The organism is Enterococcus ureasiticus, from assembly GCF_001730285.1.
Taxonomy (GTDB): Bacteria; Bacillota; Bacilli; order Lactobacillales; family Enterococcaceae; genus Enterococcus_L; species Enterococcus_L ureasiticus.
Window position 1 is genome coordinate 1 of the sequence record NZ_MIJZ01000001.1, and the last position, 115,343, is coordinate 115,343.

Genomic DNA, 115,343 nt, shown 5'->3' on the forward strand with positions numbered 1-115,343 from the left:
CAGTAGACTTTATTTCATTCTCTTATTATTCATCACGCGTTCAATCGACTGATCCTGCGATCAATGAACAAACAGCAGGAAATATCTTTGCCTCAGTGAAAAATCCATATTTAGAAGCAAGTGAATGGGGCTGGCAGATTGATCCATTAGGATTACGTGTGACAATGAATGACTTGTACGACCGTTACCAAAAACCATTGTTTATCGTAGAAAACGGCTTAGGAGCAGTAGATACGCCAGACGAAAACGGCAACGTGATCGATGATTATCGTATCGACTATTTAGCTGCGCACATCCAAGCGATGAAAGATGCGGTAGAGCTTGATGGTGTAGATTTACTAGGTTATACCACATGGGGCTGTATCGATCTTGTTTCAGCAGGAACAGGAGAAATGAAAAAACGCTATGGTTTTATCTATGTAGACCGTGATAATGATGGGAATGGTACCTTGAAACGCTCGAAGAAAAAATCATTTGACTGGTATAAAAAAGTGATTGCGACAAATGGGGAAGATTTGACGAATTAGACCTATTTTCGAATAAAATACTAAAAGGTAAGAACGAGTTTTTGTATACTCGTTCTTACCTTTTTTGCTGTATACCGATCAGTGTAACCTGTTACGCAAAATGGAACAAAATACAAGCTGCTTTTCTCTTCATCAAGTATTTCGAAACCGCTTTAAAAATAATGAGCTTAGAGGTATGCTTATCTCGTCAAAAGGAAAACTCGAGGAATCCGACAATACAAATCAAAAATAGATTGGTGGAAAAGACGATGAAAAAAAGAGATTTTGTCGATACAAATGATTTTACAAAAACAGAAATCGATTTTATGATCCAACTGGCTTTGAAATTAAAAGAAGCAATCAAAAATGGCTATTATCCGCCCCTTTTAAAAGATAAAACGTTGGGAATGATCTTTGAGCAATCATCAACTCGCACTAGAGTATCTTTTGAAACAGCAATGACTCAACTTGGTGGTCATGCACAATATTTAGCTCCAGGTCAAATTCAATTAGGCGGACATGAATCTTTAGGCGATACTGCTCGAGTGTTATCTCGTTTAGTAGATATTTTAATGGCACGAGTGGAACGTCATCAAACAATTGTGGATCTAGCTAAAGATGCAACAATTCCAGTTATCAATGGTATGAGTGACTACAATCATCCAACACAGGAATTAGGAGATATTATTACAATGACTGAGCACTTGCCAGTAGGGAAAAAACTAAGTGATTGTAAAATCGTTTTTGTTGGAGATGCTACTCAGGTGTGTGTATCTACAATGTTTATGGCAACTAAAATGGGAATGGAGTTTGTTCAATTCGGTCCAAAAGGCTTTCAAATAAAAGAAGAAACGGCAGCAATCGGTCGAAAAAATGCAGAAGTTTCTGGCGGTAGTGTGTTAATCACAGAAAATGCAGAAGAAGCAATGAAGGATGCTGATTTTATTTATACGGACGTTTGGTATGGCCTATATGAAGCTGAACTATCAGAAGAAGAACGGATGGCGACATTCTATCCAAAATATCAAGTGAACCAAGCTTTGATCGATATGGCTGCACCACATGTTAAATTTTTACACTGTTTACCTGCATCGAGAGGTGAAGAAGTGACCGATGAAGTTTTAGATGCACCTTATTCAATTGTTTTGGATGAAGCTGAAAATCGATTAACGGCAATGCGTTCTTTATTGGTCTATTTCATGAATCCCTACTTAGATTATGCAAGTGAAGCAGTTGGTGAGCTCTATGATGCAGAATTTGAATTGATGCTGAGAAACGCTGTAGTTGCTGAGTGATTTTGGATAAAGAGCGAGGTAGAAGTAGTGTATAGCAATAACAAAAGGTCTCTGCTTCTATTTTTGTTCTTTAATGAAAGGTGCGTACAAAACATGAAAGAAAAAAAGAAATTTCGGTTGTTTGACGCAGTTCTAATGGCAGTAGTTGTCATACTTGTTGTTGAATCTGCAGCTCCAGCTGCTGCTATTGGTTCATCACAATTTTTTTGGTGGGGAATTTTATTAATTTTATTCTTTTTGCCATATGGATTGATCTCAGCTGAATTAGGTACGACATATACTGGAGACGGAGGTATTTATGATTGGGTGAAAATGGCCTTTGGACGACGATGGGGTGCTCGTGTAGCCTGGTTTTATTGGATTAATTTTCCAATTTGGATGGCAAGTTTGGCTGTTCTTTTTACAGAGGTTATGACACAAATTTTCGGATTAGAAGTTGGAGCACCAGTTTTGATCTTATTTCAGTTAGTCTTTATCTGGAGTGTTACGTTGATCAGTTGTTACCCAGTGAGTGATAGCAAATGGATTTTGAATCTGGCTGCTTTTGCTAAAGTAGCTATTATGGTTTGCTTAGGTGTATTAGGTATTTATCATGCAATAACGAAAGGTATGGCGAATGATTTTTCAGGTAAAGCATTGCTGCCGACCTTCGATTTGAATAGTTTAAGTTTTATTTCAGTGATTTTGTTTAACTTTTTGGGATTTGAAGTGGTAACAACCTTAGCTAGTGATATGGAAAATCCCAAAAAACAAATTCCACAAGCAATCATTTATGGCGGTATTTTAATTGCGTTCTTCTATTTGTTTGCTGCATTTGGAATGGGGGCCGCGGTGCCAGCAGATCAATTGTCGACTTCGGGTGGTTTGATCGATAGCTTTATCTTACTAGTCGGTGGGATCAATCCGTTTGTGATCATTATTGGGTTGTTGTTTATGTATACTTTAGCTGCAAACCTGATTTCTTGGGCTTTAGGGGTTAACTATGTTGCGTTTTATGCGGCTAAAAATCATGATATGCCAAAAGTATTCGCGAAAGAGAATCCTAAAAATGAAATGCCGATCGGAGCTTCCGTTATGAATGGTATTGTGGCTTCTGTGTTGGTGGTTGCAGCACCCTTTATTCCAAATGAAAATATTTTCTGGGCATTTTTCGCTTTAAATGTGGTGGCATTATTAGTTTCGTATATTATGATGTTCCCTGCATTTCTAAAACTACGCAAAATTGATCCAGATAAAGAACGCCCATTTAAAGTTCCTGGAGGTTCTGTTTTACTAAAAATCATCGCTTATGTTCCTTTAACGTTGTTAGTCATTACTTTATTTTTCTCGATCGTTCCTTTGTCAAGCAAAGAATATGCTGAGAAAATACCAATTTTGATTGGAACAATTGCAGCAACGATTATTGGTGAAATCTGTATTCGTTTGGGCGATAAGGAGTATGCAAAAGAAACGGATAAAAAAATTCAAGATAAAGGGAGTTTAGAACATGAAAACAATTGATAGTTCACCTAAAAAAGACGGCTTCCGTATGCCGGGAGAATTTGAAGCGCATCAAGGTGTGTATATTTTATGGCCGGAGCGACCAGATAATTGGCGTAATGGAGGGAAGCCAGCTCAAAAAACATTTGTCGATGTAGCTGTTGCTATCAATGAATTTGAACCAGTAACCGTTGGCGTATCTGCTGAGCAATATGATAATGCTCGCCATATGCTGCCAGAAGAAGTACGTGTCGTAGAAATCGCAAATGATGATGCTTGGGTTCGAGATTGTGGTCCGACTTTTGTTAAAAATGATAAAGGAGAAATTCGCGGCGTGGATTGGACGTTTAATTCATGGGGCGGTTTAGTAGATGGTTTATATTTTCCTTGGGATAAAGATGACCAAGTAGCACAAAAAATTTGTGAAGTAGAGTGGCTTGATCGGTATCGTTTAAATGATTTTGTTTTAGAAGGTGGTTCGATTCATGTTGATGGTGAAGGAACTTTGATCACCACAGAAGAATGTTTATTATCGGAAGGCCGAAATGCGCAACTCTCTAAAGAACAAATTGAACAAGTATTAAAAGAATATCTGTCATTAGACAAAATCATTTGGCTGAAACGTGGAATTTATTTAGATGAAACCAATGGTCATGTAGACAATATTGTTAATTTTGTGAAACCAGGAGAGGTTGTCTTGGCATGGACGGATGACAAAAATGATCCGCAATATGAAATTTCAAAAGAATGTTTGGCTATTTTAGAAAAAGAGACAGATGCTAAAGGCCGTAAGCTTGTAGTGCATAAATTATATGTGCCAAAACCTATCTTGATCACAGAAGAAGAAAGTTTTGGGGTAGATGCAGTAGCAGGAACTTTGCCAAGAGAAAAAGGAGATCGTTTAGCTGCTAGCTATGCAAACTATTATACGGCAAACGGCGGTATCATTTTACCACTATTTGATGATCCAAATGATGAAAAGGCAATCGATTTATTAAAAGAACTATATCCTGATAGAAAAATTGTTGGAGTGCCTGCAAGAGAAATTCTTTTAGGTGGCGGAAACATTCACTGCATTACCCAACAAGTACCAAAATGAGGTGGAATACATGAAAAAACGTATTGTAGTTGCACTGGGAGGAAACGCTATTTTAACAACTGATCCCAGCGCTAGAGGACAACAAAAAGCTTTAGCACACACTTCGTATTATTTAGCTGATTTCATTGAAGCTGGTCATGAGCTGATCATCACGCATGGTAATGGACCTCAAGTTGGAAACTTATTATTGCAGCAGCAATTGAGTGCTACCGATAAAAATCCCGCAATGCCAGTGGATACGGCAGTTGCAATGACTCAAGGTAGCATTGGCTATTGGCTTGAAAATGCATTAGTGGACGAGCTGAAAAAAAGAAATATTTCTAAAAATGTAGCAACGCTCTTAACGCAAGTCGTTGTCAGCGAAACCGATCCAGCTTTTCAGGTACCAAGTAAACCAATTGGCCCCTTTTTAAGTAAAGAAGAAATGGAAGCAGAGAAAAAGCAGACAGCTGCAACTTATGTAGAAGATGCCGGTCGAGGATTTCGGAAAGTAGTTCCATCACCAAACCCAATCGATATTGTCGAATATCCTGTGATCGAACAATTAGTAGAAAATGGCGTCGTTACGATTGCAGGTGGAGGAGGAGGTATTCCGGTAGTCATAAAAAATGGAACCTATTATGGTGTGGAAGCCGTGATAGACAAAGACTTTGCATCTGAAAAAATTGCTGAATTGGTTCAGGCAGATATGCTAGTAATTTTGACAGGCGTTGATCATGTCAGCATCAATTATAATCAACCAAATCAATCTGAGTTAACAAACGTAACCGTAGCAGACATGGAAAAATATATTGTAGAAAATCAGTTTGCACCAGGCAGTATGTTACCTAAAGTACTGGCAGCAATAACGTTTATTAAAGAAAATAACAACGGCAAAGCAGTAATTACCTCCTTGGAAAATATCAAGAATTTATTAGAAGAAGAAACAGGGACCATTATTACTGCATAACTTTATAGAAAGAGTGGAGACAAAAACTAGTTTCTACTCTTTCTTTCTGATATATTAAAAATGTATCGCTTACATACAAAGAAAAAAGGAGTCCCCGCATATGAAATTAAAAACGAGCAATCCTAAAGAGGACGGTTTTTTTGCACCAGGAGAGTTCAATTTACACGAAGAAACTTACATGATCTGGCCAGAACGAGCTGATAATTGGCGTAATGGTGGAAAACCGGCGCAAACAGCCTATGTAGAAGTAGCCAAAGCTATCGCAATGTTTGAGCCTGTCACAATGTTGGTTTCAAAAAAACAATATCAGAATGCTCGCCACCTATTGCCGGAGTCTATTCGGGTGATGGAAATGAGTAACAATGATGCTTGGATCAAGGATTATGGACCTATCTATGTAATGAATCAAAAGGGTGAAATTCGTGGAGTAGACTGTCGGTTTAATGCATGGGGCGGTTTGTTGGATGGCCTGTATTTTCCTTGGGATCAAGATGATTTGATTGCTGAAAAATTGTGTGAATTTAATCATATCGATTATTACTCTTTAAAAGAGTTTATTTTGGAAGGATGCTCTATTCATTTAGATGGTGACGGAACATTATATACAACAGAAGAAGTTTTACTTTCAGAAGGTAGAAATGGTAAACTTTCTAAAGAGGAAATAGAAGAAGTTCTGAAAGCATATTGCAATGTAGAAAAAATCATCTGGTTAAAACAAGGATTCTTTTTAGATGAAACCAATGGAGATATCGATAATATGTTGAATGTAGTACGCCCTGGTGAAATCGTCCTGACCTGGACAGAAGACCTGGACGATCCTCAATATGAAATTTCTAAAGCAGCCTATGAACAATTGAAAAATGAAACAGATGCAAAAGGCAGGAGATTAACCATTCATAAAATGCTGATGCCTGAACCGATGTATATCACAACCGAAGAAAGTCAGGGAGTAGATCCCGTTAATGGAATGCTGCCCCGTTTTCCTGGCGATCGACTGACTGCGACTTATGTTAGTTATTATACGGCTAACGGTGGTATTGTTTATCCATTATTCAATGATAAAAATGATCAAGCAGCAGGAATATTACTGGAAAAACTATATCCGGATCGTAAGATAATCGGTGTTCCTGCACGTGAAATTTTATTAGGTGGCGGAAATATTCATTGCATTGCACAAAGTGTTCCTAAAAATAAGTAGGAGGGAAAAAAATGGATTTTTTTGAAGTGGTAAACCCTCACGTTTCAGAGTTAACGAAAAATGAACATCTACTATTTGATTATGTTGTAAAAAACTTAAATGAAATTAAAAATAAAAGTATTCGTGAAGTAGCAGATGATTGCTTTGTTTCAACAACAACCTTTCTCCGATTTGTTAGAAAAATTGGTTTTTCCGGCTATAGTGAATTTACGACGGTCGTCAAATATACTCTTTTGAATCAGAAAAAAGAAGAAAAAATCAGTCCCTTTGTTGTGTCCCAAAAAGATTATCGGGAAGAGTATCTAAAAAATATCAATGAATCTGTTCGTGTGATCGATAAAAATAGTTTGATAAAAGTAGGGGAGTATTTAAAGAAAAAACCGATTATATACTTATTTGCTAAAGGAATGAATAAGCAGTTGATGCAGTATGTGAGGTATCTATTTGTAGCTGCTGGATTTTTGGTAGTGTTTCCAGAAGACCAGTCAATGCGGGTGGTTGTCCAAAAGCAGATCAAATCAGAGGATATGGTGTTTATTTTAACCTATCAAGGAAAAGATGAAGAATGGATTCAGTTGATGCAGCATCTAAAAAATGCTATACATCCGCTATTGGTCTCAATCACAGGTGCAGATAATAACGTGGTTCAAAATATGAGCGATGTTAATTTTTACGTGTTTACGGATGAACTCTTTTTAAATAAAATGGAAATCACTTCTCATATTTCAATGTTGGCGATTCTTGAATTGATTTTATATCAATATTTAGATAGCGCAGAAGAAGGAGAGTATCATTTGGTTTTTAAATAACTAATTTATCAAAATTATAATAAAAAAAGTTGTCTTGAACAAAATCGTTCAGGACAACTTTTTTATTATAGTTTGCCATAGTCATGTTGATGTTTCGGTGTATGTTTTAAAAATGAATAGGCTGCAAGTGTAATTGCTGATAGTGTTGCTCCTGTAACGAAGATTTTTTTCATAGAACATCCTTCCTTTCATCTATAGTGACGAATTTATATTCAAGTGCAAAAGCTGCACATACGTGGACGGTAGGATTCGAACCTACACCTCATCAGGTCGAGAATAAACATCCGTTAGTCCTCAAAGAGTTTTAACACCACGTTCATCCACAAATGTATTGGTTGTTTACTATGATTAAACTATAACCTTAATAGATTAAATCAAACATAAAAAAGCTTGAAAAAAGTGTGAATTCGTTTGAATTTGTTATGAAGAGTATGAATATCTTGCCGAATAAAAAAACAAAGTCTTGCCAAGAAAGTAATTCACAATCTCTCTTTTTTACAATAGAAGGTCTTTATTTTAAAAAAATCTATGAATTTTACAAGTTAAACTTAGTCATGTAAACAAAAACTATGTTGGAGGGAAATAAGAAGGTTCACAAAATATTAGGAATGATAGAAGTAAAAGATTCTTGATCAAAAAATGTAAGCGCGAACAAATTCGATGGTTACCAGTTAGAAGAAAATAGAGGAGGAAAAGTAAATGAATAATGAACTTTTAGAAAAACAATTACTAGATGCGTCAAAAAATCTATCTAGTACAGATTCACAAGAGTTAGTCAAAGTATTTTCAGGTGTCATTCAAGAATTAAAAGAGGACGATCCTGTAGTGGTGTCAAATATTTCAACATTTCCAGGAGATGAATTAAGTCGGTTTAGCCCTCGGCTAAAAAAATTAAAAGACCACTATTTAACAATTCGTCCTTCCGTAACGGCACATCGCGCTAAAGCAGTAACTGAAATTGCCAAAAAACATTGGGGTATGCCTAAAATTATTTTACGAGCTAAAGCGTTTAAACATGCATGTGAAACAGCACCGTTACTAATTCAAGAGAATGAACTGATCGTAGGGCACCCGTGTGGACGTCCTCGTGCTGGGGCAGTTGCTCCAGATATTGCTTGGCGTTGGGTATTGGATGAACTTGATACAATTGATTCACGTCCGCAAGATCCATTTGAAATTACGGAAGAAACAAAGAGAACTTTGCGTGAAGATATCTTCCCGTTTTGGGAAACACGTTCACTAGATGAAGTTTGTCAGTCTCAATATGAAGAAGCTGGACTTTGGGAATTTTCTGGTGAAGCATTTGTTAGTGATTTATCTTACCATCAAATCAATGGTGGAGGTGACACTTGTCCAGGATATGATATTTTATTGATCAAAAAAGGAATCAATAAAATCAAAGAAGAAGCTGAAACAAAACTTTCTGAATTATTGATGAGCAATCCAGACGACATCGAAAAAATTTATTTCTATAAAGCTGAAATCGAAACATGTGACGGTATTTTGAACTATTCTAAACGCCTATCTGACTATGCTAAAGAGTTGGCAATGGCAGAGAGTGACCCAGTTCGAAAAGCAGAACTTTTAGAAACAGCAGAAATATTATTAACCGTCCCAGCAAATCCTCCAAAAACATTTAAGGAAGCACTGCAATCAATTTGGACAATGGAGTCATTATTTGTTATTGAAGAAAATCAAACTGGGATTTCATTAGGACGTTTAGATCAGTATATTTATCCGATGTATAAAGCGGATCTTGAAGCAGGACGAATGACTGAAAAAGAAGCAATCGAATTATTAGGCTGTTTCTTTATCAAATGTTCTGAATACATGTGGCTATCCAGTGAAGGTGGCGCAAAATTCTTTGCCGGGTATCAACCGTTTATCAACTGTACTGTTGGTGGGGTAAAGCGCACAGGTGGCGATGCAACCAATGAATTGACATATGCAATCATGGAGGCTATTCGTATGACCAAAGTCTATCAGCCTTCCTTAGCTTGCCGTATCCACAACCAATCACCGCAAAAATACTTGAAAAAAATTGTTGAAGTTGTCAAAGCGGGCATGGGCTTCCCAGCTTGTCATTTCGATGATTCTCACATTAAGATGATGTTGGCTAAGGGATTCGGGATTGAAGATGCACGTGATTATTGTTTAATGGGCTGTGTAGAACCGCAAAAATCCGGCAGAATCTATCAATGGACGTCAACAGGTTATACACAATGGCCAATTGCAATCGAGTTTGTTTTAAATCGGGGAATTATGAAGTGGCATGATTCTAAACAAGGAATCGATACAGGCGATTTAGATCAATTTAAAACGTTCGAACAATTTGATGAGGCTGTGAAAGAACAATTGAGAAGGATCGTCCATTTATCAGCGATCGGCACTGTAATCAGTCAACGTGTTCATTCAGAAGTTGCACCGAAACCGCTGATGTCATTGATGGTTGAAGGCTGTATGGAAACTGGTAAAGATGTGACACACGGCGGAGCAGTCGTTAATAATGGTCCAGGATTAGTCTGGTCAGGTTTAGGGACTTACGTAGACTCAATGGTGGTCATCAAAAAATTAGTGTTTGAAGACAAAAATTATACATTAAAGCAAATCAAAGAAGCACTAGATGTTGATTTTGTTGGATATGACCAAATCAAACGTGACTGCTTAAGTGCACCAAAATATGGCAACGATGATGACTACGCTGACTCGATTGCAGCAGAAATCATTAACTGGACAGAAAGAGAACATCAACAATATGACATGCTTTATTCGAAGATGAGTCATGGAACATTGTCAATTTCTAACAATACACCGTTTGGCGAAATGACAGCCGCAACACCTAATGGGCGCAATGCTTGGGTCCCACTTTCTGACGGAATTTCGCCAAGCCAAGGAGCCGATAAATTTGGGCCAACAGCAATCATCAAGTCAGTCAGCAAATTAGGTGTTGAAAGTATGACGATCGGTATGGTGCATAATTTCAAATTACTCAAGGGAATTTTAGAAACACCAGAAGGAGAAAATGGTTTGATCAACCTTTTACGTACAGCGTCAATATTAGGGAATGGACAGATGCAGTTTAGCTACATCGATAACGATTTATTGCTGAAAGCCCAAGAACAACCTGAAAAACATCGTGATTTGATCATTCGTGTAGCAGGTTACAGTGCGTACTTCGTTGAATTATGTAAAGAGGTTCAAGATGAGATCATCAGTCGGACAATGATCGAGCATTTCTAATTTTGGTGAGTATGAACTTTCTAGATAGTTTAAAAATTCAAGAATGGTGAGAAAAAAGTTGTTTAGTCCATTCCAAAAAGCGGGATGATTAAGCAACTTTTCTCTTAAATTCTTTTTATAGATGGAGGAAAAAGAATGAATAATATAAACGAACTGAGTGCCTCGACTCTTGAACAAGCAAAAGCGAAACAGGCAAGCAGTTTTGAGCGTAAAGGGTTGTTAAATGGTTTATCTTCAGGATTGCTTTTTGGATTGAATAGCGCATTACTTGCTTTAGCAATTTCATTGTTTCTTTTTTCAGATGAACCTAATGCCTATGCCTTGCCTTTAGTTTTTGCGGGATTCAATGATTTTTTAGCGGCGATTTGGTTGATTATTTATAATGCCTATCAAGGAAGACTTAAAGAGATTTTTAGAAGCCTGAAATTATTTCCAGGGAAAATGACGTGTTTGGCTGCTTTAATGGGAGGACCAGTTGCGCAAGGTGCGTATCTTTTAGGTATTGCTTTTGCTGGACCAACATATGCTGTACCGATTTCTGCCTTATGCCCAGTAGTTGGAGCGTTACTTTCTGCTGTATTCTTAAAAGAAAAAATTACACAACGTGTTTGGGCGGGAATGGCGATTTGTGTTGTCGGCGCAGTTGTTATTTCGTATACACCGCCAGCAGGTAATGTAGAGAATTTTTATTTAGGCATTATTTGTGCAGCCGTTGCAGCTTTAGGTTGGGGGCTTGAAGGTGTTCTTTCGGCCTTTGGCGGTTCTGTTTTAGATCCTAAAGTAACGATTACGATTCGTGATATTACCTCTGGATTGACATTTTTCTTGATCGTTATGCCGCTAGTCAATGGGTTTGGTGTTTTTCAACAAGTGTTCCAATCACCAAAAACCTTGGTTGTTTTAGCGTTAGCTGCATTAGTTGCAGCAGTCTCTTTTCTACAATGGTATAACGCTAATAGTATGTGTGGTGTTGCTAAAGGAATGGCTCTAAATAGTACGTATGTTATGTGGGGCATCATTTTTTCAGCAGTTGTTTCACAAGATTTTTCAGCGATTACGCCAACCGTTATAGCAGGCGCATTATTGATTACCTTTGGCGCAATTATGGTTTCAGTCAATCCACTTTCGTTTTTTAAAAAGGAGGCAATATAATGGCTGAAACGCTATTACCGTTACGTTTTCGCGTACTAAAAGAATTAGAAGAGAAAAAAATGCATTTTCAAGAATTGATGACTTGTTTGCATCCGGAATATGGTACAGAAAAACAATTTAATGAAGCAGCATTTTTAGATCATGTCCTTGCATTAAAAGAAAATGGCTTATTAGATGAAGCCGATGCGTATATCAATGAGCAAAATCAATTGCTGACGACCTATCAAATAAATGATGCGGGAAAAGAGATGCTGAGAAAATATTTACCGAAAAAATAAGGGAAAGTAGTGAGTAAGATGTTGCCTGTAAAAAAAACGGCCCGGATCTTTAATATTCAAAAATATTCTATTTATGATGGAGATGGGATTCGTACGCTGGTCTTTTTTAAAGGCTGTCCGCTACGGTGTAAATGGTGCTCAAATCCAGAAAGTGTGGAATCTGGATTTCAAGTGATGAAACAGCAATCATTATGTGATGATTGTGGGATTTGTGTTGCGGCTTGTCCAAAAAATATCCACAAAATGCGTCCCATGATCGATGGGGAAAAAGAACACTTTATTGACCGAGAAATTTCATGTAGCGGTTGTCGTATTTGCGAAGAGAGTTGTCCAAAAAATTCTTTGACAGTGATGGGACAAGATATGACGGTTCCAGAAGTGATGGATATTATTTTACAAGATATGTTGTTTTATATGAGTTCAAATGGTGGTGTTACTCTGGGTGGCGGTGAGGTAACATACCAGGGCGATTTCGCTGTGGAACTGTTAGCTGAATGTAAACAAAACGGTATTCATACAGCAATCGAAACCTGTGGCTATACAAAGTGGGAAACAATGAAGAAATTTGTTGAGGTGACGGATTTATTTTTATTTGATGTGAAACATTTTGATCCTGAACGACATCGCGAATTAGTGGGTGCACGAAACGAACGAATTATGACAAATTTAGAAAAGTTATTTCAAGCAGGAGCAAATATTTCAGTACGAATGCCTTTGATAAAAGGGTTAAATGACTCTATGGAAACGCTAAAAACGACCGTTTTATACATCAAAAAAATCCAAACCAATGGTCACCTTAAAAGTATTGATATCTTACCTTATCACAAATTAGGAGTCGCAAAATATGAACAATTAGGCCAAACCTATCCATTACAAGATGTCGATATGTCATATACAGACGATGAACTTGAAGAAATCAGAAGATACATGGCCCAGTTTAATTTACCGATTAGAGTCGTTAAACATTAAGAAAAAGCAGATGCAGCATACAAATCACTGATCCCCTTGTTGGTTTCTTCCCCATTTAATAGATCTTACAATCATTTAACCAAGGCAACTCTAAAAGCTAGAATTGCAACAAATGTTATTTATGTTATACTATATGTAAAATGAAATTGTGCTGAAAAGGAGCAATTTGTGTGGAAAATGTTTATCTCACTATCTACACCAGCTCAGAGCTTTCTCAACAAACAATTGAGCAATCGCAAGAGCTATTAAAAAGGTTTCCGATTAAGGTCCGCCCACATTTTCAGCTTTTAACTAAAGTGAGTTCAACAAACAATGAAGCCAACCAAAGCTTCTGTAAACGTGCGATGGATTGTTCTTCCTGTCCATCAAGCAGCGGTATTTTTAGAAAGAAAAGGATTTCTTCCTATTGTCACCGCTGTAGTTATGGATTAAGTAAATTTATCTATCCGTTTCAATACTGCGGAAACGAACGAGGTTTGTTGATTTTTGGCCCTTTTTTCAAAGATGAAACAGATATCAACTTACTGATTGTATCTGACATCAATAAAGCTGGTGCAAATGAAAAAATGAATATCTTACACCTTTTTGAAGGGGATGACTTAGAGAAAGTTGAAAATTTTGCTTCAGTATTTGCGGCTTTTCTATCTCAGACCCTAACGATGGAAAAATTAGAAAAAGAAAAACAGAAGACTGAAAATAACCTGAAAATTCTATCTCAAAAAATTGAACACATGGAAAATCAGGATAATATCAAAGGGTTGACGCCTTATTTTGTATTTAATTCACTGACTACATTAGCAAGATTAGCTCATTTTAATGAGAATCCAGATTTAGAGGAAGCCATTTTTAAGCTTTCCAGTGTTATCCGTTATAATTATCAATCGCAAAATCATTGCGTTTCTTTAGAAGAAGCATTTAACTATTTAAATAACTACTTAGAAATTAGTACAACTAGATCTGTGAAGCGATTATCCTATCAAGTGGATCTTCCTAAAGAATTGATTGAGTATCGAATACCTGTAATGACTTTGATTCCAATTGTAGAAAGCTTGCTAGAAATTAGGTTGCCTAAGTATAGAGATGATTTTTCCTTATTATTTACAGTGTCTGAAACAAAAGGAAATATTGTCATTACCATTCAAGAACAAATTCACTTAGATCGAAAAAGGGAATTGGTGGTAGAAAAAGAATTTTTACAGGCAATTGCCAAAAGCAATACGAGATTGATTGAGTTATTAGGAGATCAGGCACATGTTGGAATGGTAGAAACGTTAAACAAGTTAGTTGTAGAGGTTATCTTTCCAGCATCAAAAGGATTAATAGTAAGACCAGAGGATGAAGTGCATGAAAAATATAATGATTGTGGAAGAAGATGAATTAGAACGTCAATTTATTAAAGATATTATCAAGGAAAATTATCAAAGAGAAAATTTAAATGTAGTCGAAGTTCAAAATGGGATTGATGCATTAAGCAAAGCAAGAGTGTTTCAACCTGAATTAGTTGTGATGGATATTGAAGTCGCTGGTGTGAATGGATTAGAATTACAAAAAGAAATGCTTCAGATCAAACCAACAATTTACACGATTTGGACATCTATCTATTCTAATTTTGATTTACTGAGTCAGGGATTGACCTATAATATTAGGGGTTACTTACTAAAACCTTATTCGAAAACGCAGATGATGCAACATCTAGATAAGTTTATGGTGCGCAAAAAGAAATATACACTTTCTGAACGTTACAATAAGCAATTTAGTGAAGGAATCAATAAAGCAATTCAATTTATCAAGAAAAATTTTAAGCAAAAGACAACAATTGATGACATTGCGAATCACGTCTATTTAAATCCGCAGTATTTCGGCCGATTGTTTCGCAAGGAGCTTGGAATCAGCGTAAATGACTATATCAATATTTTGAAAGTCGAAGAATCCTGTCGTCTTTTGCATGAAACGGATTTGCCATTATATCGAATTGCGACAGAAGTTGGTTTTGCAGATTCTTCTTATTTTACTAGAGTATTTACGAAATATTTAAAAATGACGCCACATGAATATCGCAAACAAGAAGTAGTCAAATAAGAAAATAGTAGTGTAGATAATGGAATAACGATACAATAAAAAATTTACTAATCTAAGTCTATGATATAATAAAAAAATAATTAAACTATTTCTTATTATAACTATAGAAAAGAGCGTGAATTGAAAATGTGGAAAACAAAAGAAGAAAAGAATACTACATACCAACTTTTAGTTCAGCAACAAGCTGCAATTATCGAAATCGAACATGATAAAATCGCGAATCTTGCTAATTCTTCTGCACTATTGGCAGATGCATTACCTAATACAATTTTTGCAGGGTATTACTTATTTGATGGAGAAGAGCTGGTCTTAGGTCCATTTCAAGGGAAAGTTTCGTGTACTCGAATTAAAATGGGCAAAGGCGTATGTGGAGAATCTGCTGAAAAGCGTGAAACATTGATTGTTGATGATGTGAAAAATCATAAAAATTATATCTCTTGCGATTCAGCTGCACAATCTGAAATCGTCGTACCAATGGTTAAGGATGGAAAACTGCTTGGCGTTTTAGATCTAGATAGTTCAGTAACACATGGCTATGATGAAATAGATCAGGAGTACTTAGAACAATTTGTTGCAGCGCTTTTAAAAGATACTGATTTTTAGTTAAATATGAGCGTCCCTTTCGCTTAATCTATTTTGGCATGAGATAATCATTAAAAATAGAGTGAGAGGATGACAATCATGTTAGAAGTATACTTAAATTTTAAGAATGAAGCGGCCGATGCAATTGCTTTTTATGAAGCGGTATTTGATGTGAAATGTGAAGATGCTATGACGTTTGCAGATGCACCTGAAGATCCAGAAAATCCAACGCCAGAAGCTTGGAAAAATTTGATCATCAATGCATCAATGACCATTGAAGGTGTACCCGTTATGTTTTCTGATGTGCCGGATGGAATGGGTTTGACGTTTATTGAAGGAAATAATGTTTCTTTAGTAGTAAGCACAGAAGATGAAGCAAAAATCGATCGAATTTTCAGTCGTTTGGCTGAAGATGGAAAAGTGACGATGCCTTTAGGGGAAACATTCTGGTCTAAAAAATATGGTATGGTCGTCGATAAATTTGGCATCAATTGGATGCTGAATTATTACATGGAGCCTTAAGATTGAAAAGAAGCATATAACAATGAATAAGAGATCATCAATGGATTTTGAACGATTAAATCTATTGATGATTTTTTTATAGAGAAAAATCTGCGTTCAATTTAGTTGATTTTTTGATATAATGATTTAGTTATCTAAGGAGGAGGGGGACAAGGTTGATAGGGTATTTATATCTTTTTATCGCCATAATAAGTGAAGTCATTGCAACAAATCTACTAAAAGCAACGGATGGATTTAGTAAGTTAGTGCCATCTGTAGAATGTTTGGTTGCTTATGTTGTCTGTTTTTATAGCTTATCTAAAGCGATAAAATATATGCCATTAAATGTTGCCTATGCATTATGGGGAGCAATAGGCATTATTTTGATCACGATTTTTTCAGTTGTTTATTGGAAAGAACAAATCAACACACCAACAATTATTGGTATTGGTTTTATCGTGATTGGGACGATTTTAGTCAATGCTTTTGGAACAGGGCATTAATTTTTAGGCTAAGTTTATTTTAAGTAGTGTTATTTGGCTGTAATAGAAAGGTGAATAATCGGCACTTGATCCTTTAAAAGTCAAGATAAATATGTTATACTAATAAAAGCGTATATTATGCTATTTAATCTTAACGGGGACGTTACGGATTCGACAGGCATAGTTGAGCTTGAATCGCGTTTCGTAGGTTACGTCTACGTAAAAACGTTACAGTTAAATATAACTGCTAAAAACGAAAACAATACTTTTGCTCTAGCTGCGTAAAAACAGCGGGTGAAGATCCTCCCGGCATCGCCCATGTGCTCGGGTAAGGGTCTCAAATTAAGTGGGATACGCTAAATTTTTCCGTCTGTAAAATTTAGAAGAGATCATCAGACTAGCGAGAGTTTGGGCCTGTTATGCGGCATGAACTTCAGCGAAGCCTTAAAATAGTATGACTATGAGCGTAGAAGTTTAAGTGGCAATGTGTTTGGACGCGGGTTCGACTCCCGCCGTCTCCATTTTTAGTAAATGTGAGAAGAAAAGTTGAAACGGAAAAACAGTTAAGAATACCTTTGTATAGGTGTTTGAAGCTGTTTTTTATTTTTAGAGAAAAAGGAAGAAAAGGGAAGTAATGCAAAATATTTTGCATTGTTTTTGCATTCAAAATAAAAAATACGCTGTTAAGTACCAGCGTAAATTGAATGCATTGTATCGTTAACTACTGTAGATTCTCTTTGACTAAGCTTGTCAAGAATATGTTGATAGACGTGTTGAGTGGTTGCTATGTCAATATGGCCAAGTCTATGAGATACATACTTAACATTGATTCCTTGATAAAGAAGGATAGAAGCACGGATATGCCTTAATCCGTGACATGTAATTTCTGTTGATCCAATTTTCTTACAGAAATTCTTAAGAGTTTTATTAACCGCGGTGTTTGATACGAGTTCAAAGTATTCATTTAAAAATACTAAATCATTGCTTCAAATTATCGGTGTAGGACCTCAAGCGATGCAATGGTCAAAAAAAGAGTATGAAGATGCAGGATGCGGATCATCTGCCGTTGTAGTTGATGGTACAAACAAATATTTTGCAGCAGAGGAAAATGAGGTAACCGATCATGAGAAGTTAGATTTTTTAAGATTAAACGCTGGTAGGACATTCGAATTACGATCTATCGTTACGTTGGATCAAATAGCAAGCCTGTTGCCCCTAAGCTAAGCCCAAACCTGTTCCGACAAAAAAACGGTATGGTTACAGAGTGGATGATGTACAATTTATCAACGGCATGTGGCCAATTCGTTGTAACTCATTGGCTCCAGTTTGTTTTGATTGGACCGATAACGGCATAAATGCTACAGATGTGGATATGATTGATTCAGGCAAGGGTGCAATGTTAGCAGATCATGAAATGGTTAGACCAAGTATGTATTTTGCCTTTAATGAGGCTAGAGTTTCTGATATTGCGTTGTGATTAATGATCATGGACATAACTATCGTAAATTTAACTTTACTCAGCCTACAGGCGAGGTTTGGTTGGTAAGAGGTAGTAAGCAGCAACTTATGTATAGTATATTATTTGCGAAAATTTATAAGACATAGTAGGTTTAAATTACCCAACTAACAACCAACACTTTTTCGTTCTACCCCTTTCCCATCTCTTTTGAGGTGGGATTTTTTTGTGTTTAAATAGCCCTCCTTAATTGGAAGGTTACATAAAATATTGACCTTTATTCCTGTTTACAAAAAGAGTTTGACGATTCATTATGTGAAAGATATAATTAACATTTAGAGGAAAGAGTGAATGGGGAATAAGATAAAACGAAAAAGGTGTTGGTAGGAGTAATCATGGTCATGTTTTTTTTTGTTTTTATGAAACCGGAAAAAGCAGATGCATATGCACTTTGGAATTATTTGTTGGGTGGCTCTAATAAGATTCTAAGGTACAATCAACCAGGGACGAAACATAGCTTGCAAGTAGAGCACGCAGATATTCATTGGAACAAACAATCGCCAGGTACTATTCAACGGATGGATAATGCTGCTAATGTGCGATTGTATGATGTCAATAAAGGTGCAAATAAAGTGGGTGGAGTCACATCTTCAGGTAATAGAACAATAGAGTTTAATGATTACTATATGATTCGGAGTAACCATCCATATAAAGAAGAATTTAGTTTTATGATTGCAACACATGAATTCGGACACGCTCTAGGATTGTGGCATTCTCCCGGATCAAAAAATGTAATGTACTCTAAATTTGGTCCAGGAATTGTAAATAATTTGCCAACTGCAGATGATAAAGCTGGTTTACTTGCGTCTAAAAAAAGATGGTAATTAGAAGGATAAGAATGAAAAAAAATAGAATTGGATTAATTTTAATATTATGTTTTATGCCAGTTTTTCTTAATGCTTGTGTTACTGACAAAAAAGAAGATGCGAAAAGAGACGTGGAAGCAACAACTACTACTTCAAAGGAAAAAGATCTTTTAGCTTCTTTGGGGTTAGAAAATCAAAATAATGTTGATACATGGGAAACACCTCTCTCTATCAATTTATTAGAAAGTTCTTATATGTGGGCTGATACATTAGAAGGTAAGATTTTGGAAGCTGATAATATTTTTGTAGCAGTAGTAGAAGATATGACTACTGAGCACACCGATCCACTCTATGATGAAAAAGGAATGTTGATTAGTAGCTCAACTTCAACAAATTTTAAATTAAAAATAATGGATAATCTTAGAGGAGACCTTCCAATAAACGACACTATACAAGCATCTAGAGCTTTTTTTGGATTCGGGGATGGGAAAAATAAAGGGAATTTTATGACGCTTATTGAAAATGATATTATCCCTGAGAAAGGAAAAACATATGTCTTTCTAACACGTGTAGTAGACGGAGAACTTGTTATCCTTCCTGGTGGTGATTTTCCAAGTAACTTTCCGCTTGAAAATGCGCCAATGGACTTGAACAAACAACCTGAAGAAGTAGTTCAAGAGGTCATTGAAACGTCTTCAAAAGTTGAGGAAATTGATACGCAGGTAGACAATGAAGAGGAGTTATTTGATGAAATTGGCGATACTCTTTTGAATGGTCCCGAAATTCAAGCACGTATTGAAGGGCATGGGAATAAGCTTGATATGAATAAAGTCATAATAAAATAGCTGTTATTGGCTAAAAGCCTATCTCTTAGTTTGAGGTAGGCTTATTTTTGTACACTTTTTTCGCACAGTTTCGCAATTTTTAAACTCAATATCCGCGCTCAACACCAGCAACCTATACAACTCTGCAGCATCCTCTAAATCCTCAAACTCCCATCGAGCCGCACTGCTATCGCTAACCAATCCTACAAGGCCTATGATTCAGCAAAAAATTATTTCATGGTCGCTTATACACCTTTATGTCAATCTGCTATAATGACAGGTGAAGCGTTGGAAAGTGCGCATAAAAAGTTTCTTAGTGAATATCAAGGAACAGTAAGTGGGATTGATACAGATGAAGATTTAATCCTAGAAGAGATTAATCAATTTGAGCAGTTAAAGCAGCGTTTAGATCACCAAATGAGTACGGCTAAAACACCACGACCAGACTTAGAACGGAGATATATCAATGCCTGTGAAAGTATTGATAAACGTCGAGAGAAATTAGAAAAGTTTCATGCCTACGATGGTCAATCAGCAAGTTTCTTTTCAGATTATGAAGCGAGTCAGCAAGAATTCAATACAGGTTTGGCACAGGTCGCCAACTCTAAAGCATGGAATCCAGCAACAGGTACTTTTGATTTGAAACGTTTAGACATGACGTGGGCTAAACCTATTCATACACGTTGGAAGCAACGTGAAAAAATGAAACAACAAGTGAAAGATGCACGAGTAAAACAAGCAATTAGTAAGTTGAAGGGGTACGAAATCGTTAAAATTGAATTGGGTCATTGGTATCTAATGAAAGACGGCAAAATTGTTTCCCCAGATAAATATCCGGAACTCTATGAACAATTAGAAAAGTGTAAAGATTACTTAAATAAAGATCAGTACAAAGTTGAAAAACTGAAAGTGATGAGAAATGAAATGCCTCTTGCTCCTGGATTTGGCGGTGTATTAGGAAATCTAGGAAAAGCTGGAAAAAAAGCAGATGTTATTAAAAAAGGGACTGGAGCAGTAAAAGTCGGACAATCTATTGTGGATAAAATAAATAATGCACCTACTATCAATGCAGTAGATGAGACTGCGAAATTAGATAAAAGTCGTGAAGAAGGTGTTCCAGCAAAGAGACATAAAGAAGTGAAACATGAAGACGCATCAAAACTAAAAGGTGATGGAGAACCGAATTCTTCTGCTGATTTATTAAATCCAGATAGTTTTGCAAAACAAAGAAGATATTATGGTCCTGACGGACGTGCTGTAGAAGATATAGACTTCAATCACACGGATGATGGTACGCATAAATTCCACATAGACATCAATGGGACTGGAATAAAAGACCACCTAGACAGAAAGAATAAATGAGAGAAGAGGAATAAGTATGAACTCACTACACGATTATGAAATTTTAAACTACAATATTAACTTTAAAAATAGCTTACTTACGATGGATGTAACTAACGAAGATTCAAACAAAAGAATTGAATTTGTAGGCGCGATTGCTCATCAATTCAGTGATGAAATACCATATAGCATTATTTTAGATTTAGATGAGCTGGATATGAAACACTTTTTTTCAAGTAATAAAGATTTACTAGAAGAAAAAAAGAATAGTGGTTGGCCTCTTATTTGTAGTTCGGTTGAAGAATTAGAGAAAATGTTACAAGAAAGTGATATTCGATACTATGTTCTATACTCTTCGTATGGTATGACTGGTTGGGTTTTAGCTGAGCGAGTAGAAATTATTGATGTTAAGTAACCTTTATTAACAGGTCTGCCAATAAAAATAGTACAGAATTTAAATAGAAAAACACAGAAATCTTGTGTAGTACCAGCAACTGCCGAACAAATAACAGAGTTTAAACGTGTGGAACACTTTGCCAGTAAAGGTCGTAAGTTGGATGAGTTTCGGGTAGGGGATAAAAAAAGATAACCTGAAAGGCTATCTAAAATGGGTTTCCATTTGCATCGGTTGAATATACATCACCTTGAGGCGATACACGGAAAAATCCTAAGGTACCTGATCCGCCTTGGCTGGAAATACTTTTACTGTATGCTTTGAACAAAAAGTCAGTATCAATCATTCCCCAAAAGATTAAGCTAGTATCTTCGTTATTTGTTTCAGGATAGGTCTCTAATATTCTTTGCAGAGCTTGCTCCTGTGACATTTCAGCAATAGGAACACTATTTTGTGGCTCCTCAGATAATGCAACAGGTTGTTCCTCGGATGGAATCGAGCTTGAAGACACCTGAGTTTCTGAAGTTGATGTAGAAAATTTAGATACGGATGTTTTTGTTGTAGATGATGTGGTTGTACTGGAGATAGAGCTACTGTTCGAAACAGGTTCATCATTTTTTGAATTACAAGCAGTAACCAATAGTAATGTAGATAGTAATAAAGTAAAAGTTATTTTTTTCATAATAGTTCCCTCCATGAATAATTATATCATCAGGAGTGAAAGATTGGAATAATATTTTACAGAAAGGAGTGGAGGTTTGTCGGCCGACACTAAAAAGCTTTTTACTCCTTTGTGATTATTATTATGGAAAATTGGACAATTGAGAAACATAGACAAGAATCACTAAATAGAATCAACTATCAATACAGACAAATAGATGGAGCACTAAAGTTTCCTAATTCCGAGGAAGGCGACTTCATCAAAATGGTACATTATTATTTGGAAAAAGAAAAAGCTATCAAAAAAACATAAAATAATCGTTTCGGCGAAGTGCTAAAAGATGTGCAGATTTTGAGAAATGAAATGAAACGTATAGCTAATAATAATCAGATGATTCCTGAACACCACTTTTTACTTGATATATCAGCTATAAAATTAGAAGTTTGGCTAGAAGATCAAATTGAAGCAGGTGACCGCTAATGTACGCAATATACAAAGGTGATGACCTAAAAGCCACAGGAACAAAACAAGAATGCGCTGAGTAAACAATCAACGATTGAGTTTTGGGCAACACCTAGCAATGTAAAGCGTGACAAAGGCAAGAGGACGGTTGCTGTTAGATTGGATGGTGATAGCTGATTGCTAAAAAAATACTGGATGCCAGTTGCGGTAGTCGGATGTTTTGGTATAACAAACAAAATAAAGATGTCCTCTACATAGATAACAGAGAACTCGACGATACCCTCTGCGATGGTCGATCGTTAAAGGTTGAGCCAGATATGGTAGCAGACTTTAGGCAGATGCAATTTGATGATAATGGCTTTTATCATGTGGTGTTTGATCCACCTCATTTGTTAAAAGCGGGCGATAATAGTTGGTTGCCAAGAAATATGGGAAGCTAAACCCAAACACTTGGAAAGCCGATATCAGCCAAGGTTTTGACGAATGCATGAGAGTTCTTAAACCTAACGGAACACTTGTTTTTAAGTGGAATGAGGACCAGATAAAACTATCGGAAGTTTTAAAGGTGATTGATTACGAACCGCTTTAAGGTAACAAACGAGCTGAAACGCATTGGGTCGTGTTTATGAAAGCAGGTGATAGCTGATGTGTGGCATAAAAAAGGCGATATTATCGCCTAAAAATAAATGCTATTGCACTGACTAAATCAATTCCACCAATAACGAAAATAGTTATAGCGATAATTAGTAGAGTTCCTATAGCTCTTTTGACCAGAATATTATCAAATTTATTCATTTTTTTCCATATAATCGAAATATAAAATAAGGCAATACCGGTTACCAGGAATCCTCCAGTGCGAGGGCTATAGTTTCCGTAAGATTTATGACCGTTATTATTGTAAACAGTCTGGAAATAAAGCATTCCTTCATAGCCTATTGAATTCAGATAGGCACTTAAAATAGTAGCTGATATCACTAAAGCTAAAAATATCAACAATACTTTTTTATTTATAAATTTTTTCAAAAAAACAACTCCTTTACGAAGTAATTATGAAGTAATTATATCATAAGGAGGTATAACGGATGGGGAAAACGAAGTCGAAAATTAAAAAGAAAAAGCGTCGGTTAGAGCAAAAGGCAATCAATAACGGAACTGAAAAAAACCGCAAATAAAAAAAGCCGATATTCCTCTCAGCCCGACAGCTTATTATATCATAACAGGAGGAATCAAGGAAAATGGTGCTTTTTAATGTTAGTAGATATGAAATGCCAGATTAAAAGGACGTGGACATGGATCGAACAAGGCATAATATGGGGGTATTTCTTTCGGCTTATCTTTCAGCGCGTTGTAGGGTGGGACAACCAAGAGAACCAAAAGTTACAGCTAGTTTCTCTTTGATTCCTACGTCAACTGTTGACAGCGGTCATGAAGCTGAACAAATTTTGATCCAACAAGAAGAAGCAAGAGAGGAATTCGATTATTTACACAAATTGTTCATAAGGGGATACGCGACAATTCAACATCCTTTTAAACCAGACATAACGGAAAGAAGAAAGAAAATATTTTATGATCGTTTTATCAGTGGGTATTCTGTTTATGTAGCAGCTCAAAGAAGTAATATTAGTGAGGATCTAGTTTCACAAGAGTTATCAAAAGCAATGATTCAATTCACTTCAGCATTGGAACTTGTTATTTTCCGTTAATTATCGGGTTTTTGTCGGTGCTTTATACTGTAAACATACTGACAATATGCTGATTATCCATTGTATTATGATAGTGTCGAAAGATAAGGAAAGAGATCAGCAAACACAATTACACGATTAGTCAGTGACCTCCTTTCTTTATCTTTTGAAATTATTCACTTGCAGGCGAACAACAAATAAAAAATAAGGATGGTGACACTCTCCCTCATAGAGTTTATTTCATTCTTGCCTGTGGGTGTTTTACATAGTTCAAAGGAGTTGATAGTATGCTTGCATATTGGCACTGGTTAAACTTTTATTTAAAATATCCAAGTTCCAACACATTATACATGTGCTGATTAAAATGCTAAGTGGCGGAATAGGTAGACGCAAATACAAATCTATAGGGATAGCAACAGACGGTTGACAGTCATGCGAGTGTTGAGACTACGCACCGAAAAAGTGGCACCAGTTGGAGAACATCATACTCAAACTATAGAGAATAAAGACTGTATGTGTAGTGCAAATCTACACCTTAGTATTAGAGATTGGACAGTTAAGCACGAGGCAATCAGACCACTGGTTTACCCCAGGGCTACTGTCGGGTAACAATCTCATAGCAACCGAGGAAGCGAAGGGATAGGGATGTGATAGCGCATCGTGTAGGTTGCTTAATTGGAATGAAGAGCTGCAGTGCGGCTGGCATGGCAGAGGAAATGTTCTCGGATTGTTCGAACTCTGGCATGTTTTAAATTAATATCCGGGTGCTTTGCGCCTATATAGTCATCGCTTATGCGGTGGCTTTTTATATTGGGAGGATACTGACAGAATTGTGATAGTTTGAAAGAATAAATATTCTTTATACTAACGTTGTAAGATCTTACAAAAAACAAATGTTAGGAGGGAATAACGTATGGCAAAAACAATTGGAGAAGTAAGGAATTTTCTAGACAGTCTTGTCGGTACAGTAACTGTTGACAAATCTGACAGTGGATTGAATGGACAGTGTGTGAGTTTGATCAAGAACTTACTTGAATTTGTTGGGGCGCCTAATCCATATGCTGCTCGAGGAAATGCAAAAGATATTCCAAATACGTATGTTTCTCAAGGGATTGCAAAAGTTGGTAGTGGTACACTCAACATAGCAGTCAATAGAAATGGTGGCGGTGGCTATGGACACGTATGGGTAAAGATTGGTTCTGATAGTTGGCAAGCGAACTGGAATGGATTCGCTGTCAAGAAGAATGTCGGTGAAGTGGCTATTACAGACATTTTAAATTTAGACCAATGGATTTTAAGTGGCAACACACCAAGTCCCGGAGGGAAAGCGACTACTTTAGGTGCTAAAGGTGAAACATTAATTAAAAAATTTGAAGGATGTAGACTTACAGCATATGACCTTGGCGATGGAATGATTACTATTGGTTGGGGACATGCAGAACCAAAAGGACAAACAAGTTTAATTCCTGGAGTAACAACATGGTCTCAAGCTCAAGCAGACGGGCAATTTAAGAAAGATATAGCAGGCTATGTAAATGCAGTAAATAGCTACTTTACTCGTTCTTTTAATCAAAATCAGTTTGATGCGATGGTAAGTTTTACCTATAATTGTGGTACAGGAGTCTTTGCAAGAGACAATTGGGATAAAAATGCTTCAAATAGTTATATCACGGAGTCAATCGCTAATTACATTAATAAAGGATCACAATTTGAGGAAGGCTTAAGACGCCGTCGGCAAGAGGAAATTAACTTATTTAATACACCGGTAAACGGTAGTGGAGAAACGACAATTAAGGGGGAAGAAGATATGATGTTTGTTTATACTAAAGTTTTAAAAACTGGCGGAGCAGAGGTTTGGTTTGTAAATGGAGGTACACGTATTTATTTACCAACGAATACACATGTTAGAGAAGCGAATGACTTAGTAAGACGTTATGGTGGGTCTGAAAATCAAACAACTTACAATTATGATAATTTTGGTTTAAGAATGATCGAATTGAGTACAACAGTTGTCAAGTTTTGATCCACAAGTTTTATAGTGTTATGTAACTTTGCTTGAAAAGGAGACAGCTCAACGGCTATCTCCTTTTCTTGAGCTTCGGTTTATACTGCTTATCCCTGTGACGATGATAGATATCATGCAGTATTTTAACCATGGATAAAGTTTTACACAGTAAATTTAATATGGCAGTACCTCCTTGTGAGGTTGCCGAGTCAATGGAATATTATTATAACGTAAAGTTAATGTAGAAAAAATATATTTTACATATTAAATTATATTTATAGTATAGTTATATTAGAAAAGAGGTGAAAATTATGAAGAGATTTAGTCGGAACGATTTTGTAGATGGGTTATCAAATATGATTGAAGATAATGTTTCTCTTACCGTACTAATTCGTGGATATTTTCATGAAGAAAAGTTATCGGGTGTTTTAGCTGCAATCGAATCAATTGATAAATTAAAGGACGGTTTGTTTGTCGTATCATCAATAAGTGAAGTGCCAAAGTTATTTGAAAAATCATTTAAACGGAAATTTCCTAAAGTGAAACAAAATCAAACGTATAATTTTGCAAACTCTAATAATAGGTTTATAAGAAGGACTAACTCATCTGACAAATTTGGTTATGATGAAGATTTTATAGTGTTTTATCCTGTTGAATCATTGCTTTTTAAAGAGAAGGACACTGAATCATTTATTTCTCAGTTAAAAAATTCACCTGTTCCAATTAAAATTATTATTACTACAAATGATTACTCGGAACGGGCTGAAAAATTATATCCTTTTATTGATGAAGTTGTAATTTTAGATGTTAATGATTTGCATGCTGAAACGTACAGTACTTTAGAAAATAATCTTAAGCGCAAAGGCCGAGCCTTACCTTATTAATAAAAGATAGAAAATCAAGGCTCTCTTTAATGAGCCTTTTTTTAATAGAATGAAGTGTTAAAATTTATGAATACATGGGAAGAAACATAGAACATAGCAGCTTTAATTTAGAGTATGAAATCGAAAAGGCTTTGGAGAAAGCTGAATCTGTTGGAGAATATCAAAAAAATATTAGAGTTGCGTTTGGTCAGTGGTTGCAGAATTTAAAAGAGGGTTAGATAAAACTTAATTCAGTTAGCGATTTGAAAGTGTTAATAGAAGCTGACTTGATGTTGAAAGATATTGAGAAATAACCGATAATTAAATAAAATTAAATTATTGGAGGAATAGATATGTTGTTTTCAATTTTTGTAGATCATAAAGGTGATTTCCAATGGGCATCCATAGCTGCTATAGTGAGTTTTATAGGCTTTATAACAACATTGGCTTCAACAGTTTGGATTAATAAAAAAACCATCCGTGCTAGTGTGCAATCAAAAACTAATATTGAGTGGATTAATCAAATAAGGAGGTTATCAGCAGAGCTTATTTATAACTATGAATTGGTTAGATCATCTGCGACATTTTCTTTTGGAACTAAAATAAAAATAGTATTTATTGAATCTGAAATAGAAAAAGAAGATAACAAAATGTGGACATCAGGAATTGTAAATATTTATCCACAAGAACAAAAAAAAGCACTTATCAAATCAAAAAGAAGTTACGATGAAAAATACAATGAGAACATAGGTGCTGCAAGTTTGGCCACTAATCAACTTTTATTGTATTTTATTGATGATGATAAGCATTCAAATCTTATAGATCTAATAGCAAAATTGAGAGCATCAGTTGTTAAGATAGCAGATTTTTCAAGAGAACGAATTGAAACGGGGCAACCTACAACTTACTATGAAGATATGCTTGAGAAGCAGTCAAAGTATGCAAAAGAACTTGATGATTTAATTAACGAGTTTAGAAATGAAGTTGCGTTATACTTGAAAATTGAATGGGAGAATGTAAAATCAGGTAAATAATAAAACGAAACTCAACAAAACAATGATCGCGAGGTGGTGTGATATGGATGGCTAGACAGAGAGAGCCTAGAAGGGATCAAGCAAAAGAGATCTGGCTTAAATCTGATGGAGAAAAGCTCTTGAAAGATATGGCCAAAGAAATAGGTGTGTCAGATTCTCAAATAAGGAAATGGAAATCAATTGATAAATGTAGCGTTGAGCGGTGTTTTCTATCCAGATAGACAGCTAGCGGTAAGCGCGGATACTAATCCAGATGATGTAGCAAGACCAGCTTTAGATTATTACAACGCAGGTAGCTCGATCCCGTACGATAGCTATATTATGACTAATGGTTATGTGTGGATCAGTTACATTGCTGGAAGTGGTAAACGTCGCTATGTTGCTGTTGGTCCAGATGACGGGCAGATTGATACAACATGGGGTAGAGGGTTTTTAATTAGAAATATTTTTTTCAAACAGGGTCTGTAAATATAATTTCGATACAATTATTTATCCAATAATACATTGATAAAAGAATTTGTTTAAGTTATTATAACATATGAATATAGTTGTTACTTCATGTCAATTTACTATATTCATATGTGTATATTAGGTAAACAGGAGGAGAATAAATGAAAAAATTTATGTTTGGTGTTTTTGTTTTTGCGGGTTTATTATGTGGGGGAACTACGTTTGCAGAAAGTGAATTAGATACTGTTGATAATAATAATGAAGTTACAGATTATTACAACATGGAAATGTATTCTTTAAACGATTTTGAATCGTCTGGCTATGAAGGAACTGGGGTAACTACTGAAAATGCTGTAATTCCAGATCTTCCAGATGATGTAGAATATATTAGTGATCTGGAAGAAGGTTCGCCATCTGCGGAGCCTGAAAAAATTATAGGTTCTGACAATAGGAAAATAGTTGCAGACACTACTGTTAACCCTTATAGAAAAGTAATATTTTTAAGTATGAAGTTTCCAAACGGAAAACGTTATATAGGCAGTGGTAATATGATTTCTTCTGATACTGTGTTAACAGCTGGACATTGCATTTATAGCAAGAATGATGGAGGGTGGGCGACAAGTGTCGAAGTTTACCCAGGGTATAATGGAAGTTACGCCCCTTATGGCGTTGCTTACTCGAAAAAACTCATGAGCGTTAAAGGGTGGATTGACAATTCTAGTTCTGCATACGATATTGGAGCAATTAAGTTAGATCGTAGTATTGGAAATTCTGTAGGTTGGTTTGGTTTAACCACAGGGATGACAAGTCCAATTACTCTTTCTGGCTACCATGGAGATCTAAACAAAAGAATGGGGACCGAAACTGGGAATATTTTAAAACATACAGATAATAATGTTTATTATACCTTAGATTCAACAGGCGGGTCTAGTGGAAGTGGTGTTTATAATAATAAGGATCAGATTTTAGCAGTACATGCTTATGCAGGAGCGGACAATAATTTCGGGACAAAGATTAATAATGCTAATTTTAGATTAATTCAGCAATGGATAAATCCTTCAATAAACTATAATCAATATCATTCTAACTCTGGTAAATATGCAGCAAAACTGAATACATGGGTATATAATAATAAGGATAATTTTACATCTAACACTCAAAAAAAAGCAATACCTAAATATACAATTGTTGATGTTAAAGCTATTGATTTCAGCGCTAGTGGCTATCCTAGATTAGTAACGAATGAAGGATATCTTTCGGCTAATAAAGATTTTTTTGTTAAAGTAGTTGATAATGTGGACCAATATATTACTACTCCACAAAAATTGGTAACGAAGGAAAATATATGGGTTTACAGTAATAAAGATGCATTCTCTAAAGAAACCCAAATAAAATCTATACCAAAAGATACAATGTTAGATGTTCGAGATATTGCATACAGTAAAGATGGTTGGCCAAGATTAGTTACAAGTCTTGGGTATATTTCGGCAAATAAGGGATATGTAAAACCGGTAATTAGCAATATTGATCAGTATATTACTACTGCTGGTAAAGTAGAAGTTAAAGAAAATATTTGGAGCTATAATGATAAAGATTCTTTTTCTACTAGTACTCAAAAGCAAAAAATAAATAAAGGTACTATTTTGTCAGTCCAAAGCATCATTTTTAGTAAGGATGGATGGCCAAGACTAGTTACGGATAAAGGTTATGTGTCAGCGAACAAGCAATATGTAAGCTTAATTAAATAAAATAAACCAATCGTTTGAAAATTGGCTGAACTGTACGAAGTTTAAAAAAAGAAAGTTGCTTAATATCAGTAATTTCCCATCTCTTTTGAGGTGGGATTTTTTTGCGTTAAAATAGCCCTCCTTGATTGGAGGGTTACATAAAATACTATTTACAAAAAGAGGTTGAAGATTAATTAAAAGATAGATATAATTGATATTTAAAAAAGGAGTTAACGGGGAATAAGATAAAACGAAAAAAGGTGTTGGTAGGAGTAATTATGGTCATGTTTTTTATGTTTTTATGAAACTGGAAAAAGCAGATGCATATGTACTTTGGAATTATTGGTTGGGTGGTTCTAATAAGATTTTGAGGTACAATCAACTAGGGACGAAACATAGAGCACACGCAAATATTCATTGGAACAAACAATCGCCAGGTACTATTCAACGGATGGATAGTGCTGCTAATGTGCGATTGTATGATAGGAATGACGGTCGTACCGGAGCTGGTGGAGACACATCGGCTACCACAAAAAACAATAAAATTTAATGACTATTGAATGTTAAGAAGTAACCATCCTTATGCAGAAGAATTTAGTTTCATGATTGCAACACATGAATTTGGACATGCTTTAGGATTATCGCATGCCCCAGGTTTTAAGAATGTAATGTATGCTAGTTTTGGTCCAGGAATTGTAAACAACCTTCCTACAGCAGATGATAGAGTTAGGCTGCTAGCATCAAAAAGAAGATGGTAGAAGGAGATAAAAAATGAAAATAACTAGATTTGGATTAGTAATGCTTTTAAGTGTAACTCTTGTTTCACTTATGGCATGTAAAAATGAGAAAAGTGAACAAAAGGAAAGTACAAGTACATCAATTTCACAAACGAAAGATATTCTAGCATCATTAGGTTTAGAAAATCAAAATGATGTAGACACGTGGGAAACTCCCCTTAATGTTACTATCCTGGCTTCTTCATACATGTGGGCACCGACTTTGGAAGGAAAAATATTAGAAGCAGATAATGTTTTTATAGCTACCATAGAGGATATGACAACGAATTATTCTGATTCTATGTATGATGAAAAAGGTGAGTTGTTAAGTAGCACCCCGATAACTGATTTCAAATTGAAGGTTCTTGATAATTTAAGAGGAGAGCTACCAACTGATGGGTTTGTCAAAGCTACAAGAGTGGACTTTGGTTATGGTGATGGACTTGAGAAAGGCAATTTTATAACACTTATTGAAAATGATATTATCCCAGAAAAAGGGAAGTCTTATGTTTTTCTTGCTCGAGCAGTGGACGGGGAATTAATTATCTTAAATGGGGGAGAAGCACCTAGTAATTTTCCGTTGGAAAATGCGCCTATGAATTTAGATAAACAATCTAGAAGTGTTGTAGAGAATATCGTGGATTCTTCGAACAAAGTAGAGGAAATTGAAAAACAAGTAGAAAATGAGAAAGAGACATTTAATGAAATTGGAAATACCCTTTTGAACGCACATGAAATACAAGCCTGTATTGAAGGTAACGGAAATAAGCTTGATATGAATAAAGTCATAATAAAATAGTTGTTATTGGCCGAAAGCCTATCTCTTAGTTTGAGGTCGGCTTATTTTTTATAAAATTTTATCGTACAACTTTGTGATCCTATCCTCAACCTCCACACTCAACACTAGCAACCGATACAACTCTACAGCATCGTCTAAACTTTTAAACTCACATCTAGCAGCGCCGCTATCACTAACCAATCCCACAACTTTACCGTCCAATATAATTATTTGATCCATATAGAAAAACTATTATGGTAAAACAGGCGAGTGTTTTTGGATGTTTTATATGACATATTTATAAAATATTCATTATATTATATTATTAAATCTCATATTATGATAATAAGGAGAAGGAAAATGTCTATAAATAGTAATTCAAGTATTGCCAGTGGTATTTCGGCTTCATTTAGTCAGTCTGCCAGTTCATTAAATAGTATAAGTGTTTCTGTATCAGCATTTAGAACCAATGTTTCAGGCAACGCCCCAGCTGTACAATCACTCAATAACTACCAACAGGGATTAGGCGCATTATCTACCAGTGTTGTTTCATCTGGTGATAACATTCATTCCGTTGCGAAAGAGTTTGAACGAATCGATCAGAATATTGCTCAATTGACGAAATTTAACCTTCCAGGAGGTTTTTCATGAGTGAGATCCAGAAACAACAAGAAGTTGATCAAAAAAATTATCAGTTCAGGATTCGTTTGGAACAACTCCAAGAGGATCAGTTAGCCATTAGAAAAGAGCAACGCTACATAGAAGAGCAACAAGAAGAATTTTTTCAGTTGCAGCAACAAGAACAAGCTGCTTATGATTTTGTCTTAGGAACTGTGAAGCAGAGGAGCGAGCCTTTTTTGAAGAAAGAGGAGATGAGAGTCTTCATCTTTCTTCAAAAAAGTCCAACGAGAATTTGATGAACAACTCCTTCAGCTAAAAAAAGATGAACGGACGTTGTTTGATCAAGAAGAAAATCTAAAGGCGGAGCAACAAGCTTTTTGGAAGAAACCAGAGGAAAAAGAAAATGGGGCTTAAATTTTATGTGACTGAAGCACAGACACGATCATCGCAAGCTTCTCAATTGACCAATCAAGCTATTACATCATTACAAGCGAGCATTCAACTCTTTTTATCTGCACCACTATCTAGCAAGGCCTATGATTCAGCAAAAAATTATTTCATGGTCGCTTATACACCTTTATGTCAATCTGCTATAATGACAGGTGAAGCGCTGGAAAGTGCGCATAAAAAGTTTCATGCCTACGATGGTCAATCAGCAAGTTTCTTTTCAGATTATGAAGCGAGTCAGCAAGAATTCAATACAGGTTTGGCACAGGTTATCCTGATATACCTAAAGAAGTAAGGAGGAAATTTAATGAACGCAAATGATAGAGCCATTAATTTTGTGAGTAGGGGTTTGAAAGAAGGAGACTATGGATATGTGCTAAGAAAATATGTCTATAGCGACGAATGGGATGAATACTTGCTAAAAAATATGGAAGGAATCGTATTTGAGCCATCAGGTGGTTTTGATTATACTAGGTGCTTCTCTTATTATTTTATGGAAGACATTGAATTAAAAAATTCATTTTTTTCAGATAAATCGACTAAAGAAATAATGCAACGTGGTTATATAGAGTTTATTAGTTTGAAAATCTCAGCGATAAGTCCATTTTTTATCATTGAAAAAGCACAATATCAAAGCCCAAAAGAAGGGCAAAAGCTTGATATAGTGTATCTAAAAGAATTTAAAAACCAAACTCTTGAAAAAAAATATACAGAGCTAATAGAAGTATTAGGAGAACAAAAACAGATTTTGGTTAATAGAGAAGAATTAAAAAAATTCCTTTGAATATTCCACTAGAAAATTATGAACCCGAAAATGTTAATTGTTTAAGTTTTTTATTTGAATAATAGATAAAAAATGCAATTATGAAGTAAGAATCTATAGTTCTCTTTTTAAGAACAAGATTTCAAATAGGAATATATCCTAAAACAGGAAATTATTTAGGTGAAATTACCACATAAAGATTTAAATTATTTTAAGAAATAGAAGGCAACTATAATTTATAGGAGTAAAGTCATATAAAAATTAATTATGGAAAATGATGTATATATTTTGAAAATAACCCAAAATTATGTGGTATTAAATGATAACTATGAGGGCTTGATAGTTTTAGATAAAAATCTTAATTTTAATAAGAAAATACATATTGATGATGATTTTTTTATTTATCAGGCATATTCATCTGAATTAAACGATTACATTATAGTTCAAGATATGGAAAGTGATATCCTTTATTCGATCAATATTGAAACAAATAGTGTTAGAAAAATAAATTTGGAAACTATTTTTTCGACATACTATTATGTTGAAAATGATATGTTTTCACTCTTTTCAAAAGGAAAAAAGTATGAATTTACTTATGATGAATTAAAAGAAATGAAATCTTATAATGAAAATCTAATAGATAGGAATATACTTTCAAATTGGCAAGAGAATATTTTGTATAATACAAAATCAAATGAACTGATCTATAACAATAAAGTTATTCATAATCCTCCTGTGAAAGTAGAAGAGTATAAAATAAATTCCAATTTAATATTAAGTTATTCTGAAAAGTATTTATGTTCATATTGTCAAGGGGAGTGGATCTTATTATACGAAGTAGGAGACAAATATTCTATTAGAGAATGTACTGGAAGTTCGAAGTATATATATGTTCTTGTTAATGATAAAAGTGATGTTAATGAAAGTTTAGTTAAAGTAATACCTCAAAATGCTACTAACAGTGGAAGAATTAAAAGCGATGAAAAATGAAATTCCTTTTGCTCATGTCCGTCAAGACAATAAGCATGTATAGGAGAGAAATATAAGATGAATACAATTCATGACTGTGAAATAAAAAGCTATTTTGTAAATTTTGAAAATAAGGATATAGTTATTAATATTTCTAATGACGATAAAGAAAAACAAATTATATTCCATAACTTTTTATGTTATAAATTTTATGATGAAATGCCTTACAGTATTATTTTAGATTTAGAAGAAAGAGCTTTAGATAAATTTTTTACTGAAAATAAAGAGCTATTGATTCAAGGGAAAAAAAATGTATGGCCAATGCAACATAATTCACTGGAAGAGTTGGAAGAAGAAATAAGAAAAGAACACTTGACCTATCAAGTTTTATATTCTTTGTATGGAATGAATGGATGGGTTTTAGCTGAGCGAGTAGAAATTATTGATGTTAAGTAATTTTTATAGCAGCTCCGGCAATACGATATAACAGAATTTAAATAGCAAAAAAAACCAGAAATAATGTTAGGAATATTTCTGGTTTTTATATTGATGATTAAGGTTGATTGCAGTTGATTCAATCATTATCAAGTTTCAAAATTTTGCTGTTTTAGTTTTGCCTGAATCAATCAGCAGCAAAGCGTCTTCTAGTAATCCCTTATGACGAGGGTTTGAGCTATCCGTTTAGTCATAAAGCCATTTCGAGCTGTTGATCAACTCTCTGATCGGCAAGTTCTCAGCATCCAAAAGGGATTGAATTAGATAATAATAGGCTTTCGATCAACAGATTCTTCTTTCCTTTGATATTCCGTTTGTAGGTCATAGCCGTTCCGAATCCATTAGTCTTTACCTTCGTCCGGTAAAGAGTGGTAGATGGATAGAACTTCTTTAGATATAGATGAGGAATATTTAGATTTAGTAAGTAATTGGTTCCATTGTCCAGAACCGAAAGGATACGCCATCTATTAAGGATATAAACAAGGCTTTGTTTTGTGCCAACACAACGAAAGGAATGAATAGGGATGATTATCCCTACATCAACTTGTAGTCACCGAAAAACACATGCATGTAGTGATTACCAATCAATATAGCTATCCAGAAACCGCTAATTGTTGCTATAGCAAAAACTAAAGCCTTATATCGCAACTGGTATCTTTTATTTATAAAAAAAGTGATGCCGGTTGTGATAGAGACTGACAATAAGATAGCGACAGGATAGATAACAATAGTAAAAATTAATATCATAATACCCAAAATACAACACCTCGTAAAATAGTAATAAATAAATTATAACATAACAACTAAATGAAAGGAGTGGAGGTTTGTCGGCCGATAGTAAAAAGTTTTTACTCCTTTGTGATTAAAGATGATTAAGAATAAAGATGTAGAAGAATTTGAGCGATTAGCACAAGGACTCGATGACCTAGTAAAAAGAATCAAAAATATAATGCGGAAGTCAATTTGTTTGAGGATGGTTGCAAAGGCTTATATCTCATGGATAGACCTACACACAACGACTGCGGTGAAGCAGTTCAAGAAAATGCAGTAGCTATGGAAACAATTCAATCGATGGGCGGTGTTGACTGGTGATGTACGCAATATACAAAGGTGATGACCTAATCACCACATCACAAAACAGGAATGCGCTGAGGCGTTGAACGTTAAACAATCAACGATTGAGTTTTGGACAAAACCTAGTAATGTTAAGCGTGATAAAGGCAAGAGGTCGGTAGCTGATAGATTAGATGGTGATAGCTGATGTCTAAATATTGAGCTGGGATTAATAGTTTTATTTACAACGAGCCTTTTCAATTTTATTTTTGTTCGGATTCAAACTGAGCTTTTTTCGCCTCTAGAGTGTTGTTTATTTTGTTTAGTTTATCGACTAACTCTTTTGGTTTATTAGTCAATTTCGAGAAAAAATATTTAATTTGATCAAAAGAAGCAATTAATCGATCAATCTTCACTTGATGTTAAGTCATTAATTTGACTGTCTATTTCGTTTTCGAACGAATTTAATTCATCAGATAATGAGAATATTTCTGAATCTGATGAAAACTTGCCTGATGAGATTTCTGATGAACTCGTAGATAGATGAGATGATTCTTTGGACAAGTCAATTGTAGATGAGTCTTTCGAATTAATATTTCTTCCAATGAATATTAAAACTAATACAACACTCACTACTAAAGCGATACGTAAAAGCTGTTTCATTTTTAAGCTCCTTTCCAAGCTAGTTTTATAAAGCTAATACTACTAAAAGAGCGAAAGATGTCAATAGATTGAGCAAATTATATACAAAAGTAAAAATTGCGTCGGCAGTAGGTGTTTGGGAAACTATTTAGAAAATAAAGATAATGTATCTTTTATGGGTCATTATTATCATTATTGATTTAATTTGTACATTGATAGTCTATTTATTTTATAAGATAACAAATAAGAAGGAGTGATTTGTAAGTGGGGATAACGAAATTAAACACCTTCAGGCTAAAAACAAATAAAAAAAACTAAAAGGATGGTGACACTCCCCTCATAGAGTTTATTTCATTCTTGTCTGTGGGTGATTAAATTATTGGTATAATCCCTCAAATAGGAATACAATTAATTCATGATATATGAAAGGGGAAAATTTATTATGCCAAGTGAACGTCATGGAGAAAAAGAAAACAGAGAATCATTTAATGAACAAAAAAACAAAGAGAAGTTTGAAGCTGAAATTGACAACAATAGAGAACATGTGAAGTCAGAAAAAGATGAGAAACATCTTAAACGATTTGTCAGAGAAGAAGAAAAACGAGAAAAAGAAAAAAATGAATAAATTTTATCTAGTCATCGCTTATGCGGTGGCTTTTTATTCGTACCAAAAAGAGAAATAGTGTAAAATTAGTTTAAGAAATATAAGGGAGTGGTGACAATGCATAATTTTTTTAAACATAAAAAGACAGGGAAAATAATCACAAGAGATGAGTACATGAATCAGGTAAAGGATAACGTAGAAACAAATGCATTAGATATGGCAGAAACAGGAATGGATTTGAATTCAGATGTATTCGGTGTGAAAGGTGATTATGAACCTTACGAGCCAGAAGAAAATGAAACGATAGAAGACTAGATCACTCATTGAGTGGTCTTTTTGTTTAGAGGAGATAGGCTGGGAATTAATGCTGGTACATTAAAATCTGAGGATATAATGAGCAACTTATTTAGCAAGCGAGGCGAATGTATACAAGTCTTGGAAAAATTAAAGAGATACACGGTATTCGAAATACAAGAGGAACAACGAGATTCGACAGGGAAAATATAATCGTTGGTCGTAAGTTTAAAGATTAGTGAGTTTATATTTCAACTAATCGTCATTCGTGTTGTTTCAATTAATATTATCAAAAGTGTGCTGATTTATAGTGGATGAACCTTTATGAAAGTTTACTTTCAAATCCCGTTACTTTCATAACTTTTATGGGGACAGACAGTAGAAATGTTGATACACAGCGTTTCTACTGTCTGTTATTTTACATTGAATGCCCAAGCTACAACTCTATGTAGATTAACAAACAAAATAATAAAACATTTTTAGATACTTGATAAAAATTCATGATAGATATAGTAAAAAGCCATATAACATGATAGAGCTAGTCATTTGTTTAAATTACAATGTAGCTCTTGTTGGTACATCCGTTCGAAGTTAAGCATTAAGGGTATAAATATTACTATATAGGTCAAATTCATTCAGAACAAATATCCTAACATCATTATCTGAAACAGTTTAGAAACTTAACTAGACAACTTAGAACAAAGACATCTAAGTTAATTTAATTAGGGATAGTTAAAGTTGTGCATTTTTTTGTAATGTTAATATCCATATCTAATATTTGATATGGAAGTTAACTCTTTTAGTTTTTTTGATTGATTGTCTGATAAAATAATCCCCTCATTTCTGATTGCTTTAGAAATGTCTATATTCATACGACTTAAAATCATAGGAACAGAAGCGCCTTTTTGTTCTAACTCTTCACGATAATTTTCTAACACATTTTGTATAGACTCATTACCTAAGCCTGTTTTAAAATCATCTAATAGATCAGTGATAATGCGTATCGCTTGGTTTCCTCGTTCGTTTCCTCCGGAATACCATTTTAATTTGTTCATAAAATATTGCTCCTTACTTGGTTATTTGGATGTTATTCTGTTACTTATTAAGATGAATACATAAATAGTTGTATTAGCATCATTTATCTTTGACGAGAAAATTGACTATTATTTATTTTTTCTTCTGCTTTTTATTATATTGTAAAAGATTAATAATCCAGCTAATAAAACTGAAAAAATAGCTGAAACTTTCTGAATAACAGTTTTTTTATAAGTGACACTAATTTCATGTAAACCTTGTTCTAATTTAACCGTGACTAATCCGTTCTTATTGTAATTACGAATCACTTGTTGATCTAGTTTAACCTCATACCCTTCATAATAAAATTTAGGCAGCTGAACTTCTTGAGTTCCGTTAATCCTAACATTAAAAGTACTATAATTATAGTTATTCTCAACTTTACGGGATGAATCAGTATAAGGAATACCATCAATAATCAAACCAGGAGAAGCAAAGTGTTTTTTAAAATCTGTATCTTTTACTAAATACTCTTTGCCATGGCCGATTTCCGATTCATAAAAATCGGTAAAGTTTTCATTCGTTACAGTTACGTTATTTTTGCTGTTACTTTGTGATAAGTTATTGATATTAAAACCGAGTGTTAAAAAGCCGGACAATGCAATAAAAACAAGTATATCTTTTCTTGAAAGCAAGCGAAATTCTTCAATTAAGCAAACCGCCAGTAAACTAGAAAAAAAGGAAGCGAATAATAATAATCTCCATGGGAATTGAATCGTTGCTAAAATAGATACTTTAAAAAGACCCCAAGGGAAAATGTTTGTGGCTAGTAGAATAACGGCTAAAGTAGCTAATGATAATCGTTTATTGCTGGGGCTTAATTTTCGGTAATTGAAACCAGCAATTAAAACTGCAACTAACAGTAATAGACCAATATTTGGTTTTAATTCAGTGAATGGTGCACTCAAATTAGCAAGACTATTTATAAATAAATCTCCTAAACTGAACTTTAATCCATTAGCCCATAATGTCGTGTTATTAAAATTAAACGTTAAATGATGTATCTGTTCCAAATAAGGAAATAAAAACCAAGCTGATAAGCCAAGTGATAAAAGACCTGCCATGATCAGACTTTTTATCTGAGCTAGTTTACATTTTTTCCAATTAATCAATATAAAAATAAGGAGCAGGATGAATGAGTAGAAAGCTGTAATCAAGTGACTGGCAATCAATAAACTCATTCCGATTCCAAGCAGCTGCCAGCGATGTTTGTCACTATAAAAAATCGAGTAGACACCAAGAATAAATAAAGGTAAAAAAGCAAATGCCAATGTTTCACCAAGCGCTGCGCGAACAGATTGGTCGATTAAACGATAGGTGGAAAGTGTATAAAAACAAGAAAATAATAGCGCCAGTTTTTGTGATTTTTTTATTGAATATAGAAAATAATACGCACTGGCAGCAGTAACCAAACTGATCAAAAGCTGATATAAGTAGTAAGAAGGAACAAAAGCTATCCCTACAATCCTAAAGAAAGCAAAAGGTAATAATAATATAGAGGGATAAAATAAATCTGCGCCATAACCAAAATTTAATCCCATATTAGGAAAAACTCTCGGGAAAAAATCCAAATGTTTCACAGCTTGAGAGTAACTTTCCAATCTTGTTCGGTGAAATAAAAGATCATCTTGGTTGAAAATATAGTTATTAAAAAAATAAGGAAAGATGGAAATGATGCTGATACCTAATAAAGCTAATAAAAGAATGATTTCTGTTTTGTTATATTTTGAATTCAAATTATTACGCCTTCTTTATGTTGTTTTATATTTATTTTAACAGAAAATGAATGATTATATAAAATATTTGTAGGGAAGCAGAACGTTAAATGAAAAATCAAGTTTATTCGTAGAAAAATGATATTGCAGAATATGAGTGTTTTAGAACACAAGAAATAAACTCATCAGAAAAATCACTAGGTGAGTTTATTTTAGGAAAAGTCTTAGTTATAAAAGGAGTTACGTTCAAACGAACAAATAAAAAATATTTATCGACTAAAGGGTTGAAATCTATAACATGGTGTAGTATTATAAATGTACCCTAACAGTATTTTCATTTTACTCAATCCGAGTAATACTCCTTATCCCACCTTGAAAGAGGTGGGATATTCTGATTTTAATTCTTGGAACTAGGATTCTTTCAGTAATCCAACTGCATAGCTATTAAGCATTTTTTCACTATCCCTCTCGTGAATTAACATCTTTACTTCTTTTTTTACCTGTTCTGCTTGTAAAGTGTCACCAGTATTCTCTAACAAATGTATAAAATCATAAACACGTTCCATGTAAAAAGGTTCGCCTTCAATAATGTAGTCTAAGAGATTAGTTAAATATTGGAGATTTAATTTGAAACTGTAATTTTCGTTTTGTTTATCTTGTTTTTTAGCAAGCTTTATATATTTCTCTGCACTTTCATAATCCTTTGCATATAATCGCATTGAAATTAAATTGATAAGAATATTATGAGCAAATTTTTTAGTGGTAAAATCACGTTGTTCTTCATATTTTATAGGGAACATTCTTGCAAGTAATAAATCAGCTTGTTTAGCGTTAAAAAAGCGACTTAAATTGGCAGTAATAATATAGTCGTACTGAAGGTAGAATGATTTATTCAATAAATCCTCAAAAATATCAGTTATTTCGTCAAAAGTCACGGGGTCAACCTCTTCCCAGTGAGCATTGAAAAAATTTTTAATACCAATGTAATTTGATAATTCTCTCAAGGTCTTTTTTTCTTTATCTTTTAACGAATAATAATAATTAAGCAGTTTTTGTTTAGTACTTTTATTTTCTAAATGAGCTCCACAATAATAAAAAGTTTCTCTGAAATCTTGTTGTCGTTTATCAAAAGTTGTGAAACTAAAAAATTCTTCAACACTAATCGAAGTTTGATTTAATATTTCTTCTAATTCATTTACCTTAAGAGAGCGTTTACCACTTTCAATTTTTGAATAGGTAGAGGGATCAGTATATTCAGACATCATTTCTCTTTGAGTTAACTTTAATTTAAGTCTAAAAAAACGTAAGGTTTCTATGATATTCAAGAGTTTCTCTCCCTTCTTATGCGATTATAGCATGAAATGGTCAGAAAATTCATATTTTTAATAAAAAAGTAAATATTTCATTTGATTTTTATGCCAATTTCGCACTTTTTGAATTTACTACTTTATTTTTTTTTGCTTGTTTGTTATTCTTTACCTAAGGAAAATTATTTGTTTGCAAACGTTGATTTCTAAAAAATGGGAGTGGAGGTGTGTTCATGATCTCATTAATAGCTGTTGTAGCAAGCGTTATTTCTGTATATGTTGTTACAGGCGGAGTCTAAAACGTATTTAAATATCTCGTAATTATCTTATAAAACTAATTTTGTAAACAAACGATTTAACTAAAAAAACTAAAATGTATAAGTAAAAAGTGCGTACCAAAAAAAAGTGCAAAATAATAGCTTCTGATTTACTTTTCCTGTTGAATGAAGTAAATCAGAGGCTGTTATTTTTTATTTTTCCTCCACCGAGTCGTCAATATTTAAAGAGGGAACTGTATAAAGTTCTATATTATATTTAGCTGCCAACGCCTTGGAAAAGCTCTTTTCTTGAACCTCCTTCATATAGTTGAAAAATTCAATTTCACTTTCTGTTGGTTGTTCTCTAAATAGGATTTCTTTCTCGTAAGTTAATGCAATCGCTTCTGAATAGTAGTAAGAATCATTTTTAGCAATAGAAAGTCGCAACGTATCTCCAAATATAATCTTATTTTCTTCAGAAAACGAATCTTTTTTCAGATCGATCAACCATGTATTATGAAATGTTGTGGTTACTTTGATTAAATTTTGTTTCATCTTATTCTCCAATCCTAAAATAGTAGCTTTCCTATCCAATTATATCAAATAGTACGCAATTATGGACAAAAAGATTAGCGAAAAGATATTTTTATTCCTTTTTATGATTGAGGTATCAAAAAAGACGATTATAAAAGGATATTCCGGACTATTTTTAGAAACTTTCCATTGATTGTTTCTCTAACAATATTTTGATATGATAAAATGAATGGAGCAGTCAAAGGAGTAGACAACATGAAGAAAATTACAGCTAAGATGCTTATCACCTTATTGGAAAATAAAGAAGACCGCTTTGCGGTTATTATCAATCACTGGTTTTATTACATAGAAAAAGGACGTATCTATCGATTTCAGCAACATTCTAACACGAAAATGCTAACCATGTTAGGTTCGTTTTATGAAAATGAAATCGATAGTGAAACAATGATTGTAGAGTTAAAAAAAAGTATTATCAATCAAATTCAATATGATTGGTTTACCGATGTCTGGATGGAGACTATTGTTGAACGAGTTACTCGTTCAGCAAGTGATTTGGAAGTCTTCTTTTTTTAGAGAACAAAAATAAGATTTCTGATGCATAACATTTGTAAAAGTAAAAATAGGATAGTAATATAAATCTATCCTAACAATATAACTTTTTCATTTACTCTCATGAGTAAAACTCCTTTCCCATCTTCTGTTGAAGGTGGGTTGTTTTTTGTAGATTAGAAAAAAGCTACTGGTAAAGCAGTTGTAATTTTAGTTTTTTTTTGCTAAGATAGGTGTATATTAATAAAAATGGTTGGGCGCAAGCTTCAAGGATCAAGTTCTTCAAGGGGTGAGAAGAACGGTTTTTTGAACTTACGCCCTTTTTTTATTTTCAATTAAAATTTAAGGGAATAAGTTGTGTTTTTAGTGAGCAGAAGCACAGGTTATTCTCTTTTTGATTGTAAAAAAAGAAGGCGAAGTTCAATAATATGGATGAAGACTGGTCAGTAAATGATAGGGGTGAAAAAATGGTTTTAGAAGCATTGGATAGAATCCGTGAGGCAGAAGATAAAATTGAAGAAATGAGACACTTAGTCAAAGAAGAAATCAGGTCTTATGAGCAAACAAAATCAGATGATTTCAAGAAAAAACAGGAAGAAAGTCAAGCGAAAGTTACAGCTTTACTTCACGAAATAGAGGGACAAAAAAAAGAAGAGCTTCAAAAAGAAAAAGATAGTTTATTGAGTGAAGCGAACGAACAAAATCAAAATTTTAAAGAAAAATATGAAAAAAACAAAGAATCTATCATTGATCACGTAATAGAAAGGGTGAAAAAAATCTATGGCAGTCAATAAAATGGAAAAAATGACGATCATAGCGGCAGCCGATAGAGAAGAAGCGATTCTTCAAGCAATTCAAGGGATGCAAGCAATCGAAATTAAAGATTTTTTTCATTCAAATGTAGATAGTTCTTATATAGAAAAGCATTTTGCGTCAACTTTAGTGGAAGAAGATGAAAGCAAAAAGAAACGCTTCCAGAGTATGTTGACAGAAATTCAGGACTCATTGACATTTATTGAACGTTTTTCAGAAAGTTCATCGAAAAAGAAACCAATAAAAAGACAAGTGCGTACATTACATTCTTTGGAAGAAAGTTTCGATGAGCATAAGATAAGCGAATACTTAAAGGAAATAGCTTTACTAAAAAGTAAACTGGCAGTGATTGAGACAACTAGAAAAGATTTGCTGTCAAAAGAAAAATGGTTAGCTCGCTGGCAGTATTTAGATATTATTCCAAAAAATAATTCACTAGAGAGGACAGATATTTTGCTAGGCTCGATCAGTTCTGCCAATCAGTCAGATTTTCTAGCAGATTTAGAAAAGGTCCCATCTATTTATGTGGAAGAAATTTATCACAGTCAAAATCATGTCTATTACAGCTTGATTTACTTAAAAAGTCAATCGGCGGATTTGAATGAAGTTACTGCTGGATATAGTTTTAACCAATTTGATTATCCTTATGATATTTTGCCGAAAGAGGCGTATCAAAAAAATAAAGAAGAATTAGCTAGTCTCGTTAAGGATGAAAAACAATTGAAAATCAGTTTATCTTCCTATCGTGATCATTTAGAAGAGTTGTACTTAGCAGAAGAAATGACTTATGCGTATATCTATCGGGAAGAAGCAAAGAAGCATTTGCTGAATACGTCCTATTTTTTCATTGTGCAAGGTTGGATTCCTGTTGATGAGAAGCAGGGATTAACTAGCGCATTACAGGATAGATTGCCTCAAGACGAAGTGTATATCACTTTTGATCAACCGACGAATGATGAGATTCAGGCTGATATTCCTGTGAAACTGAAAAATAATTCTCTGGTAGCGCCATTTGAGATGTTGACTGAAATGTATAGCTTGCCAAAATATGACGAGATCGATCCAACACCGATCATGACGCCTTTTTATATGGTGTTTTTCGGCATGATGGTAGCAGATATTGGCTACGGTTTATTGATGTTACTAGGTGCATTACTTGCGTTGAAGTTGCTCGTTTTACCACGAGGAATGAAGCGTTTTGCAGATTTTTTCCTAATATTATCGTTTCCAACGATTATTTGGGGCTTTATTTATGGGTCATTTTTCGGTGCTGCTTTACCAGAAGTGATCTTTGGGATTCATTTGCCGTTTCCGATATTATCAACAACTGAAGATGTGAATACGATTTTGATTTTATCAGTTATTTTCGGTTTTATACAAATGCTGACAGGATTGATGGTCAACGGAATCGAACTTACGAAACGCAAGCGTTACTTGGATAGTATTAGTGAGAGCTTTGCTTGGCAAGGATTGCTGATAGGGATTTTGATCGTAGTTTTAGGTATGTTAGTTTTTAGCAATGACGGTCTGGTTACAACTGGAATCGTTGTGGCGGTCATTTCTGCTTTATCGATTGTGATCGTGCCGATTATCCAAACAAAATCAAAAGTCAAAGGTTTAGCAAAAGGTCTTTACGGATTATATGGTTTGACAGGTTATATTGGGGATTTAGTTAGTTATACGCGATTGATGGCTTTAGGAATTTCTGGCGGAAGTATCGCTGCAGCATTTAATATGCTCGTCGAGTTTATGCCGCCAATCGCTCGATTTACTGTGGGGATCGTACTAATCATCGCATTACACGCATTGAATCTCTTTTTAAGTTTGTTAGGTGCTTATGTTCACGGAGCTCGTTTGCAATATGTCGAGTTTTTCGGGAAATTTTATACAGGCGGTGGACGTGCATTTAAGCCATTAAAGACAGAAGAGAAATATATGAACATTGAAAAAAATCAAAAGAAAAAGAATAGTGGAGGAATATAAACATGATAGATTACTTAATTAATAACAATGGTGGAATTCTTTTTGCAGTTTTAGGAATGGCAATGGCAACGATTTTAGCAGGGATTGGTTCTGCTAAAGGGGTTGGTTTTACAGGGGAAGCCGCTGCGGCGTTGACAACAGAACAGCCTGAAAAATTCGGACAGGCCTTAATTTTACAATTATTGCCAGGAACGCAAGGGTTATACGGTTTCGTTATTGCCTTTTTGATTTTTATCAATTTAAACAATGATATGACGATGGTTCAAGGCCTGGATTATTTTGTGGCATCATTGCCGATCGCTTTTGCAGGTTTATTTTCTGGGATTGCGCAAGGTCGTGTTGCAGCTGCTGGGATTCAAATTTTAGCTAAAAAACCTGAACACGCAACAAAAGGGATCATATATGCCGCCATGGTTGAAACGTATGCGATTCTTGGGTTTGTTATCTCATTCTTGCTTGTACTAAATGTGAAGTAACAGGAGGAAAAAAATGGATGCAATTGAAAAAATCGTCGAACAAATTCTAGAAAAAGAGCAAGTAGAAGTTTCAGAACTGAAAAAAGTTGAGACGGCTCGTATTGACCGAGAATATCAAGAACAAGAAGAAGCGCTTTTTTTACAAGAAAGTAAACTGATTGAAAAAAATCAAGAACAAACAGATAAAGCGTTTAAACAAAAGTCAAATCGACAACAATTGGAAGTCAAACAAGCAACGTTGAATCAAAAGCAAGGCTACCTAGAGCAACTTTTTGCAGAATCAGTTGAGCGAATGAATCATTGGACAGAAGCGGAATTTCAACTCTTTGTCGAGCAAATCATTATTCAGTTGCCGGTTGAAGGTAAGGCGGCTTTAAAGTTAGGAGAGTTTTCAAAAGGAAGGTTATCTGAGCAATGGCTTGCAGAACATTCTAGTGAAAAACTAACGTTGAAGTTAGAAAAAGAAGTTATTCCAAATGATGGTGGATTTATTGTGTCTAAAGATGGGATCGAATACAACTTCTTATTTACAAGTCTAGTTCAAGAAATCAAAAAAATGGAAAGTTTTAAAATAGCAGAATTGCTGTTTCGATAAAATGAATGTTTAAAGAGTCTGTTTTGCTATGTGTTATCAAGCTACGCTTTTGCTTTGAAACACAGTGAGTAAAATGAACGGATGTTGAAAAATTTAAGGTGACTGAAAGGAACGTTGTTACTTATTCGATTAGGAGGGTCATAATGAGAGAGACTGCATATAATCAAATTAATCCTTTGATTCGTCTTAAAGAAACAGAACTTTTAAGTAATGCTCAATATGAACAATTATTGAATGCAAAAAACACGGATGAACTAAAAGATAGTTTAAAAAATACGGTATATGGAGCGTATATGACAGACGATTTTGCTGAAACTTTTGAATATATCTATTCAAAAGAGAAGGGAAAACTTTATGAATGGCTCTATGAAATGGCACCAGAACCAGAAGTGATCACAATCTATACTTCTAGAGCAACATTTCATAATTTGAAAGTCCTGACAAAAGCTGAGCTTACGGGACAAGATCTGGACTATCTGTTTATTGATGATGGTCGCTATTCATTAGAGACTCTGAAGAGTGCAATTCGTACGCGTGTCTCAACTGAATTACCAGTGCAGCTTATGAATGCCGTTCTTGAAGTGTTGGATTATTTTCAAGAATCTTCTACGCTTCAAGCAATCGATATTATTTATGATCGGAATTTCTTAACCTTTCAACGCCAATTAGCTGAAAAATTAGGTAATAAAGATATCGTGGCAGAAGTTACAGCATTTATTGATTTGACAAATATTTCTACAATGGCTAGGGGAATCCTTCAAGGACAACATGAAAATTTTTTATCGACTGTGTTATCTAGTTCAGGTAGTATCCCAAAAGCAACATTTTTAGAATATGCGGAACAGTCATTAGTTGTCTTTACTGATTTTGTTTTGAGCACGACTTATGGCGCACTCTTAGCACCAATCGTCTCTGCTGAAACAAAAACCTTAGATCTAGTTGCTTTTGAAAAAGCCAAAGATGATTATCTGACTAGTCTGTATGATAAGGCTAAAATTATGGCTTTTGGACCATTACCGTTGCTTGCATTTTTAAATGCTAAAGAAGTAGAGTGGAAAAATTTACGTTTGATTCTAGTTAGTAAACGGAGTAACTTTCCAGTAGAAGTCGTTAAAGAAAGGATGCGCATGGCAGATGGCTTATAAAATTGGTGTAATCGGTGATAGAGATTCTGTTATGCCGTTCAAACTTTTTGGCTTTGAGGTTGTTTATGCAATTTCGTCAAAACAAGTGAGAGAGACGATTGAATCAATGGCGAAAAATAATTTTGGCGTTATTTTCATCACAGAAGATGCTTCTGAATTAGCTGTTGAAACGATCAAGCGTTATAAAAGTGAAGTTACACCAGCGATTATCTTGATCCCAAGTCACAATGGTACCAAAGGGATTGGGTTAAAAGAAATTCAAGATAATGTTGAAAGAGCGGTTGGACAGAATATATTGTAGACGGTTGAGAACATGTTTAGCTTTACTTGATCTAGCTTTGCAGGCCAGTTCCTCGGAAAAAAATAAAATAAGAAAGAGGCAAAAAGCGCCTCAGTCCTATTTTTCTATTTTTCGATCGGTGCTAAACGAGCTTGCTCAGCTTTTCGTTTGATCTAGCTTTGCGGGCTAGCTCCTCGGAAAAAAGATAAAATAAGAAAGAGGCAAAGAGCGCCTCAGTCCTATTTTTCTATTTTTCGGTCGGAGCTGAACGAGCCTGCTCAGCTTTTCTGAATAGGAGGAACAATTTTGCAAACTGGTAGAATTATTAAAGTATCTGGTCCTTTAGTTATGGCTGAGAATATGTCTGATGCAAGTATTCAGGATATTTGTCATGTAGGGGAATTAGGTGTTATAGGAGAAATTATTGAGATGCGTGGAGATGTCGCGTCTATTCAAGTATATGAAGAAACAACAGGAATTGGACCTGGAGAACCAGTTGTAACGACCGGGGAAGCGTTGTCAGTTGAGCTGGCGCCAGGCTTGATCTCAGAGATGTTTGATGGAATCCAACGTCCTTTAGATACATTTGCTGAAGTAACAGAAAGTAACTTTTTAAGCAGAGGGGTTCAGATCCCAGCATTAGATAGAACGAAAAAATGGCTATTTGAGCCCACTGTTTCTATTGGAGATGAGGTTTCTGCAGGAGACATCGTTGGATTAGTTCAAGAGACGAAAGTGATTCCTCATAAAATCATGGTTCCATTTGGTATTAGCGGCGTTGTGAAGGAAATCAAAATGGGCGAGTTCACGATCGAAGAAACAGTTTACATTATCGAAACAGCTACAGGTGAAAAAGAATTTACGATGATGCAAAAATGGCCAGTTCGTCGTAGTCGTCCGATTCTAGAAAAATTAAATCCGGATGTACCGCTTCTCACAGGTCAACGTGTTATTGATACGTTCTTTCCTGTTACAAAAGGTGGAGCAGCAGCTGTTCCAGGTCCATTTGGTGCAGGAAAAACCGTGGTGCAACACCAAATCGCTAAATGGGCAGATGTTGATTTAGTTGTTTATGTAGGGTGTGGTGAACGCGGCAACGAAATGACAGATGTATTGAATGAATTTCCTGAGCTGATCGATCCAAGTACGGGGGAGTCGGTGATGGAACGAACTGTCTTGATCGCGAACACCTCTAATATGCCTGTAGCAGCTCGTGAAGCATCAATCTATACAGGAATCACAATTGCGGAATACTTCCGTGATATGGGCTATTCTGTAGCAATAATGGCGGACTCAACTTCTCGTTGGGCAGAAGCATTACGTGAAATGAGCGGACGTTTGGAAGAAATGCCAGGGGATGAAGGGTATCCTGCATACTTAGGTAGCCGTTTAGCGGAATATTATGAACGAGCTGGACAAGTTGTAGCTTTAGGGAAAGATCATCGTGAGGGAAGTATCACAGCAATTAGTGCTGTTTCACCTTCTGGCGGAGATATCTCTGAACCTGTCACTCAAAATACGTTACGTGTCGTGAAAGTTTTCTGGGGATTGGATGCGACATTAGCGCAAAAACGTCATTTTCCATCTATCAATTGGCTCCAAAGTTACTCTTTATATGATTCAGAAGTTGGTAAATATTTAGATCAGCAACTTCAAGTTGAGTGGTCTGAGATGGTTATGGAAGGGATGCGCATTTTACAAGAAGAATCGCAATTAGAAGAAATCGTTCGACTAGTCGGAATTGATTCGTTGTCTGATAAAGACCGTTTGACATTAGAAGTTGCGAAATCGATTCGTGAAGATTACTTACAACAAAATGCCTTTGATGATGTTGATACATTTACCTCAAGAGAAAAACAATATAAAATGCTACACTTGATTTTAACTTTCTACAAAGAAGGACAAGCAGCATTGGATTTAGGCGCTTATTTATCTGAAATCATGGCTGGTACAGTTGGGATTAGAGATAAAATCGCCAGAAGCAAATACGTACCAGAAGAACAAATCGACCGATTAGACAGCTTAGTCGATGAAATGAAACTAACGTTAAAACAAATTATCGCAGATGGAGGGATGACGAATGATTAAAGAGTACCGTACAATCAATGAAGTAGTTGGTCCCTTGATGATCGTTGAAAAAGTTGAAGGGGTCAAATATGAAGAATTGATCGAAGTTCGTATGCAAAATGGTGAAATTCGTCGTGGACAAGTGCTTGAGATCAATGGCGATAAAGCCATGGTTCAGATTTTTGAAGGAACCAGCGGCATCAATCTTCGTGATTCAAAGGTTCGTTTTTTAGGTCATCCTTTGGAATTGGGCGTGTCAGAAGATATGGTAGGTCGGATTTTTGATGGTTTAGGTCGTCCCAAGGACAATGGCCCTGAGATTTTACCGGAAAAAATGGTTGATATCAATGGTGAAGTCATAAATCCGGTGGCCAGAGATTACCCAGATGAATTTATTCAAACGGGAATTTCTGCAATCGATCATTTGAATACCTTAGTTCGTGGACAAAAATTGCCAGTATTTTCAGGTTCTGGTTTGCCCCACAAAGAGTTAGCTGCTCAAATCGCTCGTCAAGCAAATGTTTTAAACAGTGATGAGGACTTTGCCGTTGTTTTTGCGGCGATTGGGATCACATTTGAAGAAGCTGAATTTTTCATGGAAGATTTTCGTCAAACAGGAGCAATTGATCGGTCCGTAATGTTTATGAATTTAGCCAATGATCCGGCAATCGAGCGAATTGCTACCCCTAGAATGGCGCTTACAGCAGCTGAATATTTAGCGTATGAAAAAGGTATGCACGTTCTTGTGATCATGACAGATATGACCAATTATTGTGAAGCATTACGCGAAATTTCTGCTGCTCGTCGTGAGGTGCCAGGACGTCGTGGTTATCCAGGGTATCTTTATACTAATTTAGCCACATTGTACGAACGAGCTGGCCGTATTCGTGGATTGAAAGGGTCTGTTACCCAAATTCCAATCTTAACGATGCCAGAAGATGATAAAACCCATCCGATTCCGGATTTAACAGGTTATATTACGGAAGGGCAAATCATTTTATCTAGAGATTTATATAAGAGCGGAATCCAGCCGCCAATTGATGTATTGCCTTCATTGTCTCGTTTAAAGGATAAAGGAACGGGTGAAGGAAAAACTCGAATCGATCATGCCCCAACAATGAACCAGTTATTTGCAGCATATGCTCAAGGAAAACAAGCGAAAGAATTAGCAGTCGTTCTTGGGGAATCGGCATTGTCAGATGTGGATAAAATCTATGCAAAATTTGCGGATCGTTTTGAAAAAGAATACGTCAATCAAGGGTTTTACACGAATCGTTCCATTGATGAAACACTTGATTTAGGCTGGGAACTATTATCTATGCTTCCAAGAACTGAATTGAAGCGTATCAAAGATGAGATGTTGGACAAATACTTGACTGAAGGAGAGTGACCGATTATGGCACGGTTAAATGTGAATCCTACTCGAATGGAACTCTCTCGTTTAAAGAAGCAACTTGGAACGGCAAGTCGTGGCCATAAATTATTAAAAGATAAGCAAGATGAACTGATGCGTCGCTTTATATTGCTCGTCAAAAAGAATAATCAGCTGCGAATCGATGTAGAACAAGAATTGACAGCCGCATTATCTAACTTTGTATTAGCCAATGCAACACTGAACGAAGCTTTTATCGAAGAATTGGTAGCTGTTCCTGCAGATGATGTCACACTAGATGTCATTGAAAAAAATATTATGAGTGTGACGGTTCCAATCATGAATTTTCACTACGATGAAACGGTAACAGATGCACCGCTAAATTACGGTTATCTAAATTCAAATGCAGAATTGGATAGTGTTTTTGACAAAATTTCGAGTATTTTACCAAAACTACTGGAATTGGCAGAAGTTGAAAAGACCTGCCAATTAATGGCAGAAGAAATAGAGAAGACACGTCGACGTGTGAATGCTTTAGAATATATGACGATTCCTCAATTAGAAGAAACAATTTATTATATTCAAATGAAATTGGAAGAAAATGAACGAAGTGAAATCACGCGTTTGATCAAAATCAAAAATATGGGTGGTAATACGTAATAAATCCAAAAATAGAGCGTGGGACAAAACTAAAAATCAGTTTTGTCCCACGCTCTAAAACCGAATAAACGGCTAGAAAAAAGCAGCTCCTTCGGAAATAAGCTGAAATTCACAAAAATTTGAAGAGCAATTTTCGTGAATTCCCTCTTATTTCTCGGAGCTAAACACTTTTGTCTCGGCCTCATTTTTTTGGATAGTCATTGCTTTGTATCGTCCATAATCGATCTGTAATGGTTGAGATAAATGAAATACCCGCGTCCGTCTGTCCATTCGTAAACACAGTTAGAATAAAAGGATGCTCCGTTTCTAAGATACCAATGTCATGTAAGAATCCAGCATAGGAACCTATCTTATGTGCAACTTTCCCTGATGTTGTCGGGGTATCCATACGTTCATGGAAAACAGTATTTTTCATATAATCATAAATCGTTTGATATTCTTGATTCGATGATTTTTCTTCATATAAAATTTTAAGGATTTTTGCAGCATCCTCAGAAGTGAACTTTGCATCGTCCCAATCTGTTTCTTTTTGCAAAAAATGAGCATAAAGGGCTTTTTTTGCTTCGACATCTCCGCCAAATGTATCATAGAGCATATTTTTAGCGATATTATCTGAATACGTGATGTTGTATTCCTGTAGTGTTCTTAACGAGTAGGTTGGCTGAATATCGTTAATAATAATGCCAGTACCATCTTCATAATCTTCTTTTTCGTTAAATGTAAGCTGGTCATCCCATTTTAAACCGCCAGCCTGAACTTTGTCTGCAATCATCATAGCTAAGGGCACCTTGATTGTGCTGGCGCTATAGAATTCTTTCGTACCATCAACTGAAATCTGCTTTCCAGTTGTCAAATCCACGTATGTTATCCCAACCTCACCGTTAAAGCTTTTCGCAGTTTCTGTCATTGTTTGTTCGATTTTATGATAAAAAGCTGTCAGTTCTGGACTGTCTTTTTCTTTTGGTTCAGGATTTTTAACTGCAGAAGCAGATGTTGTTTTTAATGGAACGGTAATTTTTTCACTCGTTTCAGTTTCGTTTGCGTAATCTACTGTATGAGTAGAAAAAAAGAACGAAACAATCAAAAAGAAACAAATAGAGAAAATCATCCCATATAGAGTCATTTTCTTTTTTTCCAAATATCTTTCGTTCCTTTCAAAAATTAGAATTGTAAGGATCATATCTGTGAATAATTATAGGACATTTAATGCCTATAAAAGGTTTCGCTAAAAAATACGACCACAACCATTTAATCACTTTTTCTATAGATTTGCAAGGCGCGTTATAGAGAGCAGCGAGAATAAAACGATGAAATTATGCTTTAAGGTTTGTTTAAGGTAAGAGGAATAAAGTAATAGCTGTTCACGAGTAGAGTTATGTAAGAAACCTTACGTAACATTGCTATCAATATTTGAGGAGGAATTACATTTTATGAATTTTATCAAACGTGCATTATTAAGTATGAAGTCAAAAAAAGGTCGAACATTTTTATTATGTGCTGTCTTTTCAGCTATTTTGATTTTTGTTTTAGCTGGTTTAACGATTCAAAGTGCCGCACTAACTGCGACTGAAAACGCCAAAAAAAGCGTGGGCGCAACGGTTACCTTGTCAGCGAATCGAGAAGCAGCGATGAAAAAAAATCAAGAAGGGAATACAGGAGAAAAGCCAGATCCAGGCAGTTTTAGTTTAACACCTGTTTCATTAGCAGATGCGCAAAAGATTGCTGATTTAGCTAATGTGAAGTCATACTCATTTTTATCTTCATCCTCTGCGGGCGCAGGTGACGGCATTACACCGATTTCTACTGACTCAGAAAGTGAGACAGCAACATCATCAACAGATCAAACAAATGGTGACACTTTAGGGCAGCCTCAAGAAGGGGGGAAAATGGGTGGCGGTCCAATGGCTGATATGAAGCAAAGTGATTTTCAAGTGAGTGGTGTGATGAATTTGTCTATGTCGAGTGATTTTTCTGACGGGACTGCTGAAATCACGAGTGGTGAAGCCATTAGCGAGTCAGATAAAGATACAAATAACGTTGCAATCGAGCAAACATTGGCTGATGCAAATGAGTTAAAAGTCGGTGACACATTTAAGGTAACTGATCCGGAAGATGACACAAAAACGTATGAATTAAAGATTAAAGGGATTTATAAAACTTCTGAAAATGGCGATAGCATGGGGATGATGTTTAATTTCTTAAATCCAGCAAATACTTTATATACATCTTATACATTTGCGAACACGTTAAAAGGGGATGACGCAACAGGCACCATTGATTCAGCAGCTTATACATTGGATGATCCCAAACAGATGGATACCTTTGTTAAAGACGCAGAAAAATTGATTGACACAGACAGCTTCAGCCTACAAACAAACGATCAAGCGTATCAACAAATGTTACAACCTTTGAATAATGTTGCAAGCTTTGCCAAAAATATCGTTATTTTAGTGGCAGTTGCGGGAGTAATCATACTGACTTTGATCGTGATGATGACAATCAGGGAAAGACGTTATGAAATTGGCGTATTATTATCACTTGGAGAATCTCGTTTCAAAGTAGTTTTACAATTCTTCAGTGAAATCATTATTTGTATGTTTGTCGCGTTAGTGATTGCGACCTTTAGCGGAAATATTGTAGGAAATGTAGTCGGTGAGCAGCTGATCAGCCAACAAACAGAATCTGTTCAGCAATCTGCAAATAATCAAGGTCAACCAACGGAAAAAGGTGATAGAGGAGGAGAACAAAGACAAGGAGGACCTGGTGCTGGCGGTATGAGTAGACTTGGTGCAAGCTCTGAAGAAGCAGCAAAAGCAATCGAAGAGTTAAACATCTCTGTTCAACCAAAAGAAATCGCAACATTAGCTGGATTAGGACTTTTAATCAGCTTCTTCTCGATCATATTATCGTCCATTGGAATTTTAAGACTACAGCCTAAAAAAATCTTGACCACATAGAAAAGAGGAAAAGCGATGTTACAGACACAAGAAGTAGGGTATTGGTATAAAAATGAACAGGAATTTCTTTATAAAAACGTTAATTTAGAATTTCAGCGTGGAAAGATGTATGCTATTTTAGGAGCAAGCGGCTCTGGTAAGACGACATTTCTTTCGTTGATTGCAGGATTAGATGTACCTAAAACAGGATCTATTCTTTATAATGGAGATGCGCTTACTAAAATCGGCCTTAGAAATTACCGGAAAAACGATGTATCGATTATTTTTCAAGCGTATAATTTATTGCCTTATATGTCAGCTTTAGATAATGTTTTAACAGCAATGGCGATATCCAACTCAAAACAAGCAGATAAACGAGCTTATGCGTTGGAAAATTTAGCGAGTGTCGGGATCGATGAAACTTTGGCTAAAAAGAGTGTAACTCAGCTATCAGGAGGGCAACAGCAACGTGTAGCGATCGTTAGAGCACTTTGTTGTGATCATGAACTGATTGTAGCGGATGAGCCAACAGGTAATTTAGATGAAAAAACATCAAAAGATATTGTTCAATTATTTCAAAAAGTAGCACATGATCAGCAAAAATGTATTATCATCGTGACACATGAGCAAGAAGTAGCAAAAGCTTGTGATGAAGTCTATGAACTAAAAAATCAAGCATTCGAGTTGATCAAGTAAAAATAAGAACAAAGACGCAAGAAATTAGTGCATCTTTGTTCTTATTTTTTAATTGGAAGAAACTCGGGTGACATGTTCTAATCGCTGTTTTAGTTTTATAGTGTCTTTGATCAAAGTGGCGCCGATCGTTGTATCTTTTACTTTTAACCGTTTTACCTGACGATCAACGATTTGCCTTGTAGAGATAATATCATCATTTTTTTCGAGTGCAGTTTTTTTATCCGAAAAAGGTTTATGTGCGGCTAATTGCATACCAAAAGAATTATATAAAAGTGTATAGCCGCCAATTCCAGTTACTTTTTGGTAAGCACGTGAAAATCCGCCATCTATGACAAGCATTTTACCTTCAGCTTTGATCGGTGATTCTCCTTTGATCAGTTTTACTGGAGTATGTCCATTGATAATATGAGCGTCAAATTCATTAAGATCAAAAGCATTTAAAATATATTGGCAAATGTCAGAACGATTTCTTAACTTATAATAAGCATTTTTTTCTTCCACATGGGTTTCTGTTTCTTGGATAAAATAGCGTTCAAATGTTTTCATTGCTTTTTTACCAAAAAGAGATGAATGCTCACCACACCATAGGTACCAGACAATATCAGTTGAAAAATCTTCTGTTTGCCATGGTTTTGCAAAAGCTTGTTTGATGTTTGTCTCAAAAAAGTCAAGTAAGCTTTTACCGGCATATTTTTTTCCATTAAAAATCACAGATTGAAAAGAACCATCTTCATTAAGCGGTATGCAGCCGTGAATCAACAGGTTATGATTATAAGAAAGGTATAGTGAACCTTTTTCTACTAGAAAAGTCATATGTTTATTTAATTTTTGAGCGTGTTGAAATTGCTGTAGTAAATCTGTTATGACGTGCTCTTCTTCCTCAGACAATTGATAGGGATCAGACCAATCAATTGTCTGAAAGCATGAATTGATCAAATTATAAGGCTGACCATCGATCATAAGTTGGTCGTTTTTAATTTTATCCAATAGTAATCGATGATTCATTTGAAATTCTGGGTGGCGTTTAATCAATTGTCCTTCAAGTTTTTCTTGAATGATCGCCATTGCTTGCTGGATTTTCATTGCATCGTTTATTTCTGTTAGTGTAAGTTTTCTATATGGATTTTTCTTAGGCATAAAATGACTATTTTCCTGATAGAAGTTACGACTGTATGATTTTAATAAAGTTAAATCGATTCCATAAGCATCCTCTAAAAGGTTAAGATTACCATAACGGGCACAAATCCTCAGGACATTGGCCAAACAAGCTTTTGATCCGCTCACAGCCCCCAGCCAGATAATATCATGATTTCCCCATTGAATATCAAGGGAATGATAGCGAGTCAAAGAATCCATGATTTTATCAGGATGAGGGCCACGATCATAAATATCTCCAATCACGTGAAGGTGATCAATCACAAATCGCTGAGTTAGATAGGCTAGATCTGTAATAAAACGTTCCGCTTCACCGAGTTCGATGATTTTTCGAATGATTTGTTTATAGTACGCTTTTTTATTGGTCGTTTCATCGTACTGATAAATCAATTCCTCTAAAATATAGGCATACGTCTCAGGCAGCGCTTTTCTAACTTTAGATCGAGTGTATTTACTTGATGAAAAACGGACAATGACCAAAAGATTCTCGATAGCCTCAAACCACCAATTTTGAGGGAGTGGTTGCTGAAATCTCAAAGACTGAATTTTTTCTTCAGGATAGTAAATCAAAAAACACAGTTCATCGATTTGTTCTGCAGAAAGTTCTTGATTGAAAAGTATATTAACTTTTTCTCGAATACTTCCCGAACCATTTCTTAAAATATGGTTGAACGCTTCAAATTCTCCATGAAGATCACTGATGAAATGCTCAGTTCCTTTTGGTAAATTCAAAATAGCTTCTAAATTTATAATTTCGGCAATTAGCTCATTTGATTGGCGATTACTCATATTAGAACTCCTTATTGTTTGTTTTGAGCTAAATCTTCGATGATCGTTGTTGTTTCTTCAATCGATTTTTTATCAACATTGATCACTAAAGCATTGTATTTCTCAAAAACACTATTGGCATAATTTAATTCTTCCTGAATACGATCGGCATTAGTGTAGGCAGAATCTTCCTTTAAGCCTAATGAATGCAAACGAGACTTACGGATACCCATCAAACTGTCGATACTCGTTGTTAAACCAATAATTTTTTTAGGGTCGATTTGATCTAATTCAGCAGGTAAAGGAACTTCGGGAATTAGTGGTAAGTTCGCAACTTTATGATTTCGGTTTGCCATATACATGCTTAATGGAGTTTTAGAGGTACGAGAAACACCTAATAATACATAGTCAGCTTCTAAGAAACCTTTGGAATCTTTACCATCATCGTATCTCACTGCAAATTCAATTGCTGAAACGCGGCTAAAGTATTGTTCGTTCAATTTATGGATGGCCCCTGGTTCTTGTAAAGGCTGAACACCAAAGGTACCTTCAACGATTTCGCTTAATGGACTCATATAGTCGACGTACTGTAATCCAGTTCGGTTTGCAAAATCCTTAACCAGATTCACTAGTTTTTTATTCACCAATGTTGTAACAACAACAGCTTTGTCATGTAAAGCATCTCTCAAAATCGGCTGCAATAACTCTTCATCGGTAATAAATGGAAAACGTTGAATATCGCTCATATCAATACTTGGATATTGGGCAGAGACTGCTGAAATGATTTTTTGTGCAGTTTCACCAACTGAATCTGATACTAAATAAATTTTGATTTTGTCGTTTTGCATGAATACACTCTCCTAATTTTTAAGGTTCGATTTTTGATTTTTTCATTATTTCTGATTATCAATAATTCTCTTTTTCGATATCATTACCAGCATTGATAAAGTAAGACATCATTCTCGTTTTTGTTACTTTCCCAATCACTTTTTTAGGTTGATCGATTTCAACAACAGGTAAGGTATCGATGTTATGTTGTATCAAAAGGCCGCCCGCTTCTAAAATCGTACGGTCACGAGTAATCGTGATGATGTTTGGCATACGACTCATGATCATCGCAACAGGAGTTTTTTCAGTATTAGGATTACTAATAGCCGCTCGTAGTAAATCTTTACGAGATAAGACACCATTCAATTCATCGTTGTCATCTTTAACATATAAAGAACCGACATCGTACATAAATAAATTTGTGACGGCATCATAAACTGTTGTACTTTGATGGATAAGTATCGGTGGGAGCATAATATCTTCCACTGTTTTTTTGTATAATTTTTCATAAAGCAAGGGCTCAATTGTCTGGCCTGTATAAAAATAGCCAACTTTTGGTCTAGCATCAAGCAAACCAGTCATCGTCAAAATCGCTAAATCGCTTCGCAAGGTTGCCCGGCTTAAACCAAGCGTTTTGGCGATATTGTCACCGCTGATCGGTTCATTTTCCTTAACAATTTTGATGATCTCCAATTGTCTTGAGGTAAGTTTCATTTTATCGACCTACTTTCTTAATGTGACACACTAATTATTATATATTTCTTATAAAAATAAAGCAACAACAAAAAAAGGATATACTAATTCTTGTTGACAAGGAATGTGATACACAATATAATCGTATTTATACCAATGTGATACACTATATAAAATGATAAGGAGATTTTGCTTGTGAAATATGTGGTTGATTTTTCAGAAGGAAGTAAAGAACAAGGTGATTTATTAGGAGGTAAAGGCGCTAATTTAGCTGAAATGACAAAACTGAACCTACCTGTACCGACAGGCTTTACGATCACAACGGAAGCTTGTTTAGATTACTTAAAAAAGAAAGAAAATATTTCAAGTGACCTTAACGCAGAAATTCGACAACACATTATTAAAATGGAAAAAAGAACTCAGAAGAAATTAGGGGATGCTTTAGACCCGTTATTGGTTTCAGTACGAAGTGGTTCAAAATTTTCAATGCCAGGAATGATGGACACGATTTTAAACTTAGGTTTAAACGATGAGACAGTTCTTGGATTGGTACAAAAAACAGGAGATGGTCGTTTTGCTTTTGATTGCTATAGAAGACTCCTGCAAATGTTTGGGGATGTGGTTTGTGGTATCGATAAAAATCGATTTGAAGAACAGCTTGATTTTTACAAATCAAAGAAAAGATATCATTCAGATACAGATATGCAAGCAGAAGATTGGCAGGAATTGGTAGCGGTTTATAAAAATATTTTTCTAGAAGTGACACATCAGGCGTTTCCTCAAAATCCATACGAGCAATTAATGTTGGCAGTGGAAGCTGTTTTTCGTTCATGGAATAATCGTAGGGCAGTTACTTATCGTCGGTTGCATAATATTTCTGATTCATTGGGAACAGCAGTCAACATTCAAGAGATGGTTTTTGGCAATTTTGGCGCTGATAGCGGGACAGGTGTTGCGTTTACTAGAAATCCTGCAACAGGTGAGAAAGGGATTTTCGGCGAATTTCTATTAAACGCACAAGGGGAGGATGTGGTTGCAGGAATACGGACCCCTCAGCCGATCAGTGAGCTTAAAGCCTTGATGCCAGAAGTATATCAAGAATTCTTAACGTTAAGTCAATTGCTAGAAAGCCACTACAGAGATATGCAGGATATTGAATTTACGATCGAGAATCGAAAATTGTATTTTTTGCAAACTAGAAATGGCAAACGAACAGCAAAATCTGCATTCAAAGTCTGCATTCAGTTAGTTGAAGAAGGAATAATCTCGAAAAAAGAAGCACTCCAACGTATTAATCAAACCATGATCACTCAATTGCTTCATCCTGTTTTTGAACCGGATGAATTAAAAAAGGCGGTAGTTTTTGCTAAAGGGTTGCCAGCCAGTCCAGGGGCCGCAAGTGGAACGATTTATTTTACTGCAGAACAAGCGAAAAAAGCGAGTGAACAAGGTGAAAAAGTTATTTTGATTCGTCAGGAAACTTCACCTGAGGATATCGAAGGTATGGTAGTTAGTGAAGCAATCGTAACTTCTAGAGGTGGTATGACCTCTCATGCAGCTGTAGTAGCACGGGGAATGGGTGTTTGTTGTGTTGCAGGTTGTGAGGAAGTTTATGTGGATGAATTCTTAGAGCAAGCAACTGCAGGAGATGTTATCTTGCGTAAAGGAGATACAATTTCGGTTGATGGAACAACAGGAACCATCTATCTTGGTAGTATTCCCTACATCGAAGGGGATGAATGGCAGTTATTAGAAACAATCACGGGCTGGGCTAAAGAAGGAGCTAGTATTGGTGTCAAAGCCAATGCGGAAACGCCAGCGGATATTAAAACAGCATTGAAATTAGGAGCGCAAGGGATTGGTTTAGCAAGAACAGAGCATATGTTTTTCGGTGAAGAACGAATAGTTGAAATACGTAAAATGATTCTTGCTGAAAATAAAGAATCCCTCATAGCACCATTAGATCGACTAAAAGAATTCCAAAAGAATGATTTTCGAGCGATGTTTACTTTATTAGAAGGAAAAGCGTGCACCATTCGTTTGCTAGATCCACCATTACATGAATTTTTACCGCAAACAGAAGAGGAAATTATTCATTTAGCAAATGAAACAAAGCTGACAACGGCTGAGATCAAACATCGTATTGAAGAGTTGCACGAACAAAATCCAATGCTTGGTCATCGTGGATGTCGTTTAGCAGTTACAACACCTGAAATCTATGAAATGCAAGTAGCAGCTATCATTGAGAGTGCAATAGAAGTTGCTCAAAAAGGAGTGATACTAGAAATTGTACCAGAAATCATGATTCCTTTGATTGGTAGTAAAGAAGAGATGGCGTGGTTAAGAGAACGCTTAGAACAAACGATCCAAACAATTTTTGTTAAAACCAACCAAGTCATTTCATACAAAATAGGCACCATGTTAGAGATACCAAGAGCTTGTTTAACAGCTGAAAAAATAGCAGAAGTTTCTGATTTTTTCAGTTTTGGAACGAATGATTTAACACAATTAACTTATGGCTTTTCCCGTGACGATTCCGGTAAATTTATTGGAGCGTATCAAGAGAAGAAATTACTAAAAGAAGACCCTTTTCAGCATATTGATGAGGATGGCGTGGGTAGCTTGATGAAAATAGCTGTAGATAAAATCAGACATGTTGATCCATCAATTACAATTGGTGTTTGTGGTGAGGTTGGCGGAGATCCTCAGTCAATTCGTTTTTTGAAAAAAATTGGCGTGGATTATATCTCGTGTTCACCATATAGGATTCCAGCAGCTATCTTGACGATTGCACAAGAGCAATAAAAAAATATTAGGTGGACTAAAACGGTGCTTATATGGTGTTGTTTTAGTCTATTTTTAATTTCTTTTTTCTTAGTGTTCTGCTTTTTTTTCAGTAAATGTTATAATTTATTGGAAGTGGATCAAGAAAGAAGTGAACAACATGAATAAGCGATGGAAATGGTCTATTGTAGGAGGAATGCTCCTTTTGCTTTTTATGCTTTTAAGTAGTTGGTTTTTTAACAAAGAAAATGGTCTTTTCGTAGAACATTTATCGGAAAGGCAAGCAAATAATCAGAAGGGGACGCTGTCGAAATCTGACAGTAAAAAGAATATCGATCAGCTAATCAAAGAGGCTCATTTTCAAGGTGCAGCTTTGTTGGTTAGCCAAAATCAGATTTTTTATCAACAACATTTCGGGTATGCAGATGCGCAAAATAAGCGCCCAAATAAAATAGACGGTCTATTTCCAATTGCTTCCTTACAGAAAATAATCACAGGGTCACTTATTTTAGAATTAGTGAAAGAAGGTAAACTAAAATTAGATACTACTTTAGATACTTTTTATCCAGAAATTAACTTGAGTCAGACCATCACGATTCAACAATTGCTTGATCACAACTCTGGTATTCTTATGGATGAAGAGGAACCAGACAAGCTTTTGACAGATCAGGAAAGCCAGATAGATAATGTTTTAGATTCCTTGTCTGTGGTCGGAAGTAAGGAATTTAATTATACGAATAGCAATTATACAATACTTGCTGGTATCCTCTCTAAACTCACAGGTCAATCTTATGAGGAAGTTGTCCAAAGAAGAGTGATTGATAAGCTATCATTGAGCCATACTTATTTTTGGGATAACCTACCTAAAGATGAAATAATTCCAAAACCTTACTTTTATATGGATGAAGATTACCAAGCAGATCCGTTTCCGGCAAATGAAAAGCTATTCTCCAGTTTATTAGGCGCGGGCAACATGTATATGTCAACTGAGGATTTTTTGGTATTCATTCAAAGTTTAGCAAATGGAAAACTTTTTGAGCAAGCTGAATATGAAAAACTAGCAGGTGCTAAAGATGATGGGTATCAAACAGGAATAATCTATTTTGATGATTTAAAATATTCAGAAGGTAGCTTAGGTGGATACGGTACAGTAATCTATGGTGATCAAGATAATAAAAATCTAGTGATTCTTTTTGCCAATCAGCCAGCAAATGATGGTATGCGAGCATTAAGTGAAAAACTTTATAGTCAGCTGCTAAACAGGTAAGTGGCTATTTGTGAAAATAATGAAAAAGTGATAGGAAGTTTTTCATTTTTATGCTATTATTTTTAATAAATCAATTGAAGAAGGTGAAGAGATGCCACTATTATTTGGAACAGCAGAATTTAACGAACAAGAGCATTTAACGATCGGTGGTTGTGACACGGTTCGTTTAGCTGAGAAATATGGAACACCGTTATTTGTTTATGATGTTGCGCATATTCGAGAGCGTGCAAGAGGATTTAAACAAACATTCAACTCTTTAGGAGTAAAAAATAAGGTGATTTACGCAAGTAAAGCATTTTGTTGTTTAGCGATGTATAAACTTTTAGAAGAAGAAGAGCTAGGTTGTGATGTGGTTTCTGCTGGGGAAATCTATACGGCAATCAAAGGCGGCATGTCACCTGAAAATATCGAATTTCATGGAAATAATAAGACCAAAGAAGAACTTGCATATGCCGTTGAACAAGGTGTGGGTACGATCATTATCGATAATTTTTATGAGATCGACTTATTAAGTGCTGTTTTAAAAGAAGCTGGTAAGAAACAAAACGTCATGTTTCGTATTACACCAGGTGTGGATGCCGAAACCCATGAGTATATTTTAACTGGACAAGTTGATTCTAAATTTGGTTTCGATGTGAACAGTGGACAAGCGACACAAGCACTAAAAAAAATCTTAGCAGATGAGCGTTTGGTTTTAAAAGGAGCCCATTGCCATATTGGGTCACAAATTTTTTCTGCTGAAGGATTTTTAGCAGCTGTCGAAAAAATGTTACTCATCTTAAATGAATGGAAAAAAGAGTTTGATTATACGGTCGATATTTTGAATATGGGTGGCGGATTTGGTGTGCAATACACAGAGGCTGACGATCCATTAGAGCCAGAAGCATTTGTTAACGCTATTGTAAATGCAGTAAAAGGTCAATGCGAATTGCTAGATTACAGATTTCCAGAAATATGGATCGAACCTGGTCGCAGTATTATCGCTGAAGCTGGAACAACGATTTATACAGTTGGTGCACAAAAAATCATTCCTGATGTACGTCATTATGTATCAGTAGATGGTGGAATGGGTGATAATATTCGCCCAGCATTGTATGATGCAGTTTACGACGGATTTTTAGCAAACAGAATCAGTGCGGAAACGCCAGAAGAAATGAGAATTGTCGGTAAATATTGTGAATCAGGAGATATTTTAATCAAAAATATCGAGTTACCACCCATGGAACCAGAAGATTTATTTGCTATGACAAGTACGGGTGCATATGGTTATTCAATGGCAAATAATTATAATCGTAACTTAAAACCCGCTGTTGTTTTTGTAGAAAATGGTCAGGATAAATTAGTGATTCGCCGAGAGACTTATGCAGATTTGATTTCATTAGATTGTGAGTAATAAACGATAGAGAGGATGGAACAGAGGGATTGCTTTTGCTCCTATCGTTTATCCAGATTCCATGTGAGTGGGATATGACTCGAAGAGTCATGTCCTACTCACTTTTTGTTTTTAGTACATCCATACTTTTTTTCAAAAATAAGAGTATAATTAAATAAGGAGTCAAATTTTTAGAATTGAGGTGGAGTGCGTGAAGTGGATTGTATTGATCTTGGTTGTTTTATTGATTTTGATTGTTGCAGTTTCTGTTTATGCAGCGAATTTTTTCCTAAATGTAGCACTTTTTAGAGATAATAATTGGTATGACAAGACAGGTCATAAAATGATGAATCCAGATAATTTCAATAAAGGAAAATCTCAATATGACCTTACTGAGGAGCAACAAATTCAACAAGGTGATCTTTTTTGGCAAGAAGCGTTTGCGAAAGATCATTGGGTAGAAAAAGACGGAGAAAAATTGTACAGCCGATTGATCAGGCCACATCCTGAAAGTAAAAAATGGGTAATTTGTGTTCATGGTTATCGTTCATATGGTAAGCGCGATATGGCTTATGTTGCATCAAGGTTTTCTGAACAGCAGTATAATATTTTAGTTCCAGATTTAAGAGCGCATGGCAAAAGTACAGGAAATGTGATTGGAATGGGCTGGCTGGACCGTTTAGACTTATTAATATGGATCCAAGAAGTCCTTGTAATTGAACCTGCAGCTGAAATCATTCTGTTTGGGGGATCGATGGGAGCGGCAACGGTGATGATGACAAGTGGCGAATCATTACCCGATAATATCAAAGGTCTAGTTGTAGATTGTGGCTATTCATCTGTCTACAGCGAGTTTGGTGCTATGCTACAATCGGCATTCAAGTTACCAGCGTTTCCTATATTGACGATTGCAGATGGCTTGGCTAAAAAGAAAGTTGGCTACTCATTGAAAGAGGCTTCCTCCGTAGCTCAGTTGGCTAAAAATGATTTGCCGACGCTGTTTATTCATGGTACCGGTGATAAATTTGTTCCTCATCAAATGCTTTATGAAAATATGGAAGCAACGAATGGTGTAAAAGAAAGTTTGATTATTGAAAAAGCACCTCATTTATCTTCATTTATTTATGAGCCAGAGCATTATTTTGACACTGTTTTTGAATTTGTTCATCGTTATTGTTAAGAAAGGGGAAATCATGTGGATGCTAAAAATAAACAACAGAAGTTAAGTTTAGGGATTATCTTGATTTTGATTGCGGCTACCTTGAGTAGTTTAGGTCAATTAGCATGGAAATTTGGTGCTGATGGAACCGGAAGTTATGCGATCCTTCTTTATGCAATCGGTTTTTTAGCTGCAGGAGCGGGGATGTTTTTTATGATGGCGGCCTTCCGTTATGGTGAAGTGTCCATTTTACAACCGATGATGAGTTTGGGGTTTGCTTTGTCGATTGTTTTAGGGGCATTATTTTTGAATGAAAGTATTACGTGGTATAAATTACTTGGAACAGGTTTTATTATTGCAGGTTCGATCCTTTTAGGCATTGAAGGAAACGAGGAGACGGTATGATCGATTATGCAGCAATTTTGATGATTCTGGTCATTACAACTTTTTCTGGAAGTGCAGGTGCTTTGGCTTTGAAAAAAGGAATGAATGATCTTCCTCAATTAAGCCTTAAGTTGGTGTTGAAGAATGGTTGGATTTATTTGGGATCGTTCCTATACATTTTAAGTGCGGTAACTAATATTGTTTTATTAAAATTTTTAGACTATTCAATCGCATTTCCAATGACATCATTGACGTATGTTTGGACTGTTATTATTAGTTACTTTATTTTTAAAGAAAAACTGAGTGTTCGAAAAGTTTTAGCTGTAATTTTAATTATCATTGGCGTTTTTATTATCAGCCAATAAAGCATGTGATTGGTAATGAAATCATTCTAGTTGTACTATAGATTTATAAACAACAGGAGGGATTACGATGACCGTCAAATCAAAAGGAATCGATAAAATCAAATTATTGCAGGCCGTAACAACAATCGTGACAGGAATCTTTATGTTGAACGCAGTATTGAAAGCAAGCAAAAAATAAATGCGTGTACTCGTAAGTGTTACTGCCAATGTTCTTTACAAGAGCATCGGCAGTAATACTTTTTTTGTGCCCAAAAATAAGTTGGGAGACTTTTAAAAGGTCGCTCTAGTTGCAACACTATATACTTAAATAAAGTAAGTAAGTCAATCCGAAGGAGGTAAAATAATGAATAAACAACTGAAAATCTTACTGTTTATCATAGTGATGTTGGCACTTTTATCAGGATGCGTAATTGTGCGGATGTAAGGAGGGAAGAAATGAAAAAAATGATCGTTTTAATATTTTTTTGCTTATTTATATTGTCTGGATGCAAGATTGAATGTAATAGCCCCCAAAGTGCCAGAGATGATAATTACGGAGTGAATCCTGGAAGTAGCTATAGTAGTGAGAGTAGTGGTGATGATAAAACAAGCGATACCCTTGTCTCAAAAACAGGTACAGGAGATGAGGTCATTACGAATTTGCCTTTTAAAAAAGGACCTATTGTTATTGCACTCAAGCATGATGGACAAGCAAAATTTACTGTAAAAATGTTAGATAGTAATGGTACTGTCGTAGCAACTTTAGTTGATAAAACGGGTAGTTATTCAGGGAAAGTTATTGTTCAAATTCCAAAAGATGCGGATAATTATATTCTGGAAATACGAGCAGATGGCAAGTGGCAAACAGAGACTTCGAAAGCGGATGTGTATTAGAAGAATATTGTTGTTAATTAGAAAAAATAGTACTGGAAATATTAACTGTAGAAGTGTTCTGTTATTTAGAGCATTTCTATTTTTATTTATGCTAACAGTTTATTTATAATATTTATTGATGTTTACATAGTATATATAGTTATGTATAATTTACTTTGAGTAAGGTTGTTTTCCGATGTTGGCTAACTGGCATAGTGAAATACTTCTGCGATAAAATAAAGTAATCTGCTCAATTAGATATCCGTGGTATAGATATTCTAAATAAAACGAAAAAAGAGTCAGGGCAATCATTTTCATTACCCTAACTCTCGCAAATTTCTATTAAAAATTATCGAATACCCAAAGCAATCCGAGCATAACGTGACATTTTATCGGTAGTCCAAGCGGGATACCAGACCAATTTTACTTCTGGGTTTTTCACTTCTGGAATTTCTTTTAACGCTTCATGGATCTGTTCAGTAAGAACATCAGCTAATGGGCAGCCCATAGTAGTTAAAGTCATTTTGATAACAGTATCACCATTTTGCGCGAATTCAACTTCATAAATCAATCCTAAATTAACGATATCGATTCCAAGTTCGGGATCGATTACTGTTTCTAGCGCTGTTAAAATTTGTTCTTTGATATCTTCAATCTCTTCAGCAGACCATTCTTGATTTGTTTCAGTCATTGTATCTACTCCTTTTTTGTAGTCGTCCGATGACTCTAAACGAATCGCTCGTATGAGCCGTAAGGCACTCTTTTACAGTTTGTTCTTTTCATATGATACCTTTTTTTAAATACTTTGTAAATGAGAATCTTTTTCAATGAAGTCGTGTCGATAAGCGGAGTTGATCAATGGTGATAGACGATATTCTAAAATTGCATAGTAAAAAGCATCAGCTCATTTTCAGTTGCATTAAGAATATTATGTTGGGTAAAAGCTTCTAAAAATATGGCATCCCCTTCATGTAAGATAAGTACCTCATCTTTTAGCTCGATAGTTGCTTCACCTTTAATTACGTAATTGATTTCACAAAGATTGTGAGCAATTTTTTTACCGCTAGAGGATGATTGAGCATCAATATAAATTTTTGAGATGACCATATTGTTTGTATGTACGGGTAAATTGAACAAAGTATCATAGTAAGTTGAGTTTGTTTGCCAAGGATTATAAATTGTACCAGAAGAGTTTCGAATTACTTTGTAACCATTTTCTGAGGTTTCATTATCTGGAATAACTTGAGGTGCTTCATTCGCTAAAAGTGAAGCAACAGTGACTTCTAGTGCATCGGCGATTTTTCTAAGAGCTTCAAGCGAAGGGCGATTTATACCACGTTCGATTTGTGATAAGAAGCTTGCAGAGTAGCCTGTCTTTTCGCCAAGTTCAGTTAAAGTGATCTTTTTTTCTTTCCTTAAAAGCTTAATTTTTCTAAATTCCATCTACAGCCGTCCTTTGTTTAGAGTCCTTTTTTCATTCATATTATCTCGGATTCGTTACAAAATTACAAGTACTTGGTATTTGATTAAAAAAAACACATCTAAATCTCATTATTATATTGACATTTACATAGAGTAAACTTAAAATTGTAACCAATAATTCAAATTTTGTGGTAAAGTTTAATTCAAAATTAAAAAAAGGATGTTTATTATTTCTTTTAGATATAATTATTTTTGATAGGTGAGTAATAAACATAAAAATGAGTGTTGATATAAATCAAATACTATTGGGGGAAATGAATTGAAAATAACAAAAATAAATGTAGCACCAAAAGCAGTCAAGCTAAAAGAACCGATTACGATTTCACTTGGAACAATTGAACATTCGATGAGTGCAATTGTTGAAATTGAAACAGATGAAGGGATGATAGGTTACGGAGAAGGATCGCCGGGGATTTTGATTACAGGTGAAACGTTAAAAGGAACTACGGAATGCATCGAACTATTTGAAAAGCAATTACTAGGCGTTGATCCTTTGGACATAGAAAAAATCCATAGTATCATGAATTCTATGGCAGCACATGCACCTTCCGCTAAGACCGCAATCGATATTGCTTGTTACGATTTATTTGGGAAAAAGGCAAATTTACCGGTTTATAAACTTTTAGGCGGTTTTGATTCATGTGTTAAAACAGATATGACAATTGGGATCGATACACCTGAGAAAATGGCTGAAAAAGCAAAATTGGCTGTTTCGCAAGGTTTTGACACGCTGAAAATAAAGGTAGGGACGGGTTTTACTGCAGATATAGCGCGTATCAAAACAATCAGAGAAGCTGTTGGTACTCAAATAAATCTTCGTTTAGATGCTAATCAAGGGTGGAAGCCGAAAGAAGCTGTGAATACAATCAATCATCTAGCTCAATACGGTATTGAATTAGTTGAACAGCCTGTTGCTTACCACGATATTGAAGGATTGGCTTTTGTTACAAATAATGTTTCGACACCGATCATGTCAGATGAAAGCTGTTTTAATTCTAAGGATGCTTTGCGCTTAATCAAAGCACGTGCAGTTGACTTTGTGAATATTAAGTTGATGAAATGCGGTGGGATTCATGAAGCGTTGAAAATCAATAGTATTTGTGAAGCTGCAGGTGTTGAATGTATGATTGGATGTATGGTGGAAGAAACCAATATAGGTGTGACTGCTGCGGCACATTTAGCAGCAGCGACTAAAAACATCACAAGAGCAGATTTAGATGCAACTTTTGGATTGAATGAAGTCGCAATACCAGGCGGTGTGGGGCTGGAAGCAACAAGCCTGATCTCTTTGTCAGATAAAGCTGGTTTAGGTTTAAGTAAATAAGAAAGGTGAGTGTCACATGTATTACGATTTAAAATTTATGAGTGTACCTTTGCCGGAAGACATCATTAAGTTGAAGAATTATGGTGACTTTAAAGGGGCGGAAAAGTTAATTGAACACCTATTATCAAATGAACTACCCGTGGCATTGAGAAAGCGCTTGGAAATCGAGCAAGACATCATTCGAATCGTTGGTATCAATGAGTATCCATTTGACTTTGACGAAGCCAGTAAAATGATGAAAGAAACATTCAAAGAGTACCAAGAGCAAGAACTAACAGTATTAAAAGAAACTGGAAAAGTAGATTGGCTTTATATTGATGGCAAGATTCATTTTCAACGTCGTTTCCTAATGAATTTGATCAAGACACAAGCTGATTATGAAGCAAGACTGATCGTTAAAGAAGATAATGAAGTGGATCGTTTAAGAAAACAAGAACTGACCCATAATGTTCAATTAATGAAAGAACAAGGAGGCAGAAAAGTAAAAATCCATTTGAAAGCAAGCATTCAAGTAAAAAAAGAATATGAACGTCCAGGAGAAAAGGTCAAAGTGTATCTGCCTTTGCCAAAGGATTGTAAACAGGTATCAGATATTCAAATTTTAAAAACGACACCTAAAGCGACGTTTATTGCACCCGAAAACGAAGCACAGCGCACCGTTTATTTTGAAACAATTTTAGAAGAAGATCAAATTTTTTCAGTAGAATACAGCTACACGAATCAAGTTGACTATGTAGAGTTGGATCCAGAAAAAGCATCTGAGTTACAACCTGAATTTGAACTAAATGAAGAATTACCACACATTCGCTTTACACCTTATTTGGAACAATTGCTTGCTGAAATTCTATCAGGTGAAACCAATCCAATAATAAAAGCGCGAAAAATCTATGACTTTATCACAACTAAAGTCAATTATTCGTTTATGCGGGAATATTTTACGATTGAGAACATTTCAGAGTATGCTGCAGTCAATTTAAAAGGGGATTGCGGCGTTCAAGCTATTTTGTTCATCACTTTATGCCGAATGGCTAACATCCCCGCAAAATGGCAGTCAGGGCTATATGTATCGCAATACTATACTGGTTGTCATGATTGGGCGCAGTTTTATGTAGCGCCTTATGGTTGGGTTTTCGCTGATCTATCTTTTGGCGGTGGCGCGCGTAGAAACGGAGATTTAGATCGTTGGAATTATTATTTTGGCAATTTAGACATTTTCAGAATGCCGGCAAATAGTGAAATCCAAAAAGATTTCAATCCGCCAAAACGCTTTTTACGAGCAGATCCAATCGACAATCAACGTGGGGAATTTGAATATGAAAATCAAGGTCTTCCTTATGCTTACTTAGAAGTGAAACAAGAGTTAGTGTCAATGGAGGAACTTGTATAATAAATAAAAAATGAGAAGGAAAAGGTGGAACGTATGAAAAAAGGGTTAAAACAAAGTATAACATTGATTACAACTATGCTGTTGCTTTCAGCTTGCGGGGGAAATTCAGGCAATAAGTCAGCAGATAGTACAGATGATAAATCTGCAACAGGTCAAAAATCATCAAAAGTACTCAATTTGATGGAAGCATCAGAAGTGGGTTCGATGGATACGATTTTCACACAAGATGAGCCTAGTGTAAATGCACAATCGAACGTTTTTGAAGGACTTTATCAATTAGATGATAAAGACAACGTTATTCCAGCAGTAGCCAAAGAAATGCCCGAAATCTCTGAAGATGGTAAAACATACAAAATAACATTGAGAGAAGATGCAAAATGGTCAAATGGCGACAAAGTAACTGCCAATGATTTTGTTTTCGCATGGAAAAAGATGGCCGATCCAAAAAATCAGGCGAATTACTTTTTCTTAATGGATGGCACGATCCTCAATGGAACAGAGATTGTGAATGAAGAAAAATCTGCAGATGAATTAGGTGTCAAAGCCTTAGATGACTATACACTTGAAATTAAAATGGAAAAACCAGTAACATATTTCACATCACTACTAGCATTCTCACCATTTTTCCCACAAAACGAAAAATTTGTGACAGAAAAAGGCAAGGAATATGGAACGTCAAGCGAAAATATCGTTTCTAATGGACCATTTTTAATGGAAAATTGGGATCAATCATCAATGTCATGGGATTTAGTTCAAAATCCAAATTATTACGATGCAGACAAAGTGAAATCAGAAAAAATACACTTTGAAGTCTTAAAAGAAACAAATACAGTATTCAATCTATATGAATCAGGTGAATTAGATGTCGCGATTCTTACAGGAGATTTTGCAAAACAAAATAAAGACAATCCAGACTACGAAGCAATTCAACGTTCAAAAGTCTACTCATTGAGAATGAATCAAAAGCGTAACGATAAACCATCGATCTTTGCAAACGAAAATGTTCGTAAAGCTGTGGCCTATGCACTTGATAAGAAAAGTTTAGTAGACAATATTTTAGCAGATGGTTCAAAAGATATTTACGGGTACATTCCAAAAAATTTCGTTGCCAATCCTGAAACAGGAGAAGACTTTAGAAAAGAAGCGGGCGACTTAGTCAAAACAGACGAAAAATTAGCCAACGAATATTTAGATAAAGCTAAAAAAGAATTGAACGGTGATGTCACGATCGAATTGTTATCTAAAGATGGTGATGGCGATAAGAAAGTAGCAGAGTTTATACAAGGACAATTAGAAAAAACATTGCCAGGCTTAAAAATCAATGTAAAAACAGTTCCTTTGAATAATTCGATCGAACTCATGAAAAAAGGCGACTATGAACTTTCTGTCAGCATGTGGGGTCCAGATTACCAAGATCCAATGACGTTCCTAGAAAGCTCAGTCAGCACAAAAAATAAAACAAGTTATCGCAGTGAAAAATATGATCAGTTGATCGATGATGCCTCTAATAAATATGCTAATGAACCCGAAAAACGTTGGGAAACATTGATCGCAGCTGAAAAAGTTTTAATAGAAGAAGATGTTGCTTTGATTCCATTATATCAACAGGCAAGAGGACAATTAGTTCGTCCTGGTGTTAAAGGAATCGAGTATCATAACTTTGGTGCAACTAGCACTTACAAAAATGCTTATATCAAGGATTAAATGAGTAAAGGTTTAAAGGTTTACTAAAAAACCAAAAATCTTCTAACAGAAATGCTTGACCTCAAATTGATTTGCTTGTATTATACTACTTGGGCACCTTTGAGAAGGTCAGAAGTTTACAACGAATTCCAGCTCCCTATTCTTTTTTGGATAGGGAGCTTTTGTTTTTTATGGCTGATAAAAACAAGTTCTTCGTTGTTCACTCATCTCTACAAATCTATTTTGAGAAAGGGTTTTTTTATATTATGACAAAATATATCTTTGTTACAGGCGGCGTAGTTTCTTCTATTGGGAAGGGAATTGTTGCAGCATCTTTAGGACGTTTATTAAAAAATCGCGGCTTGAAAGTAACGATTCAAAAATTTGATCCATATATCAATGTGGATCCAGGAACAATGAGTCCTTACCAACATGGAGAAGTTTTTGTCACAGATGATGGTGCCGAAACAGACTTGGATCTTGGTCACTATGAACGTTTTATTGATATCAACTTAAATAAATATTCAAACGTAACAACAGGGAAGATTTATTCAGAAGTATTGAGAAAAGAGCGTAAAGGTGAATATTTAGGTGCGACAGTACAGGTCATTCCTCATATTACAAATGAAATCAAAGACAAAATCATGCGTGCAGCTACCATGACGGATGCTGATATCATTATTACAGAAGTTGGCGGGACCGTTGGAGATATCGAATCACTACCATTTTTAGAAGCGTTGCGTCAGATGAAAGCAGATGTGGGTAGTGACAACGTAATGTACATTCATACAACACTAATCCCTTACTTAAAAGCGGCTGGCGAAATGAAAACTAAACCAACACAACATAGTGTAAAAGAATTACGCAGTTTAGGGATTCAACCAAACATTTTAGTGGTTCGTACAGAATTACCAGTTTCTCAAGGAACAAAAAATAAATTAGCTCAATTTTGTGATGTAGCACCAGAAGCTGTTATTGAGTCACGTGATGTAGAAACACTGTATTCTATTCCATTGGCTCTACAGGCACAAAACATGGACCAAATCGTCTGTGATCACTTAAAAATAGAGGCACCAGTTGCTGATATGACAGAATGGCGTGCATTGGAAGAAAAAGTATTAGGCTTGAAGAAAACAACTAGAATTGCCTTAGTTGGTAAATATGTTGAACTTCCGGATGCTTATCTTTCAGTAGTCGAAGCATTGAAACACGCTGGTTTTGCTTTTGATTCTGATATTGCGATCGATTGGATTGATTCACAAGAATTAACTGAAGAAAACGTTGCAGATATTTTAAAAGATGCAGATGGAATCCTTGTACCAGGCGGATTTGGAGATCGTGGAGTAGAAGGGAAGATCGAAGCAATTCGTTTTGCCCGTGAAAACGATGTGCCATTTTTAGGTATTTGTCTAGGCATGCAAATGGCCTGTGTCGAGTTTGCTCGTAATGTTGTAAAATTAGAAGATGCAGGTTCTGCTGAAAATAATCCAGATATTCTTAACAACATTATTGATTTGATGGCGGATCAAGAAAATGTTGAAAATCTTGGAGGAACGTTACGTTTAGGTTTGTATCCATGTAAACTAAAAAAAGGCAGCGTTACTGCTAAAGCTTACGAAGGACAAGAAGTTGTTCAAGAACGTCATCGTCATCGCTATGAGTTCAATAATAAATACCGTGAATTATTTGAAGAAAACGGCTTGGTCTTTTCTGGTGTTTCACCAGATAATCGCTTAGTTGAAATTGTTGAGTTGCCAGAGAAGAAATTCTTTGTTGCTTGTCAATTCCATCCAGAATTGATTTCTAGACCAAACAGACCTCAGCATTTGATTAAAGGATTTGTTGAAGCTGCTTTAAGTAATCAATAAACTAAAAGGTACGATATCTGCAAGTGAGATATCGTACCTTTTTTGTCTTTATATCAACCAGGAGATGATCGTCTTCTGGCTGCATTATTTTGTATAACAGGCGGTGTAGTCGATTCTTGTGGCGGCTCACTACTTGGCAAGACCTCGGTCGGCGCGGTTGATACTGGAGGTTCTGTTTGCTGAGTAGAAGAAGCCGGGACTTCATTAGATTGAGTTGATGATGGCTCAGTTTGTGAAGGGACACTAGAACTGCTTGTTGTTCCAGATTCAGAACTTACAGGACTTTCCCACGATGAAGAACTTTCATTACCGGAGTTTGAAGGCAATAATTGTTCTTCATAAGCACCTTTAACATACAATTCACTACCAGAGCGTATTACAGTATCAGGCATGACCCAATCGTCATTAGAGACACCTTCAGATAAATAAGTCATCATTTCTCGGTAAACATCAGAAGCAATTCCCCAGTATTCGTAAGGAATAGGAGTTAAACGCTGTTTATAGCCTGTCCAAACTGAAACTGCATAATGAGGTGTATAACCGACGAATGTGCTGTCTGGCGCAATACTAGACGATTCAGAGGCACCTATTTTAGCAAGGTCGTCTTCTGTATAGTTGGCTGTTCCAGTTTTACCAGCTTGGATCAATCCTGGAACGCCTGCATTAAAGGCTGTACCGCCAGAGATAACATCTTTGAGCATATCAGTCATCATATAGGCAGTTGAATCTTTCATAGCGCGTTTGCTTTCGGGTTCAGTGACATCTTCAGATCCATCTTGATAGACTACTTTGCTAACATAATATGGCTTATTGTAAACACCCATATTAGCAAATGCCGCATAAGCAGCTGCTAATTTCAAGGAAGAAACCCCATATTTGTTACCACCTAAATCACTGGTATTACTAGAGATCGCGTTTGCTGCAACAAATTCTTTGAACTCTATCCCTAAATCTTTAAGGAAAGCGGCTGATTTGTCACTACCAACAGCATCAAATGTTTGAATCGCTGTTGTGTTACGAGAATACATGATAGCTTTACGCATAGTTAAAGCACCGTAATATTGCATATCCGCATTTGTAACAGGAATGTTGGTTCCTTCATAGGTAGTAGGTCGATCCATCATGATACGACCTGTTGAATAGTTTAAGTTTTCAATAGCAGGACCATAATCTGCGATTGGTTTCATCGTGGAACCGACATCGCGATCTGTTTCAATAGCTAAATTAGATCCTAACTGAACATCGTCAGGAATGTTCCGACCTCCGATTTGAGCTTTGACTTGACCTGTTTTTACATCGATCACGGTCGAAGCAACTTGGAATTCTGGATCAGGATATTGTACATAGGTATCACTATTGATGATGTCATAAAGACGTTTTTGCGCATTCATGTCAAGGTTGGTATGAATGTCTAAACCGTCTGTATAGGGATTTTTACCCATACTTTCCACTTCAGCGATGACTTCTCTGATATAGTTGTCAACGATCTTACGGTTTTCATTTGACTGTTTTAATGGTTGTAAACCGTCGTCGATCGGTGTTGCTTTGGCATCATCATATTCTTTTTGCGTGATTTTATCGTTTTCTTTCATTGTGTATAAAACAACATCGCGTCGTTCTTTAGCTACATCTGGTTTTACGTATGGATCATAATCATTAGGCGCTTGAGGCATTCCAGCCAAAAGAGCAGTTTGAGGAAGTGTTAGCTCAGCCAATGGTTTTCCATAATAAGATTGAGCTGCTGTTTCCATACCATACAAACCATTAGCCATGTAGACCTTATTGATATAATACGTTAAAATCTCTTCTTTTGATTTTTCTTTTTCTAATTTCATGGCAAGCCAAGCTTCTTGTGATTTTCGTTTGAGGTTTTGATCTTTTTCTGTTGTAGAGAAGTAAGAAAGTTTGATTAATTGTTGAGTTAACGTACTACCACCTTGAAGGCCGCCCGTTTTAAAGTTGGAAAAGGCAGAACCTAATATTCGTATTGGGTCAACTCCGCTATGTTTATAAAAACGTTTGTCCTCAACAGATACCACTGCATCTTTAAGTAACTGTGGTACATCTGTTGGCTTGATCATTTCACGTTTTTCAGCGCCTAATTCTTCAAAAACTTCATTATTTGCATCATATAGCTTTGAAGAAACAGTTGCACTTAGTTTTTCATCGTCTAATTTCGGCGCATCTTTAGCATATGACCAGAAAAGACCTAAACCTGCCAGAAGACCTAGAATTCCAAGTAGGACTAATCCTAGGAATATTTTTAGAAGGATTCGTTTTTTCTTTGGTTTTTTCCCGTCGTTTGACGGTGTGTTTCCAGTGCTGTTAGAAGCAGGAGTATGTCCATGTCTTGCAGCACGTGATCCTATTTCATCAGTTGTCATTAATCGCAACTCCTTTGTTTGATTGAATATGTAACTTAACTGCATCCAAGTAGGGAATTCTAGGTGCAATTCCTATTTGGATCTCTATTCCCTTTTTTTCAATAAGAGTTAAAGGCAACGATTTTTTTCCAGTGCTTTCTTGTTCTGACCAATAGGTTACTAATTCTTCTCCGCTAAAAAAGAAACATCTATTCAATGAAGAGAACCACAATAGAACAAAGCAAATCCCTTTTTGAGCCATACATTGTTGGATGTGGTCGATCTGGTGTTGATGAAAGTTTTTAAAAGGGAAAGAGGTTTTATTCTTCGTTTCCTTTGCTTCAAAATCCAGATAGTATCCATTGTAGACACCATTATAATCGGTTGTGGAGGCTTGTCTAAAGTAAGCTTCCTTAATTACAGCAGCGCTCCGACTGGGGTAATCAACCTTCACAATTTGAACAGGGGTGGGCTTTTTATGAATCACGGCTGTACTGCGCATTAAATAATACGCATTGCTTTTATTGATTTCTTCTTCAAAGTCCATGCCGCGTTTACCAAATTGAATTGATTTTTGGTTTTTTACTTGTTTTTTTGATTTGGGTGCTTCATGATTGTTATAGGGAGTACCATTAGGATAATGAAAAGCCATTTCTATCACACTCCTAGCCAACATTATAACAAAAAATCTTTATGAAAGAAAAGGAATGTCTATGGAAAACGTAAAAACACTTTATGTGACTGGTTATAAAAGCTTTGAAATCGGGGCTTTTCAAGACAATGACCCTAAAATTACAGTTATTAAAAATATATTAAAAAAGGAAATTATGGGCTATTTAGACACTGGATTAGAGTGGATTTTGGTTTCTGGTAATCTTGGAACAGAGATTTGGGCGGCAGAAGTTGTAGCCGAATTGAAAAATGATTATCCAGAATTAAAATTAGGACTTATTTATCCTTTTAAAGATTTTGGTAGTAACTGGAATGAAAAAAATCGTGGGAATTTAGAAAAAATTGAGCTTTTAGCAGATTATGTGGATTCAGTGAGTCATCAGCCGTATAAATCACCAGCACAATTAAAAATGCATACACGATTTTTATTGGAACATTCTGGTGCTAGTTTGTTGGTCTATGATAAAGAATACCCCGGTAAAACGGAGTATTTCTTAAAAGATGCGGAACTTTTTTCTGAGAAATATCCTTATGAAATCCGCATGATAACCATGGATGATTTACAAAACTCGATGGAATAGTGAGAATCTGTTTGATTTTCTGACGATTTTCCGATACAATAATGCTGTTGAACTATGAACTTTTATCCTAATCAAAGAAAATAATGAGGTGTAAGTATGGCAAATTTAGTATACAGTCCAAAAGATATTTTACAAAAAGAATTTAAAACCAAAATGCGCGGCTATGATCCAGTTGAAGTTGATGAATTTTTAGATAACGTAATTAAAGATTATGAAGCGTATAACAAAGAGCTTTTAACACTACAAGAAGAAAATAACCGTTTATTAGCTAAGCTTGATCAAGCTTCTAAAGTACAACAAGCAATGCCTCCACGCGGCGGGCAAGAAATGCCTAAGAGTGCAGCTGTTACAAACTTTGATATTCTAAAACGTCTATCTAATTTAGAGCGTGAAGTTTTTGGCAAAAAATTAGATGATACTCCAGCTTCAAATCCTATCTCAGGTATGAGCCACTCTAATTCATACGAAAGCAATTTACACAATCCGTATGAGCGTGAAATAGACAATTCAGAAACACGTCAATTTTAATTGATTGAATCAAACATTTTTGTAATTTTCGGGTGATCGCGGTTTGAATTTATTCAGGCTGAGGAAAGTCCATGCTCGCACAGACTGAGATGTCTGTAGTGTTCGTGCTTAGCGAAATCATAAGCTAAGGTACTTGGTTGAGTAAGATCGGTTGTTTTTTAAACGAGCTGATATTGCTTTATAGAGTAACGGCAGGAAAAATGACTAAGGTTTCGGCTATGTCAAAGTACCCTTGAAAGTGCCACAGTGACGAAGCAATTTTGGAAACGGAATTGGTGGAACGCGGTAAACCCCTCGAGCGAGCAACCCAAACAATGGTAGGGGCGCTCTTCTAAAGGAAATGAACGAGTAGAAGAGGCAGATTAATTTCTGCAGATAGATGATGACCGTCGAGTGTCTTTCCCTGAGAGGCATTCGATACAGAACATGGCTTACAGAAAATTACAAGTATTCAGGATGACCTTCCAACTTTGTTGTGAAGGCTTTTTTTAAAGTAAGAGATAAATATTTTTTAGTATAGATAGAGTAACGAACAGCTCTTAACGACAACAAGAACAAGAGGAGATATAATGACAAAAGAAAAAACATTTAAACTTGTTGCAACGGCAGCGAGTGGTCTAGAAGCATTAGTAGGAAAAGAATTACGTGATTTAGGTATTCCTTGTGAGGTAGAAAATGGGAAGGCTTTGTTTGAAGGAACCATGGAAACAATCGCTACGGCTAACTTATGGTTGAGAACAGCAGACCGTATCAAAATTATCGTTGGTGAATTTGATGCATTTAGCTTTGATGAGTTATTTGAAAAAGTTAAAGCATTGCCGTGGGAAGACTATTTACCGATGGATGCAGAATTTCCAGTTGCTGGAAAATCAATCAAATCTAAATTATACAGCACACCAGACTGTCAATCGATCACTAAAAAAGCGATCGTTAATCGCTTAAGAGAAGTTTATCATCGTCCGGCAACTGTGCCTTTAGCTGAAACAGGTGCTTTTTTCCAATTAGAAGTTGCTCTTTTAAAAGACCATGTAACAATTACGATCGACACGACCGGACCAAGTTTATTTAAACGTGGCTATCGTATTGAAAAAGGTGGAGCACCATTAAAAGAAAATATGGCAGCGGCATTAGTAACGTTAACTAATTGGCGTAAAGACCGTCCGTTTTATGATCCAGTTTGTGGATCTGGTACGATTTGTATTGAAGCAGCTTTGATCGGTCATAATATTGCACCAGGTTTTAACCGTGAATTCGTCTGTGAAACGTGGGATTGGTTTGATTCGGCAGTTTTTGAAAAAGTTCGTAAAGAAGCAGATGAGAAAGCAGATTATGATATCAAATTAGACATTATGGGTTCTGATATCAACGGAAAAATGATCGAAATAGCTAAAGCAAATGCGGAAGAAATTGGTTTAGGTGACTCAATCACATTCAAACAATTAGCGTTGCGTGACTTTACAACAGAAAAAGAATATGGCGTAATGGTTGCAAATCCGCCTTATGGAGAACGCTTGGGTGAAGAAGAATCCGTGCGTAAATTATATAAAGAAATGGGCGAAGTTTTTCGTCCACTGAAAACGTGGAGCAAATATATTCTAACGAGTGATTTAACGTTTGAACAATATTATGGTGCGAGAGCTACGAAGAAGAGAAAATTATACAATGGTGCATTACGTACTGATCTGTTCCAATATTGGGGAGAAAGACCACCGAGAAAACCAAGAGAAGAGTAGGTGAATGTTATGAAAGAACAAGAATTTTTACAAGAAATCAGAGAAATCGAATTGATAAACCAAGCTTTGGGTTTGCTAGAATGGGATAGCCAAACTGGAATGCCGGAAGCGAGCAGTGAGTTTAGAGGCGAAGCTCTCGGTTATTTATCAGGAATGTCATTTGAGCGTAGCGTAGGACCAAAAGTTCAAGAAGCTTTAACTTACTTTGACACGCACTCGGATGAGTTATCAGAAGTCGGTTTAGCTGTTTATAAGAAGATTAAAGAAGAATATGAGTTAAATCATAGCATTCCTGCTGAGCGGATGCAGGCGTATAATACTGCATTGACCAATGCTCATACAGCATGGTTGCAAGCTAGAAAAGCGAAAGATTTCGCTAAAATGAAAAACGAAATCCAAACAATCATCGATTTCTTAAAGGAATTTATTCCATATTGGAAAAAAGATGAAGCAACAAATTATGATGTCTTGTTGAATCAATATGAACCTGGGTTAAGTGTTGAAAAATTAGATCAAATTTTTACTCAAGTAAAAACAGGAATCATGGAAATCAGAGCCGAGATTGCAGAAAAAGGAACAGTCCCTCGCACTGATTTTTTATCTAGACGTGTAACAAAAGAGCAACAAAGAACCTTTGTAACGGGTGTTGCAGAGCAGTTAGGCTATGATTTTTCTCGTGGTCGTTTAGATGATACGGTTCATCCGTTTATGCTAGATTTAAATCGAAATGATGCACGGATCACAACGCGTTGGGATGAAACGAATTTTTCAATGGCAACATTTGGTGTCATTCATGAAGCAGGTCATGGAATCTACGAGCAAAGTATCGATCCAAAATATGATTACACGCCGCTTTCGACTGGTGCTTCTATGGGAATTCACGAGTCTCAATCGTTATTTAATGAAATTATTATTGGTAGTAATAAACAGTTTTGGCAAAAACAATTTCCATTTTTTAAAGAATGCACAGAAGGTACTTTTGATGATATTGATTTTGATACTTTTTATGATTCATTGAAAGAAACAAAAGCGAGTTTGGTGCGAATTGAAGCAGATAGTTTAACCTACCCACTTCATATCATTATTCGTTATGAAATTGAAAAAATGATTTTTAATGAGGATGTTTCAGTCGATGATCTACCTCAAATTTGGAATGATAAGTACGAAGAATATTTAGGGATTCGACCTGAGAATGATTTAGAAGGAATCGTACAGGATGTTCATTGGTCTGGCGGTAGTTTTGGTTATTTCCCATCTTACGCCTTAGGCTATATGTATGCGGCTCAACTGCGTCATGCAATGGGCAAAGAAATTGCTGTAGATACGGTTTTAGCTAGTGATGATTATTCTTCAATCAAAAACTGGTTAACAGATCATATCCACCAGTATGGTGCATCAAGAAAACCAAATCAGTTGATTTTAGATGCGACGGGCGAAGCGCTGAATCCACAATATTTGATTGATTACATGAAATCAATCTATTATGATGTATACAAAATCAAAGAATAACAATTTTTATCTAGCAACAGAAATGAGGGAGCAGTTATGTTATCAATCAATGAATACCTGAAAGCCGGTGAAACGACTGTCTCCAATTTAGTCATTGAGAACTACCAAAAAATTGGTTTAACAGACGAAGAATTTTTATTTTGGCTACAGTTGTTCCGTTCCCAAGCAAAAGGTGATTTATTTCCAGATTTAGCTGAAATCAGTCAAATGATGGGAAAACCCATCGATGTTATTTATAAATTAATGAATCAACTCGTTTCACGTGGCTTTTTGATTATTGAAACCAAACAAAATGATCAAGGTCAAATGATAGATACGTATGATTTACTACCGATTTTTGAAAAAATTGATCTTTTACAACAAAAGCAGACAGAAAAACAAAAAGAAGTGACGTCAGAAGAAACAATTAAACAGCTTTATCAAGGTTTTGAAAAAGAGTTTGGTCGCCAATTATCGCCAATCGAGCTGGAGATGATTGGTCAGTGGTTGGAAACAGATCACTATCAACCTGAACTTATTCGACTGGCTTTAAGGGAAGCTGTGCTAAATCAAGCCTATAGTTTAAAGTATATCGATCGAATCTTGCTTGCTTGGGAGCGTAAAAATATTACGACGAAAGAGCAAGTAGCGGAAGATCAAAAACGTCGAAAACAGGCACTGATCCAAAAAGAAATCGAGCAACAAGGTGACAAAAACGAGCCAATTCCTAAGGTTACTTTACACAATTGGCTTAATCCAGAAGATAGTGAGTAGGAGGTAGATAAATGCTTTCTAAAGAGAAAACAATGGAAGCAATAGAAATCATGTATGATATGTTCCCAGAAGCTGCATGTGAACTTACCCATAAAAGCCCCTTTCAATTATTGATCGCTGTTATTTTAAGTGCTCAAGCAACGGATGTTTCTGTGAATAAAGCAACCCCTGCATTATTTGCTGCGTATCCAACACCTGAGGCACTTGCCGTGGCTCCAATAGAAGATATCATTCAGAAAATTAAAACGATTGGTTTGTATCGAAATAAGGCAAAGAATATTAAAGCGTGTGCTGCACAATTACTGGATCAGTTTAATGGAAAAGTACCCGAAACGCGTGAAGAGTTAGTTTCTTTACCTGGTGTTGGCCGTAAAACGGCTAATGTGGTAATGGGGGATGCTTTTGGCGAACCAGCTATCGCAGTGGATACTCATGTTGAGCGTGTGTCAAAACGTTTACGAATTTGTAAATTAGACGCAAATGTAATGGAAGTCGAACAAACATTGATGAGAAAAATCCCTAAAGAATTATGGGTGAAAACTCACCATACAATGATTTTTTTCGGTCGATATCACTGTTTAGCACGAAATCCTAAATGTGATATTTGTCCACTTCTGTATATGTGCCAAGAAGGTAAAACACGAATGAACGCAAAATAAAAAATAGAGTGACGTAAAACAGATAATTGTTTACGTCACTCTATTTTTTGTGCTACGTTAACCAATCCCAATAACGAAATGGAATAGTTTATCTGAATAGGTAAGCTCATCTAAATCAGTTTTGATGGTTTCATTCAGTAATTTTAATTCATCTGTAACAATACCATCCACACCATAAAACATCATCCGTGTCATTGTATCTTCATCATTAACAGTCCAAGCATAGACTTTTTTCCCATCATTATGAGCAGCGTTTATAAAATTCCGATTTAAGGTTGTATATTCCATTGTAAAGAAATCGACATTTGCAACAGGCGGCCCTACAATGTTAAATGGCAGAATATAGCCAACGTAAAACTTAGGTTCTTCTTCCTTTAACTGTGTTGCTGTATCAAAGGTCAACGTGTGAAGAATATGCTTTTCAGATAAGATAACATTCCGATATTTTTCGGTAAATCGTTTCACTAAATCAGGGCTATCTTGTGGGGTTGTTTTGATTTCGATCAGCAATTTTTGCTGTAATTTTTTGGCTTTTTCGAGATACTCATCAAAAGAGCAAACTTTCGCTTCCATACCATTTTCTTTAGCAGTTAACTGGGTCAATTCATCTAAAGTCAGCTGATTTGGTCTTTTATTAACACCTGTAAGTTTTTTTAGATTGAAATCGTGCATGACAACAAATTGCTTGTCCTTAGTTTCTTGTATATCCATCTCTACGTATGTAGGATGTTCTAAACTTGTTTTTTCCAGAGCAGGTAACGTGTTTTGGACACCATTTGCTGCGTCGACACCTCTATGAGAAATCGTTAGAGGTTCTGTGACAGATGGATTACTTAAATAATTCGTATTATAAGTACCGACACCAATTCCAAGAATAGCTGCGGTAAAAGCAAATAATCCGATTTTAAAAGCGGTCCATTCTTTTCTTGGTTGTTTTGGCTGATCGAAATACCATTGTGGTAGCTCAGGTAAAAAGCCTTCATCATTCATGTAATCGATCGTGATATAAAAAATTCCGACGGTAGAAAAAACAATATTAAGAAGTAAAATAAATTGTAATAGCGTCATAGCAATCACTGCACTAACTAAAGCATAACTAGGAATCGCCGTTTCAATAATCGCTTGGGCGCTTAGTATCACCGTATAGCTAATCACAAAAACTAAAAGAATACTCCCACCGATTACAATAAATTGGCCTAAGATTCTAAAGAAGTGATTTTTGGTTGAGCGCCAGCTTTCTTTAATCGCTTGGCGAAAGGGAACATCTCGTAAAATCATTTCAGGCAATGCAAAAATCAAACGAATAGAAAGGTAGAAGAAAAGTAAGTAACCCAAAACGACTAAAGCAATAATCGTTACACGATTGGCGAAGATAAAGTCCATAATAAATGCTGGAATTTTTATTTTTGACAATAAATCCGAATTAAAACCTAGACCACTAAGCGGTAACACTAAGAAAAAATAGAATAGGAAAAAAAGAATCGTGCTAAATCGAATTTTTTTAAGTTGAAGAATCGTTCCTTTAAGCAAATTCGTTAGAGAGATCGGTTCTTTTTTCTTTATGAAGAAAATGCTCAAAAGTAAAAAAGTAAATTCAAAGAAGACCGCAATTACAATTGCCAACAATACAATGATCAATGCGATCAATACGCCAGGATGTTTAGCAAAGATGATTGGAATTGTATCATAAGATAGGTAGTTGATTTTCCCTTGTTTTAAGATAAAACGCGTCGAATTGGCCAAAAGAGGGAGTAGTACAAACAGCATAAAACCATGCATCAATAAGACATCACGAAAATATGCCGAAGTACCTGCAAAAAAATCAACCATATTTTTAAAACTATTTTTTATGTATTTCATTATTTTATCCACCCCTACAAAACTAAAATAAAAGAAGATAGGATACTGTTGCATCCTATCCCAACCGTGTTTCCATTATATATTTTTAAGCTCTAAAAGCCTAGTAAACCGTTTAAGAATGTTCCACCATAAATCAAGGCTAAACTATACAAGAAGATTGAAACAGGTTTTGCTAAGATAATGATCAATGTAAATTTCTTTAAGGACATTTTAGTTAAACCAGCCATTAAACAAAGTGCATCATCTGGTGCAATTGGTAGAAAAATAGCTAAAGCGAAGAGACGTTCAAAACGTTTTTCATTATCCAACCAACCGATATATTTATTGTAGGTCTTGTCACTAACTAAACTTAGAATAAAAGGTTTTCCATATTGGCGACCTAAAATGAAAATAATCACAGAACCAATTGCGATCCCTACATAATTATAGATAAATCCAGCAAAAGGGCCAAATATCAGAACACCTGCAGCACAACTAACGCCACCGGGGATAATTGGAATCACTACTTGAATGATCTGAATCAGCATAAATAGTATAGGACCTAAAATAACAGAGTCACCGACTAATCCTCTCAAAGCATTAATATCTTTAAAAACACCTAATCGTACAAAATAAATCGTCACAGCAATCGTTGCGATAATTCCTACGATTGAAATAATGTTAATAATTTTTCTTGAAAGCGCGATGCTCATATCCTTCATCTCCTTATTAATAACTACCTCTAGTATAAAAGCCTTGTCATAATTTTACCATTGTTATTTATGAAATTTCACGAACAAAGTTGTAAGAACCAACTTGTTACGATTATTATACAAAGAACTTGTGCCAAAAACATCCTACTTTAGCCCTAAATAAAAAAATAACCGAGTGTTTCCTATTTACAAGAAACAATGAGAGGATTATAATTGTTTTAAGGATTATGGTGCACCTAAAAATATAATAATATAAACCTGATGATTTATAGTTGGAAGAAGGATCAATATGAAAGAAGAGAAAAATGAAGCAGAAAAGTTGTTGGAATATGCAAATGGTCCTAGTTTAGAAGAAATCAATAATACGGTTGATGTACCGAAAAATGCTAGTTTTTGGCGAACATTGATGGCTTATAGTGGGCCAGGGGCCCTTGTAGCAGTTGGTTACATGGACCCAGGAAATTGGATCACATCGATTGCTGGTGGTGCAGAATATAAATATGCTTTACTGAGTGTTATCTTATTATCAAGTTTGATTGCTATGTTACTTCAGAGCATGGCGGCTAAATTAGGGATTGTGACAGGAAGAGATTTGGCTCAGGCGACTAGAGAACATACAAGTAAAAAAACAGGCTTTGTTCTATGGATCATTACTGAACTTGCAATCATGGCAACAGATATTGCGGAGGTAATCGGTGGTGCAGTTGCGTTACAATTATTGTTTGGTTTCCCATTATTGATTGGTGTATTGATTACAACTTTTGATGTTCTATTGTTATTACTGTTAACGAAACTGGGTTTTAGAAAAATTGAAGCTATCGTGGCTTGTTTGATTGCAGTAATCTTTTTTGTTTTTGCGTATGAAGTAGCACTAGCGGATCCAAATATTGGTGAAGTACTTCGCGGTTTTATTCCAGATACGAGAATTGCGACTGACAAATCAATGCTGTTTTTAGCATTAGGAATCGTTGGGGCAACGGTTATGCCTCATAATTTATACTTGCATTCATCGATTGCCCAAGCAAGAAAATTCGATCGTAATGATGATAAGGAAAAGGCGAAAGCCATTCGTTTTACGATTTGGGATTCCAATATTCAATTGACTATTGCCTTTATTGTTAATTGCTTGTTGCTGATTTTGGGTGGTGCTTTGTTTTATGGAACGAATAGTGATCTTGGTAAGTTTGTGGATTTGTTTGACGCATTGAAAAACCCTGATATCGTTGGGAATATTGCAAGTCCAGTTTTAAGTATTCTGTTTGCGGTAGCGTTACTTGCTTCAGGTCAGAACTCAACGATCACTGGAACACTTTCAGGACAAATTGTTATGGAAGGGTTTATTCATTTGAAAATGCCACTGTGGATGCGTCGGGTCGTGACACGTTTGATTGCGATTGTACCAGTAATTATTTGTGTGATTCTTTATGGTGGAAGAGAATCAGCGGTAGAGGATTTGTTGTTGTACACCCAAGTATTTTTAAGTATCGCATTACCAATTTCAATTATTCCTTTAACAATGTACACAAGTGATAAAAAAATTATGGGTCGATTCGCTAATCCGATGTGGGTGAAAGTTTTAGCTTGGATTATCGCGATTGTATTGACCGCATTGAACCTATTCTTGATTTATGGAACTTTAACAGGGGTAAATGCTTAAAACAGAAAAAGAAAGCGATTCTTAGTTGAATGGCTTTCTTTTTACGTATATATAATAGAATTCGTTCTACAGAAATGGTAGAATGAAAAAGACTAAAATTTTGAAATGAGGGTTTTAAGTGACTGAATATTTAAATGTTGGAAAAATCGTCAATACTCAAGGCTTAAAAGGTGAATTGCGAATAATTTCTCAAACGGATTTTCCAGAACTACGCTATAAAAAGGGATCAGTTTTGACATTATTTCAAGAAAAAAAAGCGCCAATCGAATTAACGATCAAAACGCATCGAAAACATAAAAATTTTGATATTGTCACGTTTGAAGATCATTTTTCAATCAACGATGTCGAAAAATACCGTGATGGAATTTTGAAAGTGTCAAAAGAAGGCTTAAAGGATTTACCAGGAGATGAATTTTATTATCACGAAATCATTGGGTTGACTGTTATCGACGAAAACAATGAAGAACTTGGTAAGATCAAAGAAATTCTTTCACCAGGGGCAAATGATGTCTGGGTTGTTCAAAGACCCAAGAAAAAAGATGCATTGATTCCCTATATCGAATCGGTTGTTAAGTCGATTGATTTAGAAGAAGGCATCGTTCGTGTAGAAATTCCAGAAGGTTTGATTGACGATGAAAATTGATGTATTGACACTTTTTCCAAGAATGTTTGAAGGTCCAATGGGAGAATCGATCATTGGGAAAGCTGTAGAAAAAAATTTATTAGAAATCAATGTTTCAAATTTCCGTGATCATTCTGATAATAAGCATCAGTCGGTTGATGATTATCCTTATGGTGGCGGGGCAGGAATGTTATTAAAAGTTCAGCCAATTTATGATAACTTACGAAGAATTGAAGAAGCATCACCAGAAACGAAAAAACGTGTGATTTTACTGGACCCGGCAGGTAAACGGTTTGACCAAAAAATGGCGGAAGAATTTTCTGAAGAAGAGCACCTAGTTTTTATTTGCGGTCATTATGAGGGATACGATGAGCGTATTCGTTCTTTAGTTACGGATGAAGTTTCATTAGGCGACTACGTTTTGACTGGTGGAGAATTAGGTGCAATGGTTATGATCGATGCAACGGTTCGGTTACTTCCTGATGTGTTAGGGAATAAACTATCTGCGCAAACCGACTCGCACTCAACAGGATTGTTGGAACATCCGCAATATACACGCCCTGCTGAATTTAAGGGAATGAGTGTGCCAGAGGTTTTGACAAATGGAAATCATAAATTGATTGCAGAATGGCAGTTGAAAGAATCTTTACGTAGAACTTATTTAAGACGCCCTGATATGCTGGAAACTCTTGAACTTGATGACGAAATGAAAAAATTCCTTACTGAAATCATTGAAGAAGAAAAGATAGCAGATCATTAGAAAATAAGATGCCTTTAAAGAAAAATCCCTTTACAGCAACGAAGAGCTATGTTAAACTATTTCAGTGAGTGCAAAGCGCTCAACTATTACGATATTCCGCTGTGGCAGAGGCCATATGAATGTTTGGAATGAGGAGAAAAAAGAATGAATCCATTAATTCAAGAATTAACACAAGATCAATTACGTACGGATATCCCTGCTTTTCGTCCTGGAGATACTGTTCGCGTACATGCGAAAGTAGTCGAAGGAACACGCGAACGTATCCAATTATTTGAAGGAGTTGTTATCGGACGCCGCGGCGCTGGTATCAGCGAAACTTATACAGTACGTAAAATTTCTAACGGTGTTGGTGTGGAACGTACATTCCCATTACACACACCACGTGTTGCTCAAATCGAAGTAGTTCGTTATGGTAAAGTTCGTCGTGCGAAACTTTATTACTTACGTGCATTACACGGTAAAGCAGCTCGTATTAAAGAAATCCGTCGTTAAAAACTTGTTATTTATTAACAATAAACCCCTTGATTATCAAGGGGTTTTATTTTTTTGCCACAACATGAAATTACATCATTTCAGCAATTCTTCATTTGTATCTGCTAAACCAGTTAAGTTTTATAGTTCTTAAACAAAAAGATAGTGCAAAATAAATCCGATGATGAGTGAGAAAACAAAGTAAGACAAAGCGATATATAAATAAAGTTTTTCTCCTGTTGTTCTGTATTTGAATAATGATAAAATACCCAATATAAAGAAAATTATTGATAAGATCACTATTTTCACCTCGAAAATAATTGTAACAGCTTGAAATGAATATTAGCAAAAATATTGAATTAATCACAATAATTATATCAACAACATTGTCTATATAAATTTACTTGGCAGTTCAATTACAAAGATAACGAAGTGTGAATAGAAAACTGCATAAGTAGTAGCTTTTGAACAAGCAACTACTCATGCAGTTTCATTATATTATCTATATCAAGGCAAAATACTATTCTCTCAATTCTAATAAAAATGCTAAGGCTTGTTCTTGATTCATCAGTCCAGATTTTAATTTATCCGCAATGATTTCTATCTCTGCACCTTTTGCACCGATCGACATAGCCAAAGAACGAGCTTGTAATGACATATGACCTTGTTGAATACCTTCTGAGACTAACGCTCGCAAAGCAGCTAAATTTTGTGCTAAACCAACAGCTGCAATTACTTCCGCCAATTCTTTTGCATCGGTTACATTTAAAATTTCTAAAGCAGCCTGAGCTTTGGGTAAAACACGAATTGCACCGCCAACTGTTCCGATAGCCAAAGGTAATTCAATAATGCCTTTCAAGCCATCTTCGACAAGTTCCCATTGACTTAAACCGTGATAACTACCAACAGCAGCATAAGCATGAGCTGCTGCTGCAACTGCACGTGTATCATTTCCAGTTGCTAAAACCACAGCTTCTATCCCATTCATAATGCCTTTATTGTGTGTAGTAGCACGATAGGGGTCTATCTGAGCAAGTTGAGAAGCTGCAGCAATTTTTTCTGCAACTAATTTTCCAGACTCGAAATCACCTGTTTTACTTAAACTAGCAAACGAAACGTAACATGTTGCTTTTACTAAAGATTCCGTTGCGTAATTACTTAAGATACTAAACAGAATTTCATCATCAAACCATTGACGGAATAAATCAGCGACACCTTCTAAAATTGAATTGAGAATATTGGCGCCCATCGCATCTTTAGTATCGACCAGTAAATCCACTGATAAATAGGTATTGTCCTCTGGAAAGTGACGAACTTGGATTCTTTTTAAGCCACCACCACGTTTCACAATAGAGGGGTAACTTTTTTCTGCTTGAACAAAAATTTTTTCTGAAGACTGGTTGATTTTTTCTTCGATTAGCGCGGGATCTGTAACATTCATAAAAACAATTTGACCTCGTAGAAGTCCTTCTGATAATTCACTTTGAATACTGCCAGACCTTCGAATCATTTTGGCGCCATTACTACATGCAGCTATTACAGAAGGTTCCTCAGTCGCCATAGGAACTTGGTAGCTTTTATTATTTACTAAAATATCAGGAACAATTCCCATTGGTAAAGCCATTTCACTGATTTGATTTTCAATTAAATGATTCGCGATATCCTCGTCTAGAGATATTTTTTCTAACTCTTGTCTGTTCTCCATAGAAAGAGTACCTGTTTCTTGTAAAAAAGTTAAGCGTTCCTCTTTTGACAGTTGATAAAACTTTTTATCTGCTGTTTCTTTTTTCGGTCGCTCAATAAGCAGGGCCAATCCAAGGCCTCCACCAACACATAGAGAAGCCACTCCGTATTGACTATTTGTGTCTTCTAATTGGTGTGCTAAAGTCGCTACGATTCGAGTTCCAGAAGCACCAATTGGATGGCCTAAACTAATGCCGCCGCCCCAAATATTGAGTTTTTCTTCTGGTATCTTCAATTCATTTTGAACGACAATAGATGATGCAGCGAAAGCTTCATTGATTTCAAATAAATCAATGTCTTCAATATTAAGATCGTTACGTTGTAATAAAGATTGAATTGCCTTGATTGGTGAAATCCCCATTATGCTTGGATCAATCCCGATTTCAGTAACATCTTTTACAATAGCGAGATAAGGAATCTGATGTTTATCTGCGAATGATTTTGAAGCTAGTATCATTGCCGAAGCAGCGTCGTTGATTGTTGATGCATTTCCTGCTGTGACAGAGCCGTTTTCTTTGAAAACTGTTTTAAGTGTGCTTAATTTTTCTACCGTTGTATCTTTTCTAACGCCTTCATCGTGCTTAAAAACAGTATCATCGATGAATAAAGGAACGATTTCTTTCACAAACTTTCCTTCGGCTTGAGCTTTTGCAGCTTTCATTTGTGAATGCGCCGCAAAGGTATCCTGCATTTCTCGTGTAATATTAAACTGTTCAGCAACATTTTCTGCTGTTAAGCCCATCGCTTTACCGCTAAATGCATCTGTTAAACCGTCTACCATCATAGTTGGCGCAGGTCTGGAATAAGTATCCTCTTCTTTGTATGTGATGGCAGGAGCAGTTGTCATACTTTCTGTTCCGCCAGCTATAATAACGTCAGCTTGCCCTAATTGAATGGCTTGTTTGGCTAAGCTGATTGCTTTCATGCCTGATCCGCAAACTTCATTTACAGTAAAAGCGGGGACTTCAAAGCCTAATCCACTGTTTATTGCAATTTGTCGTGCAGGATTTTGTCCATTTCCTGCTTGTAATACATTTCCGAAAACTACTTGTTTTATATGTTCTGCCGCTTTTGTATTTCTTGTAAGTAACTCTTTTGTAACAGCCGTTCCTAGCTCAACTGCCGATAATGATTTTAATTGTCCTCGATACTTGCCTATAGGGGTTCTCAAGGCGTCGATAATTACGATTTCCACGACGTCACCTCCAATATGAAATATACCATGGTTTGTGAAAAAAGAATACTCTATAAATCATAATAAAAAAACTTCTGAAATTCTTTAACAAATTTTAAAATATCCTTTTTTCTACCAATCTTACTTGATTATATGATAAATTATAGTATGTAATGATGAGAATAATAATAGAGGAGATATAAAATGAACGTTGGCATAGATAAAATTAGTTTTTTTGTCCCACCATATTATGTAGATATGACCGATTTAGCTTTAGCAAGAGAGGTAGATCCAAATAAATTTCATATTGGTATTGGACAAGACAAAATGGCTGTTAATAAAAAAACACAGGATATCGTGACCTTTGCTGCGAATGCCGCAAAAAATATTTTAACGGATAAAGATAAAAAGCAAATTGACATGGTGATCGTAGGAACAGAATCTGGTATTGATGAATCAAAGGCATCTGCAGTGGTTTTACACCGTTTGCTAGGGATTCAATCTTTTGCCCGTGCGTTTGAAATAAAAGAAGCTTGCTATGCAGGAACTGCTGCCTTGCAATATGCTGTAGCTCATATTAAAACGCATCCGGAAAGCAAAGTGTTAGTTGTGGCTTCTGATATTGCTAAATATGGCTTAGCTTCTGGCGGCGAACCCACACAAGGAGCTGGAGCGGTTGCTATGCTGGTTTCAGCTGATCCGAGAATTTTACAATTAAATGATGATAGTGTAGCTTTAACGCAGGACATCTATGATTTTTGGCGACCAGTGGGACATGATTATCCAATGGTTGATGGACAATTATCTAACGAAACATACATCCAAGCCTTTCAAAAAGTTTGGAAAGAATATCAACACTGCTATAATAAATCGATTGCTGATTTTCATGCGTTGGCATTCCACATTCCTTATACAAAAATGGGGAAAAAGGCCTTATTGGCCGCTTTGGAAGACGAGTCATCAGAAGCACAAGAACGTATTTTAACGAAATATGAAGCAAGTATTCTCTATAGTCGACAAGTTGGTAATTTGTATACAGGTTCTTTGTATTTGGGTTTGATTTCGTTATTGGAAAATGGTCAATTAAATGCTGGGGAATTAATTGGATTATTTAGTTATGGTTCTGGTACGGTCGCAGAATTTTTTAGTGGTACACTTGTTGAAGGGTATCAAGCGCAATTGCTTACGGATCTTCATCAAACGCAATTGGCTGACCGCAAAGTATTATCGATTGCTGAATATGAAGAGATGTTTAACGATATTTTGGATACCAATGTAGATAGTGAGTATGAAGATTCGCTTCTTTATAGTATCGCTTCTATTTCAAATACGGTTAGAGCGTATAAAGAAAACTAACCTATAAGAATAAGAAAATGTTTAAAGATACTACTTTAAGAGAGTGTGGAGACTTACCGTTTATCGTGAATCATTGTTGTTTTGGATAAATTAATGTCTAAACTTTAAGTATTCTTTATAAGCATTGTAGGATTTTTCATAAAATAATAAACATCTACAAATTGAAGTTGTAACATATCTCTTATAGTGGATGTGTTGCAGCTTTTTTATAGATTGCAAGAAGTTCATATTTATATGTTCTTGACTATAGTTAATTAGACTAACTGTAGGAGGAATAGAGACGTTGAGCTACAGGTTAAACCTGTTATAGAGGAATAATAAAAATTGACAGAAGAAAATAAATCGGATAATTGTTTAATTGTCAGATTTAGATAGGAGAATACCACTGATTAAAATAGATAAAATGATTTTTGAAATTGATGGAATGGTTGTTCCATCCGAAAAAGTGATTGAATGGGAATACAAACGTTTGATCACAGCACATAAATTTTTAAAAAAGATTGCAGATAATTTAGATGATTCATCATTTGAGGTATGGACTAAGCAAAAAAATGTCGAAGCAATGCAAAACGAAATCGTAAGAATTAAAATGGGTTTAGGGCTTAATCATCTTCGTGATCTTTTAAAGAAAAAATCAGCACTGGGCAATTTTGGCTCTGTTATCGCAACGAAAGTTTCACGAGGGAAGAGAAAATTTAGTATTACAGAAATTTTTGTCCCAAATAGCGATTTGGAGCCTTTATGAGGTAATGCAACGAATTACAGCAATCATGATGGAAAATAGTCAAGCTCATTTAGCAATGAATCTCGGGTCAAACCCAGATCATTATGTTTTGCAAAGTATTGCACCAACCATTCAAGAAGTTATTGAAGTCACAGGTGGATCCCCATTACCTACACGATTTTTTGCACATTATGGCGATGAAGAAGGGTTAAAATCGACGTTAACTACTGGTTACAAGGTTCAAGCAGCTGGCTCAGCTCGCTTGGAAAATGGCACCATTATTGGGGGTGTTCGTCATCAAGTAAAAAAAAGAAGAAAATGGCTTTCGTTTTAAAGCATTAGTTAAATTTCCCAGTATTTTGCCAAACTACATGATTAAACAGCATCAGTTGCATTTAACGTGTGAATTTGGTCATTGGATTTCTGATATATTAAACGATTAAGATAATTAATTTCTGAATCATATTCTACTTCTATTTTTTTATGAAGGGGATCATGTTTCAGATTTTTTTTACTCTAATACTTGACTTAGAGTTCACTTTAAGAGGTAAACTATGTTTAGCAATAAAAAAAGTAATTCATTACAAGGAGGAATTTCAATGAACTATGTAAAATTTGGCAATACAGGAATGGAAGTTTCGAGAATCTGTCTAGGCGCAATGGGTTTTGGTGATCCTAACAGTGGTTTTCATGAATGGGTCTTAGAAGAAGAGGAAAGCAAAAAAGTAATCAAAAAAGCGCTAGATTTAGGAATTAATTTCTTCGATACAGCTAATGTGTATTCGTATGGTGCAAGTGAACGGATTCTTGGAAAAGCACTGAATGAGTATGCGAATCGTGATGAAATCGTCGTTGCAACCAAATTATTTACTACGATGAAAAAAGACGTTCCAAATAGCGGTGGTTTATCAAGAAAAGAAATTTTTCATCAAATTGATGCTAGTTTAGAACGTTTAGGTATGGATTATGTTGATTTATATATTATCCATCGTTGGGATTACAATACACCAATCGAAGAGACTATGGAAGCTTTGCATGATGTTGTGAAATCTGGGAAAGTTCGTTATATTGGCGCTTCAGCCATGTTTGCGTGGCAGTTTGCAAAAGCACAGGCAGTGGCTGAGAAAAATGGCTGGACAAAATTCGTTTCAATGCAAAATCATTTGAATTTATTATATCGTGAAGAAGAAAGAGAAATGCTGCCTTTATGTGAAGATCAAAAAATTGCAGTTACACCGTATAGTCCATTAGCATCAGGTCGTTTAACGCGTGATTGGAGCGCACAAACTAAGCGTTTTGAAACAGATAAAACAGCGATGTCAAAATATGATAATACAGCTGATCAAGATCGCATTATCGTTGAAAGAGTTGCTGAAATTGCTGAAAAGCGTGGGGTGGAACGTGTACAAGTTGCACTTGCGTGGTTGCTCCAAAAAGGACCAGTTGTGGCGCCGATTATTGGGGCCACAAAAGAAAGTCATTTGACGAATGCGATTCCTGCTTTGGATTTAATTTTGACTGAAGAAGAAGTGCAGTTTTTAGAAGAACCTTATATTCCTCATGTGATTGTTGGACATAAATAAAAACGCGGATAAATAGATGAAAGTAGAGGGGAAATAAAAAATGGTAAAATTTGAAGAAGTAAAAAACGGTGTAATTTTCCCTGTAGGAGAAAAGAATGAGGAATTTGCGAAATATTTCATCGGTCAAAGTTATTTAAAGAATTTAGTAGCAGATCCTGAGGTCAATGTCGGAGTCGGAAATGTTACATTTGAACCTGGTTGTCGCAACAATTGGCATATCCACCATAATGGATTTCAACTGTTATTAGTAACTGGTGGTGAAGGTTGGTATCAAGAAGAAGGGAAACCAGTACAATTTTTAACTGCTGGGGATGTGGTCGTAACTCATGATGGTGTAAAACATTGGCACGGTGCCGCAAAAGATAGCTGGTTTGAACATCTAGCCATCACTGCCGGCACACCAGAATGGTTAGAGCCTGTTTCAGATGAATTATATAGTCAATTATAAAAATGAATAAAAGATGGGAGTCCTACCTAATGAAAAAACAAACAGCAGGAAGAGATCAACTTGGTGCTTTTGCTCCTAAATTTGCGGAATTGAATGATGATATTCTATTCGGAGAAGTTTGGTCAAGAGAAGAACAACTTTCGCCACGTGACCGCAGCTTGATTACATGCTCAAGCTTACTAACCCAAGGTGTACCACAATTAGAAGCGCATATGAAAATGGCCAAACAAAATGGTGTAACTAAGGAAGAAATGGTGGAATTGATCACTCATTTAGCTTTTTATACAGGTTGGCCAAAAGCATGGTCAGCCTTTGCATTGGCAAAAGAAATTTTTGGTGAATAAAAACAATTTTTGCGTATCTTAAAAGGGAGACCACTCAGTGAATAAACTAACAAAACTTTCGTTACTGTCTGTTTCATTACTCGTCGTATCAGGTGGAGCCATTGCTGCGAATATTCCAGCGATCATGATCGCTTATCCTGCAATCAATCCTACTTTGATTGAATTAATCACCACGATTCCTTCTTTATTTATCATCTTAACAGTACCATTTAGCCATATTTTTGCTAGAAAATTTGGCTATAAGCGTTCTGTTCAACTCGGGATAGGAATTGTTTTAGGTGCAGGAATTCTTCCAGTATTTGTACAGTCCTTTTGGCTTATTTTTTTCAGTAGAATCCTATTTGGTATCGGAATTGGATTATTTAATCCACTCCTTTTTTCTCTAGCTGCAAAAATGTATCAAGGAAAAGAACTGTCATCCGTGATCGGTTTTCAAAGTGCGTTTGAAGGAATTGGCGGGATGGTCATTACATTTACAGTTGGTCAATTGCTGGTAATGAATTGGCATAATTCATTTTTAGCGTATTTGTTAGCCTTACCGATTTTATTTCTGTTTTCACAGTTTGTTCCAGATGTTTCACTTGAAGGTGAGGAAAATAAGAGAGAGTCAAAGAATCAAAAAATTAATCCTTCAACGTATGGCTACATCGCTTTGTTGATTTTGGTTGTAACTATTTATATGTCAGTCACCGTGAAAATCACTTCATTATTAATTGAAAAAGATTTTGGAAATGCAACAGATGGTAGTAATTTAATCGCATTGGTAGGATTAGGCGCCATGACTGCAGGTGCATTATTTGGGTCGATCGTTACAATAACGAAAAGCTGGACATTACCGATTTCTTTTTTTGTTCTTGGCATATCGATGTTTATGATTGCCTTTTCCCATAATTTAGTGTCAATTTCATTTGCTGTTACTTTGTGTGGTTTTTCCTTCCGTACATTTATTCCGTATTTATTTAATGAGGTAAATCAGGATGGAGGAGGGAACTCAGAAAAAAGTACTTCTTTACTTTTAATAGGCTTTAATATTGGTGCAGCTTTTGCCCCGATTTCAATTTCTATATTAGGAAATATGCTTCCTTCGAAAGAAAATACTGATATTTTTATTGCAGAAGGGATTATAATGACTCTGTTATCTTTGAGTACGATGCTCAGTATTCTAACGAAAAAAATGAAAGCTAGAAACTAGGGAATAAATAAAAATATGAAAAGACCAAAATTTATTTGACATATTCTGATGTCTATCGACGGAAAAATCAACGGCAGCTATATCGATTGGTATTTGATTGATAAAGTCAGTGTTATCTTGGTTTTATAGATAAATTGGGATTTGTTCATACTAGTTGAATGCTAAATTTTTATTAAATTTAATAAAAAAACGAAGAACAATTAAGTTAAACTAAGGTAAAATGATAAAGTAAAGCAAAAAGATCAAAAGAAATTTTTGGTCTTTTTGTTATATTAGTATGAGAGGATTGTTTTTTATGAATCTCATTTATTTAAAGGAAAGTAGGGCAAAATGGAAAAAAGAGCGATATTGATTATTCATGGGTTTGGTGGCAATGAGAAAGAGATTCTTTATTTACATGAATACTTAAAACAAAGTGATCTTTCTTCATTTTGGATCCAATTAACTGGACATGATGGAAATAAACAAAATTTTTCAAGAGCCACGTCAGACCAATGGTTAGCAGATGTTAATCATAAATTAGACGAACTTGAAGAGCAGTATACACATATCACGTGTATTGGTTTTTCAATGGGTGGCTTATTGACAATCCAAGTATCAGAGAGAGAGTCAGTAGATCAGCTTATTTTATGTAGTACACCAATCTATCTTTATAATGCTCATGTGATTATCCAAGATCTTGTGCAAGGTGTAGTTTTTAAAAAACAAGAAAAATTAGATTATTATTTTAGTTCAGCCAAAACAGCATCAATCCGTTCCTGCTACCAATTTTTGTCATTACTTCAAAATACAAAGAAAAAAATGAAAAAAGGAATCCCATCAACAACGGATAAAAAAATGCTTATTCTACAAAATAGACAGGATGAAACGACATACTATAAAAGCGCATATTATCTTGCGAAAGCTAGTAAGGCAAAAGTTTCTTTGAAAATATATGAAAATGGCAGGCATCAATTATTTTTAGGAGAAAATAAGAATGTTGCAGCTGAAGATGTAAAGAAATTTATTCTTCACAAATAATTTCTATTTTAGGTGAATAGTTCAAATTAGCTAAAATCTTGATTAAGTAAGTTGAAAAAACTTATAATCAGGATTTTTTCTATTTATTTTTGAATAAATTTTAATAGTGTTTTTTTACCGCAGAAAGTATATATATCGAGCATTCGGTGAAACGTTTCGATTATATCCGTTATGAATGTTAGTGTTTTTTAGTCTAAAAGGATAAGAAAACGCTTGCTTTAATTCGAAACCAGTAATATAATCATTTTTATAGAAACGTTTCACTAAAAATATTGAGGAGTGGAAGTATGAAATCATGGAAAAAGATTTGCTTATTAGGAACAACTTTATTTGCAACGGTAGGTATCATGGCAGCATGTTCTTCGGGAAATAAAGAAAGCGCTTCAGGTGAACTAACATTTTGGTATATGGGTGATGGCGATCAGGGAATCAAGCCAATTGTAGATGAATTTACGAAGGAATCAGGAATCAAAGTTAAAATCCAAAGTATTCCGTGGTCTACTTCAAGAGATAAATTACTAACTGCAGTAGCTTCTAAAGAAGGTCCAGATGTTGTACAAATGGGTACCACCTATATGAGTGAATTTGTTGATGCCGGTGCGTTGTTGGATATAACGGATGATGTAAAGAAAAGTGATGTCATGAAATCCGATAATTTCTTTGACGGTTCTGTTGCAACAACGCAATTTGACGGTCAAACCTATGCAGTCCCATGGTACACAGAAACCCGCGGATTATATTATAGAAAAGATTTGTTAGAAAGTGTTGGCTTCAAAGAAGCACCTAAAACATGGGATGAATTGGCAGATGCAGCGAAAAAACTAGCAGCTCGCGGTGATAATAAATATGGCTTTGGTGTAGAACTAAAAGAGCCAACATTTGGTTTTATGTTCGCTCGTCAAAACGGTTCGAAATTATTTGATAAAGAGAATAAGCCACTATTTAATCAACCTGAAATGGTAGATGCTTTAAAATTCTTAGATAAGTTAGTGCAAGATGGTTCTGCACCAAAAACAGATTTAGGGTTAGAGATTGGGCAAAGTTTTGGTGGTGAAGGTGTTGTGCCAATGTTTATCAGTGGTCCATGGATGATCAATGTCATTAAAGATTCAGCACCTGATATCGATGGAAAATGGGGTGTGGCTGAATTACCGAAAGGACCTGTGAACAATATGTCTGTGACTGGCGGAGCCAATTTAGCAGTCTTTAGTAGTTCTAAGAAAAAAGATGATGGGATGAAATTGATTGAATATCTTTCAAAACCTGAAAATCAAACCAAGTTTTTTGAAAGTACGAATTCACTTCCAACCAATAAAGAATCATGGAATTCAGATGTATTCAAAAATGACCCATTGATTTCAGTATTTGGAGAACAACTAAACGAATCACAACCGATGCCATTATTAAAACAATGGGATGAAATCTCTCAAAACTTTATGAAGCAATGGGAACAAGTCGTTGTGAGCGGAAAAAATCTTCAGGACGCAATGGATGAGCTAAATGAGCAAACGGAAAGCTTGATTAAATAATCTTAAGGAGTGAAGGAACAAAAGGCTAGAATATGTTATCGATCATGCAGCTAGTGAATGGTAAATGTAAACTTGTCTTTTGTTCCTTTTATTGATTTGTAAGGAGGAACGAAACCATGAAAAAATCAAAATCACCTTATTTTTTTATTGCTCCAGCCGTTGCATTATTAGTGGTTTTTTCAATCATACCGATTTTTATCGCTGTAACCATCAGTTTTACAGATATGAGTTTAGCAGGGTTAGCCGATTTTTCTCGGATCAATTTTGTTGGCTTAGACAATTATTTAAATATTTTTAATGATAAAGTCTTTGGGCAAGCGATGTTCAATACTGCTTATTATGTTGTTATCGGTGTGCCACTCGTCATTATTTCTTCATTAGCGTTAGCTATTATGATCAATTTTGGGGAAAATAAATTTTTCTCGTTTATGCGTTTAGTGTTCTATAGCCCTTCAATTACAAATACGGTAGCTGTATCTGTTGTCTGGATGTATTTATATAATCCAACAATTGGCTTATTAAACCATTTATTATCGTATCTAAACGTTGGGCCGATTATGTGGCTTACCGATCCAAGTACATCGAAAATTTCGTTAATTATCATAGCAGTTTGGAAAGCAATTGGCTTGAATATGTTGATCTTTTTAGCCGCGATTCAAGGGATTCCAAAAGAATATTATGAAGCAGCTGAAATCGATGGGGCAAATAAATGGCAACAAATTTTAAAAATCACGATACCATTATTGAAATTTTCAATTTTCTTCGTAACGGTCACGACCTTGATCGGCTGGTTCCAATTCTTCGATGAACCATTCGTTATGACCAAAGGCGGTCCGTTAGATAGTACGTTATCCGTTGCGTTATTTATTTACCAAAGAGGCTTCCAATACAATAAATTTGGATATGCAGCAGCAGGCTCTGTGATCTTATTCATCGCGATTATTATCGTAACAAGTATCCAAATGAAAATCCAAACAAAACAAAAAGAAAATGAAGGATAAAAGGAGAGAACGAGATGAATTCACATAAAAATGCGCAAATGAGCTTTAAGCTTTTTATCGGTATCCTCTTAGGCGTTCTTGGAATCATGACTTTTTTCCCATTTCTTTGGATGATTTTTTCTTCATTTAAAACCAATGCGGAAATCAATCAAATCGTGCCTAGCTTATTTCCAAAGGATGCGACATTCGATAATTTTAAAGAGTTATTTTTCAGATTGAATTTTGGAACCTATCTTAAAAATACGTTGATCATCACAGCATGTTCATTTGTCGGATTGTTGTTAAACGCCATGGCAGGCTATGGTTTTGCTAAATTTGATTTCAAAGGGAAAAACGGACTTTTTCTGATGGTATTAGCCACAATGATGATTCCAGGCCAAGTAACGATGATTCCAGTGTATTTATTGTTGAACTCGGTTGGTTTGACGAATACCTTGATTGGGATCGTTTTGCCTGGGCTAGCTGGTGCATTTGGAATTTTTCTATTCCGGCAATTTATGAATACTATTTCAAATGAAATGCTTGAAGCTGCAAGACTTGATGGAGCCAGTGAATGGTATATCTTTTTTAAGATTATTTTACCAGTGAGTCGCCCAATTTTAGCAGTTCAAGGGATTTTGACCTTTATCGGCGGTTGGAACTCATTCTTATGGCCATTGATCATCGCGAATGATGAAAAATATTATACATTATCTGTTGGCTTACAACTTTTACAAGGACAGCATGGTTCCAATTATGCTTTACAAATGGCGGGAGCGACATTTATGGTTATTCCAATTTTGATCGTATTCTCGATTTTCCAAAAATACATTTTACAGGGATTTAACGTTTCTGGAATAAAATAATAAAAGAAAAGGTGACTATAAACATGGAGCAAAAGCAATTAACGGACTTACTGGAGCAAATGACATTAGATGAAAAAGTGGGTCAATTACTTCAATTAGCTGCAGAATTTTATTCTGAAAAGGCAGAAGAGAAAACAGGACCAATGACGAATCTTGGTTTAACGCATGAAGATATTAATAACGCTGGGACAACGCTTGGAATTTCAGGTGCAAAAGAGGCCATCCGAGTACAAAATGCTTATATGGAAAACAACCGATTAGGCATTCCAACTATTTTAATGGCGGATATTATTCATGGCTTCCGTACGATTTTTCCAATTCCGCTTGGTTTGGGTAGTTCATGGGATGTTGAAGCAGCTAAAAAGGTTGCTGAAATTTCAGCGAAAGAAGCGGCTGTATCAGGTTTACACGTGACATTTTCACCTATGGTCGATCTGGTTCGTGATCCACGATGGGGTCGTGTGATGGAATCAACTGGGGAAGATCCTTTTTTAAATAGTCGATTTGCCGAAGCATTCGTTAAAGGCTACCAAGGTGATGATCTGAAAAATGACTTCTTCCGTGTAGCGGCTTGTGTCAAACATTTTGCGGCTTATGGTGCAGCAATAGGAGGCCGCGATTACAACACAGTCAATATGTCCGAAAGACAACTGCGAGATAGTTATTTACCTGGTTATAAAGCAGCACTTGATGCTGGCGCAAAATTAGTCATGACCTCTTTTAACACGGTGGATGGCGTTCCAGCAACTGGGAATAAATGGTTATTTAGAGATGTGTTGAGAAAAGAGTTCGGTTTTGATGGAGTAGTCATTTCCGATTGGGGAGCGGTCATCGAGTTGATTCCTCATGGAGTAGCAGCAGATAAAAAACAAGCCGCTGAACTTGCAATCAAAGCCGGCGTTGATATTGAAATGATGACAACGTGTTATACCGAAAACTTAAAAGAACTGATCGAAGAAAATATTGTTGCTGAATCGATATTAGATGAAGCTGTTCTGCGGATTCTTACACTGAAAAATGACTTAGGTTTATTTGAAAATCCCCATAGAGGAGCCGATGTGACATTAGAAAAAGAGGTTGTTTTATCAAAAGAGCATCGTGCTATTGCGAGAGATATTGCGAGAAAATCAATCGTCTTGTTAAAAAACGAGAATATTTTACCATTATCGAAACAAGAGAAAGTAGCAATTGTGGGACCTGCTGCTGATTCTCATGATGTAATCGGCGTTTGGTCTTGGCAAGGCAAAAAAGACGAAGCGATTTCTTTAGCACAAGGTGTTGAACAACTTAACGCAGAGTATGTGATTGGAAAAGAAGCGTTTGACTATTTTAAACCGAGTCAAGCTGCCATCGAAGAAGCGGTAGCTTTAGCCAAAGAAGCGGATAAAGTTGTCTTAGCTCTTGGTGAAGAAGACTGGATGAGTGGGGAAGCGTCAAGTCGTAGTGACATTCGCTTACCACAAGCACAACTAGATTTATTCGATGCTATTCAAGCAGTAAATGACAATATCATTGTGACTTTATATAATGGTCGTCCATTAGATCTTCAAGGAATCGATTCAGCAAAAGCCATCATTGAGGCGTGGTTCCCAGGAACAGAAGGTGGAGCAGCATTAGCCGATATTCTATATGGAGAATATAATCCAAGTGCTCGTTTAAGCATGTCGTTCCCAGAAACGGTGGGACAAGTACCCGTTTATTATAATTACGACAATACAGGCAGACCGTACAAACCAGGATCAGAAGAAAAATATGAGACTAAGTATTTAGATGTTTCAAATTTTGCAAAATATCCCTTTGGTTTTGGTTTAAGTTATAGCGAATTTGCCTGTACTGACTTTAAATTAAGCTCAAATGAAATGAAACCAGATGAAACAATTACAGTTTCGATTACTGTAGAAAACCAATCAGATATTTCTGGTGAGGAAACGGTTCAATTATATATTCGAGATCAAATTGGTGAAGTAGTTCGTCCAGTTAAGGAATTAAAAGGGTTTGAAAAAGTAACGTTACAAGCACATGAAAAAAAGAATGTTCAATTTACGATTACAGAAGAACTTTTGCGTTATGTTCATAGTGACCAAGCTCTTACTAGTGATGCTGGAACTTTTGATGTAATGATTGGTTCAAACAGTAGAGATGTCATAACAAAAACGTTCAAATTATTGAAATAGATAGGAAGAGTGAGATGACGCATCAAAAACGAACAATTGAAAACGGTGGGACATCAGTCTCATTTTTAAAAACAGGCGATCTTTATGAAATCATGCATGGAAATATAATGATCAACCAACTGAATGGAAATGCATTGGATGGAAGTTGTAATCAGCTCTATTTAAGAGTTTGCGATGAAAATGACATTCAGAGTATACCCATGATCGGATCAAATTCAGCCAGTAAATTCCAAATTGGCAAAGAACAAGCAACTTGGACTGGTAACTTTTTAGGCGTATCTTACCAGGTTGATTTTAAACTATCTGAAACAGGTAGTTGGTTTTGGCAGGTGACATTGACAGGTTCTGGACAGAAAATCGATGTCATTTCTGGTCAAGATATCGGTAATGCGACAAAAGGTGCTGTTCGATCAAATGAAGCGTATATGTCACAATATGTGGATCATCATGTCTCGAAAGAAAAAGAAGCAATCATTATTTCTTCTCGACAAAATCAGCCGCAAGAAGGAAAGTTTCCAGTGATTGAACAAGGAAGTTTGAACCCTTTGGTTGCTTTTTCTACGGATGGTTATCAATTTTTTGGTCGTGAGTATAAAGAGACAAATCAAGCCAAAGCTCTGAAACAAGCATGTTTAGCAAACGAAGTGTATCAATACGAATTTGCCTACATCGCTTTACAGACTAGAACCTACGAAGTAACTGAGAAAGAGACAAAAATCATTTTTTATGGAGCAGCAATAGACGATCAAAGAACAGTTATTCAAGAGCCACTTATTTCGAAAGCAGATGTCCAAAACGAGTATGATGCATTGAGATTCGAGCAAATTGACGAGCAAGAAACGACTAGTGAAAAAAAACTAGGGAAACCAATTACCGGTAAAACTTTAACAGATAAAGAACGTGACAAATTATTTCCTAATCAAAATCTAGTCGAAACAATCGATGGCAAAGTGGCTTCTTTCTTTACCGATGATTACCATCATGTGGTTTTGAAAGAAAAAGAAGTTGCAATGGAAAGAGCACATGGGCATATTTTATTAAGCGGAAGAGAGCTAGATGTAGAACATCCGGTATTAAGCACAACCGTTTATATGTATGGTCTTTTCAATTCACAAATCGTTTTAGGCAACACAACCATGAACAAATTAATGAGTAATAGCCGTAATTCCTTAAATATCATGAAACAATCTGGACAAAGAATTTATATCAAAGAAGCAGAAAAATGGCGTATATTGACCATGCCTTCTGCATTTGTAATGGGATTATACTCCGCTACATGGTATTATAAATTAGACAATGATATACTTACGGTGAGAACGTTTACGTTGTGTGATACTAAAGAAATCCGAACAGAAGTGATAAGTAAGCAAGGCTTGAAATATACATTTGCTGTAACCAATCAATTGGTGATGAATGCTGAAGAAGAAGAGCCTACTTATGAAGTGACTAAAGTGAACGAATTGGTAACGGTAAAGGCTTCGTCAGAGTCTGTGATTCATGAAGAATATCCTGATTTAAGCTATTATTTTTCACTAGATAAACCGTTTGAAATAACTGATGAACGTTTGTTTTTATCTACTAAGTCTGCAGAAATTTTGACTACTTTTGTGATTGAAGAACAAACCGAATTTTCTATGTCTATCCAAGGTAGTTTGACTGGAGAACCGTTTCAGACGGTCACTACCACATATGAAAAAGAAAATGAGCAATTTTTAGGTTTTGTAAACGAACTATTAAATAATTTCCAGTTAGCACATGAATCGGAAGAAGTTGACTCAATAAATATCTTGTCGCGCTGGTATACACATAATATGTTGGTGCATTATCTTTCTCCTCACGGCTTAGAGCAATATGGCGGTGCTGCATGGGGAACAAGAGATGTTTCACAAGGACCAACAGAGTTTTTCTTTGCTGTTAATCGACCAGAAGTTGTCCATTCGATTATTAAAAATGTTTATGCAAATCAATTTGAAGATGATGGCAATTGGCCGCAGTGGTTCATGTTTGATCGTTATGAAAAGCAAAAAGCCGATGAAAGCCATGGCGATGTGATCGTTTGGCCAATGAAGATTGTGGCTGACTATTTAGCTAAAACAAAAGATTTCAGTATTTTAGAGGAAAAAATTCCGTATACAGATCGGACAACCTTCTTAAAAACAACAGAGACACACACATTATTTGAGCATGTGAAAAAAGAAATTCAATTTATTGAAAACAACTTTTTAGAAGGAACGTATTTGTCTTGTTATAGCGACGGCGATTGGGATGATACGTTACAACCCTATGATAATAAGTTGAAAAAATATATGGCAAGTAGCTGGACGGTTGCACTAACGTATCAAATCGTGAATAAATTATCCAACTTACTAATGGAAGTAGATACTGCATATGGTGAGCATTTACATGAATTAGCCGCCAATATCAAAAAAGACTTTGAAAAGTATATTTTAGCGAGTGAAACGATTCCTGGTTTTGTTTATATGGAAGATACGGAGCATGTGGAATTTATGATTCATCCAACAGATAAAAAAACAGGTATCCAATATCGTTTACTGCCAATGACACGCAGCATGATCGCTGAATTATTAACAGCAGAACAAGCCAAACATCATTATGATATTATTAAAGAGCACTTACAATTTCCTGACGGTGTTCGTTTGATGAATCGACCAGCAACCTATAAGGGCGGTGTCAGTACAAACTTTAAACGTGCAGAACAATCAGCTAATTTCGGTCGTGAAATTGGTTTGCAGTATGTTCATGCTCACATTCGTTTCACAGAAGCAATGGCTAAACTTGGCAAAGCCGATGAAACGTGGCGAGCCCTGAACATTATTAATCCGATTCAAATAAAAGCCCATGTCGAAAATGCCGAAATCCGTCAAGCCAATGTTTATTTTAGTAGTTCTGATGGTGATTTTAAAACTAGATATGATGCGCAAGAAAATTTTGGTAAACTAAAAGATGGCAGTGTTGGTGTTAAAGGTGGTTGGCGGATTTATTCGAGTGGTCCAGGAATTTACATGAATCAACTGTTGAGCAATGTTTTAGGGATTCGGGAAGATAAAGAAAATATGATTCTTGATCCAGTTTTACCGAAAGAATTAGATGGCTTGACAATGCAGTATCAAATTGCTGACAAAGACGTCCAAATTATATTTCATTTGGGTAGTCAAAAAGAAGCTGTGATAGCAAACGGAACAGAGCTGTCTATTAAACGAGAAGAAAATCTTTATCGTCAAGGCGGTTATATTGTTTCCTTAGGCGAACTTATTACTTGCTTAGATAAGAAAGAAAACCAACTAGATATTTTTTGTTAGGAGATGAGCGTACATGGTAGGGATTAAAGAAATTGCAAAAAAAGCAGGGGTGTCGATTTCAACTGTTTCTTATGCGTTAAATGGCAGTCCAAAAGTCACCGAAGCAACTCGAGCAAGAATCCAAGCAATTGCAGAGGAATTGGACTATGTTCCTAACATGGCTGCTCGTACTCTAAAAAGGCAGCAAACCAATATAATTGGTGTATATCTTGCTGATTATGGTGGAAGTTTTTATGGTGAATTATTGGACGGTATAAAAAAAGGGCTAGAAGCTCAAAACTATGAAATGATTGTTTGCAGCGGGAATAAATCGCATTTGTTTATTCCCGAACGAATGATCGATGGTGCAATTGTATTAGATTGGACGTTCAAGAATAAAGAAATCGAACAATATGCAGATCGAGGGCATTTTTTAGTGATTTTAGACCGTTTGATCACACATGAAAACGTGCGTAAAGTTTTATTAGATAATAAAGGTGGCGCAACGTTAGCAATCGAAAAAGCTGTCGCTAGACAAACGCAAAAAATATTTTTAGTGTCTGGACCTAAAAAAAGCTATGATAGCCAGGAACGATTAAATGCTAGTATCAAAGAATTAGAGCGTTTTGCTATTGACTATGAGATTATTTCAGGAGATTTTACAGAACCTTCAGGATATCGAGCGGCTAAGGAAATCATGGAAAAAGAACCTAAATTTCCTATAGATATTTTTGCATTGAATGATGAAATGGCGATTGGTATTTATAAATATTTTAAAGAAACACCTTATGAAATTGGTAAGGATATTCGTTTGATTGGTTTTGATAATATTGATATCAGTGCGTTTGTTCAGCCAAAATTAGCAACGATTTCATACTCTAAACACCGCTGGGGGATGTTGGCAGCTGAAAAAATCATTCAACTGATTGCTGGAGAAGAAACGGAAGATGACCATATTTACACCAGTTTTATCGATGGCCTGTCATTTCCCGAATGGAAAGATTAAAAGTGAGGATATAAATCAATTTTCCATGTGAATTATATTACTTTATAAAGCGAATAAAGCAATAAAATAGGTAAGATCCTTGATTATATAGACAAATCAAGGATCTTTTTCTGTCAACAGAATCGGACTATTGCTGATGAATCCAATATAGATTTAAATAAAACAGTTGTAAAATAAAGTGTTTTGGATTAAACTATCAAACGAGAGGTGATAAAGATGATTTCAAATCGAGATGGTTTAGCAGAGAAAGTTTATTTACTAAGCAGGTTACAGCAAAATTATGTAGTATCAAGATTAAAAAAACTGCATTTAAATAGTTTACAAGCGCGTAGTCTCAGTTACATTTTTCATCATCCAGGGACAATTCAAAGAGAAGTAGCGGATTATCTTGGAAAAAAACAAGCAACGGTCACGAATATTTTAAAGGGTCTAGAAGAGCGGGATTTTGTTTATCGTGAAATTCCTAAAAATAATGAACGACAGAAAAATATCTTCCTTACAGAGAAAGGGAAGCAATTAGTTGATCAAGTAAACCTCATTTTTGAACAGTTGGATGAGAAAGTTCGTAAAGGTTTGACAAAAGAAGAACAAAAACAACTAATGATGAACCTTACTAAAGCTGAAAAAAATTTAGAAGAGAATTAGTTACACTTTTTCTAGTACAAATAACATTTTCTAGGTACTGGGACTAGTTTTTATTGAGGAGGATTTTTTGTGATAACAGAAAAGAAATTTGGGAATAGCGAGAACATTTGGATCAATATCAACTCCGACCAAGTTGCAACTGATTCAGATTTATATAAAAAATACGATATTGATACTGAGATTATCTCTTATGCATTGGATAAAAATGAACGAGCACGGATTGAGTATGATAATGAATTGGAAACATTCATATTAATTTACAATGTTCCTAGAAAAGGAAAGAGCAATAATCATTATGAAGCGATTCCGATGACATTCTTGATTAAAGATAAACGTCTTTTGACCATAACGAATAGTGAAAACAAGTATATTATTCAGCATATGGAAAATTATTTAGAAAAAAATTCAGAAGTCTCACTTTTTAAATTTCTTTTTTCTAGTTTATTTATCATTACAGATAAATTCTTCCCTGTAATCGAAGAAATGGATCGAGAAAGAAATCATATCAATGCAATGCTGAAGGAGAAAACGACAAAAGCCAATTTATTAGCGCTATCAGATGTAGAAACTGGCGTTGCTTACTTTATATCTGCTACAAAGCAAAATACAGTTTTGTTGGACCAAATAAAAACAAATACGATTTTTCGAACATTAGATGAAATTGAAAAAGAACAATTAGAAGATACTCAGATTGAAGCACGACAACTGGTTGAAATGGCCCAATTGACAGCTCAAGTATTACAACAGTTATCGGGTACATATAATAATATCTTGAATAATAATTTGAATGATACGATGAAAATATTAACGATTCTTTCTATTTTATTAACAATACCAACGATTGTAACTGGATTTTTCGGCATGAATATGCCTTTACCCTTGGAACATAATATTTTAGGTTGGGTGATCGCAATCGGGATTAGTTTGATTGGTTGGTTTGGTTTGTCCTTTATTCTACGTCTTATTTTAAAATAACTATAATTAGACAAAGAAGTTGGGACAGAAGTGTTTAACTCCGAGAAATAAGAAGGAGTTGCTTCTGCTCCCACCGTTTATTTGGATTCCTTGAGGCTGAGGTGTGACTCGTAGAGTTATGTCTCAGACTCGTTTTTTTTTTACGAATATTTTCAAAGTGTATCGCAATAGTGATTTCCACATTAATGTGGAAGCAGAAGATGATTTACTATCCGACTAAATATTCGTATACTTCAATTGTGGAAAGCGCTTTCCGGAGGTGTGTTAAATGATTATATTAACAAAGCGAGAGAACGAGTTGCTTCGCTTGCTCTTGGTTCAAAAAGAGTACCAAGCAACAAATTTTTTCAGTAAACAGCTATCGGTTTCAAACAAAACGATTTATAGCGACTTGCAGAACGTTGAAAAATACCTTAGTATCAACGACTTGACTGTAGATCGTGTACCAAGAAAAGGTTTATTTTTAGTTGGTTCTAAAGAAGCAAAAGAGCGCCTAAAAGGGTTACTCAGCCAAGAAAAAGTGACAGTTTTAGAAAATGAAGTTTTTTCACCAGCTTATAGACAATTGGTCATGATTTCGGCAATTCTCCTGACTGAAGAAAAAATAACATATGACGAATATGCCGAAAGGTTTTTGATCAGTAAGCAGTCAATCAAAAAAGATATGGACGAAGTTTTACGTTATTTAAAGAATAGTGAGCTTCGTGAACTAAAAGAACGTAGATTAAATAGTTTAGAAAGAGAAACATCTATTCAGAAGGTCTATAAAAAGTATTTAGTGAGTTACAGCAAAAAATACCACCCACAAGTTGAAAGGTTACAGAAAGATAACTTGCTATTTTTTTCTGAAATCATTGAACCAATGATTATTCAGCATGTGAATGGGTTTATTGAAAAAATAATGCTTCAAACGGGTAAAACCTTGAACGATTACTTTGTCTATTCTTTAAAGCTTTCACTTATCATTTTTTTAACTAGACTCAAGGCAAATCATCATGTGGAAGAACAAAATGAGTTTGTTTTTAAGGACTTACAGAAGATGCAACTGTATATGGTTGCGTTAAATTTTTCTGAGGAACTGAATCAGGAACTGAATTGTATTTTCTATAAAAATGATATTCAGTATTTATGCTCATTATTGTTAGCACATGGTGTTGTTCCTGGTGTAATCGACCTGCAAATTGATGGGAAAATTCGAAAGATAACCACTGCATTGATCAATGAGATGGCACATTTGTTGAATGTAAAAGTGGACGAAGATGAACAATTATTCCATTCTTTGATTGCTCATATCATGCCAATGATTCATAGGCTTAAAAATGACATTTATGTACGCAATCCATTAAAGGAAAACATAAAAAAGCAATATACAACAATGTTTATGTTAACGCAGTACGCAGCAATTGTTTTTGAAAAGCATTATCATCTGTTTTTAAACGAGGACGAAGTCTCTTTTTTAACGATTCATTTTCAGATTGCTTTTGAAAAAATCCAGTTGACTAAGCATGTATTGATTGTTTGCGGAAATGGTTTGGCAACCTCTGAGCTGATTTTTAATCGGATCAAACAGAATTTACCTGCGAGTGTCATTGTGGAGATTGCCACAGAAAAGCAACTAAAAACAAATCCAGTAGATGATATCGATTTAATCATTGCCGCAATCCCACTGGAATTAGAGGGAATTCCTGTTTTACATGTTTCAGCGTTGCCGATAGCAGAGGAAGTTTCAATGATTGCAACCTATCTATCTACCCTTAGTGAGAACGAAAAGACATTTACGTATTCAAAAGAAATCGAGACAGTTTCGTTAGAACCCTTTTTTGAAAAGAAATTAATTTTCTTAAATCTAGATTTTGAGAAAAAGGAAGAGGTGTTGGATTTCTTGATTAGACAATATGATGAGTTGGGTTTAGTGGATGAAGGGTTCAAAGAGTCGATTTTACAAAGAGAAGAACTAGGGAACACGAGTATTGTAAGTGGAGTAGCTATCCCACATGGTGCACCAGATACAGTAAAAGAAACAAGACTATCTTTCATAACAACAAAACAGTCGATTCAATGGGGCATGAACCCAGTACGCTTAATTGTGACGATTGCAATTGCAGAAAAAGATATGGCTATTGCGAAAGATTTAGTTTCAGTTTTATATGACATGATTGATTCACAAGAACGAGTGAAAGAACTTATTCAAAGTGAAAATGTCGCAGAATTAATGCGTTGTTTGAGCAGGAGGGAAGGGTAAAGATGTATTTCGATAGTAAGATTGCTGAATTTCAAGTAGAAGTAAACGATAGAAATGAAGCACTACAGAGGTTGACGAAGAAATTGGGTGCGAAAGATTTTATTACAGAGGATTTTTATGAACATATTATTGAAAGAGAAGAAAAATTTCCTACAGGTCTTCCTGTACATGCAATCGGCGTCGCTATTCCTCATACGGATAGTGAGTATGTTAAAAAATCACAAATAGCTTTCATGTCATTGAAAGAACCAGTCACATTTTTTGAAATGGGTACCAATGATAAACCTGTGAAGGTAAGTATGATTTTCATGTTGGCATTGAAAGAGGCACACGAACAATTAGAGATGTTGCAAAAGTTGATCAGTATGATTCAGGAGCAAGATACCATGGAAAAACTTTATCATTGTCAAACGAAAACAGAATTTATTCAGATTATTCATCATGTTGGTTTAGCTTAAAGAAATGGGGGAAACAAGATGTTAGACGGATTACAGTGGTTTGTTGATTTGGGCGCAATTGTCGTGTTACCGATTTTGATTTTTGTATTCGGAATGATTCTTGGGACAAAACCAAGTAAAGCATTCACTTCTGCTTTGACGGTCGGTGTGGGGTTTGTTGGCTTGAATTTAGTGATCGATTTATTAAGTAGTAGTTTAGGACCAGCAGCACAAGCAATGGTTGAACGATTCGGTTTGAATTTGACGACGATCGATGTTGGCTGGCCAGCTGCGGCAGCTATTTCATATGGAACTGTTTTAGGGAGTTTGGCGATTCCAATCGGGGTATTATTGAATGTTGTACTGATTATTTTGGGGTTAACCAAAACATTGAATGTTGATATTTGGAATTTCTGGCATGGTGCGTTTATTGCATCCTTGGTTTATGCATTAACAGGAAATTTTGCGATAGGAATTGCGGCAACAATTGTTTATATGATGATGATTTTATTATTTGGAGATATTTTAGGACCAATCGTCAAAAAGTTTTATGGGTTTCCTAATATTACCTTTCCTCATGGTACCGCAGCGCCAGGCTTTATTTTTGCGATCCCGATGAACTGGTTATTTGATCGAATTCCAGGGATTAAAAATTGGAAAGCAGATCCTGAGACGATTCAAAATCGCTTTGGTATTTTTGGGGATTCAACTGTAATGGGTTTTCTAATTGGCTTAGTGATTGGACTTTTTGCAGGCTATGATGTTGCTGGAGTCGGTCAATTAGCTGTGAAAACAGGTGCAGTAATGGTTTTGATGCCGAAAATGGTTGCACTTTTGATGGAAGGATTAACACCAATATCAGAAGCTGCAAATGAGTTTGTTAAGAAACGTTTTCCAGGAAGAGAACTCTATATCGGAATGGACGCAGCGCTATCTGTTGGTCATCCAGCGGTCTTATCGTCTTCTTTATTGCTAGTTCCGATCACCATTTTATTAGCTGTTATTTTACCGGGGAATACTACGTTACCTTTCGGTGATCTTGCGACAATTCCATTTTTAGTTTGTTTAATGGCGGCAGTATTTGCGGGGAA

General features: G+C 35.5%; 107 protein-coding genes, 2 other RNA genes, 6 pseudogenes and 1 other annotated feature (1 of these 116 running past the window's edge). Of the genes and pseudogenes, 96 read left to right on the forward strand and 19 right to left on the reverse strand.

Features of this window, described 5'->3' with window-relative positions; genetic code table 11:
• The 17 genes from BCR21_RS00005 to ssrA form a co-directional block, all read left to right on the forward strand.
• Positions 1–527, forward strand: a 527-nt coding sequence (locus tag BCR21_RS00005) for a family 1 glycosylhydrolase (RefSeq protein ID WP_139125561.1), incomplete at its 5' end; no start/stop codon positions are given.
• A 248-nt stretch (positions 528–775) separates the two neighbouring features.
• Positions 776–1,801 carry a putrescine carbamoyltransferase gene (ptcA, locus tag BCR21_RS00010; protein WP_069644485.1) on the forward strand — a complete coding sequence of 342 codons (1,026 nt, stop codon included), beginning with the start codon at positions 776–778 and terminating at the stop codon, positions 1,799–1,801.
• Between the two features lie 93 nt (positions 1,802–1,894).
• Positions 1,895–3,301, forward strand: coding sequence for an APC family permease (locus BCR21_RS00015; protein ID WP_069644486.1), 1,407 nt, complete (start codon positions 1,895–1,897; stop codon positions 3,299–3,301).
• On the forward strand, positions 3,288–4,379 hold the full coding sequence (gene aguA / locus BCR21_RS00020; RefSeq protein WP_069644487.1) for an agmatine deiminase: 1,092 nt from the start codon (positions 3,288–3,290) through the stop codon (positions 4,377–4,379). Before BCR21_RS00015 ends, aguA (BCR21_RS00020) begins: the two co-directional genes overlap by 14 nt.
• 10 nt (positions 4,380–4,389) lie before the next feature.
• Complete coding sequence (gene arcC, locus BCR21_RS00025) at positions 4,390–5,328, forward strand: carbamate kinase (protein WP_069644488.1); 939 nt, start codon at positions 4,390–4,392, stop codon at positions 5,326–5,328.
• Positions 5,329–5,428: 100 nt separating this feature from the next.
• Positions 5,429–6,526 (forward strand): agmatine deiminase, encoded by a 1,098-nt coding sequence (gene aguA / locus BCR21_RS00030; RefSeq protein ID WP_069644489.1) that lies wholly within the window; start codon positions 5,429–5,431, stop codon positions 6,524–6,526.
• 11 nt (positions 6,527–6,537) lie between these two features.
• Positions 6,538–7,335 carry a MurR/RpiR family transcriptional regulator gene (locus BCR21_RS00035; protein WP_069644490.1) on the forward strand — a complete coding sequence of 266 codons (798 nt, stop codon included), beginning with the start codon at positions 6,538–6,540 and terminating at the stop codon, positions 7,333–7,335.
• Between the two features lie 699 nt (positions 7,336–8,034).
• Entirely contained in the window at positions 8,035–10,575 is a 2,541-nt protein-coding gene (cutC, locus tag BCR21_RS00040; protein WP_069644491.1) for a choline trimethylamine-lyase, read from the forward strand.
• Positions 10,576–10,710: 135 nt separating this feature from the next.
• Positions 10,711–11,727, forward strand: a complete 1,017-nt coding sequence (locus BCR21_RS00045; RefSeq protein ID WP_069644492.1) for a DMT family transporter — start codon at positions 10,711–10,713, stop codon at positions 11,725–11,727.
• Positions 11,727–12,005 carry a hypothetical protein gene (locus tag BCR21_RS00050; RefSeq protein ID WP_069644493.1) on the forward strand — a complete coding sequence of 93 codons (279 nt, stop codon included), beginning with the start codon at positions 11,727–11,729 and terminating at the stop codon, positions 12,003–12,005. Before BCR21_RS00045 ends, BCR21_RS00050 begins: the two co-directional genes overlap by 1 nt.
• 18 nt (positions 12,006–12,023) lie before the next feature.
• The gene (cutD, locus tag BCR21_RS00055) at positions 12,024–12,974 is read left to right on the forward strand and encodes a choline TMA-lyase-activating enzyme (protein WP_069644494.1); all 951 of its coding nucleotides are present in this window, start codon (positions 12,024–12,026) and stop codon (positions 12,972–12,974) included.
• A 170-nt stretch (positions 12,975–13,144) separates the two neighbouring features.
• A complete protein-coding gene (locus BCR21_RS00060; protein WP_069644495.1) occupies positions 13,145–14,350 on the forward strand; it encodes a histidine kinase in 1,206 nt (401 codons plus the stop codon).
• The gene (locus BCR21_RS00065; RefSeq protein ID WP_069644496.1) at positions 14,319–15,053 is read left to right on the forward strand and encodes a helix-turn-helix domain-containing protein; all 735 of its coding nucleotides are present in this window, start codon (positions 14,319–14,321) and stop codon (positions 15,051–15,053) included. Before BCR21_RS00060 ends, BCR21_RS00065 begins: the two co-directional genes overlap by 32 nt.
• A gap of 126 nt (positions 15,054–15,179) precedes the next feature.
• Positions 15,180–15,656 carry a GAF domain-containing protein gene (locus tag BCR21_RS00070; protein WP_069644497.1) on the forward strand — a complete coding sequence of 159 codons (477 nt, stop codon included), beginning with the start codon at positions 15,180–15,182 and terminating at the stop codon, positions 15,654–15,656.
• A gap of 69 nt (positions 15,657–15,725) precedes the next feature.
• Positions 15,726–16,157, forward strand: a complete 432-nt coding sequence (locus BCR21_RS00075) for a VOC family protein (protein WP_069644498.1) — start codon at positions 15,726–15,728, stop codon at positions 16,155–16,157.
• Positions 16,158–16,315: 158 nt separating this feature from the next.
• Positions 16,316–16,639 (forward strand): DMT family transporter, encoded by a 324-nt coding sequence (locus BCR21_RS00080; RefSeq protein ID WP_069645518.1) that lies wholly within the window; start codon positions 16,316–16,318, stop codon positions 16,637–16,639.
• Positions 16,640–16,774: 135 nt separating this feature from the next.
• Positions 16,775–17,142, forward strand: a transfer-messenger RNA (tmRNA) gene (gene ssrA / locus BCR21_RS00085).
• 159 nt (positions 17,143–17,301) lie between these two features.
• On the opposite strand, the pseudogene BCR21_RS16535 reads toward ssrA, so the two are convergent.
• Positions 17,302–17,541 (reverse strand): annotated as a pseudogene (locus BCR21_RS16535) (tyrosine-type recombinase/integrase); the annotation flags it as partial.
• Between the two features lie 13 nt (positions 17,542–17,554).
• On the opposite strand from BCR21_RS16535, the gene BCR21_RS00090 reads away from it, so the two are divergent.
• From BCR21_RS00090 to BCR21_RS00115, 6 genes and pseudogenes are all read left to right on the forward strand, one after another.
• Complete coding sequence (locus BCR21_RS00090) at positions 17,555–17,842, forward strand: hypothetical protein (protein ID WP_069644499.1); 288 nt, start codon at positions 17,555–17,557, stop codon at positions 17,840–17,842.
• 37 nt (positions 17,843–17,879) lie between these two features.
• Positions 17,880–18,095, forward strand: a pseudogene (locus tag BCR21_RS00095) (lytic exoenzyme target recognition domain-containing protein); the annotation flags it as partial.
• Between the two features lie 380 nt (positions 18,096–18,475).
• Positions 18,476–18,958, forward strand: a complete 483-nt coding sequence (locus BCR21_RS00100; RefSeq protein WP_069644501.1) for a matrixin family metalloprotease — start codon at positions 18,476–18,478, stop codon at positions 18,956–18,958.
• A gap of 14 nt (positions 18,959–18,972) precedes the next feature.
• On the forward strand, positions 18,973–19,785 hold the full coding sequence (locus tag BCR21_RS00105) for a hypothetical protein (RefSeq protein WP_069644502.1): 813 nt from the start codon (positions 18,973–18,975) through the stop codon (positions 19,783–19,785).
• A gap of 216 nt (positions 19,786–20,001) precedes the next feature.
• Positions 20,002–21,126 (forward strand): LXG domain-containing protein, encoded by a 1,125-nt coding sequence (locus BCR21_RS00110; protein ID WP_069644503.1) that lies wholly within the window; start codon positions 20,002–20,004, stop codon positions 21,124–21,126.
• Between the two features lie 16 nt (positions 21,127–21,142).
• Positions 21,143–21,520, forward strand: a complete 378-nt coding sequence (locus BCR21_RS00115) for a hypothetical protein (RefSeq protein WP_069644504.1) — start codon at positions 21,143–21,145, stop codon at positions 21,518–21,520.
• Between the two features lie 187 nt (positions 21,521–21,707).
• On the opposite strand, the gene BCR21_RS00120 is transcribed toward BCR21_RS00115, so the two are convergent.
• Positions 21,708–22,181: a hypothetical protein gene (locus BCR21_RS00120; protein WP_069644505.1), complete on the reverse strand. Its 474-nt coding sequence runs from the start codon at positions 22,179–22,181 to the stop codon at positions 21,708–21,710.
• Positions 22,182–22,837: 656 nt separating this feature from the next.
• On the opposite strand from BCR21_RS00120, the pseudogene BCR21_RS17125 reads away from it, so the two are divergent.
• A pseudogene (locus tag BCR21_RS17125) lies at positions 22,838–23,211 on the forward strand (SAM-dependent methyltransferase).
• Between the two features lie 80 nt (positions 23,212–23,291).
• Here BCR21_RS17125 and BCR21_RS00130 read toward each other — a convergent pair.
• Positions 23,292–23,645 carry a hypothetical protein gene (locus BCR21_RS00130; RefSeq protein ID WP_069644506.1) on the reverse strand — a complete coding sequence of 118 codons (354 nt, stop codon included), beginning with the start codon at positions 23,643–23,645 and terminating at the stop codon, positions 23,292–23,294.
• 266 nt (positions 23,646–23,911) lie between these two features.
• On the opposite strand from BCR21_RS00130, the gene BCR21_RS00135 reads away from it, so the two are divergent.
• The 17 genes and pseudogenes from BCR21_RS00135 to BCR21_RS00205 all read left to right on the forward strand — a co-directional run bounded on the left by BCR21_RS00135 (position 23,912) and on the right by BCR21_RS00205 (position 35,193).
• Positions 23,912–24,325 (forward strand): ArpU family phage packaging/lysis transcriptional regulator, encoded by a 414-nt coding sequence (locus BCR21_RS00135; protein ID WP_240488048.1) that lies wholly within the window; start codon positions 23,912–23,914, stop codon positions 24,323–24,325.
• A gap of 892 nt (positions 24,326–25,217) precedes the next feature.
• Positions 25,218–26,327: a lysozyme gene (locus BCR21_RS00140; RefSeq protein ID WP_069644507.1), complete on the forward strand. Its 1,110-nt coding sequence runs from the start codon at positions 25,218–25,220 to the stop codon at positions 26,325–26,327.
• Between the two features lie 293 nt (positions 26,328–26,620).
• On the forward strand, positions 26,621–27,193 hold the full coding sequence (locus tag BCR21_RS00145) for a hypothetical protein (protein WP_069644508.1): 573 nt from the start codon (positions 26,621–26,623) through the stop codon (positions 27,191–27,193).
• A 74-nt stretch (positions 27,194–27,267) separates the two neighbouring features.
• Positions 27,268–27,486, forward strand: a pseudogene (locus BCR21_RS17130) (hypothetical protein).
• A gap of 39 nt (positions 27,487–27,525) precedes the next feature.
• On the forward strand, positions 27,526–28,206 hold the full coding sequence (locus BCR21_RS00155; protein ID WP_069644509.1) for a hypothetical protein: 681 nt from the start codon (positions 27,526–27,528) through the stop codon (positions 28,204–28,206).
• 47 nt (positions 28,207–28,253) lie between these two features.
• Positions 28,254–28,406: pseudogene (locus tag BCR21_RS16540) on the forward strand (phage terminase small subunit-related protein); the annotation flags it as partial.
• A complete protein-coding gene (locus tag BCR21_RS00160) occupies positions 28,402–28,674 on the forward strand; it encodes an SH3 domain-containing protein (protein WP_069644510.1) in 273 nt (90 codons plus the stop codon). The pseudogene BCR21_RS16540 and the gene BCR21_RS00160, both read left to right, overlap by 5 nt.
• Positions 28,675–28,817: 143 nt before the next feature.
• Positions 28,818–30,404 (forward strand): DUF5776 domain-containing protein, encoded by a 1,587-nt coding sequence (locus tag BCR21_RS00165; RefSeq protein WP_069644511.1) that lies wholly within the window; start codon positions 28,818–28,820, stop codon positions 30,402–30,404.
• Between the two features lie 280 nt (positions 30,405–30,684).
• Positions 30,685–30,933 carry a hypothetical protein gene (locus BCR21_RS00170; RefSeq protein ID WP_069644512.1) on the forward strand — a complete coding sequence of 83 codons (249 nt, stop codon included), beginning with the start codon at positions 30,685–30,687 and terminating at the stop codon, positions 30,931–30,933.
• A gap of 10 nt (positions 30,934–30,943) precedes the next feature.
• The gene (locus BCR21_RS16545; RefSeq protein ID WP_084013178.1) at positions 30,944–31,141 is read left to right on the forward strand and encodes a matrixin family metalloprotease; all 198 of its coding nucleotides are present in this window, start codon (positions 30,944–30,946) and stop codon (positions 31,139–31,141) included.
• Positions 31,142–31,154: 13 nt separating this feature from the next.
• Positions 31,155–31,958 (forward strand): PA14 domain-containing protein, encoded by an 804-nt coding sequence (locus BCR21_RS00175; protein WP_069644513.1) that lies wholly within the window; start codon positions 31,155–31,157, stop codon positions 31,956–31,958.
• Between the two features lie 339 nt (positions 31,959–32,297).
• Positions 32,298–32,588, forward strand: coding sequence for a TIGR04197 family type VII secretion effector (locus BCR21_RS00180; RefSeq protein ID WP_069644514.1), 291 nt, complete (start codon positions 32,298–32,300; stop codon positions 32,586–32,588).
• Positions 32,585–32,854 (forward strand): hypothetical protein, encoded by a 270-nt coding sequence (locus BCR21_RS00185; protein ID WP_069644515.1) that lies wholly within the window; start codon positions 32,585–32,587, stop codon positions 32,852–32,854. Before BCR21_RS00180 ends, BCR21_RS00185 begins: the two co-directional genes overlap by 4 nt.
• A 107-nt stretch (positions 32,855–32,961) precedes the next feature.
• Positions 32,962–33,300 carry a hypothetical protein gene (locus BCR21_RS00190; protein WP_069644516.1) on the forward strand — a complete coding sequence of 113 codons (339 nt, stop codon included), beginning with the start codon at positions 32,962–32,964 and terminating at the stop codon, positions 33,298–33,300.
• A 12-nt stretch (positions 33,301–33,312) separates the two neighbouring features.
• Positions 33,313–33,789, forward strand: a complete 477-nt coding sequence (locus BCR21_RS00195; RefSeq protein ID WP_069644517.1) for a hypothetical protein — start codon at positions 33,313–33,315, stop codon at positions 33,787–33,789.
• A 246-nt stretch (positions 33,790–34,035) separates the two neighbouring features.
• Positions 34,036–34,758 carry a hypothetical protein gene (locus BCR21_RS00200; RefSeq protein WP_069644518.1) on the forward strand — a complete coding sequence of 241 codons (723 nt, stop codon included), beginning with the start codon at positions 34,036–34,038 and terminating at the stop codon, positions 34,756–34,758.
• Positions 34,759–34,815: 57 nt separating this feature from the next.
• Positions 34,816–35,193: a hypothetical protein gene (locus BCR21_RS00205; protein WP_069644519.1), complete on the forward strand. Its 378-nt coding sequence runs from the start codon at positions 34,816–34,818 to the stop codon at positions 35,191–35,193.
• A 1,497-nt stretch (positions 35,194–36,690) separates the two neighbouring features.
• Here the strand turns inward: BCR21_RS00205 and BCR21_RS00210 are convergent.
• Entirely contained in the window at positions 36,691–36,948 is a 258-nt protein-coding gene (locus tag BCR21_RS00210) for a hypothetical protein (protein WP_069644520.1), read from the reverse strand.
• Positions 36,949–37,369: 421 nt separating this feature from the next.
• Between BCR21_RS00210 and BCR21_RS00215 the strand changes: the two genes are divergently transcribed.
• Both BCR21_RS00215 and BCR21_RS00220 read left to right on the forward strand, forming a co-directional pair.
• A complete protein-coding gene (locus tag BCR21_RS00215) occupies positions 37,370–37,552 on the forward strand; it encodes a hypothetical protein (RefSeq protein ID WP_069644521.1) in 183 nt (60 codons plus the stop codon).
• Positions 37,553–37,648: 96 nt separating this feature from the next.
• Positions 37,649–37,846 carry a hypothetical protein gene (locus tag BCR21_RS00220; RefSeq protein ID WP_069644522.1) on the forward strand — a complete coding sequence of 66 codons (198 nt, stop codon included), beginning with the start codon at positions 37,649–37,651 and terminating at the stop codon, positions 37,844–37,846.
• Between the two features lie 737 nt (positions 37,847–38,583).
• On the opposite strand, the gene BCR21_RS00225 is transcribed toward BCR21_RS00220, so the two are convergent.
• The 4 genes from BCR21_RS00225 to BCR21_RS00240 form a co-directional block, all read right to left on the reverse strand.
• A complete protein-coding gene (locus BCR21_RS00225) occupies positions 38,584–38,880 on the reverse strand; it encodes a bacteriocin immunity protein (protein ID WP_069644523.1) in 297 nt (98 codons plus the stop codon).
• Between the two features lie 108 nt (positions 38,881–38,988).
• On the reverse strand, positions 38,989–40,440 hold the full coding sequence (locus BCR21_RS00230; RefSeq protein WP_240488049.1) for a glycosyltransferase family protein: 1,452 nt from the start codon (positions 40,438–40,440) through the stop codon (positions 38,989–38,991).
• 584 nt (positions 40,441–41,024) lie between these two features.
• Positions 41,025–41,939, reverse strand: coding sequence for a helix-turn-helix domain-containing protein (locus BCR21_RS00235; protein WP_069644525.1), 915 nt, complete (start codon positions 41,937–41,939; stop codon positions 41,025–41,027).
• 452 nt (positions 41,940–42,391) lie between these two features.
• A complete protein-coding gene (locus tag BCR21_RS00240; RefSeq protein WP_069644526.1) occupies positions 42,392–42,733 on the reverse strand; it encodes a hypothetical protein in 342 nt (113 codons plus the stop codon).
• Positions 42,734–42,967: 234 nt separating this feature from the next.
• Here BCR21_RS00240 and BCR21_RS00245 point away from each other — a divergent pair, with 234 nt between their 5' ends.
• The 10 genes from BCR21_RS00245 to BCR21_RS00290 all read left to right on the forward strand — a co-directional run bounded on the left by BCR21_RS00245 (position 42,968) and on the right by BCR21_RS00290 (position 52,652).
• Positions 42,968–43,285 carry a hypothetical protein gene (locus BCR21_RS00245; protein ID WP_069644527.1) on the forward strand — a complete coding sequence of 106 codons (318 nt, stop codon included), beginning with the start codon at positions 42,968–42,970 and terminating at the stop codon, positions 43,283–43,285.
• A 227-nt stretch (positions 43,286–43,512) separates the two neighbouring features.
• Positions 43,513–43,560 (forward strand) — a sequence feature (sodium ion sensor (DUF1646 type); this cis-regulatory element may regulate processes involved in with the transportation of sodium ions).
• Positions 43,561–43,689: 129 nt separating this feature from the next.
• Entirely contained in the window at positions 43,690–44,055 is a 366-nt protein-coding gene (locus BCR21_RS00250; protein ID WP_240488050.1) for a hypothetical protein, read from the forward strand.
• Positions 44,042–46,057, forward strand: a complete 2,016-nt coding sequence (locus BCR21_RS00255; protein ID WP_069644528.1) for a V-type ATP synthase subunit I — start codon at positions 44,042–44,044, stop codon at positions 46,055–46,057. Before BCR21_RS00250 ends, BCR21_RS00255 begins: the two co-directional genes overlap by 14 nt.
• 2 nt (positions 46,058–46,059) lie before the next feature.
• On the forward strand, positions 46,060–46,533 hold the full coding sequence (locus BCR21_RS00260) for a V-type ATP synthase subunit K (protein ID WP_010760283.1): 474 nt from the start codon (positions 46,060–46,062) through the stop codon (positions 46,531–46,533).
• 13 nt (positions 46,534–46,546) lie between these two features.
• Positions 46,547–47,128 carry a hypothetical protein gene (locus BCR21_RS00265; protein WP_069644529.1) on the forward strand — a complete coding sequence of 194 codons (582 nt, stop codon included), beginning with the start codon at positions 46,547–46,549 and terminating at the stop codon, positions 47,126–47,128.
• Between the two features lie 143 nt (positions 47,129–47,271).
• Entirely contained in the window at positions 47,272–48,273 is a 1,002-nt protein-coding gene (locus tag BCR21_RS00270) for a V-type ATPase subunit (RefSeq protein WP_069644530.1), read from the forward strand.
• A complete protein-coding gene (locus tag BCR21_RS00275; RefSeq protein WP_069644531.1) occupies positions 48,263–48,574 on the forward strand; it encodes a V-type ATP synthase subunit F in 312 nt (103 codons plus the stop codon). The genes BCR21_RS00270 and BCR21_RS00275 overlap by 11 nt, the downstream gene beginning before the upstream one ends.
• Positions 48,575–48,859: 285 nt before the next feature.
• A complete protein-coding gene (locus BCR21_RS00280; RefSeq protein ID WP_069644532.1) occupies positions 48,860–50,641 on the forward strand; it encodes a V-type ATP synthase subunit A in 1,782 nt (593 codons plus the stop codon).
• Positions 50,634–52,010: a V-type ATP synthase subunit B gene (locus tag BCR21_RS00285; RefSeq protein ID WP_069644533.1), complete on the forward strand. Its 1,377-nt coding sequence runs from the start codon at positions 50,634–50,636 to the stop codon at positions 52,008–52,010. Before BCR21_RS00280 ends, BCR21_RS00285 begins: the two co-directional genes overlap by 8 nt.
• A gap of 6 nt (positions 52,011–52,016) precedes the next feature.
• Positions 52,017–52,652 carry a V-type ATP synthase subunit D gene (locus tag BCR21_RS00290; RefSeq protein WP_069644534.1) on the forward strand — a complete coding sequence of 212 codons (636 nt, stop codon included), beginning with the start codon at positions 52,017–52,019 and terminating at the stop codon, positions 52,650–52,652.
• 181 nt (positions 52,653–52,833) lie between these two features.
• On the opposite strand, the gene BCR21_RS00295 is transcribed toward BCR21_RS00290, so the two are convergent.
• Positions 52,834–53,790, reverse strand: coding sequence for a serine hydrolase (locus tag BCR21_RS00295; protein ID WP_167351754.1), 957 nt, complete (start codon positions 53,788–53,790; stop codon positions 52,834–52,836).
• A 292-nt stretch (positions 53,791–54,082) separates the two neighbouring features.
• Here BCR21_RS00295 and BCR21_RS00300 point away from each other — a divergent pair, with 292 nt between their 5' ends.
• Together BCR21_RS00300 and BCR21_RS00305 are read left to right on the forward strand one after the other, a co-directional pair.
• A complete protein-coding gene (locus BCR21_RS00300; protein WP_069644535.1) occupies positions 54,083–55,609 on the forward strand; it encodes an ABC transporter permease in 1,527 nt (508 codons plus the stop codon).
• Between the two features lie 15 nt (positions 55,610–55,624).
• The gene (locus BCR21_RS00305; protein ID WP_069644536.1) at positions 55,625–56,284 is read left to right on the forward strand and encodes an ABC transporter ATP-binding protein; all 660 of its coding nucleotides are present in this window, start codon (positions 55,625–55,627) and stop codon (positions 56,282–56,284) included.
• A 48-nt stretch (positions 56,285–56,332) separates the two neighbouring features.
• Here the strand turns inward: BCR21_RS00305 and BCR21_RS00310 are convergent, their stop codons facing one another.
• Genes BCR21_RS00310 through ccpN form a run of 3 tightly spaced genes read right to left on the reverse strand, consistent with a single transcriptional unit; the run spans position 56,333 to position 59,749 of the window.
• Positions 56,333–58,228, reverse strand: coding sequence for a fructose-bisphosphatase class III (locus BCR21_RS00310; RefSeq protein WP_069644537.1), 1,896 nt, complete (start codon positions 58,226–58,228; stop codon positions 56,333–56,335).
• An 11-nt stretch (positions 58,229–58,239) separates the two neighbouring features.
• Positions 58,240–59,055 carry a pyruvate, water dikinase regulatory protein gene (locus BCR21_RS00315; RefSeq protein WP_069644538.1) on the reverse strand — a complete coding sequence of 272 codons (816 nt, stop codon included), beginning with the start codon at positions 59,053–59,055 and terminating at the stop codon, positions 58,240–58,242.
• Positions 59,056–59,113: 58 nt separating this feature from the next.
• Complete coding sequence (ccpN, locus tag BCR21_RS00320; RefSeq protein ID WP_069644539.1) at positions 59,114–59,749, reverse strand: transcriptional regulator CcpN; 636 nt, start codon at positions 59,747–59,749, stop codon at positions 59,114–59,116.
• A gap of 174 nt (positions 59,750–59,923) precedes the next feature.
• On the opposite strand from ccpN, the gene ppdK reads away from it, so the two are divergent.
• The 7 genes from ppdK to BCR21_RS00355 all read left to right on the forward strand — a co-directional run bounded on the left by ppdK (position 59,924) and on the right by BCR21_RS00355 (position 67,932).
• On the forward strand, positions 59,924–62,533 hold the full coding sequence (gene ppdK, locus BCR21_RS00325) for a pyruvate, phosphate dikinase (protein ID WP_084013179.1): 2,610 nt from the start codon (positions 59,924–59,926) through the stop codon (positions 62,531–62,533).
• Positions 62,534–62,672: 139 nt separating this feature from the next.
• A complete protein-coding gene (locus tag BCR21_RS00330) occupies positions 62,673–63,779 on the forward strand; it encodes a serine hydrolase domain-containing protein (protein WP_069644541.1) in 1,107 nt (368 codons plus the stop codon).
• Between the two features lie 91 nt (positions 63,780–63,870).
• On the forward strand, positions 63,871–65,172 hold the full coding sequence (gene lysA, locus BCR21_RS00335; protein WP_069644542.1) for a diaminopimelate decarboxylase: 1,302 nt from the start codon (positions 63,871–63,873) through the stop codon (positions 65,170–65,172).
• Between the two features lie 190 nt (positions 65,173–65,362).
• The gene (locus BCR21_RS00340; protein ID WP_069644543.1) at positions 65,363–66,331 is read left to right on the forward strand and encodes an alpha/beta hydrolase; all 969 of its coding nucleotides are present in this window, start codon (positions 65,363–65,365) and stop codon (positions 66,329–66,331) included.
• A gap of 15 nt (positions 66,332–66,346) precedes the next feature.
• Positions 66,347–66,715 carry an EamA family transporter gene (locus BCR21_RS00345; protein ID WP_069644544.1) on the forward strand — a complete coding sequence of 123 codons (369 nt, stop codon included), beginning with the start codon at positions 66,347–66,349 and terminating at the stop codon, positions 66,713–66,715.
• Positions 66,712–67,059, forward strand: a complete 348-nt coding sequence (locus tag BCR21_RS00350) for an EamA family transporter (protein ID WP_069644545.1) — start codon at positions 66,712–66,714, stop codon at positions 67,057–67,059. Before BCR21_RS00345 ends, BCR21_RS00350 begins: the two co-directional genes overlap by 4 nt.
• 435 nt (positions 67,060–67,494) lie before the next feature.
• Positions 67,495–67,932 carry a hypothetical protein gene (locus tag BCR21_RS00355; protein ID WP_069644546.1) on the forward strand — a complete coding sequence of 146 codons (438 nt, stop codon included), beginning with the start codon at positions 67,495–67,497 and terminating at the stop codon, positions 67,930–67,932.
• Between the two features lie 328 nt (positions 67,933–68,260).
• Here BCR21_RS00355 and BCR21_RS00360 read toward each other — a convergent pair whose 3' ends face one another.
• Entirely contained in the window at positions 68,261–68,602 is a 342-nt protein-coding gene (locus BCR21_RS00360) for a metal-sulfur cluster assembly factor (RefSeq protein ID WP_069644547.1), read from the reverse strand.
• A 185-nt stretch (positions 68,603–68,787) separates the two neighbouring features.
• Positions 68,788–69,354, reverse strand: coding sequence for a helix-turn-helix domain-containing protein (locus tag BCR21_RS00365; protein WP_069644548.1), 567 nt, complete (start codon positions 69,352–69,354; stop codon positions 68,788–68,790).
• A gap of 298 nt (positions 69,355–69,652) precedes the next feature.
• Between BCR21_RS00365 and BCR21_RS00370 the strand changes: the two genes are divergently transcribed.
• The 4 genes from BCR21_RS00370 to BCR21_RS00385 all read left to right on the forward strand — a co-directional run bounded on the left by BCR21_RS00370 (position 69,653) and on the right by BCR21_RS00385 (position 75,655).
• Positions 69,653–70,717: a dipeptide epimerase gene (locus BCR21_RS00370; RefSeq protein ID WP_069644549.1), complete on the forward strand. Its 1,065-nt coding sequence runs from the start codon at positions 69,653–69,655 to the stop codon at positions 70,715–70,717.
• A gap of 16 nt (positions 70,718–70,733) precedes the next feature.
• A complete protein-coding gene (locus tag BCR21_RS00375) occupies positions 70,734–72,104 on the forward strand; it encodes a transglutaminase-like domain-containing protein (protein WP_069644550.1) in 1,371 nt (456 codons plus the stop codon).
• A gap of 33 nt (positions 72,105–72,137) precedes the next feature.
• Positions 72,138–73,808, forward strand: a complete 1,671-nt coding sequence (locus tag BCR21_RS00380) for a peptide ABC transporter substrate-binding protein (protein WP_069644551.1) — start codon at positions 72,138–72,140, stop codon at positions 73,806–73,808.
• Between the two features lie 245 nt (positions 73,809–74,053).
• Positions 74,054–75,655 carry a CTP synthase gene (locus BCR21_RS00385; protein ID WP_069645521.1) on the forward strand — a complete coding sequence of 534 codons (1,602 nt, stop codon included), beginning with the start codon at positions 74,054–74,056 and terminating at the stop codon, positions 75,653–75,655.
• Positions 75,656–75,708: 53 nt separating this feature from the next.
• Here the strand turns inward: BCR21_RS00385 and BCR21_RS00390 are convergent, their stop codons facing one another.
• Together BCR21_RS00390 and recU are read right to left on the reverse strand one after the other, a co-directional pair.
• The gene (locus BCR21_RS00390; RefSeq protein ID WP_069644552.1) at positions 75,709–78,039 is read right to left on the reverse strand and encodes a PBP1A family penicillin-binding protein; all 2,331 of its coding nucleotides are present in this window, start codon (positions 78,037–78,039) and stop codon (positions 75,709–75,711) included.
• Complete coding sequence (gene recU, locus BCR21_RS00395; RefSeq protein WP_069644553.1) at positions 78,029–78,670, reverse strand: Holliday junction resolvase RecU; 642 nt, start codon at positions 78,668–78,670, stop codon at positions 78,029–78,031. The genes BCR21_RS00390 and recU overlap by 11 nt, the downstream gene beginning before the upstream one ends.
• 61 nt (positions 78,671–78,731) lie before the next feature.
• Here recU and BCR21_RS00400 point away from each other — a divergent pair, with 61 nt between their 5' ends.
• From BCR21_RS00400 to nth, 7 genes are all read left to right on the forward strand, one after another.
• Positions 78,732–79,271: an SLOG family protein gene (locus BCR21_RS00400; protein WP_069644554.1), complete on the forward strand. Its 540-nt coding sequence runs from the start codon at positions 78,732–78,734 to the stop codon at positions 79,269–79,271.
• A gap of 96 nt (positions 79,272–79,367) precedes the next feature.
• Positions 79,368–79,799, forward strand: coding sequence for a cell division regulator GpsB (gene gpsB / locus BCR21_RS00405; protein WP_069644555.1), 432 nt, complete (start codon positions 79,368–79,370; stop codon positions 79,797–79,799).
• A 24-nt stretch (positions 79,800–79,823) separates the two neighbouring features.
• An RNA gene (gene rnpB / locus BCR21_RS00410) (RNase P RNA component class B) lies at positions 79,824–80,238 on the forward strand.
• A 130-nt stretch (positions 80,239–80,368) separates the two neighbouring features.
• On the forward strand, positions 80,369–81,532 hold the full coding sequence (locus tag BCR21_RS00415) for a THUMP domain-containing class I SAM-dependent RNA methyltransferase (protein ID WP_069644556.1): 1,164 nt from the start codon (positions 80,369–80,371) through the stop codon (positions 81,530–81,532).
• Positions 81,533–81,541: 9 nt separating this feature from the next.
• Complete coding sequence (locus tag BCR21_RS00420; protein ID WP_069645522.1) at positions 81,542–83,041, forward strand: carboxypeptidase M32; 1,500 nt, start codon at positions 81,542–81,544, stop codon at positions 83,039–83,041.
• Positions 83,042–83,077: 36 nt separating this feature from the next.
• A complete protein-coding gene (locus tag BCR21_RS00425; RefSeq protein WP_069644557.1) occupies positions 83,078–83,794 on the forward strand; it encodes a DnaD domain protein in 717 nt (238 codons plus the stop codon).
• A gap of 11 nt (positions 83,795–83,805) precedes the next feature.
• Positions 83,806–84,453 carry an endonuclease III gene (gene nth / locus BCR21_RS00430; protein ID WP_069644558.1) on the forward strand — a complete coding sequence of 216 codons (648 nt, stop codon included), beginning with the start codon at positions 83,806–83,808 and terminating at the stop codon, positions 84,451–84,453.
• 57 nt (positions 84,454–84,510) lie between these two features.
• On the opposite strand, the gene BCR21_RS00435 is transcribed toward nth, so the two are convergent.
• Entirely contained in the window at positions 84,511–86,313 is a 1,803-nt protein-coding gene (locus tag BCR21_RS00435; protein ID WP_069644559.1) for a glycerophosphoryl diester phosphodiesterase membrane domain-containing protein, read from the reverse strand.
• 92 nt (positions 86,314–86,405) lie between these two features.
• Positions 86,406–86,795 (reverse strand): annotated as a pseudogene (locus BCR21_RS00440) (TVP38/TMEM64 family protein); the annotation flags it as partial.
• Between the two features lie 499 nt (positions 86,796–87,294).
• Here BCR21_RS00440 and BCR21_RS00445 point away from each other — a divergent pair.
• The 4 genes from BCR21_RS00445 (at position 87,295) to rplS (ending at position 90,536) form a co-directional block, all read left to right on the forward strand.
• Complete coding sequence (locus BCR21_RS00445) at positions 87,295–88,662, forward strand: Nramp family divalent metal transporter (RefSeq protein WP_069644561.1); 1,368 nt, start codon at positions 87,295–87,297, stop codon at positions 88,660–88,662.
• 118 nt (positions 88,663–88,780) lie between these two features.
• A complete protein-coding gene (gene rimM, locus BCR21_RS00450; RefSeq protein WP_069644562.1) occupies positions 88,781–89,305 on the forward strand; it encodes a ribosome maturation factor RimM in 525 nt (174 codons plus the stop codon).
• On the forward strand, positions 89,295–90,044 hold the full coding sequence (gene trmD, locus BCR21_RS00455; RefSeq protein ID WP_069644563.1) for a tRNA (guanosine(37)-N1)-methyltransferase TrmD: 750 nt from the start codon (positions 89,295–89,297) through the stop codon (positions 90,042–90,044). Before rimM ends, trmD begins: the two co-directional genes overlap by 11 nt.
• A gap of 144 nt (positions 90,045–90,188) precedes the next feature.
• Positions 90,189–90,536 (forward strand): 50S ribosomal protein L19, encoded by a 348-nt coding sequence (rplS, locus tag BCR21_RS00460; RefSeq protein WP_069644564.1) that lies wholly within the window; start codon positions 90,189–90,191, stop codon positions 90,534–90,536.
• A 499-nt stretch (positions 90,537–91,035) separates the two neighbouring features.
• On the opposite strand, the gene BCR21_RS00465 is transcribed toward rplS, so the two are convergent.
• On the reverse strand, positions 91,036–93,453 hold the full coding sequence (locus tag BCR21_RS00465) for a hydroxymethylglutaryl-CoA reductase, degradative (protein WP_069644565.1): 2,418 nt from the start codon (positions 93,451–93,453) through the stop codon (positions 91,036–91,038).
• 183 nt (positions 93,454–93,636) lie between these two features.
• On the opposite strand from BCR21_RS00465, the gene BCR21_RS00470 reads away from it, so the two are divergent.
• The 19 genes from BCR21_RS00470 to BCR21_RS00560 all read left to right on the forward strand — a co-directional run.
• Positions 93,637–94,788, forward strand: coding sequence for a hydroxymethylglutaryl-CoA synthase (locus BCR21_RS00470; RefSeq protein WP_069644566.1), 1,152 nt, complete (start codon positions 93,637–93,639; stop codon positions 94,786–94,788).
• A gap of 358 nt (positions 94,789–95,146) precedes the next feature.
• Positions 95,147–95,533, forward strand: a complete 387-nt coding sequence (locus BCR21_RS00475) for a hypothetical protein (RefSeq protein ID WP_139125563.1) — start codon at positions 95,147–95,149, stop codon at positions 95,531–95,533.
• A 4-nt stretch (positions 95,534–95,537) separates the two neighbouring features.
• A complete protein-coding gene (locus BCR21_RS00480) occupies positions 95,538–95,846 on the forward strand; it encodes a hypothetical protein (RefSeq protein WP_069644568.1) in 309 nt (102 codons plus the stop codon).
• Between the two features lie 265 nt (positions 95,847–96,111).
• Positions 96,112–97,095 carry an aldo/keto reductase gene (locus BCR21_RS00485; protein WP_069644569.1) on the forward strand — a complete coding sequence of 328 codons (984 nt, stop codon included), beginning with the start codon at positions 96,112–96,114 and terminating at the stop codon, positions 97,093–97,095.
• Positions 97,096–97,135: 40 nt separating this feature from the next.
• Positions 97,136–97,543 (forward strand): cupin domain-containing protein, encoded by a 408-nt coding sequence (locus tag BCR21_RS00490; protein WP_069644570.1) that lies wholly within the window; start codon positions 97,136–97,138, stop codon positions 97,541–97,543.
• 29 nt (positions 97,544–97,572) lie between these two features.
• Entirely contained in the window at positions 97,573–97,887 is a 315-nt protein-coding gene (locus BCR21_RS00495) for a carboxymuconolactone decarboxylase family protein (protein ID WP_069644571.1), read from the forward strand.
• 37 nt (positions 97,888–97,924) lie between these two features.
• Entirely contained in the window at positions 97,925–99,079 is a 1,155-nt protein-coding gene (locus tag BCR21_RS00500) for an MFS transporter (RefSeq protein WP_069644572.1), read from the forward strand.
• Positions 99,080–99,409: 330 nt separating this feature from the next.
• Positions 99,410–100,099 carry an alpha/beta hydrolase gene (locus BCR21_RS00505; protein ID WP_069644573.1) on the forward strand — a complete coding sequence of 230 codons (690 nt, stop codon included), beginning with the start codon at positions 99,410–99,412 and terminating at the stop codon, positions 100,097–100,099.
• Positions 100,100–100,386: 287 nt separating this feature from the next.
• Positions 100,387–101,628: a sugar ABC transporter substrate-binding protein gene (locus tag BCR21_RS00510; RefSeq protein ID WP_069644574.1), complete on the forward strand. Its 1,242-nt coding sequence runs from the start codon at positions 100,387–100,389 to the stop codon at positions 101,626–101,628.
• A gap of 116 nt (positions 101,629–101,744) precedes the next feature.
• Entirely contained in the window at positions 101,745–102,629 is an 885-nt protein-coding gene (locus BCR21_RS00515; protein WP_069644575.1) for a carbohydrate ABC transporter permease, read from the forward strand.
• A 14-nt stretch (positions 102,630–102,643) separates the two neighbouring features.
• Positions 102,644–103,474, forward strand: coding sequence for a carbohydrate ABC transporter permease (locus tag BCR21_RS00520; RefSeq protein ID WP_069644576.1), 831 nt, complete (start codon positions 102,644–102,646; stop codon positions 103,472–103,474).
• An 11-nt stretch (positions 103,475–103,485) separates the two neighbouring features.
• Positions 103,486–105,648, forward strand: a complete 2,163-nt coding sequence (gene bglX, locus BCR21_RS00525) for a beta-glucosidase BglX (RefSeq protein WP_276204458.1) — start codon at positions 103,486–103,488, stop codon at positions 105,646–105,648.
• 14 nt (positions 105,649–105,662) lie between these two features.
• A complete protein-coding gene (locus BCR21_RS00530) occupies positions 105,663–108,968 on the forward strand; it encodes a GH36-type glycosyl hydrolase domain-containing protein (protein ID WP_069644578.1) in 3,306 nt (1,101 codons plus the stop codon).
• Positions 108,969–108,981: 13 nt separating this feature from the next.
• On the forward strand, positions 108,982–109,953 hold the full coding sequence (locus tag BCR21_RS00535; RefSeq protein ID WP_069644579.1) for a LacI family DNA-binding transcriptional regulator: 972 nt from the start codon (positions 108,982–108,984) through the stop codon (positions 109,951–109,953).
• Positions 109,954–110,169: 216 nt separating this feature from the next.
• Positions 110,170–110,598 (forward strand): MarR family winged helix-turn-helix transcriptional regulator, encoded by a 429-nt coding sequence (locus BCR21_RS00540; RefSeq protein WP_069644580.1) that lies wholly within the window; start codon positions 110,170–110,172, stop codon positions 110,596–110,598.
• A gap of 69 nt (positions 110,599–110,667) precedes the next feature.
• The gene (locus tag BCR21_RS00545; protein WP_069644581.1) at positions 110,668–111,573 is read left to right on the forward strand and encodes a magnesium transporter CorA family protein; all 906 of its coding nucleotides are present in this window, start codon (positions 110,668–110,670) and stop codon (positions 111,571–111,573) included.
• Between the two features lie 268 nt (positions 111,574–111,841).
• A complete protein-coding gene (locus BCR21_RS00550; RefSeq protein ID WP_084013181.1) occupies positions 111,842–113,815 on the forward strand; it encodes a BglG family transcription antiterminator in 1,974 nt (657 codons plus the stop codon).
• 2 nt (positions 113,816–113,817) lie between these two features.
• Positions 113,818–114,273 carry a PTS sugar transporter subunit IIA gene (locus BCR21_RS00555; protein WP_069644582.1) on the forward strand — a complete coding sequence of 152 codons (456 nt, stop codon included), beginning with the start codon at positions 113,818–113,820 and terminating at the stop codon, positions 114,271–114,273.
• An 18-nt stretch (positions 114,274–114,291) separates the two neighbouring features.
• Positions 114,292–115,343: the 5' portion of a PTS galactitol transporter subunit IIC gene (locus BCR21_RS00560; RefSeq protein WP_069644583.1), read on the forward strand. Its footprint extends 292 nt past the window's final position; only the first 1,052 of its 1,344 coding nucleotides appear in the window; the start codon lies at positions 114,292–114,294; its stop codon lies off the right edge, out of view.

Coding starts and splice junctions, on each gene's coding strand:
- ptcA (WP_069644485.1), top strand. CDS start 776: ATGAAAAAAAGAGATTTTGTCGATACAAATGATTTTACAAAAACAGAA.
- BCR21_RS00015 (WP_069644486.1), top strand. CDS start 1,895: ATGAAAGAAAAAAAGAAATTTCGGTTGTTTGACGCAGTTCTAATGGCA.
- aguA (WP_069644487.1), top strand. CDS start 3,288: ATGAAAACAATTGATAGTTCACCTAAAAAAGACGGCTTCCGTATGCCG.
- arcC (WP_069644488.1), top strand. CDS start 4,390: ATGAAAAAACGTATTGTAGTTGCACTGGGAGGAAACGCTATTTTAACA.
- aguA (WP_069644489.1), top strand. CDS start 5,429: ATGAAATTAAAAACGAGCAATCCTAAAGAGGACGGTTTTTTTGCACCA.
- BCR21_RS00035 (WP_069644490.1), top strand. CDS start 6,538: ATGGATTTTTTTGAAGTGGTAAACCCTCACGTTTCAGAGTTAACGAAA.
- cutC (WP_069644491.1), top strand. CDS start 8,035: ATGAATAATGAACTTTTAGAAAAACAATTACTAGATGCGTCAAAAAAT.
- BCR21_RS00045 (WP_069644492.1), top strand. CDS start 10,711: ATGAATAATATAAACGAACTGAGTGCCTCGACTCTTGAACAAGCAAAA.
- BCR21_RS00050 (WP_069644493.1), top strand. CDS start 11,727: ATGGCTGAAACGCTATTACCGTTACGTTTTCGCGTACTAAAAGAATTA.
- cutD (WP_069644494.1), top strand. CDS start 12,024: ATGTTGCCTGTAAAAAAAACGGCCCGGATCTTTAATATTCAAAAATAT.
- BCR21_RS00065 (WP_069644496.1), top strand. CDS start 14,319: ATGAAAAATATAATGATTGTGGAAGAAGATGAATTAGAACGTCAATTT.
- BCR21_RS00070 (WP_069644497.1), top strand. CDS start 15,180: ATGTGGAAAACAAAAGAAGAAAAGAATACTACATACCAACTTTTAGTT.
- BCR21_RS00075 (WP_069644498.1), top strand. CDS start 15,726: ATGACAATCATGTTAGAAGTATACTTAAATTTTAAGAATGAAGCGGCC.
- BCR21_RS00100 (WP_069644501.1), top strand. CDS start 18,476: ATGTTTTTTTTTGTTTTTATGAAACCGGAAAAAGCAGATGCATATGCA.
- BCR21_RS00105 (WP_069644502.1), top strand. CDS start 18,973: ATGAAAAAAAATAGAATTGGATTAATTTTAATATTATGTTTTATGCCA.
- BCR21_RS00110 (WP_069644503.1), top strand. CDS start 20,002: ATGGTCGCTTATACACCTTTATGTCAATCTGCTATAATGACAGGTGAA.
- BCR21_RS00115 (WP_069644504.1), top strand. CDS start 21,143: ATGAACTCACTACACGATTATGAAATTTTAAACTACAATATTAACTTT.
- BCR21_RS00120 (WP_069644505.1), bottom strand. CDS start 22,181: ATGAAAAAAATAACTTTTACTTTATTACTATCTACATTACTATTGGTT.
- BCR21_RS00135 (WP_240488048.1), top strand. CDS start 23,912: ATGGATCGAACAAGGCATAATATGGGGGTATTTCTTTCGGCTTATCTT.
- BCR21_RS00140 (WP_069644507.1), top strand. CDS start 25,218: ATGGCAAAAACAATTGGAGAAGTAAGGAATTTTCTAGACAGTCTTGTC.
- BCR21_RS00145 (WP_069644508.1), top strand. CDS start 26,621: ATGAAGAGATTTAGTCGGAACGATTTTGTAGATGGGTTATCAAATATG.
- BCR21_RS00155 (WP_069644509.1), top strand. CDS start 27,526: ATGTTGTTTTCAATTTTTGTAGATCATAAAGGTGATTTCCAATGGGCA.
- BCR21_RS00165 (WP_069644511.1), top strand. CDS start 28,818: ATGAAAAAATTTATGTTTGGTGTTTTTGTTTTTGCGGGTTTATTATGT.
- BCR21_RS00170 (WP_069644512.1), top strand. CDS start 30,685: ATGAAACTGGAAAAAGCAGATGCATATGTACTTTGGAATTATTGGTTG.
- BCR21_RS16545 (WP_084013178.1), top strand. CDS start 30,944: ATGTTAAGAAGTAACCATCCTTATGCAGAAGAATTTAGTTTCATGATT.
- BCR21_RS00175 (WP_069644513.1), top strand. CDS start 31,155: ATGAAAATAACTAGATTTGGATTAGTAATGCTTTTAAGTGTAACTCTT.
- BCR21_RS00180 (WP_069644514.1), top strand. CDS start 32,298: ATGTCTATAAATAGTAATTCAAGTATTGCCAGTGGTATTTCGGCTTCA.
- BCR21_RS00185 (WP_069644515.1), top strand. CDS start 32,585: ATGAGTGAGATCCAGAAACAACAAGAAGTTGATCAAAAAAATTATCAG.
- BCR21_RS00190 (WP_069644516.1), top strand. CDS start 32,962: ATGGGGCTTAAATTTTATGTGACTGAAGCACAGACACGATCATCGCAA.
- BCR21_RS00195 (WP_069644517.1), top strand. CDS start 33,313: ATGAACGCAAATGATAGAGCCATTAATTTTGTGAGTAGGGGTTTGAAA.
- BCR21_RS00200 (WP_069644518.1), top strand. CDS start 34,036: ATGGAAAATGATGTATATATTTTGAAAATAACCCAAAATTATGTGGTA.
- BCR21_RS00205 (WP_069644519.1), top strand. CDS start 34,816: ATGAATACAATTCATGACTGTGAAATAAAAAGCTATTTTGTAAATTTT.
- BCR21_RS00210 (WP_069644520.1), bottom strand. CDS start 36,948: ATGAAACAGCTTTTACGTATCGCTTTAGTAGTGAGTGTTGTATTAGTT.
- BCR21_RS00215 (WP_069644521.1), top strand. CDS start 37,370: ATGCCAAGTGAACGTCATGGAGAAAAAGAAAACAGAGAATCATTTAAT.
- BCR21_RS00220 (WP_069644522.1), top strand. CDS start 37,649: ATGCATAATTTTTTTAAACATAAAAAGACAGGGAAAATAATCACAAGA.
- BCR21_RS00225 (WP_069644523.1), bottom strand. CDS start 38,880: ATGAACAAATTAAAATGGTATTCCGGAGGAAACGAACGAGGAAACCAA.
- BCR21_RS00230 (WP_240488049.1), bottom strand. CDS start 40,440: ATGGGATTAAATTTTGGTTATGGCGCAGATTTATTTTATCCCTCTATA.
- BCR21_RS00240 (WP_069644526.1), bottom strand. CDS start 42,733: ATGAAACAAAATTTAATCAAAGTAACCACAACATTTCATAATACATGG.
- BCR21_RS00245 (WP_069644527.1), top strand. CDS start 42,968: ATGAAGAAAATTACAGCTAAGATGCTTATCACCTTATTGGAAAATAAA.
- BCR21_RS00250 (WP_240488050.1), top strand. CDS start 43,690: ATGGATGAAGACTGGTCAGTAAATGATAGGGGTGAAAAAATGGTTTTA.
- BCR21_RS00255 (WP_069644528.1), top strand. CDS start 44,042: ATGGCAGTCAATAAAATGGAAAAAATGACGATCATAGCGGCAGCCGAT.
- BCR21_RS00260 (WP_010760283.1), top strand. CDS start 46,060: ATGATAGATTACTTAATTAATAACAATGGTGGAATTCTTTTTGCAGTT.
- BCR21_RS00265 (WP_069644529.1), top strand. CDS start 46,547: ATGGATGCAATTGAAAAAATCGTCGAACAAATTCTAGAAAAAGAGCAA.
- BCR21_RS00270 (WP_069644530.1), top strand. CDS start 47,272: ATGAGAGAGACTGCATATAATCAAATTAATCCTTTGATTCGTCTTAAA.
- BCR21_RS00275 (WP_069644531.1), top strand. CDS start 48,263: ATGGCTTATAAAATTGGTGTAATCGGTGATAGAGATTCTGTTATGCCG.
- BCR21_RS00285 (WP_069644533.1), top strand. CDS start 50,634: ATGATTAAAGAGTACCGTACAATCAATGAAGTAGTTGGTCCCTTGATG.
- BCR21_RS00290 (WP_069644534.1), top strand. CDS start 52,017: ATGGCACGGTTAAATGTGAATCCTACTCGAATGGAACTCTCTCGTTTA.
- BCR21_RS00300 (WP_069644535.1), top strand. CDS start 54,083: ATGAATTTTATCAAACGTGCATTATTAAGTATGAAGTCAAAAAAAGGT.
- BCR21_RS00305 (WP_069644536.1), top strand. CDS start 55,625: ATGTTACAGACACAAGAAGTAGGGTATTGGTATAAAAATGAACAGGAA.
- BCR21_RS00310 (WP_069644537.1), bottom strand. CDS start 58,228: ATGAGTAATCGCCAATCAAATGAGCTAATTGCCGAAATTATAAATTTA.
- BCR21_RS00315 (WP_069644538.1), bottom strand. CDS start 59,055: ATGCAAAACGACAAAATCAAAATTTATTTAGTATCAGATTCAGTTGGT.
- ccpN (WP_069644539.1), bottom strand. CDS start 59,749: ATGAAACTTACCTCAAGACAATTGGAGATCATCAAAATTGTTAAGGAA.
- BCR21_RS00330 (WP_069644541.1), top strand. CDS start 62,673: ATGAATAAGCGATGGAAATGGTCTATTGTAGGAGGAATGCTCCTTTTG.
- lysA (WP_069644542.1), top strand. CDS start 63,871: ATGCCACTATTATTTGGAACAGCAGAATTTAACGAACAAGAGCATTTA.
- BCR21_RS00350 (WP_069644545.1), top strand. CDS start 66,712: ATGATCGATTATGCAGCAATTTTGATGATTCTGGTCATTACAACTTTT.
- BCR21_RS00355 (WP_069644546.1), top strand. CDS start 67,495: ATGAAAAAAATGATCGTTTTAATATTTTTTTGCTTATTTATATTGTCT.
- BCR21_RS00360 (WP_069644547.1), bottom strand. CDS start 68,602: ATGACTGAAACAAATCAAGAATGGTCTGCTGAAGAGATTGAAGATATC.
- BCR21_RS00365 (WP_069644548.1), bottom strand. CDS start 69,354: ATGGAATTTAGAAAAATTAAGCTTTTAAGGAAAGAAAAAAAGATCACT.
- BCR21_RS00375 (WP_069644550.1), top strand. CDS start 70,734: ATGTATTACGATTTAAAATTTATGAGTGTACCTTTGCCGGAAGACATC.
- BCR21_RS00380 (WP_069644551.1), top strand. CDS start 72,138: ATGAAAAAAGGGTTAAAACAAAGTATAACATTGATTACAACTATGCTG.
- BCR21_RS00385 (WP_069645521.1), top strand. CDS start 74,054: ATGACAAAATATATCTTTGTTACAGGCGGCGTAGTTTCTTCTATTGGG.
- BCR21_RS00390 (WP_069644552.1), bottom strand. CDS start 78,039: ATGACAACTGATGAAATAGGATCACGTGCTGCAAGACATGGACATACT.
- recU (WP_069644553.1), bottom strand. CDS start 78,670: ATGGCTTTTCATTATCCTAATGGTACTCCCTATAACAATCATGAAGCA.
- BCR21_RS00400 (WP_069644554.1), top strand. CDS start 78,732: ATGGAAAACGTAAAAACACTTTATGTGACTGGTTATAAAAGCTTTGAA.
- gpsB (WP_069644555.1), top strand. CDS start 79,368: ATGGCAAATTTAGTATACAGTCCAAAAGATATTTTACAAAAAGAATTT.
- BCR21_RS00415 (WP_069644556.1), top strand. CDS start 80,369: ATGACAAAAGAAAAAACATTTAAACTTGTTGCAACGGCAGCGAGTGGT.
- BCR21_RS00420 (WP_069645522.1), top strand. CDS start 81,542: ATGAAAGAACAAGAATTTTTACAAGAAATCAGAGAAATCGAATTGATA.
- BCR21_RS00425 (WP_069644557.1), top strand. CDS start 83,078: ATGTTATCAATCAATGAATACCTGAAAGCCGGTGAAACGACTGTCTCC.
- nth (WP_069644558.1), top strand. CDS start 83,806: ATGCTTTCTAAAGAGAAAACAATGGAAGCAATAGAAATCATGTATGAT.
- BCR21_RS00435 (WP_069644559.1), bottom strand. CDS start 86,313: ATGAAATACATAAAAAATAGTTTTAAAAATATGGTTGATTTTTTTGCA.
- BCR21_RS00445 (WP_069644561.1), top strand. CDS start 87,295: ATGAAAGAAGAGAAAAATGAAGCAGAAAAGTTGTTGGAATATGCAAAT.
- trmD (WP_069644563.1), top strand. CDS start 89,295: ATGAAAATTGATGTATTGACACTTTTTCCAAGAATGTTTGAAGGTCCA.
- rplS (WP_069644564.1), top strand. CDS start 90,189: ATGAATCCATTAATTCAAGAATTAACACAAGATCAATTACGTACGGAT.
- BCR21_RS00470 (WP_069644566.1), top strand. CDS start 93,637: ATGAACGTTGGCATAGATAAAATTAGTTTTTTTGTCCCACCATATTAT.
- BCR21_RS00480 (WP_069644568.1), top strand. CDS start 95,538: ATGCAACGAATTACAGCAATCATGATGGAAAATAGTCAAGCTCATTTA.
- BCR21_RS00485 (WP_069644569.1), top strand. CDS start 96,112: ATGAACTATGTAAAATTTGGCAATACAGGAATGGAAGTTTCGAGAATC.
- BCR21_RS00490 (WP_069644570.1), top strand. CDS start 97,136: ATGGTAAAATTTGAAGAAGTAAAAAACGGTGTAATTTTCCCTGTAGGA.
- BCR21_RS00495 (WP_069644571.1), top strand. CDS start 97,573: ATGAAAAAACAAACAGCAGGAAGAGATCAACTTGGTGCTTTTGCTCCT.
- BCR21_RS00505 (WP_069644573.1), top strand. CDS start 99,410: ATGGAAAAAAGAGCGATATTGATTATTCATGGGTTTGGTGGCAATGAG.
- BCR21_RS00510 (WP_069644574.1), top strand. CDS start 100,387: ATGAAATCATGGAAAAAGATTTGCTTATTAGGAACAACTTTATTTGCA.
- BCR21_RS00515 (WP_069644575.1), top strand. CDS start 101,745: ATGAAAAAATCAAAATCACCTTATTTTTTTATTGCTCCAGCCGTTGCA.
- BCR21_RS00520 (WP_069644576.1), top strand. CDS start 102,644: ATGAATTCACATAAAAATGCGCAAATGAGCTTTAAGCTTTTTATCGGT.
- BCR21_RS00530 (WP_069644578.1), top strand. CDS start 105,663: ATGACGCATCAAAAACGAACAATTGAAAACGGTGGGACATCAGTCTCA.
- BCR21_RS00535 (WP_069644579.1), top strand. CDS start 108,982: ATGGTAGGGATTAAAGAAATTGCAAAAAAAGCAGGGGTGTCGATTTCA.
- BCR21_RS00540 (WP_069644580.1), top strand. CDS start 110,170: ATGATTTCAAATCGAGATGGTTTAGCAGAGAAAGTTTATTTACTAAGC.
- BCR21_RS00550 (WP_084013181.1), top strand. CDS start 111,842: ATGATTATATTAACAAAGCGAGAGAACGAGTTGCTTCGCTTGCTCTTG.
- BCR21_RS00555 (WP_069644582.1), top strand. CDS start 113,818: ATGTATTTCGATAGTAAGATTGCTGAATTTCAAGTAGAAGTAAACGAT.